The 115,343-nt window shown below is 29.8% G+C and carries 109 protein-coding genes (2 of these 109 cut by a window edge); 42 read left to right on the forward strand and 67 right to left on the reverse strand.

Features of this window, described 5'->3' with window-relative positions; genetic code table 11:
- The 8 genes from KFW21_02250 to KFW21_02285 form a co-directional block, all read left to right on the forward strand.
- Positions 1-70, forward strand: partial view of an FtsQ-type POTRA domain-containing protein gene (locus tag KFW21_02250; GenBank protein ID MDK2818252.1) — the final stretch only. Its footprint begins 665 nt before the window's first position; only the last 70 of its 735 coding nucleotides appear in the window; its start codon lies off the left edge, out of view; it ends in the stop codon at positions 68-70.
- An 18-nt stretch (positions 71-88) separates the two neighbouring features.
- On the forward strand, positions 89-1,333 hold the full coding sequence (gene ftsA / locus KFW21_02255) for a cell division protein FtsA (GenBank protein MDK2818253.1): 1,245 nt from the start codon (positions 89-91) through the stop codon (positions 1,331-1,333).
- A gap of 121 nt (positions 1,334-1,454) precedes the next feature.
- Complete coding sequence (gene ftsZ / locus KFW21_02260) at positions 1,455-3,044, forward strand: cell division protein FtsZ (protein ID MDK2818254.1); 1,590 nt, start codon at positions 1,455-1,457, stop codon at positions 3,042-3,044.
- A gap of 50 nt (positions 3,045-3,094) precedes the next feature.
- Positions 3,095-4,309, forward strand: a complete 1,215-nt coding sequence (locus tag KFW21_02265) for a hypothetical protein (GenBank protein ID MDK2818255.1) — start codon at positions 3,095-3,097, stop codon at positions 4,307-4,309.
- On the forward strand, positions 4,310-4,780 hold the full coding sequence (gene ruvC / locus KFW21_02270) for a crossover junction endodeoxyribonuclease RuvC (protein MDK2818256.1): 471 nt from the start codon (positions 4,310-4,312) through the stop codon (positions 4,778-4,780). It begins immediately after the preceding gene.
- Positions 4,781-4,851: 71 nt separating this feature from the next.
- Entirely contained in the window at positions 4,852-6,312 is a 1,461-nt protein-coding gene (locus KFW21_02275) for a trypsin-like peptidase domain-containing protein (protein MDK2818257.1), read from the forward strand.
- Between the two features lie 115 nt (positions 6,313-6,427).
- The gene (locus KFW21_02280) at positions 6,428-8,107 is read left to right on the forward strand and encodes a Na+/H+ antiporter NhaC family protein (protein ID MDK2818258.1); all 1,680 of its coding nucleotides are present in this window, start codon (positions 6,428-6,430) and stop codon (positions 8,105-8,107) included.
- A gap of 107 nt (positions 8,108-8,214) precedes the next feature.
- Entirely contained in the window at positions 8,215-8,832 is a 618-nt protein-coding gene (locus KFW21_02285; GenBank protein MDK2818259.1) for a hypothetical protein, read from the forward strand.
- A 7-nt stretch (positions 8,833-8,839) separates the two neighbouring features.
- Here the strand turns inward: KFW21_02285 and mnmE are convergent, their stop codons facing one another.
- The 3 genes from mnmE to yidC all read right to left on the reverse strand — a co-directional run bounded on the left by mnmE (position 8,840) and on the right by yidC (position 13,379).
- On the reverse strand, positions 8,840-10,210 hold the full coding sequence (mnmE, locus tag KFW21_02290) for a tRNA uridine-5-carboxymethylaminomethyl(34) synthesis GTPase MnmE (GenBank protein ID MDK2818260.1): 1,371 nt from the start codon (positions 10,208-10,210) through the stop codon (positions 8,840-8,842).
- 23 nt (positions 10,211-10,233) lie between these two features.
- A complete protein-coding gene (locus KFW21_02295; protein ID MDK2818261.1) occupies positions 10,234-11,700 on the reverse strand; it encodes a hypothetical protein in 1,467 nt (488 codons plus the stop codon).
- A gap of 113 nt (positions 11,701-11,813) precedes the next feature.
- Positions 11,814-13,379: a membrane protein insertase YidC gene (gene yidC, locus KFW21_02300; GenBank protein MDK2818262.1), complete on the reverse strand. Its 1,566-nt coding sequence runs from the start codon at positions 13,377-13,379 to the stop codon at positions 11,814-11,816.
- A 194-nt stretch (positions 13,380-13,573) separates the two neighbouring features.
- Here yidC and murA point away from each other — a divergent pair, with 194 nt between their 5' ends.
- From murA to KFW21_02335, 7 genes are all read left to right on the forward strand, one after another.
- Positions 13,574-14,845, forward strand: coding sequence for a UDP-N-acetylglucosamine 1-carboxyvinyltransferase (gene murA, locus KFW21_02305; protein MDK2818263.1), 1,272 nt, complete (start codon positions 13,574-13,576; stop codon positions 14,843-14,845).
- Positions 14,846-14,881: 36 nt separating this feature from the next.
- On the forward strand, positions 14,882-16,072 hold the full coding sequence (locus tag KFW21_02310) for a hypothetical protein (GenBank protein ID MDK2818264.1): 1,191 nt from the start codon (positions 14,882-14,884) through the stop codon (positions 16,070-16,072).
- A gap of 107 nt (positions 16,073-16,179) precedes the next feature.
- Positions 16,180-17,118, forward strand: a complete 939-nt coding sequence (locus KFW21_02315; protein ID MDK2818265.1) for a hypothetical protein — start codon at positions 16,180-16,182, stop codon at positions 17,116-17,118.
- A gap of 236 nt (positions 17,119-17,354) precedes the next feature.
- Positions 17,355-18,533: an arsenic efflux protein gene (locus tag KFW21_02320; GenBank protein MDK2818266.1), complete on the forward strand. Its 1,179-nt coding sequence runs from the start codon at positions 17,355-17,357 to the stop codon at positions 18,531-18,533.
- Positions 18,534-18,540: 7 nt separating this feature from the next.
- On the forward strand, positions 18,541-19,608 hold the full coding sequence (locus tag KFW21_02325; protein ID MDK2818267.1) for a chromate transporter: 1,068 nt from the start codon (positions 18,541-18,543) through the stop codon (positions 19,606-19,608).
- Positions 19,609-19,695: 87 nt separating this feature from the next.
- On the forward strand, positions 19,696-21,048 hold the full coding sequence (gene cysS, locus KFW21_02330) for a cysteine--tRNA ligase (GenBank protein ID MDK2818268.1): 1,353 nt from the start codon (positions 19,696-19,698) through the stop codon (positions 21,046-21,048).
- Positions 21,048-21,872 carry an ABC transporter substrate-binding protein gene (locus KFW21_02335; GenBank protein MDK2818269.1) on the forward strand — a complete coding sequence of 275 codons (825 nt, stop codon included), beginning with the start codon at positions 21,048-21,050 and terminating at the stop codon, positions 21,870-21,872. The genes cysS and KFW21_02335 overlap by 1 nt, the downstream gene beginning before the upstream one ends.
- Here KFW21_02335 and KFW21_02340 read toward each other — a convergent pair.
- A complete protein-coding gene (locus KFW21_02340) occupies positions 21,869-22,507 on the reverse strand; it encodes a bifunctional 4-hydroxy-2-oxoglutarate aldolase/2-dehydro-3-deoxy-phosphogluconate aldolase (protein MDK2818270.1) in 639 nt (212 codons plus the stop codon). The genes KFW21_02335 and KFW21_02340 overlap by 4 nt on opposite strands.
- Before the next feature lie 123 nt (positions 22,508-22,630).
- Here KFW21_02340 and smpB point away from each other — a divergent pair, with 123 nt between their 5' ends.
- Positions 22,631-23,074, forward strand: coding sequence for an SsrA-binding protein SmpB (gene smpB / locus KFW21_02345; protein ID MDK2818271.1), 444 nt, complete (start codon positions 22,631-22,633; stop codon positions 23,072-23,074).
- Between the two features lie 10 nt (positions 23,075-23,084).
- On the opposite strand, the gene KFW21_02350 is transcribed toward smpB, so the two are convergent.
- The 14 genes from KFW21_02350 to ald all read right to left on the reverse strand — a co-directional run bounded on the left by KFW21_02350 (position 23,085) and on the right by ald (position 38,961).
- Positions 23,085-23,852 (reverse strand): metal ABC transporter ATP-binding protein, encoded by a 768-nt coding sequence (locus KFW21_02350; GenBank protein MDK2818272.1) that lies wholly within the window; start codon positions 23,850-23,852, stop codon positions 23,085-23,087.
- An 8-nt stretch (positions 23,853-23,860) separates the two neighbouring features.
- Positions 23,861-24,130, reverse strand: coding sequence for a DUF167 domain-containing protein (locus KFW21_02355; protein MDK2818273.1), 270 nt, complete (start codon positions 24,128-24,130; stop codon positions 23,861-23,863).
- Position 24,131: 1 nt separating this feature from the next.
- Complete coding sequence (locus KFW21_02360) at positions 24,132-24,452, reverse strand: YggT family protein (protein ID MDK2818274.1); 321 nt, start codon at positions 24,450-24,452, stop codon at positions 24,132-24,134.
- A gap of 14 nt (positions 24,453-24,466) precedes the next feature.
- Positions 24,467-25,114 (reverse strand): YggS family pyridoxal phosphate-dependent enzyme, encoded by a 648-nt coding sequence (locus KFW21_02365; protein MDK2818275.1) that lies wholly within the window; start codon positions 25,112-25,114, stop codon positions 24,467-24,469.
- 9 nt (positions 25,115-25,123) lie between these two features.
- Complete coding sequence (locus KFW21_02370; protein ID MDK2818276.1) at positions 25,124-26,485, reverse strand: MATE family efflux transporter; 1,362 nt, start codon at positions 26,483-26,485, stop codon at positions 25,124-25,126.
- A 10-nt stretch (positions 26,486-26,495) separates the two neighbouring features.
- Entirely contained in the window at positions 26,496-27,857 is a 1,362-nt protein-coding gene (locus tag KFW21_02375) for an MATE family efflux transporter (GenBank protein MDK2818277.1), read from the reverse strand.
- A gap of 16 nt (positions 27,858-27,873) precedes the next feature.
- Positions 27,874-29,274: an MATE family efflux transporter gene (locus KFW21_02380; GenBank protein ID MDK2818278.1), complete on the reverse strand. Its 1,401-nt coding sequence runs from the start codon at positions 29,272-29,274 to the stop codon at positions 27,874-27,876.
- 102 nt (positions 29,275-29,376) lie between these two features.
- A complete protein-coding gene (locus tag KFW21_02385; GenBank protein ID MDK2818279.1) occupies positions 29,377-30,150 on the reverse strand; it encodes a hypothetical protein in 774 nt (257 codons plus the stop codon).
- A 26-nt stretch (positions 30,151-30,176) separates the two neighbouring features.
- Positions 30,177-31,844: a S1 RNA-binding domain-containing protein gene (locus KFW21_02390; GenBank protein ID MDK2818280.1), complete on the reverse strand. Its 1,668-nt coding sequence runs from the start codon at positions 31,842-31,844 to the stop codon at positions 30,177-30,179.
- 91 nt (positions 31,845-31,935) lie between these two features.
- Positions 31,936-32,541 carry a hypothetical protein gene (locus KFW21_02395; protein ID MDK2818281.1) on the reverse strand — a complete coding sequence of 202 codons (606 nt, stop codon included), beginning with the start codon at positions 32,539-32,541 and terminating at the stop codon, positions 31,936-31,938.
- Positions 32,538-34,778, reverse strand: coding sequence for a hypothetical protein (locus KFW21_02400; GenBank protein ID MDK2818282.1), 2,241 nt, complete (start codon positions 34,776-34,778; stop codon positions 32,538-32,540). The genes KFW21_02395 and KFW21_02400 overlap by 4 nt, the downstream gene beginning before the upstream one ends.
- Before the next feature lie 236 nt (positions 34,779-35,014).
- The gene (locus KFW21_02405) at positions 35,015-36,217 is read right to left on the reverse strand and encodes a pyridoxal phosphate-dependent aminotransferase (protein ID MDK2818283.1); all 1,203 of its coding nucleotides are present in this window, start codon (positions 36,215-36,217) and stop codon (positions 35,015-35,017) included.
- Positions 36,218-36,332: 115 nt separating this feature from the next.
- The gene (locus tag KFW21_02410; GenBank protein ID MDK2818284.1) at positions 36,333-37,619 is read right to left on the reverse strand and encodes a dicarboxylate/amino acid:cation symporter; all 1,287 of its coding nucleotides are present in this window, start codon (positions 37,617-37,619) and stop codon (positions 36,333-36,335) included.
- Positions 37,620-37,854: 235 nt separating this feature from the next.
- Complete coding sequence (ald, locus tag KFW21_02415; protein MDK2818285.1) at positions 37,855-38,961, reverse strand: alanine dehydrogenase; 1,107 nt, start codon at positions 38,959-38,961, stop codon at positions 37,855-37,857.
- 178 nt (positions 38,962-39,139) lie between these two features.
- Between ald and KFW21_02420 the strand changes: the two genes are divergently transcribed.
- The gene (locus KFW21_02420; GenBank protein MDK2818286.1) at positions 39,140-40,861 is read left to right on the forward strand and encodes a BatD family protein; all 1,722 of its coding nucleotides are present in this window, start codon (positions 39,140-39,142) and stop codon (positions 40,859-40,861) included.
- Positions 40,862-40,939: 78 nt separating this feature from the next.
- Here the strand turns inward: KFW21_02420 and KFW21_02425 are convergent, their stop codons facing one another.
- Positions 40,940-41,677, reverse strand: coding sequence for a polyprenol monophosphomannose synthase (locus tag KFW21_02425; protein MDK2818287.1), 738 nt, complete (start codon positions 41,675-41,677; stop codon positions 40,940-40,942).
- Between the two features lie 192 nt (positions 41,678-41,869).
- Between KFW21_02425 and KFW21_02430 the strand changes: the two genes are divergently transcribed.
- Complete coding sequence (locus KFW21_02430; protein MDK2818288.1) at positions 41,870-43,738, forward strand: hypothetical protein; 1,869 nt, start codon at positions 41,870-41,872, stop codon at positions 43,736-43,738.
- A 25-nt stretch (positions 43,739-43,763) separates the two neighbouring features.
- A complete protein-coding gene (locus tag KFW21_02435; GenBank protein MDK2818289.1) occupies positions 43,764-44,915 on the forward strand; it encodes a 1-deoxy-D-xylulose-5-phosphate reductoisomerase in 1,152 nt (383 codons plus the stop codon).
- Here the strand turns inward: KFW21_02435 and KFW21_02440 are convergent, their stop codons facing one another.
- Positions 44,916-45,782 (reverse strand): bifunctional methylenetetrahydrofolate dehydrogenase/methenyltetrahydrofolate cyclohydrolase, encoded by an 867-nt coding sequence (locus KFW21_02440; protein MDK2818290.1) that lies wholly within the window; start codon positions 45,780-45,782, stop codon positions 44,916-44,918.
- A 110-nt stretch (positions 45,783-45,892) separates the two neighbouring features.
- On the opposite strand from KFW21_02440, the gene KFW21_02445 reads away from it, so the two are divergent.
- A complete protein-coding gene (locus KFW21_02445; GenBank protein ID MDK2818291.1) occupies positions 45,893-47,017 on the forward strand; it encodes a hypothetical protein in 1,125 nt (374 codons plus the stop codon).
- Between the two features lie 6 nt (positions 47,018-47,023).
- Here the strand turns inward: KFW21_02445 and KFW21_02450 are convergent, their stop codons facing one another.
- The 3 genes from KFW21_02450 to KFW21_02460 form a co-directional block, all read right to left on the reverse strand.
- A complete protein-coding gene (locus tag KFW21_02450) occupies positions 47,024-48,025 on the reverse strand; it encodes a hypothetical protein (GenBank protein ID MDK2818292.1) in 1,002 nt (333 codons plus the stop codon).
- Between the two features lie 8 nt (positions 48,026-48,033).
- A complete protein-coding gene (locus KFW21_02455; GenBank protein ID MDK2818293.1) occupies positions 48,034-48,831 on the reverse strand; it encodes a metal ABC transporter permease in 798 nt (265 codons plus the stop codon).
- 77 nt (positions 48,832-48,908) lie between these two features.
- Entirely contained in the window at positions 48,909-49,811 is a 903-nt protein-coding gene (locus tag KFW21_02460; GenBank protein ID MDK2818294.1) for an alpha/beta fold hydrolase, read from the reverse strand.
- A gap of 196 nt (positions 49,812-50,007) precedes the next feature.
- On the opposite strand from KFW21_02460, the gene rsmI reads away from it, so the two are divergent.
- Both rsmI and KFW21_02470 read left to right on the forward strand, forming a co-directional pair.
- Complete coding sequence (gene rsmI / locus KFW21_02465) at positions 50,008-50,769, forward strand: 16S rRNA (cytidine(1402)-2'-O)-methyltransferase (GenBank protein MDK2818295.1); 762 nt, start codon at positions 50,008-50,010, stop codon at positions 50,767-50,769.
- Positions 50,770-50,843: 74 nt separating this feature from the next.
- Complete coding sequence (locus tag KFW21_02470) at positions 50,844-51,137, forward strand: flagellar biosynthesis anti-sigma factor FlgM (protein ID MDK2818296.1); 294 nt, start codon at positions 50,844-50,846, stop codon at positions 51,135-51,137.
- 55 nt (positions 51,138-51,192) lie between these two features.
- On the opposite strand, the gene fliM is transcribed toward KFW21_02470, so the two are convergent.
- Positions 51,193-52,236 carry a flagellar motor switch protein FliM gene (gene fliM, locus KFW21_02475; protein ID MDK2818297.1) on the reverse strand — a complete coding sequence of 348 codons (1,044 nt, stop codon included), beginning with the start codon at positions 52,234-52,236 and terminating at the stop codon, positions 51,193-51,195.
- A gap of 42 nt (positions 52,237-52,278) precedes the next feature.
- On the reverse strand, positions 52,279-52,803 hold the full coding sequence (locus KFW21_02480; GenBank protein ID MDK2818298.1) for a flagellar basal body-associated FliL family protein: 525 nt from the start codon (positions 52,801-52,803) through the stop codon (positions 52,279-52,281).
- A 163-nt stretch (positions 52,804-52,966) separates the two neighbouring features.
- Between KFW21_02480 and KFW21_02485 the strand changes: the two genes are divergently transcribed.
- A complete protein-coding gene (locus KFW21_02485) occupies positions 52,967-53,590 on the forward strand; it encodes an MBL fold metallo-hydrolase (protein ID MDK2818299.1) in 624 nt (207 codons plus the stop codon).
- Between the two features lie 75 nt (positions 53,591-53,665).
- Here the strand turns inward: KFW21_02485 and KFW21_02490 are convergent, their stop codons facing one another.
- The 4 genes from KFW21_02490 to KFW21_02505 all read right to left on the reverse strand — a co-directional run bounded on the left by KFW21_02490 (position 53,666) and on the right by KFW21_02505 (position 57,519).
- Positions 53,666-54,085, reverse strand: a complete 420-nt coding sequence (locus KFW21_02490; GenBank protein ID MDK2818300.1) for a hypothetical protein — start codon at positions 54,083-54,085, stop codon at positions 53,666-53,668.
- Between the two features lie 76 nt (positions 54,086-54,161).
- Positions 54,162-55,514 carry an HNH endonuclease gene (locus KFW21_02495; GenBank protein ID MDK2818301.1) on the reverse strand — a complete coding sequence of 451 codons (1,353 nt, stop codon included), beginning with the start codon at positions 55,512-55,514 and terminating at the stop codon, positions 54,162-54,164.
- Positions 55,515-55,541: 27 nt separating this feature from the next.
- The gene (locus tag KFW21_02500; protein MDK2818302.1) at positions 55,542-57,263 is read right to left on the reverse strand and encodes a M3 family oligoendopeptidase; all 1,722 of its coding nucleotides are present in this window, start codon (positions 57,261-57,263) and stop codon (positions 55,542-55,544) included.
- A 118-nt stretch (positions 57,264-57,381) separates the two neighbouring features.
- Positions 57,382-57,519, reverse strand: a complete 138-nt coding sequence (locus KFW21_02505) for a hypothetical protein (GenBank protein MDK2818303.1) — start codon at positions 57,517-57,519, stop codon at positions 57,382-57,384.
- A gap of 73 nt (positions 57,520-57,592) precedes the next feature.
- Between KFW21_02505 and KFW21_02510 the strand changes: the two genes are divergently transcribed.
- Positions 57,593-58,318, forward strand: coding sequence for a hypothetical protein (locus tag KFW21_02510; protein MDK2818304.1), 726 nt, complete (start codon positions 57,593-57,595; stop codon positions 58,316-58,318).
- 87 nt (positions 58,319-58,405) lie between these two features.
- Positions 58,406-59,188 carry a DUF1919 domain-containing protein gene (locus KFW21_02515; GenBank protein ID MDK2818305.1) on the forward strand — a complete coding sequence of 261 codons (783 nt, stop codon included), beginning with the start codon at positions 58,406-58,408 and terminating at the stop codon, positions 59,186-59,188.
- 140 nt (positions 59,189-59,328) lie between these two features.
- Here KFW21_02515 and KFW21_02520 read toward each other — a convergent pair whose 3' ends face one another.
- From KFW21_02520 to KFW21_02530, 3 genes are all read right to left on the reverse strand, one after another.
- Entirely contained in the window at positions 59,329-61,971 is a 2,643-nt protein-coding gene (locus KFW21_02520) for a valine--tRNA ligase (GenBank protein MDK2818306.1), read from the reverse strand.
- Positions 61,972-62,071: 100 nt separating this feature from the next.
- On the reverse strand, positions 62,072-63,061 hold the full coding sequence (locus tag KFW21_02525) for a DNA cytosine methyltransferase (GenBank protein MDK2818307.1): 990 nt from the start codon (positions 63,059-63,061) through the stop codon (positions 62,072-62,074).
- A gap of 5 nt (positions 63,062-63,066) precedes the next feature.
- Positions 63,067-63,903 (reverse strand): NgoPII family restriction endonuclease, encoded by an 837-nt coding sequence (locus tag KFW21_02530; protein ID MDK2818308.1) that lies wholly within the window; start codon positions 63,901-63,903, stop codon positions 63,067-63,069.
- A 509-nt stretch (positions 63,904-64,412) separates the two neighbouring features.
- Here KFW21_02530 and KFW21_02535 point away from each other — a divergent pair.
- The 5 genes from KFW21_02535 to KFW21_02555 all read left to right on the forward strand — a co-directional run bounded on the left by KFW21_02535 (position 64,413) and on the right by KFW21_02555 (position 68,794).
- Positions 64,413-65,027, forward strand: a complete 615-nt coding sequence (locus KFW21_02535) for a hypothetical protein (GenBank protein MDK2818309.1) — start codon at positions 64,413-64,415, stop codon at positions 65,025-65,027.
- Positions 65,028-65,040: 13 nt separating this feature from the next.
- Positions 65,041-66,309: a PTS sugar transporter subunit IIC gene (locus tag KFW21_02540; protein MDK2818310.1), complete on the forward strand. Its 1,269-nt coding sequence runs from the start codon at positions 65,041-65,043 to the stop codon at positions 66,307-66,309.
- Between the two features lie 232 nt (positions 66,310-66,541).
- Positions 66,542-67,681, forward strand: a complete 1,140-nt coding sequence (hemW, locus tag KFW21_02545) for a radical SAM family heme chaperone HemW (protein ID MDK2818311.1) — start codon at positions 66,542-66,544, stop codon at positions 67,679-67,681.
- A gap of 20 nt (positions 67,682-67,701) precedes the next feature.
- Positions 67,702-68,418, forward strand: a complete 717-nt coding sequence (locus tag KFW21_02550; protein MDK2818312.1) for an SIMPL domain-containing protein — start codon at positions 67,702-67,704, stop codon at positions 68,416-68,418.
- A 58-nt stretch (positions 68,419-68,476) separates the two neighbouring features.
- Positions 68,477-68,794, forward strand: coding sequence for a hypothetical protein (locus KFW21_02555; GenBank protein ID MDK2818313.1), 318 nt, complete (start codon positions 68,477-68,479; stop codon positions 68,792-68,794).
- Between the two features lie 47 nt (positions 68,795-68,841).
- Here the strand turns inward: KFW21_02555 and KFW21_02560 are convergent, their stop codons facing one another.
- Positions 68,842-69,981: a M15 family metallopeptidase gene (locus tag KFW21_02560; protein MDK2818314.1), complete on the reverse strand. Its 1,140-nt coding sequence runs from the start codon at positions 69,979-69,981 to the stop codon at positions 68,842-68,844.
- 30 nt (positions 69,982-70,011) lie between these two features.
- Positions 70,012-70,659 carry a (d)CMP kinase gene (locus tag KFW21_02565; GenBank protein MDK2818315.1) on the reverse strand — a complete coding sequence of 216 codons (648 nt, stop codon included), beginning with the start codon at positions 70,657-70,659 and terminating at the stop codon, positions 70,012-70,014.
- 79 nt (positions 70,660-70,738) lie between these two features.
- Here KFW21_02565 and KFW21_02570 point away from each other — a divergent pair, with 79 nt between their 5' ends.
- Positions 70,739-71,227 carry a hypothetical protein gene (locus tag KFW21_02570; protein MDK2818316.1) on the forward strand — a complete coding sequence of 163 codons (489 nt, stop codon included), beginning with the start codon at positions 70,739-70,741 and terminating at the stop codon, positions 71,225-71,227.
- A gap of 18 nt (positions 71,228-71,245) precedes the next feature.
- Here KFW21_02570 and rsfS read toward each other — a convergent pair whose 3' ends face one another.
- From rsfS to KFW21_02585, 3 genes are read right to left on the reverse strand one after another with little or no spacing between them, the layout of a single operon-like run.
- Positions 71,246-71,728, reverse strand: coding sequence for a ribosome silencing factor (rsfS, locus tag KFW21_02575; protein ID MDK2818317.1), 483 nt, complete (start codon positions 71,726-71,728; stop codon positions 71,246-71,248).
- A complete protein-coding gene (locus KFW21_02580; protein MDK2818318.1) occupies positions 71,729-72,547 on the reverse strand; it encodes a hypothetical protein in 819 nt (272 codons plus the stop codon).
- A 17-nt stretch (positions 72,548-72,564) separates the two neighbouring features.
- A complete protein-coding gene (locus tag KFW21_02585; protein MDK2818319.1) occupies positions 72,565-73,206 on the reverse strand; it encodes an outer membrane lipoprotein carrier protein LolA in 642 nt (213 codons plus the stop codon).
- 245 nt (positions 73,207-73,451) lie between these two features.
- Here KFW21_02585 and recA point away from each other — a divergent pair, with 245 nt between their 5' ends.
- Both recA and argJ read left to right on the forward strand, forming a co-directional pair.
- Positions 73,452-74,441 carry a recombinase RecA gene (gene recA, locus KFW21_02590; protein ID MDK2818320.1) on the forward strand — a complete coding sequence of 330 codons (990 nt, stop codon included), beginning with the start codon at positions 73,452-73,454 and terminating at the stop codon, positions 74,439-74,441.
- Between the two features lie 24 nt (positions 74,442-74,465).
- Positions 74,466-75,695: a bifunctional ornithine acetyltransferase/N-acetylglutamate synthase gene (argJ, locus tag KFW21_02595; GenBank protein ID MDK2818321.1), complete on the forward strand. Its 1,230-nt coding sequence runs from the start codon at positions 74,466-74,468 to the stop codon at positions 75,693-75,695.
- Positions 75,696-75,728: 33 nt separating this feature from the next.
- On the opposite strand, the gene KFW21_02600 is transcribed toward argJ, so the two are convergent.
- From KFW21_02600 to KFW21_02615, 4 genes are all read right to left on the reverse strand, one after another.
- Positions 75,729-76,166: a hypothetical protein gene (locus tag KFW21_02600; GenBank protein MDK2818322.1), complete on the reverse strand. Its 438-nt coding sequence runs from the start codon at positions 76,164-76,166 to the stop codon at positions 75,729-75,731.
- A 36-nt stretch (positions 76,167-76,202) separates the two neighbouring features.
- Positions 76,203-76,856 (reverse strand): hypothetical protein, encoded by a 654-nt coding sequence (locus tag KFW21_02605; protein MDK2818323.1) that lies wholly within the window; start codon positions 76,854-76,856, stop codon positions 76,203-76,205.
- An 89-nt stretch (positions 76,857-76,945) separates the two neighbouring features.
- Positions 76,946-78,223 (reverse strand): serine--tRNA ligase, encoded by a 1,278-nt coding sequence (gene serS / locus KFW21_02610; GenBank protein MDK2818324.1) that lies wholly within the window; start codon positions 78,221-78,223, stop codon positions 76,946-76,948.
- 10 nt (positions 78,224-78,233) lie between these two features.
- Positions 78,234-81,221, reverse strand: a complete 2,988-nt coding sequence (locus tag KFW21_02615; protein MDK2818325.1) for a hypothetical protein — start codon at positions 81,219-81,221, stop codon at positions 78,234-78,236.
- Positions 81,222-81,387: 166 nt separating this feature from the next.
- On the opposite strand from KFW21_02615, the gene KFW21_02620 reads away from it, so the two are divergent.
- Positions 81,388-82,056: an RDD family protein gene (locus KFW21_02620; protein MDK2818326.1), complete on the forward strand. Its 669-nt coding sequence runs from the start codon at positions 81,388-81,390 to the stop codon at positions 82,054-82,056.
- A gap of 56 nt (positions 82,057-82,112) precedes the next feature.
- On the opposite strand, the gene KFW21_02625 is transcribed toward KFW21_02620, so the two are convergent.
- On the reverse strand, positions 82,113-83,234 hold the full coding sequence (locus KFW21_02625) for a M20/M25/M40 family metallo-hydrolase (GenBank protein ID MDK2818327.1): 1,122 nt from the start codon (positions 83,232-83,234) through the stop codon (positions 82,113-82,115).
- Between the two features lie 124 nt (positions 83,235-83,358).
- Between KFW21_02625 and KFW21_02630 the strand changes: the two genes are divergently transcribed.
- Positions 83,359-86,181 (forward strand): DEAD/DEAH box helicase, encoded by a 2,823-nt coding sequence (locus tag KFW21_02630; GenBank protein ID MDK2818328.1) that lies wholly within the window; start codon positions 83,359-83,361, stop codon positions 86,179-86,181.
- 64 nt (positions 86,182-86,245) lie between these two features.
- Here the strand turns inward: KFW21_02630 and cadA are convergent, their stop codons facing one another.
- The 4 genes from cadA to KFW21_02650 form a co-directional block, all read right to left on the reverse strand.
- The gene (cadA, locus tag KFW21_02635; GenBank protein ID MDK2818329.1) at positions 86,246-88,225 is read right to left on the reverse strand and encodes a cadmium-translocating P-type ATPase; all 1,980 of its coding nucleotides are present in this window, start codon (positions 88,223-88,225) and stop codon (positions 86,246-86,248) included.
- A gap of 134 nt (positions 88,226-88,359) precedes the next feature.
- Positions 88,360-89,385 carry a tRNA preQ1(34) S-adenosylmethionine ribosyltransferase-isomerase QueA gene (queA, locus tag KFW21_02640; GenBank protein ID MDK2818330.1) on the reverse strand — a complete coding sequence of 342 codons (1,026 nt, stop codon included), beginning with the start codon at positions 89,383-89,385 and terminating at the stop codon, positions 88,360-88,362.
- 17 nt (positions 89,386-89,402) lie between these two features.
- Complete coding sequence (locus KFW21_02645; GenBank protein MDK2818331.1) at positions 89,403-90,452, reverse strand: alpha/beta hydrolase; 1,050 nt, start codon at positions 90,450-90,452, stop codon at positions 89,403-89,405.
- Positions 90,449-91,039, reverse strand: a complete 591-nt coding sequence (locus KFW21_02650) for a hypothetical protein (protein ID MDK2818332.1) — start codon at positions 91,037-91,039, stop codon at positions 90,449-90,451. Before KFW21_02650 ends, KFW21_02645 begins: the two co-directional genes overlap by 4 nt.
- Positions 91,040-91,170: 131 nt before the next feature.
- Between KFW21_02650 and KFW21_02655 the strand changes: the two genes are divergently transcribed.
- Both KFW21_02655 and KFW21_02660 read left to right on the forward strand, forming a co-directional pair.
- Complete coding sequence (locus KFW21_02655) at positions 91,171-91,761, forward strand: sigma-70 family RNA polymerase sigma factor (GenBank protein MDK2818333.1); 591 nt, start codon at positions 91,171-91,173, stop codon at positions 91,759-91,761.
- Positions 91,758-92,051: a hypothetical protein gene (locus KFW21_02660; GenBank protein MDK2818334.1), complete on the forward strand. Its 294-nt coding sequence runs from the start codon at positions 91,758-91,760 to the stop codon at positions 92,049-92,051. The genes KFW21_02655 and KFW21_02660 overlap by 4 nt, the downstream gene beginning before the upstream one ends.
- A 168-nt stretch (positions 92,052-92,219) precedes the next feature.
- Here the strand turns inward: KFW21_02660 and KFW21_02665 are convergent, their stop codons facing one another.
- The 9 genes from KFW21_02665 to KFW21_02705 all read right to left on the reverse strand — a co-directional run bounded on the left by KFW21_02665 (position 92,220) and on the right by KFW21_02705 (position 101,011).
- The gene (locus KFW21_02665; GenBank protein ID MDK2818335.1) at positions 92,220-92,840 is read right to left on the reverse strand and encodes a V-type ATP synthase subunit D; all 621 of its coding nucleotides are present in this window, start codon (positions 92,838-92,840) and stop codon (positions 92,220-92,222) included.
- A 9-nt stretch (positions 92,841-92,849) separates the two neighbouring features.
- Positions 92,850-94,244: a V-type ATP synthase subunit B gene (locus KFW21_02670; GenBank protein MDK2818336.1), complete on the reverse strand. Its 1,395-nt coding sequence runs from the start codon at positions 94,242-94,244 to the stop codon at positions 92,850-92,852.
- Entirely contained in the window at positions 94,237-96,018 is a 1,782-nt protein-coding gene (locus tag KFW21_02675; protein ID MDK2818337.1) for a V-type ATP synthase subunit A, read from the reverse strand. Before KFW21_02675 ends, KFW21_02670 begins: the two co-directional genes overlap by 8 nt.
- Positions 96,019-96,363 carry a hypothetical protein gene (locus KFW21_02680; protein MDK2818338.1) on the reverse strand — a complete coding sequence of 115 codons (345 nt, stop codon included), beginning with the start codon at positions 96,361-96,363 and terminating at the stop codon, positions 96,019-96,021.
- A complete protein-coding gene (locus KFW21_02685) occupies positions 96,350-97,357 on the reverse strand; it encodes a V-type ATPase subunit (protein ID MDK2818339.1) in 1,008 nt (335 codons plus the stop codon). Before KFW21_02685 ends, KFW21_02680 begins: the two co-directional genes overlap by 14 nt.
- Positions 97,358-97,359: 2 nt before the next feature.
- Positions 97,360-97,935 (reverse strand): V-type ATP synthase subunit E, encoded by a 576-nt coding sequence (locus KFW21_02690; protein ID MDK2818340.1) that lies wholly within the window; start codon positions 97,933-97,935, stop codon positions 97,360-97,362.
- Between the two features lie 51 nt (positions 97,936-97,986).
- Positions 97,987-98,535 (reverse strand): V-type ATP synthase subunit K, encoded by a 549-nt coding sequence (locus KFW21_02695; GenBank protein MDK2818341.1) that lies wholly within the window; start codon positions 98,533-98,535, stop codon positions 97,987-97,989.
- Positions 98,536-98,652: 117 nt separating this feature from the next.
- A complete protein-coding gene (locus KFW21_02700) occupies positions 98,653-100,698 on the reverse strand; it encodes a V-type ATP synthase subunit I (GenBank protein ID MDK2818342.1) in 2,046 nt (681 codons plus the stop codon).
- Positions 100,688-101,011: a hypothetical protein gene (locus tag KFW21_02705; GenBank protein MDK2818343.1), complete on the reverse strand. Its 324-nt coding sequence runs from the start codon at positions 101,009-101,011 to the stop codon at positions 100,688-100,690. The genes KFW21_02700 and KFW21_02705 overlap by 11 nt, the downstream gene beginning before the upstream one ends.
- A gap of 196 nt (positions 101,012-101,207) precedes the next feature.
- On the opposite strand from KFW21_02705, the gene KFW21_02710 reads away from it, so the two are divergent.
- Complete coding sequence (locus KFW21_02710) at positions 101,208-101,756, forward strand: hypothetical protein (protein ID MDK2818344.1); 549 nt, start codon at positions 101,208-101,210, stop codon at positions 101,754-101,756.
- Between the two features lie 120 nt (positions 101,757-101,876).
- Here KFW21_02710 and KFW21_02715 read toward each other — a convergent pair whose 3' ends face one another.
- The 7 genes from KFW21_02715 to flgN all read right to left on the reverse strand — a co-directional run bounded on the left by KFW21_02715 (position 101,877) and on the right by flgN (position 108,206).
- Complete coding sequence (locus tag KFW21_02715) at positions 101,877-102,176, reverse strand: LysM peptidoglycan-binding domain-containing protein (protein ID MDK2818345.1); 300 nt, start codon at positions 102,174-102,176, stop codon at positions 101,877-101,879.
- A gap of 1,077 nt (positions 102,177-103,253) precedes the next feature.
- The gene (locus KFW21_02720) at positions 103,254-103,553 is read right to left on the reverse strand and encodes a DUF4398 domain-containing protein (GenBank protein MDK2818346.1); all 300 of its coding nucleotides are present in this window, start codon (positions 103,551-103,553) and stop codon (positions 103,254-103,256) included.
- A gap of 44 nt (positions 103,554-103,597) precedes the next feature.
- Positions 103,598-103,834: a carbon storage regulator CsrA gene (csrA, locus tag KFW21_02725; GenBank protein MDK2818347.1), complete on the reverse strand. Its 237-nt coding sequence runs from the start codon at positions 103,832-103,834 to the stop codon at positions 103,598-103,600.
- Positions 103,835-103,879: 45 nt separating this feature from the next.
- On the reverse strand, positions 103,880-104,341 hold the full coding sequence (fliW, locus tag KFW21_02730; protein ID MDK2818348.1) for a flagellar assembly protein FliW: 462 nt from the start codon (positions 104,339-104,341) through the stop codon (positions 103,880-103,882).
- A gap of 99 nt (positions 104,342-104,440) precedes the next feature.
- Positions 104,441-105,694 (reverse strand): flagellar hook-associated protein 3, encoded by a 1,254-nt coding sequence (locus KFW21_02735; protein ID MDK2818349.1) that lies wholly within the window; start codon positions 105,692-105,694, stop codon positions 104,441-104,443.
- Between the two features lie 27 nt (positions 105,695-105,721).
- Positions 105,722-107,629 carry a flagellar hook-associated protein FlgK gene (gene flgK, locus KFW21_02740; GenBank protein ID MDK2818350.1) on the reverse strand — a complete coding sequence of 636 codons (1,908 nt, stop codon included), beginning with the start codon at positions 107,627-107,629 and terminating at the stop codon, positions 105,722-105,724.
- 73 nt (positions 107,630-107,702) lie between these two features.
- Entirely contained in the window at positions 107,703-108,206 is a 504-nt protein-coding gene (flgN, locus tag KFW21_02745) for a flagellar export chaperone FlgN (GenBank protein MDK2818351.1), read from the reverse strand.
- 248 nt (positions 108,207-108,454) lie between these two features.
- Here flgN and KFW21_02750 point away from each other — a divergent pair, with 248 nt between their 5' ends.
- Both KFW21_02750 and pth read left to right on the forward strand, forming a co-directional pair.
- On the forward strand, positions 108,455-109,015 hold the full coding sequence (locus KFW21_02750; protein MDK2818352.1) for a 50S ribosomal protein L25: 561 nt from the start codon (positions 108,455-108,457) through the stop codon (positions 109,013-109,015).
- Positions 109,016-109,068: 53 nt separating this feature from the next.
- Positions 109,069-109,665, forward strand: a complete 597-nt coding sequence (gene pth / locus KFW21_02755; GenBank protein ID MDK2818353.1) for an aminoacyl-tRNA hydrolase — start codon at positions 109,069-109,071, stop codon at positions 109,663-109,665.
- 79 nt (positions 109,666-109,744) lie between these two features.
- Here pth and KFW21_02760 read toward each other — a convergent pair whose 3' ends face one another.
- The 3 genes from KFW21_02760 to KFW21_02770 all read right to left on the reverse strand — a co-directional run bounded on the left by KFW21_02760 (position 109,745) and on the right by KFW21_02770 (position 111,187).
- Positions 109,745-110,284, reverse strand: coding sequence for a hypothetical protein (locus tag KFW21_02760; GenBank protein ID MDK2818354.1), 540 nt, complete (start codon positions 110,282-110,284; stop codon positions 109,745-109,747).
- A gap of 9 nt (positions 110,285-110,293) precedes the next feature.
- The gene (locus KFW21_02765; protein MDK2818355.1) at positions 110,294-110,575 is read right to left on the reverse strand and encodes a GIY-YIG nuclease family protein; all 282 of its coding nucleotides are present in this window, start codon (positions 110,573-110,575) and stop codon (positions 110,294-110,296) included.
- Positions 110,576-110,677: 102 nt separating this feature from the next.
- On the reverse strand, positions 110,678-111,187 hold the full coding sequence (locus KFW21_02770; GenBank protein MDK2818356.1) for a hypothetical protein: 510 nt from the start codon (positions 111,185-111,187) through the stop codon (positions 110,678-110,680).
- A 154-nt stretch (positions 111,188-111,341) separates the two neighbouring features.
- Here KFW21_02770 and fliN point away from each other — a divergent pair, with 154 nt between their 5' ends.
- Positions 111,342-112,376, forward strand: coding sequence for a flagellar motor switch protein FliN (gene fliN, locus KFW21_02775; protein ID MDK2818357.1), 1,035 nt, complete (start codon positions 111,342-111,344; stop codon positions 112,374-112,376).
- 141 nt (positions 112,377-112,517) lie between these two features.
- On the forward strand, positions 112,518-113,564 hold the full coding sequence (locus KFW21_02780; protein MDK2818358.1) for a DNA replication/repair protein RecF: 1,047 nt from the start codon (positions 112,518-112,520) through the stop codon (positions 113,562-113,564).
- On the opposite strand, the gene KFW21_02785 is transcribed toward KFW21_02780, so the two are convergent.
- Both KFW21_02785 and KFW21_02790 read right to left on the reverse strand, forming a co-directional pair.
- Positions 113,545-114,801, reverse strand: a complete 1,257-nt coding sequence (locus KFW21_02785; protein ID MDK2818359.1) for a hypothetical protein — start codon at positions 114,799-114,801, stop codon at positions 113,545-113,547. The genes KFW21_02780 and KFW21_02785 overlap by 20 nt on opposite strands.
- Positions 114,802-114,822: 21 nt before the next feature.
- Positions 114,823-115,343: the 3' portion of a hypothetical protein gene (locus KFW21_02790; protein ID MDK2818360.1), read on the reverse strand. Its footprint extends 190 nt past the window's final position; 521 of the gene's 711 nt are visible here — the last part of the coding sequence; its start codon lies off the right edge, out of view — the gene reads right to left on this strand; the stop codon is at positions 114,823-114,825.

Genomic DNA, 115,343 nt, shown 5'->3' on the forward strand with positions numbered 1-115,343 from the left:
TAATATACAAAAAATACCAAAAATTATTGATATATATAGTAACAAAGATACATCAATAGGATTTTTCTAAAAATAAAAAGGATCTAATGTGAATACAAATCATTCTTCTTCTATAATTGCAGGTCTCGATATAGGGTCTAGTAAAACTAGTGTTGTAATTACTAGACTTAATAACAATAACAAGCCAGAAATTTTAGGTGCTGCTAGTATACCTTCTCGTGGTATTAGAAAAGGAGTTATTGTTAATTTGGAACAAGCCGCATTAACAGTAACAGCTGCTATTGAACAAGCAGAATTACAAGCAGGGATAACAATAGAATCTGTAATTTTAGGTGTATCTGGTGGACATATAGAATTAACAAAAAGCAAAGGAATTATTGCTATTCCTTCACAAAAAGAAATTACTAGTGATGATGTTAAAAGAGTAATAGAAACAGCTACTACCATTATAATTCCTCCTGATAGAGAAATTATTCATGTATTACCGCAATCATTTTCTGTAGATGACCAATTAGGTATCAAAGACCCTACGGGAATGATGGGGTCTCGTTTGGAAATTCATGTTCATATTATTACTGTCGCAGCTACTTCTGTAAACAATCTTATCAAAAGTGTCTACAAAGCAGGATTTAATACAGCAGATATCATTCTTAAACCTCTTGCTGCAGCTCGTGCCTTGATAAAAGAAGATGAGAAAGAAGATGGTTGTATCCTAATTGATATTGGATCTAGCACCACTAATTATGTTATTTTTACTGAGGGTGGTATCAAACATACAGGTCAATTATCTATAGGTGGTGGGCATATTACTAATGATATTTCTTATGGAATGAAAACCACCATGCACATAGCAGAACAAATCAAATGCAATTATGGTTCAGCTATAGCAACATCTATTCCTATGCAAGAACAATTAGAAATACCTACTCCAAATAATAGGACAGAAAGAATAGAAAGTCGTCGTCTACTATCCGAAATTATACAACCACGTTTGGAAGAAATATTATTTTTAGTTAATGAACAAATAGAAAAAACAGGATTTAAATCGCATTTATCAGCAGGCGTTATACTTACTGGTGGCGTTTCATGTACTGAATATATAGATGAATTAGCTAGAGAAATTTTTCAATTGCCTGTTAGAATCGGTATGCCTTATCAATTTCGAGGACTAGATGAATTTGTTAAAAATCCTTCTTTTTCTACTGCTACAGGCTTGTCTATCTATGGATTACAAAATACTCCTAAATTAGATTATACTAGTAGCCCTGATGAAGATAAAAATTTTCAAAAAATTGTCTACCGTATACAAGATTGGTTTAATGAGTTCTTTTAAAAAATTTAAAAATATTTAAAAAAAAAATAAAATACCGACAATTAATATAATAGATGCTACAAACTTTTGTTTTAAGACTTATTCTATTTAAATAAATATTATTTTGATACTTGGAGGACTAATGTCTTACTTTGAAGAATTGTGGAGTGCAGGTAAAGATGAAAACGAAGCTTTTTCACAAAATTCACAAACTGAACCAAATATTTTTTCTATTTTTGATTCAGAGCAACTCGAATCTAATAATAATTCCCTTGAAATCCCTTCTGTTCCTATACAGGAAGAAGTTTTTTTTACCCCTCAAAATATCGTGAATACCCCTCCCTCTAACACACCATTACATGCCAATCTTGAGCTAGAAAATATTACTGTAGGCGGTAATCTAAAAGTTCTCGGTGTTGGTGGAGCTGGTTGTAATGCTATTAATAGAATGATAGAAGATAATGTAGCTGGTGTAGAATTTATTGCAATTAATACAGATGTACAAGTACTAAAAAAATCATTAGCACAAAAATGTATTCCTATAGGATCTAAAATCACTAAAGGATTAGGAGCTGGTGCTAAGCCTGAAATTGGTGAAAAGGCAGCTATTGAAAGTTCTGAAGAAATTAGAAATAATCTTAAAAATACAGACATGGTATTCATTACTGCTGGTATGGGTGGTGGTACAGGTACAGGAGCAGCTCCTATAATTGCTCAAATAGCAAAAGAATCTGGATCTCTTGTTGTTGCCGTTGTAACATTACCATTCTCTTTTGAAGGCTCAAAAAGACAGAAAGCTGCTATTGAAGGAATAGATAAATTAAAAAATCATGTAGATACAATGCTTGTTATTTCAAATTCACGAATTTTTGAAATTGTTGAAAAAAATACTTCTGTAAAAGATGCTTTCAAAAAAATTGATGAAGTATTAAAACAAGCTGTTCAGGGCATCTCTGGTATTATTAGTGACACTGCTATTATTAATGTAGACTTTAACGATATAAAAACTATCCTTGCAAATCGTGGTGAAGCAATTATGGGTATTGGTCAAGCAAAAGGAGATGGTCGTGCGTTGAAAGCTGCTCAAGAAGCTCTTGCAAATCCTCTAATCGAAAATAATACTTTCAAACAATCAGGAGCTATGGTTGCTAAAATCATTGGTGGGTCTGATTTTGATATGAAAGAATTTCATGAAGCAGCAGAAGCTATTTCGAAATTTTGTAGACCTGACGCTGAAATCATTATTGGCTTAGATTTTGATGAAAATTTGAGAGATCAAGTGCGTATCATTATTATAGCAACTGATCTAATAAGAGAAAATCCTAATAAAAATTCTATACCTATACAATCTCAACAGACTCAACAAACTCATAATGCGTTTAATACTATAGAAGATTTACAAAATATGCATTCTCTTGAGAACCAACATCAACAAGATTTAAGTGAAAAAAATTATATTGATTTTGATGAAGATTGGGGTATAAAATCAACACCTACTCCAAAAAGTTTTTCACAACAACAAACACCTATTCAGCAAGCTCAACAGAATACTTTTGGAGAAAGAAGAAGTATTGACTTTTCTTTGAGAAAAGAAGATACACAAGTGTATAATGAATTTGATCCTAGTGAAGCTAGGCGTTCTGTAAGTGGTGTTCCCTCTATGGTTTCTGACTTAGACACTCCTGCATTCTTAAGACGAAGAAAAAAAATTCACAGTGACTCAAATTATTAATAATAAATCGTACCGTTTTTAACGGTACGATTTATTAGATAGGATATATTATGAATAATATTAAATTAGTTCTATTACTTTTTTCTATTTCGTTACTTATTAGTTGTCAACGAAAAACATTATCTTATGAAAAAATTTTTGAAATAGATCTTGGATTTGAATCAAACCAAATTGGAAGTAATATTCCTATTTTAGAAAGCTATAGTAATAGACAAGGATTTCCAGATAATTTTCTTGTAGATGTTCCTAAGATTACTATTCAAGATTTCAAAATATATATAGCGGATTCTTATAACAAAGTTGTCAATGTATTTCCTTCTGGAATAGGAAAAGGAAATATTAATAATAATCCTACCATATCAATCCCAAACAAAGGAGAAAATTATTCTTTCGCTAGACCTTATGAAGTTTTTGTAGATAGATATAATGATATTTATGTACTTGCATCCATAATAGATTCAGAATCTTATGAAGTTCAAAATTATAGTAATCAAACAGCAGAAATTAAAAATTATGATCAATTTCAAAAAAATATTAAAAAAATATCTGATACTAATTTTTATATTTACAAATTTTCTTCACGCGGTGTATTTTTGTATCGTTTAGGAATCAATGGTATTAATTCTAAACCAATATTATATCCTACTCAAATAAGTGGAGATAATTTTGGCAATCTCTATCTTTATTTTTTAAATTTTGATACAAAAAAGAATAATCATTATTATATCATGCGTCGATATTCTAGTATAGGTGAATTAAATTTTGAATTTAATAGTAAAACAGTTGATCTACAAACTAATATTAATGATATATATTATAATGGGAATATTATTAATATTAAAAATTATAAGCATGATGAACAACTTGCAATCTTAACTGAATATCAACCTATCACTAATAGTAACAAGGAAATCATCCCCCCTAATATAGAAAATATTTGGTCTTCAGTTAATGTATATTCTATACTAGAAAATGATTTTACAACAGAAGTCTTTAAAAATAAAAAAATTACAGAAGATATTCTTGGTATTGACAAACGAGGACGAATTTTTTTCCAAAGTTATAATGAACAGACAGAATCTTTAAAAATAAGGATATTAGATCCAGAAAAAAATCATGAAAAGATATATTTCACACCAATTCACTCGTCTTATTATATATTGTTTGATTATTTTTTAGACAATAATGGAACTCTTTATAATTATCTCTTAGATAGAAATAATAAAATTATTGTTCTTCAATGGAACACTGAAGATAAATCATAAATGATTATTTGTGGTATAGATCCAGGATATGATAGAGCTGGATATGGATTTGTAAAAATAGTTGAAAATAGATGCGAAGTGTTAGCTTATGGATTGGTATCTACAAAAAAAAATAAATCATTTTGTGAAAGAATATTTGAATTAGGGATGGATTTTGAACAATTATTTGATACTTATAAACCAGATCATATTTTCATAGAAAAACTATTTATGGGGCGTAACACTTCTACAGTTTTACAAGTTGCTGAAGTCAGAGGCGTACTTCGTTATCTTGCTCAAAAAAAAAACACTCCTCTCTCTGAACTGGCTCCAACAAGTATCAAAAAAACAGTTTCTGGATATGGTGCAGCAGACAAACAACAAATGATTAGAGCTATTACTCTCCTTTTGAAATTACCTGAAGCACCGCACCCTGATGATGTGGCAGATGCATTATCTATTGCGTTTTGTGGTTATATAAAATTATCATAATCGAATCTTTTTAAAGAATTTATCACTTATATATTATAAATAATTCAAACTAATAATTATAGGAGAATTTCATGTTTTATAAAAAATTTAAAAATATAATAATAATGACTATTACTATTATATCTATTATTTCTGGAATATCTATAATACAAGCTCAGAAACAATCATTATCTATTTCTATAAGTAATAAAAATATAGAAGATTTACCAGAATTATCAAGTGTACAAAATTTACAGACTGTTCTTAGAGCTATTGCAAAAAATATAACTCCAGGAGTTGTTAGTATTGAAATAGATGGATCAAAAAATGTTCCAGCGTCTATTTCCTCAGATCCTTTTTTTCAATATTTTTTTGGAAATAGAGAAGAATTACGCCGTCAATATAATTCCGTAGGTTCTGGTTTTATTATTACTCCAGATGGATATTTATTTTCTAATTGGCATGTTGTCAAAGATGCGTCAAGTATAAAAATAACATTAGCAGATAATCGATCATTTGATGCCAAATTAATTGGTGCTGATACTGAATTAGATATAGCTCTTCTCAAAATCGAAGGTAAAGATTTACCTGTTGTTCCGTTAGGCAATGCTGACGAAACACAAGTTGGTGATCTAGTTGTAGCTATTGGAAATCCTTTTGGATTATCAAGCACTTTTACTTTTGGTACTGTTAGTGGTTTGGGAAGAGAGGGGGTTTTACCAGGATTACAACGCTTTCTACAATCTGATGTAGCTGTCAATCCAGGAAATTCAGGTGGACCTTTACTAAATATCAGAGGTCAAGCAATTGGTATCAACACAGCAATTCGTTCTCAAAGTGGCGGATATGAAGGAATTAGTTTTGCTATTCCTATTAATATTGCGCGAAGTATTGCAGAACAATTGTTTTCTTCAGGAACAATAGAAAGAGGTTTTTTAGGAATTGTTCCTCAAGAGTTAGATTCAATTACACGGAAATCTCTTAATCTTGAGAATGCCGAAGGTATCTTAGTTTCTTCATTAGAAAGTAGAGGTCCTGCTTACGAATCTGGAATAAAACAAGGTGATATTATTACTAAAGTTGATAAAACTACTATTTCAACACCTTCTCATTTAACAGAAATAATAGCTACTAAAAAACCGAAATCAAGCGTAGAGATAGAAGTTTTACGGAATGGACAAAGAACTAATCTTATAGTCACTCTTGGAATGAGACCTTCAGCCTTGGTAAGAGGTAGAGCAGAAGAAGGTGCTGAAGATCCTGGAAATCCATCCTCTAGTGTTATTTTTAAAGATATTACATTTTCTAGCCCATCCGATAATGATCTTAAAAGAAGTGGTGCAACAGAGGGAGTTGTTGTTTCTAAAGTAAATCCAAATAGTCCTCTTGCATTTATTGTATCTAAAGGTGATATCATTGCAGCAATAAATAATTATCCAACACCAAATATAGATGAATTTAGAGAAGTAACCCAAAATCTTGCTAATTCTCGTCGTTTTGCTTTTGCTATTTATAAAAATGGATATTTAGTATATCGTAGTATAGAATTTTAAGTAATATACAAAAAAAAGGTACTACACATAATATATGTGTAGTACCTTTTTTTGATAAAGTATTGCAATATTTTATCAAAAAAGTTATAATTTACTAATATTAGGAGTCATCACTATGTTATTTAAAAGTATTATTTTCTCTTTTATTTTAACGCCATCTTTTTCTTGGGGATCGTCTCCTGAAGAAAATGCAATAACTTTTGGATTATTAACACTTATTCCTCCTGTTTTATCTATTCTATTAGCATTTATTACCAAAAATGTTTATTCGTCTCTATTATGTGGTATTTGGGCTGGAGCATTGTTATTATCTAAATCTGAAGGATTTTTTACCACTGTATACAATAGTTTTGAAAAAATGATAGTTATTATTATTACAGTTCTAAGCGATAGCTGGAGTGCTACTATTATTGCACAGCTTATTACTATCAGTGGAATGATAGCTATTATTAGTAAAAATGGTGGTTCTTTTGCAATAGCATCAACAATAGCAAAAAAAGCAAAAACAGCTCGTTCAGCACAGATATTTACTTGTTTTACCGCTCTTTTTATTTTCTTTGACGATTATGCTAATTGTTTAATTACTGGTCCTGTTATGAAAACTATTACCGACAAATTAAAAGTATCTCGTGAAAAATTATCTTTTTTAGTTGATTCAACAGCAGCACCTATTGCTGGTATTGCACTAATTTCTACATGGATAGGCTATGAATTAGGAGTGTTGAGAGATGCTTATATCATTGCAGGAGTTACAGATCCTAATACTTATCAAATTTTCATACAGACACTCCCTTATCGTTTTTATAATTTCTTTATACTTGGCTTTTTATTCATTATAGCTTTTCTTAACAAAGATTTTGGACCTATGCTCCATGCTGAACAGCGAGCCAGACAAAAAGGGATCATGGTCAACTCATCACCTTCAGAATCAATAGATGATTTTTTAATACCAGATCCTAAAATAGTATACAAAATGTCTAATGCTTTAATTCCATTAAGTGTTTTAATTTTAGGAACATTTTTTGGGATTTGGTATGATGGTTATAGAGAATTAGTATCAAATAATACAGATTTTTCTACTCTTCATGGATATGACTATATGTTAGCTATTTTAGGATCTACAGATGTAATTGTTGTCATTCTAAAAGCATCTATTTTGGCTAGTATTGTAGCAATTATGGTATCAACTATAAACAAATCTCTAAGCTTATTCGAGGCTATTAAGATTTGGATTATAGGTGCTCAAAATCTTACAAGTACCGTAATTATATTAATATTAGCTTGGTCTATTTCGGCTATTATTAAAGAAATTGGTACTAGTGCTTATATCATTACTATTTTACAAAATAATATTCCTGTAGTTATTATCCCAACGATAACTTTTATCTTGGCAAGTATAATCGCATTTTCTACAGGAACATCCTATGGTACTATGGGAATTTTAATGCCTTTAGCTATTCCTTTAGTTGCCACACTTAGTGGTGATGCAAATAGCACACTAACTACTATTACAGCAGGGACTGTGCTAACAGGAGCTATTGTTGGTGATCATTGTTCTCCAATTTCTGATACGACTATACTATCAGCTGGTGGTGCAGGATGCCCTCTCATTGATCATGTGAATACTCAATTACCTTACACTATTTTTGTAGCATCCATATCTATTGTCTGTGGTTATTTATTTATAGCATTGGGCTTACCTATTATTGTAAGCTATGTTGTAGGTTTTATTTCTATGATAACTATTGTGTTTTTCATTGGAAAACATCCTGATACAGAACCAATCAAAGAATAATTAAAATCAATAAAAACTCCCATCTAGACAATTAGAAGAGAGTTTTATTTATATAGTAATTAATCCTTGTATGTTTTTATCTTATATTATAACAAATCAGAGGAATTATGAAAAAAATAAATTTTTCCAAACCTATTGTTGGAACAGAATGGATTACAGCTACCGAATATATTTTACCAGACGGTACAACAACAACTATCAAACCAGAATCAATGACACAATTATTTAACAACACGCTTGTTTATAAAGACAATCCTAGAATTATCCTCAGAGGCAAACTCGATTCTTTTCAAGCTGAATTAATTCATTGTATTTTTCAATGCCGTACTCTATATTCAGTGTCTTCGGATTTGTTATTACAATTACGCGAATTATTAGACTACTCACGCAATATACTCAAATACGAAGTTTTAAATACAGCACTTCCTGATCAAAATTTGCTTTCATGGACTTATGATGAAATAAGACTACGCTCTCACAATCCTTTAGAATTCTACAAATTAGAACAGATGGTATTGATTGATGATAGTTTTCAAGGGTCAGTTATTTTACTAAATTTACTTCGAGCAAAAATAAGAGAAATTGAATTAATTGCTGTGCAGACATTCAAAGATAATACTCAAGATACGCATACAAGTCTCATTATGGGACTTAATAGAATGAGTTCTTGCTTTCATATTTTGATGTATCAAGAGATGGCTTTTTTATTTTCTAAAGAATCATAAAAAATTATTATTTTCCTATACAAAATTGAGAAAAAATTCTATCTAAAATAGCATCATCTGTAGTTTTACCAACAATCTCTTCCAAAGATAATCTGACTTTACGGATATGTGAAGCAGTAAATTCTTCGGATTCTTGATTGAGAATACATGTTTTTGCTAATTCCAAATGTATTTTACTTTGATTAAGTAGATTTTCTTGTCTGATATTAGCTACCAAAATATCACTCTCAGGATCAACCCCTCCAGCAAAATAAAAACGAGCAATTTCATCAAAAATCAATTCTATTTCTTTGTTATCTTTAGCAGATACTTTAATAATAGGATGTGTATCATCCAATTCAAGTTTTTGAACCAAATCATTTTTATTAAATACTCTTAATATACTTTTATTACTATCTTGTAAGATCTTAATGATAGTCTTATCTTCATCTTGAATAAACATAGATTGATCCATAACATGAATCACTAGATCGGCATTTTTAATTGCTTCTAACGAGCGTTTTGTCCCTTCTTTTTCAATGGCGTCTTCCGTTTCTCGTAATCCAGCCGTATCAAAAAATCTTATCAGTAAGCCTCGTGCAGATATTCTGTGTTCAATCACATCTCTTGTTGTTCCTGCTATATCACTAACAATCACTCTATTTTCATTTACCAAAGTATTAAGCAAAGATGATTTGCCAACATTCGGTCTCCCTACCAAAGCTACTTTTACCCCATCGGTACTCATCTTACCAACTTGCGCACCTAATAACATGTGATTTACTTGAGTAAGTAAAGATTCTATTCGTCTTACAAATTGATTCGACACTTCTTCTATATCAACTTCCTCTTCACCATGATCGATAGCAACTTCTAATAATGCTAACAAATCTAAAGTCTCTTGGTGAAGTAAATCAATTTTGTCAGTTAATTTTCCTTCTAATCGTCCGATTGCCTGAGCATGAGCAAATTTCGTTTGAGATTCTGTAAGATCTCGAATTGCTTCAGCTTGAGTAAGATCAATTTTGCCATTGAGAAAAGCACGCAAACTAAACTCACCAGGATCAGCCACAGAAACACCCAAAGTACCAAGTATTCTCATTACTTCATTCACAATATAAGGGCTACCATGTGTCCAAATTTCAAGAGATTCCTCGCCTGTAAAAGAAGTTCCATGATGGAAAATACCTATCATTACTTCATCGATAATAGCCTTTGTTTTAGGATCAAACAATTTACCATAAGCAATTTCATGTGATTTTTTTGAGTTTAGAGATTTGGATGATTTAAATAATTTTTCTACAGTTGTTATACTATTAGCACCAGAAACTCTTATCATCGAAACCCCAGCTACACCTGGAGCAGTTGATGGAGCTGCAATTATTTTATTATTTATCATATATCTATCCTAAGAAATATTTTTTATTTATTTAAATTATTAATAAGCTCATTGTAACATTCATACAAATGATTAAATATAGTATAGATATCTTGAGAATTACAATTCGATAAACCATGTGCATACTTAGACAATTTATCATATTCTTTTATAATTAATGAATAACCAATCTTATCATTTCTATTTTGAATATTTTTGTGTGCATATGAAGTCAATCCTTTATCATTACCATCCTTCTCAAAAACTAGAGAATCACCCAAAGCTCTCAGTAAAAAAGCTGTTGCAAAATTTCTTTTTTCAGGTTTAATATCTGATAATTCTCGTAAAACACGAAATGAAATATTTTTAGAACATTTTTTTCCATGTATTTCAAGCCACTCATTAATTTTATTACAAAAAATTTGTTCTGACACAGGTTTTTTATAATTAGCGTGCTTAGATGAATTTCTTGAAACCTGTGTTTCTGACTCATCTAATATAGATATATTATGAACTTGTAAATGTGTTTCAAACAATCTATTTTCTACTCCAGATTTTTCACCCTCATTATCCATAATATTATTATCTTGTATACTTTCATTAGATTCAACAATATTATTTTCGGTACCTATTACAGATTCACTTGTATTTATTTTTTTTATAGATTTTTTATTTGATGAGATTTCAGCTATCATTTGATTGATACTATCTTGAGAATGATCCTTAAATAAATTATTAGTAGAAATCAATGTTTCTTCAATTTGAGATAGACCGTCGTATATTTTCTTAATTATTGTTTTATAGTTTCTGTCTGCACTACTTGAATTTAGTTTATTATTACAAAATTGTAACATTAATTGATTTAATAAAGTTGTTTGAAGATCATTTAATTGATCTATATTAACAAAATCAATCTTTAATGTTTTAAAAATACTATAAGATCTAAGATAAAAATTCGTAAATATATCTCCTTGTTCTGTTTCCATACAATTTGTAATATTATATTCAATCTGATTATAACGAAAAGAAGAATCTATTGCTATTTGTTTCAAATGATCATATATTTTTGAAATTAATAAATCTTGATCACTTGATTTACCTGCTTTCATATTTATTCTTGCTTGAGCGATGAGTGTCCAAGGAGTAAAATTTGATTGAGTATGTTTTTCTATAATGTCTAAATTTGCACTGATCTTATCTTTAAAAACAATGCATGAGATGGTGAAATCCTCAATAATAAATGGGTGTTTATCTCTTTGCATATATAATAAAGTTGACAATCGAGTATTTCCATCTAAAACTATATATTTTCCTTCATTACTAGAAGGACAAACTAAAAACGATATATCTTGCATAATATAAGTAGACATTGCTTTCTGTAGTTTTTTAAAACCTGCTGAATATTGAACAAAATATTCGTAAATAAATTCTTGATCTTTATGTTCTAAAACACCGTATCGATAGTTTTCATGATCAAATTCTAATTGATCTAAACTTAACATTTCTCTCATTTATGTTCCTTAATTTACATATTTATTATTATATATTTTAAATTTTCAAGCTAATATTATCAAAATTCCCACCTTAATAACTAAGATGGGAATTGACTATGATTGAAGTTTTTTTAATAACTAATTTTTTTAGAATTACTATCCAAATTAACAAATTCTTGTTCAAAAATAGAGAAAATGTTTTGTACTGTCCAATATAACACCAAACCTGAAGGCATATTCCAAAATAAGAACAAGAATATTAAAGGCATAAAATAACTTTGTGTTTGCATTTGTTTTTGCATTTCATTCTGAGTATTACCCATTCTACTTTGTTGACGAACTACAGTAACTAATTGTAATACAGTCATAATTAAAGGAAGTAAGTTGAAACTAAAAGTTCCTATTGTGAAAAGTGAATCAGGCATTGTAAGATCAGAAATCCACATGAAACCAGCACCTCTTAATTCTACAGAACGAGAAAGGACTCTAAATAAAGCAAAGAACACAGGGATTTGTAATAAGAGTGGCAAACACCCACCCAAAGGATTGGCTTTTTCAGATTTGTATAATTCCATAGTTTTAACTTGTAAAGCTTGTGGATCATGTCCCCATTTTTCTTGAAGTTTATTTAATTTTGGCTGAAGATCTTTCATTTTTTTCATAGAAAGAGCAGATTTGATAGAAAGAGGTAATAACAATAATTTCACTAAAATAGCAATAAGAATCAATGTCAAACCAGCACTTCCTGTTTTGGAAACAAGAGTAGACATCATCCATATCGTTCCATTTTCTATTGGTTTTAATAACCAATTAAATGCTATAGGCCATGCAAATAATTTTTTGTATTGAGCTGCAACTATTTGTTCATGACGAGGACCAACATAATAATCTAAATCATATGTTAGTGATTGATTAGGAGCAATATTAGTTGCTAAAACTTGTACGCCCAAACTTATACGAGATTTTGCACCAAATTGTAACCCATTATAAACAACAACTGTATTGTCAAATTTTGGTTCTACAATTGCTAAGAAAAAATTATCTGATATTGTTGCCCATTTTACATCTATTAAAAATTCAGAAGGTTTAGGACCACCAAACCAACTACCACCATTAATATTTACTTTTTGTAATTTTTTACCATCAAAAAATTGATATTCTGGAATGTTACTATTATTTGTCGTTGCACGAGAAATATCAAATAAGGAAGCAAATGAAAAAGCTATACCTTCAAAATCTAATTTGAGATCAGCACGAGAAATATTTGAAAGAATTAATTGTTCTTTTATAATACCATTATCAAGAAGAACAATAGTTCTTTTAATATTAACATTTTGTTTGCCTACCATGGCATTAGCAGAAAGCTTGATAGTATTAGAATCTTTTTGAGATACTTCGTAACTAGGTCTATTATTATTTGTTATTAATTCTGTATAAGTCCCAATAGTAAAGTCTAAAATGGCAAGTTGATTGCTTCTATCTTGCATCACAATATTATTAGAAATACGATTCCAAGAACCATTAATATAAAAATCGGAAACATGGCCATTAATTGAAGAAAATACAAACTCTATAGAATTATCAGGAGCAGATACTGTATATATTTTTTCATTCCCAGTCTTAGAATAAGTCACATTTTGAGTATAAGTTTGACCACTAATTAATACCATCAACAACAATATATTTCTAATAAACATATAACCTCCAAATTAATTCACAATAAGTAACATCATACTATATAAAATAAATATCGTCAAGAGTTTTTTAACAAAACAAAGCTAATTAAAAAAGAACTCAACAGTGATATTTTTGACGAAAAAACAAAAAAAATGTATAATGTATCAACATAATTAATACCAATATAACACAATACATATTTTAAGGATTATCCATGCTTGCAAAATTTGTCATAGAAGGTGGACAAGCTCTATCCGGTACTGTCACTATCAGTGGAGCAAAAAATGCAGCTCTGCCTATTTTGGCTTCTACTATTCTATCAAAAGAAACTATTACCCTGCATAATGTTCCTGTTTTGGCCGATATTAGTACTATGTTTGCCCTATTAGAATCATTAGGAAAAAAAATAACAAGAAAAGATAATACTGTTATAGTAGAAGAACCAAATCAACTTGGATACGAAGCTCCTTATGATATTGTAAGTCGTATGCGAGCATCTATTGCGGTGATGGGACCTTTAGTGGCACGCCTGGGCAAAGCTCATATTTCTATGCCTGGTGGGTGTAATTTAGGACCTCGTCCTATAGATCTTCATATCAAAGGTATTGAAGCTCTTTCTGCTACTTGTTGTACAGCTCATGGTTATTTAGATGTTAGTACACCTGAACAAGGATTGATAGGATCTGCAATGAATTTATCTTCCAAAAGTGGAAGTTCTGTCCTTGCTACAGAAAATATTCTTATGGCAGCAACATTAAGTACTGGAACTACCATTATTAATGGAGCGGCAAAGGAACCCGAAGTTGTAGATTTGGCAGAATTATTAATAAAAATGGGTGCTAAAATTAGTGGAGCAGGAACTGAATCTATTACAATTGAAGGCGTCTCCAAATTACACGGTGCTGAACATTCAGTAGTTGCAGATAGAATTGAAACAGGCACTTTTATTATTGCTGCAGCGATTACTGGTGGAGAAATCACTATTAACAATTGTGTTCCTGCCCATTTAGGAGAAGCAATTCGTCTTTTTAGAGAAGCTGGCATTATTATCGATATTATTAATGATACAACTATTTTAGTCAAAGCAAACGCTCAAAAAACAGCTGTTGATTTTACTACTTTACCACACCCTTTATTTCCAACAGATTTACAATCACAATTTGTCGCTTATCTCACTCTTGCAGAAGGAAAAAGTATTGTTATAGAAACTATTTATCCTGATCGTTTTATGCATGCAGCAGAATTAAATCGTATGAGTGCTAATATTACCGTAGATCACCATAGTGCAAAAATAATTGGTGTCAAAGCACTCTCCAGTGCTTCTGTAATGAGTTCAGATCTTAGAGGTGGTGCAGCTCTTGTATTAGCCGCTTTAGCAACAAAAGGGACTAGTGAAATATTGCGTATTTATCATATTGATAGAGGATACGATAAATTTGAAGAAAAATTAAAAAAAATAGGTGCAAATATCACTAGAATCAAATAATAATAACAAATAGTATATTGTACAAGTGAGTATTCTATGAATTTTTCTACTAAACTATATTTCCGCTTATTATTATGGTCTCTTATTTTTGGTTTTGTCTCTGGTATTTTTGGAATTAGTTTGGCTTTAATTCAAATTGCCAATTTTTATCTTCAAGAAGGTACTCAACAAGTATCTGATACTTATTCTTATAAAGTATTAAATAGTGAAAAAAAAATATTAACAGATGATATTATTATAGAATTACAAAATATTTCAGGTATTGCTTTTGTAGACCCTTATTTATCTCCCACTAATGAAATCCTTGGAAGTATTAATTATTTCGGTTTTTCAGCATCTTATCCCGTTCAAATACAAGGAATCCCAAAAAGACTTGGGCAAAAAAAAGCTAAAAACAATTACAAAAATTCTTGGGATTCCGCCGATTTATCATCAATTCCTATCCTTCTTCCTCAACAAGCTATCGTATTATATAATAATCTTGCTCCTCAACGATCTTGGCCAACTTTATCAGAAGAGTCATTCTTAGGATTACCTGGAGCCAAAATTTCTATTGACAAAAATGAATTAAAAGCTATTATTTCTGGATTTGATGCTGATGAATTTGGTACTATTATCACTGTATCTTCTCAAAAAATATATGCTATTTTTGAATCATTAAACTTAAATCCTACTTATGATTATATACTTATAGAAACAGTACCAGGTCTTACAAAATCTCAAGCAAGAGATTCAGCAAATAACATAAAAGATCTTGGATTTGAACTCACTTCAGCAAAAGAAGAAAGTTTTCAACAAGGGATTTTTATTCGTATAAAATATACAATTACTATTTTTGGATTTAGTATTATAATTGCTTTTATGTTTTTACTTCATTATAATCTTCGTTTTCTATTTGCACAAATCAGACAAAGAGTTTTGTTGTATAGAATCTGGGCTATTAAAGATACAACTGCTATCAAATCCGTATTTTTCGCTATTATATTCTCAATAATTACAGGAGTGATCTCGTGGCTTATTTGTTTTTTTGCTGTTATTCCTGCTCAAAAATATATTATAGATACCATTACAAGATTTGGTATTAATGCACCATCATTAAGAGATAGTGTTAAAATATCTCTAGAAACAGGGGTTCTTAGCATGTTTTTATTTTTCAGTATTACTTTATTGACTATTATTCATTTCTTTTTGACTACACCTAAAGCTAACCACATCAAAAAATTCTAATCCCCCATTCTCTTCTTTATTTATTTTTTTAAATCATTAAAGTTTTTCTATATCTTCCGAAAACTTTGTAAGTCTTACAAAAAATAGTGTAAATTAAGGAGAATCTCATGAAACACAAATTATTAATTTTAATGAGTTTTATTATATCAATAAATATTTATGGACAAGGATTAATTGAGCACAATTTTATTGATTTCAATACTTTTGAAGAGCAAATTCAAGAAACATATCCAAATCCAGAAAATCAATTATTATCTGTAGAAGGTAAAGCTGTTGCAGATATTGGATCTGAATTATTTATGTTAGATAATTGGCTCGTATCTCTTACTAACTCTTCTGGAGAAAATAAAATTTCTCAAAGAGATTCCTATAGTAAAAAAGTTACTAGTGGAGAACAAGGTACTGTTTTAGGTGTTCGTATTAAATTTCCAGAATGGCCTTATAGTGGAGAAGCTTTAATTAGACCAAAATTTCCTATTCTTCCTTTTACTAAAGATGGTAAATATGCTAATATTAATAATGGTGTCTTAACCAATGTCGGTACTATCAAAGAATTCACACTGTGGGCCAATGGTAGAAATTTTCCTTTTACAATTGGTGTTCGCGTTACAGATCTTAAAGGTAAGATCTCAGAATTTGGTCTTGGTTCTTTATTTTTTGTAGGTTGGAGAAATTTATCTTATAAAAACCCATTCTTTTCTGATAGGATTATTAATAATATCAAACCAAATAATCGCATTTATCCTAGTGATATTCCTCTTATACGTTTTGAACATATTGCAATTTATAGACCAGGGAATTATGCTGGTGGAGATTTTGTAAGTTATTTTGGTAATATGAAAGTTTCCTATACTCCATACCTAACTGATATACCAACAGATATCAACGATGAAGAAACATGGGGAATTATTTCAGATCAACAAGAATTAAGAGCTTCTGGTATTAATTCAGCACTTTATGAAGAAATACTTCAATACGAATATGCTAAAAAACGTGTTCAAACTGAAAACAACAATGAAAATACAGAAAATGAATATCCTGAATAATAATCAATATTTTAATAAATGATATAAATACCGTCACACGGAACAGGGATGTCATCGTTTGTCGGAAAAGAAGAGATAAGCTATAAAATTCTTCTACGCTAACAGAGACTAAAGCACAGTAGTTGTATAACTACTGTGCTTTTTTATGTACGTCGACTTTTTATTAGCTTTTTTTCTTGCTTTTTAAATGAAAATATGTTATTATTTTTGTAGATACAATCAAAATGGAGGGTGTAATGAATTTATTGCAAATACTGTACCTATCAGCATCGAATACATTTATTCAAGTTGGAACTTTCGTTGCTATGACTCTTTTAATATTTGGATACATTAATTACAAAACACAAGGAAGATTAATAAATTCATTTACAAAATATAAACATCTTCAAGTATTTTTTGGAGCTTTACTAGGCTTAAGTCCTGGTTGTGGTGGTGCTATTCTAGTAATGCCTTTATATTTAAAAGGTCAAGTGACTTTTGGAACTGTTTTGGCAACCTTGGTAGCAACTATGGGTGATGCCGCTTTTGTCCTTATTGTTTCTGCTCCCAAAGAATATATATATATAAGTATAATTTCTTTTATTACAGCCTTAGTATTTGGATATAGTTATGATTTTTTCAAAAAAGATTCCTATTTCAAAGTTCCTTTCAGTAGCGAAAAGTTACAAGCAAATAATCCTATGTTCCAACCTGAACAAACTTCTTTTGAAGACGATATACAACCAAACTATGTTCCATGTCCTGGTTGTAATACAGAATATAAAATTAAAATCCCTTCTCTACAAAAATCAATCTACTATTTTCGTCACCATTATGGGTATCTGATTATTTGGATATTATCTATTTTGGCTTTTCCATTAGGTATTCTAAACTTAATACAAATAGATTATGAAATAGCTTTTCCTATTAAAAATCTTGGTATTATTGGAGCTATAGGAACAGGCTTCTGTGTTATTTATAATCTTATCATCAAAAAAATATTTATTGATGATATCTTACCTGAAATTAAAAGCAAACAATCTTCTTTAAAGGAAACTCTTATTCATAATGCCGAAGAAACATCTTTTGTAGTTATGTGGATATTTTTAGCACTTTTTACTTACGATCTTATAGTTGCATTTATTGGTGGCCCTGAAGTTATTGCACAAGCTCTACAGCAAACTGGTTATCTTACTATTGTTATTGCATTATTAGTAGGATTATTACCAGGTTGTGGTCCTCAGATTATTTTAGCAACTCTCTATTCTCAAGGGCTGATCCCTTTCTCTGCAATGCTTACTAATGCTATTTGTAATGATGGAGATGCCTTATTTCCACTTATTGCGATGGACAAACAATCCGCTCTTTATGCAAGCTTGTATGGATTGCTTCCTGCTTTTGTTATAGGAACGATAGCTTATTTTTTAGGATTTTAGATATTTTATGCTTCTACAATTATTTCAAATTTTTTTAAAAATAGGATTCACTGCTTTTGGTGGTCCTATTGTTCATATAGCTATGGTGGAGCAAGAAATAGTTAGCAACCAAAAATTAATTAGTAAAGATCAATTTTTAAATTATATAGGGATGGTTAATCTCATTCCAGGACCTAATTCCACACAATTAATTATGTTATGTGGCTTAAAACTAAAAGGAATATCGGGAATGTTAGTTTCTGGATTTGCTTTTATTTTTCCAGCAGTATTAATCACCCTTATCTTAGCTATCATTTACCATCAATCTTCAAAACTCACTTTTTTAATTCCTATTTTTAGTTATCTCAAATATGGCATATTTCCTATTATTTTATTTTCTCTTATAAAATTCACCAAAACAGCCTCCAAAAATTATTCTCTAGCACTGATTCTTATATTATCTACTCTTACTAATTTGATTTTCAATAATGAAATTCTAATTATTTTTGTTATGGGAATTATTGGTTTTATTACTAGCATCTTAATTAAAAATAATAAAAACAAATTATATTCTATAAATGTAATTTTACTTTCTACTATATTTTACAAATTTTTAATTATTGGTTTCACTTTATTTGGTGGAGGATTTCTACTAATAGCCTATGTTAAGGATCAATTTTTTCAAATGTTAAGTAATGAGCAAATTTTAGATGCTATTGCCTTTGGACAATTTACTCCAGGTCCTATATTGACTAGTGCTACTTTTATGGGCTATCAAATGGGAGGAATCTTAGGAGCTCTTGTTGCAACAGTAGGTATTTTCATTCCTTCGATTATTCTTATTCCTCTTTTAGACAAAATATTTTCATCATATAAAAATCCTAAGATATCACTTTTTATTGATAATATTAATGCTGCTAGTATAGGAGTAATGCTTGCTATTACGATAAAAATAGCATTAGAATTGGGTGCAAATTTGTATGGATTGCCTATCATTCTAATTAATAGTCTTTTATTTTATAAAAAAACACCAACTTTATATCTGATTTTTTTATCGATGATTTATGGGTATGGGATATCTTTTATTAACATATAAAAAACACCTCAATTGAATAAGATCGTATAATTGAAAATTCATTACAAATCTCTTATAATATATAAGATAAAAATAAAAGAGGGTGTAATGAGATTTTATAATTCCTTATCTAAAAAAATAGAAATATTCCCTAAACAAGAATCCGTAAATATTTATTCTTGTGGGCCTACTGTCTATGATTTTGTACATATAGGAAATTTACGCACTTTTTTATTCGAGGATTTATTAATTCGCACCCTTAAAGATAATGCTTATAACATTGTTCATACACGAAACATTACAGATATAGACGACAAAACAATTAAACATGCTCAAGAACAAAATATATCTCTCTCAGAATTCACTAATAAATACACAGAAGAATTTTTAACAGATCTAAAAAATTTGAATTTTGATCAAAGCTCTACCACTTATTTAAAAGCTACAGACTATATTCAGCCTATGATAAACATGATTCAAAAATTAATAGATAATAACTACGCTTATGAAACAGAAGACGGTGTTTATTTCAAAACATCTTCATTTAATCATTATGGAGATTTTGCAGGATTAAACTTAGAAAATATTCAACAAGGTGCTTCTGGACATAATTCTGATTTTACTAAAGAAGATTTTGGTGATTTTGTATTATGGAAAAAATATAAAAAAAGTGATGGATGTGTATATTGGGAAAGTGCATGGGGCAAAGGAAGACCAGGGTGGCATACAGAATGTGCAGCAATGGTACAACATCAATATCCTAAGGGATTGGATATTCATACTGGTGGTGTCGATCTTTTGTTTCCTCATCATACTAATGAAAAGGCTCATTGTGAATGCCTTTCTTCTAAATCTATGTCTAAATTTTGGTTACATGCCACTCATTTATTAGTTGATAATCAAAAAATGAGTAAAAGTCTCGGCAATTTTTATACTGTTCGTGATTTGATTGAAAAAGGATTTGATTATAAAACAATTCGTTTTTATCTTCAAACTGAAGCCCATTACAGATCCTCGTTGAATTTCACTCTTGAAGGATTAAAAGGTGCTGATTCTGCACTCAAAAGAATTAATAATTTTATTTGTGAAATTATTGAAAAACCTAGTACTGCCACCAATAATCAATTAAAAGAAAAATTTGACTCTCATCTACATGATGACTTGAATATCCCAAGAGCAATGGGAGAAATCTTTACTACTATTAATAATTTTTATCATGGAATTACTATAGATACAGAAAGTACTCTTCAAGATCTAAAAAAAATCAATCAAATTTTAGAAGTTTTTAGTTTTCCACAAGAAACAATTTTGAATAATATTACCCAAAAATTATATGATCTTCGTATAATTGCTAGAAAAGAAAAAAATTGGAGTGAATCAGATAGACTTCGTGATGAATTATTACTCCATGGTATAGAAATAAGAGATAACAAAGATAGTGTAAGCATAAGGAAAATATAATGCGATCTATTTTTTTACTATTCGTTTTGGGAATTGGAATTATCCTATCTTTATTTATTAAGATCCCCTCTTCAAAATCCTCATCTATTAAAAAAATAATTTCTCTTTCCCCATCACATACTCAAACATTAGATTATTTAAATCTAGGCAATAAAATTATAGCTATTTCTAGTTTTGATACAGATCTTTATTATCAAGATAGAATAAAGATTGCTGGTGGGATATATTTTGATGAAGAAAAATTATTAGAACTTTCGCCAGATTTAATAATTATTGGTGATATTCAAAAAAACAATACAAGTGTAGCATTTTTAGAATCTAAAGGAATAAAAACTCTCACTCTCAAAACAAGTTCTTTTCAAGATATTTATCAATCTATTTTGGATTTACAAGAATTATTTCCACAAATAATTTCTGATACTATCGTATCTAATTATTTGCAAGAATGGCAATATATTCAAAACACTCTTATTAGTAATACTCGTTCAGCCTTGATTGTACTTTCTATAGATCCTGTTTATTCTATTTCTACAAATAATTATCTTAATGAATTATATGCTTATAGTGGTTGGAATAATGTTGTTAAAACAACAGTGCCTTATCCGATTTTTGATGAAGAACAGTTAAGATCTTTATCACCGGTGGATGATCTTATTATTTCTTCTTTTTTAACTAATGAGCTAGCAAGTATTAGTAATATCCAAAAACAAATTAATGCAAAAAATATTGTGATTATTTCCAATACTTCTATTAATTTGCCTTCTCCTTATCTTTTGAGTATAATAAAAGAGCTTCGTCTCATACAAAGCTCTTTAGTTAATTAATTATGTTGAACTCTACTACGAAAATTCCTTATTGAATTACCTATCATTTGATAATTTTCTTCGAGAAGATCTATTTTAGAAAACAAAGCACCTTTAAGAGCAACAGCTTTTGCACCAAAGCGTAAAAACTCTAATGCAGAAGAAATAGTTAATCCACCTGTAAGAATAAAATTAGCATCTGGCAAATATTCTAAAATAGAAACAATAGATTTATAATGCAATTGTGATGCAGGAAATATTTGTACCAGATCAGATTGTGTTTTATGAGCATCATAAATTTCTGTAGGAGTAAATCCTGAAATAATTGCTGGTACATTATATTTTGAAGCTACAACAGGAAGATCTTTTGCAAGCACAGAACTTACTACAAATTGCGCACCTTTTTTGATAGCTATCTCGGCATCTTCTGATGAATAGAAAAAACCTGCACCTATCTTCATCTCTGGATATTTTTTGGTTAATTCACCAATCACATCAGCTTGTTGAAGTTGCTGAGGATTTTTAAAATTCACTTGTAAAATAGGAACAGATTGTTCTAACATGGTTTCCAACAATGCTTCAGCATTTATTATTGATTCAAAATCAACAATAGGAAGAAATTTTAACGCTAAAATACGCTCTATTGACACATCCATAAAAACCCCATATAATATATATACATATATTATTACTTAAAAAGAATAATATTTCAAGAGATAATAGGTAGAAAAATGAAAAAAAAAATAATTATACCCACTAAAATTGCTCCTAAGATTATTATGATAGCAAATAATAAAAAAGCTAATCATGAATATGAAGTTTTAGAAAAATTTGAATCTGGGATTGAGCTTCGTGGAACAGAAATAAAATCTCTGAGAGAAGGTCGAGTAAATCTAAAAGAAGCCTATATTTTAGTGCGTGGTGGTACTGCCAAAATTATCGGTATGAATATTAGCACTTATGATTTTGGAAATATTTTTAATCATATTCCCAAAAGAGAGCGACAATTACTTTTACACAAAAAAGAAATTGTAAAGTTAGAGCAACGCTCTACACAAGAAGGATTAACGATCATTCCTCTTTCTATCTATATCAAAGGTCGTTTAGCAAAATTATCTATTGCTTTATGTAAAGGGAAAAAACTTTACGATAAAAGAGCTGCATTACAAGCAAAAGATACAAATAGAGAAATACAACGGACTCTCAAAGCTAATCGTTTGTAACAAAATATTATTATATAATTTTATCAATACATGTTTTACAATTTGGATCATTTGGTATAATTTTAATATGAGCTCCAAAAATTTGATGAATTAATTCTTCTGATATTTCTGAAGGGTGTCCTAAATATTTCATTTCATTCATCAAAATCCCTACTTTATCTGATGCGGATACAATAGAGCTAATATCATGAGAAATAATCATAATTCCTACATTTTCTTGTTTTAATTCTGATAATATTTTATATATTTGATTTATTGAAGAGATATCTAAGGCACTTGTAGGTTCATCTAAAAAGAGTAATTTCGGTTTATGAGCAATCGCTAATGCCAAGAGAACTCTCTGCCTTTGACCACCAGATAATGTCACAAAAAGTTCATTTTTTTTATCTAATAATTTCACTCTATTAAGTGCGTTCTCAATAATTTCTATTTCTGTATTTGTCAATCTAAATCCGATTTTTGACGATAGAAAAATTTGTGCAACAACATCATAAACAGTAAGTGGAAGTAATAAATTGACATTGTGATGTTGCGGAAGGTAGGCTATATCACCTTTGAATTGCTGTATTGCTTTTTTTGGAGTTAATCCATTAATTAAGATAGAACCCTTTTGAATAGATTTTATCCCTAAAATAGATTTCAAAAGAGTAGTTTTGCCTGATCCATTAGGTCCAATAATTGCAAGCATTTCTCCTTGACATAAAGATAAAGAGACATTTTTAATTACAATATTTTTGCCATAAGATATATCAAGATTATTAACCTCTAATGTAAACATTACTACCTCTATTTAATAAGATTCATTAATAACTCTTGCCCCTTTTCACAATCAATTTGTAGAAAAATAAATTTCTTTTTCTTGGATTTATCTCCAGAAATTAATTGAATAGATGTTTTAGGGCAAGAAAAACTTTTAGCAAGGATATCTATTATTTTTTTATTAGCCTCTCCATCAACAGGTGGAGAGGTGATTTTTAATTTCAAACCCGAACTTTCTTGTACAAATTTATTACATGAAGATCTTGGAACTATTGTTAATTCTAAAATAAAAGACATTTTATCCTAACATACTGATTACCAAACGAAGTACTAGAGTATGTGTCAGCTTAATCATTGTTTCTACAACCATCAAAAATATATACATATAAAAAGGTGAAAAATCCATAATACCAAAACGAATGGGAGGTAGTACTCTTAGTAATCCATAATAGACAGGATTAATTAAATTATCTACAAAGCGTAAAATAATTATTGACCTATTAACAGGTAACCAAGAGGATAAAATCCAAATGAAAAAAACTACATTATAAATCACAACTATAAATAATGAAAATTCAAATATTAAATTTATTATTCTTATACTTTGTTCTATGAGCATATAACTCTCCTAAATTATTGAAATAAAACAGAACCCAATCTAATTATATCAGTTCCTTCTTGAATTGCCCATTCAAAATCGTTACTCATACCCATAGACAACTTCAAAGATATTAATTCTGGATATTTTAATATCATACAATCTCTTAAAGATACTAAATCTACAAAAGATTTTCTAACAATATGTTCATCCAAACTTAATGCACCTATGGTCATTAAACCCTCAAAACAAATATTAGGATTTTGTAATAATAATTCTACCATACAACATAGTTCTTTTTCAGAACGAATTCCATGTTTACTATCTTCTAAAGATGTATTATATTGTAAAAAAACTTTTTTAGTTAAGCCTTGTGATGTTATTTTGTTAATTACACTAGTTAATTGATCTAATGATTCTATACTTTGTATAACATCAAAAAGTTTTAAAGCTTTATTTTCTTTATTACTCTGTAATGATCCTATCAAATGTTTTTCAACTATTCTATCGCCTAATACTTCAAATTTAACACAAGCCTCTTGTACTCTATTTTCGCCTATCATTGTTATCCCTTTATCTAACAAAGGAATGATATCTGACACAGTTCTATTTTTTGTAACAGCAAGAATTTCAATCTGTTTAGAGGTGATTTTATCAATACGCTCTAAAATAGAATCTAACATAAAAAACCTCTAATAAGAATTTTCTAAATCTATTTGTTTTTTATGTAAGGCTTTTAATTCTTTAATTAACATAATAGTAGATAAAATACCAATGATCAAATAAGAACTAGGAAAAGCCCAATATATACCATTTAATCCCCAAAACATATTAAAGACAATAAAACCAAACATCACGGTAATAGGATATGATAAAGAGAGCCAAAAAGATTCTTTTGCATGTCCCATTGCTTGTAATGCTTCGGCAATACAGATGAATACCCCCCACCCTATATAAGTATAAGATTGAGGTCTTGCTATTTCTCTACAGATTCTTATAATATCAGGATCTGTTGTGAATATAGCAAACACACTTGCTGGTGAATACCACAAGAAAAGACCAGTTAATAGAGAAATCAACATCCCCAAACCAAAAGTCATCAAAATAATTTTCTGTACTCTTTTGTATAATTTGGCTCCATAATTTATCCCTATTAGAGGTTGAGATCCTATGCCTAAAGAGATATTAATCATAGACATTAACATAATCAGCCTATTAAAAATACCAAACGCAGACAGATATTCATCTCCATAAGGTTTTAAAATAACATTCGCTACTGAAAAAACTCCCACAAACAAAATCAATCTCAATCCTGTGGGTGTACCAACTTGTACAACCTCTTTAAGTAGTGGCATACTAATATCTGATTTATTATCTAATAAAAGATTTGTGTCGTATAACTTTTTGATTCTTGTAAGAGCAATAACGAACACAACCCCTTGCCCTACCACTGTTGCTAATGCAGCACCTGCAACACCCCATCCAAAATATATAATAAAAACAGCATCCAAAATAATATTTAAAACAGCACCTATCATATTGAGATAAGTAGCACTTAAAGCTTTCCCTTTAGCACGAAATGCACCCAAAAGCATATTATTAATAGGAAGAATAAATCCTGTCCATAAAATAATACTACCATAATCACGAGCATAAGGTAAGGAATCCGTAGAAGCCCCAATCAATATTAGAAAACTATCTAAATTCATCAAAATTGAGAAACTAATAATATTAGAAACAACGAACAATCCCCAAAAGCTATGAATCAAAGTTTTTTTTGCTCTTTCTGGATTTTGTGATCCTAAAGCTCGAGAAATTATAGAAGCGTTTCCTACTGAAAATAAGACTCCTATAGAAATATACATTAATTGTATTACATTAATAACAGATAAGGCTGCTAAAGCCTTACTACCAATATATTGACCTACAAATACCGAATCCACAGTATTGTAAAAACTATCTACCAATCCTGAAATAACAGCAGGTAATGCTAAAAGAAATAATAATTTTATAATATTTTTATCTTCTTTTATTTTGTTGATTTGCTCTGGCATTTTTTATCCTTTAATAATTTCTAACACAGTTCATTTTCGTTATATTTTTTTCTATTTTTTGATACACATTTTTTGTTATTATTACAGCAAGAATAAAATTCACAATATCAGTAACTGGCATAACAAACCAGATACCTTTTAATCCCAAATATAAAGGTAATATATAATATAATAAAGTGCTAAAGAGAGGACGAAAAAATGCTAAAAATAATGCTTCTCTCATATAACCAACAGATTGAATGAATCCTGATAAAAGCATATACACTCCAAATAAAAAGAAAAATGATCCCGTATAAGCTGAGGCTTCTTTAGATAAATTCATAATATCTTCATTTGTAGTAAACATCTTAAAAAAAGTTATAGGTATATAGATAAATCCCATAGTCCCGAAAACACCAAGAACGAGCATTACACAAGATCCTGTAAATAATATTTTATACAATCTATCAATACGATTTGCACCATAATTAAAAGAAATAATAGGCTGTGCACCAAAATTACACCCCTGTATAGGCATAAAAACAAGAGCTACCAATTTATTAATAATTCCATAAGAAGCCAAGGCTACAATCCCATAAGCTTGTAAAGCTTTGTTCGCTACCAAACTCGCTATCACTATCATACCCAAACGCAAGCCTGAGGGTGCTCCTATACTCATAATTTGTAAAAAAATTACGCTATCAAAAACAATCACATCGCGAAAATATGCCAATAATTTGAATTCTTTAATAATATAATAAATAGCAAACACTAATGCTACACATTGAGCTATTATTGTAGCTATCGCAGCTCCCGCAACACCCCATCCAAAATACACAATAAATATAATATCTAAAATAATATTAAGTATTGCCCCTATAAGAGCTAAAATCATTGTTATTGATGCTAGTCCTTTGGCTCTTAATACTCCTGAAAAAACACCATTCAAAGGAATTAAAAAACCAAATAAAATAATAATTCGTGAATAAGTAATTGTATCATCTAAGATTTGTTCTGTAGCACCCATATATAATAATATTTGATCCAAAAAAGATATCATAACAATAGACAAGGAAAAAGTGCAAATTAATATTATCAATGTTCCTGTAAAAATAATTTGATTGATTTTTTTGTATTTTTTTGCCCCTAAAGATTGGGAAATCAATGTGCCTGTACCCACACTAATCCAAGCTGCAAAGGCAATAAATGCTAATTGTATCGTGTTACTAATCGATAATGCTGCTAAAGCTTCTTTCCCTACAAAACGCCCAACAAATATTGAATCAACAATATTATAAAGCGCTGAGATCAATCCACTTATCATTGTTGGAATTGATAACTTTAACAATAAAGGTAAGATCTCATCTGTATCCAATACTTCTTTTGTTGACAACTTATTCCTTCTTCATTTAATAAATAGCTAATTTTTTTAAATTATCTTCTCTTTTTTTTAACATTTTTAATTCTCTAATAATAATAACAAGCGTAATCATTGTGGAAACAGTATCTGTTACTGGAAAAGTATACCAAACCCCTTGTATTCCAAAAAAATGTGGTAATATATTTATAAAAAATACCATCAAAACTGGTCTTATTACTGATAAAAACAATGCCTCTTTTGGATGCCCCATGGCTAATAAAGCTCCTGTAGAAAATATTTGTATTCCATATAAGAAAAAAGTAGATCCTATAGTGCGAGAGGCTTCCTGTGTGAAAGTAATTATATCTATAGAACTAGTAAATAATAAAAAAAAATTTTCTGGTGCCCATACTAATAATATTGATGGAATAATTCCCATTATTGTTGCTAAGGTAATACTCGTAACAATAATTTTATTCACTTTAGCAAATTTGTTTGCTCCATAACTGTAGCCTATCAACGCTTGAGTACCTAAATTAGATCCAAAAATAGGCTGATATGCTAAATGTAAAATTCTATTAATCACACCAAAAGATGCTACTGCTGCTGCACCATAATTAGACAAAATTTTATTAGCAGATAATCCCATAAGAGCAAAAGTAAATACTCTTAAAAAATTAGCAACTCCTATACTATAAATTTCAAACACCATAGCTTTGGAAATTCTTTTTATATAGTGAAACTCAAAGTGAAGATGATATTTTTCTGAAACTTTTGTTATTAACAACAGTAAAATTATTGTTTGTGATAAAATGGTTGCCCAAGCAGCTCCTGATACTCCCCATTCAAAAGAAATGATAAATAATGTATCCAAAACTATATTTAACACAGCGCCTAATAATGCTAAATACATAATGACTTTGACTTCACCTTTAGCACGCAATGCACTACCCAAAACATTATTAACAGGAATTAAAAAACCAAACCATAAAATAATTTGACTATATTCTCTTGAATATTGTAACACATCTTCGGAAGATCCCATAAATATTAAGATGGCATCTAAATTAACAAGCATTATCAACGACAATAAAGCGACAGAGATAAATGCTAAAAAAACACCATTAACAATAGTTTCATTCACTTTTTTATAATTTTTTGCACCCAAAGCTCGAGATATTATAGATGAAATACCAACAGCATACAAACTAGCAAGTGCAAGCAAAGTAATCTGTATAGTATTATTAATTGCTAAAGCAGCCAATGCTTTTTCACCGATAAATTGTCCTACAAAAACAGAATCTATCATATTATAAAGGGCATCAGAAAAACCTGTAATCATCATAGGAAAAGAAATCGCTAAGATAGATGTTGTAATATTATCGCTATCTAAGAGAGCGTTATTAGTTTGGAGAGAAGAGTTTTTTTTCTGATCATTAACTTTTGACATAAAACCTCACTATTAATATTACACAATATATAAAAAAGCAAGAACACATGAGCCTCTTGCTTTTTTTTGTTAATATTTCTAAATTTACTAATATAAAAAACACTACTCTTGTACAGAAATCTCACTATTAGTTACCTCTGTAGTGTTAGATTTATACTGAGAAAGCAAATAAGCTTTTCCCATTGCAAAAGAAAGCCATACAGATTCAGGGTATTCTATTTCAATTTTTTTATAATATTCTATTGCTTTATCTGTATTATTCAAAACATCATGACTTCTTGCTATAGAAATAATGATATAATCACGTAAATATTTTTTTTTATCTAATTTCAATGCTTTTTCATAATGTTTTAAAGCAGACGAGAAATCTATAGTTTTTTCAGCTTCAATCCCATCTATCATTGAAATAATAGCACCCCAAAAATTTGAATGTTTTTTTCTTACAGTATCTAAATAATCATTTGCTTCAAAGGTAGTAATCAGAGTTTGATCATCTAACAAAATATTAAGATTAGACAATGTTGTAACAGTTTTTATAAGAATAGCAGATTTTGCCGCTGAAACAGTACTTGTATATTCTGATACCAAAACATCCAAATCAACTAATACTTCATTATATAATTTTTTCACTGGTAGAATGTTAGCATGACCTGGTAAATATCTTTGATTCGGTTGTGATTGCAGATCATTAACAACAGTATAAAGTTTTTGCCAAGCATCATCAAACAATATACTAGCTTCTTTTTCTCGATCTATTTTTAATTGATACATATAACCTGCACTAAATGATACAAGAACTATAGCTCCCATAACGATGAGTACTATAATTCTATTGTTTATTAGTATTGTTAATAATTTCTCTAATTTTGAACTCATTACTTTCTCCAATATTATTAATAATATTATTTTTTCTTTAACAGATCAGTAAACATAGCTCCTAATGTTGGAGTTTCCTGAACATGTGAACTCATAATAGTATTTAACGCTTTTTGTTCTTCAGCTTTAGTAAGCTCTCTAATACTTAATTCGATTTTTTGTTGTTGTGTATTAACTCTACGAACAGCAGCTTGAACAAGATCCCCAACTTTACAAACATCTTTAACATCTTTAACCATTTCTGTTGATAATTGAGAGATATGAATAAAAGCAACCAGGTGATTGCCTAGATCTACTTCAACACCCTCTTTTAAAAGAGTGATTATTGTTCCTGAAACAATAGAACCAATTTTATGTGTGTCTGCAAAATCTTGTAAAGGATTATTTGATAATTGCTTTATCCCTAAACGAAGCTTTTCTTTCGACGCTTCAATATTTAAAACAAGAGCAGTAATACTGTCACCTTTTTTAAATTTTTCATTTAAATTAATATCATCTGTAGTCCACTCTATATCTTCTTTTCTAATTAAACCTTGAATCCCATCGTTGAAAGCTACAAAAATACCAAAATCTGTAATAGATGTAATAATACCTTCATGGGTAGTTTTAAGAGCGTATTTTAGATCAGCACTAGACCATGGATTTTCCAGTAAATCTCTTAATGATACAGAAATCCTGTGCCTATCATTATCCATCTCTTTGATTTTGACTTCTACTCTATCTCCAATATTTAACAAATGTTTAGGATCAGAAACTCTATTAAGCCAGCTCATCTCACTAATAGGAAGAAGAATTTCCACGCCATTATCATCTTCTAGTATTGTTAAACCTCTAACAAAACGAATAACTTTTGTAGTGATATTATCACCTACTTTTCTAGCATTAAAGAAAATAATCATTGGATTTTCGATTGCATTTTTACGAGATACTTTGATAGATTTTTTTACTGTATCAATAGTATCAATAATAACATCAAACTGATCTCCAACTTTTAATACATCATTAAGATTTTTAATGTATTTCCAATCAAATTGAGTGACATGTAAAAACATAGTAATACCTTCTGCAGATACTAATGCAAAGGCATCAGACACAGAAATTACTTTTACTAAAAGTTTGTCACCTTCTTTATGATTTACAATGAAAGTATCAAAATTTTCTTTTTGTAATTGATCTCTAATAATTCTTTCTGAAACAACTAATCTATCATTTTCAAATTTAATTACAACAACATCAACCATTTGACCAAGCAATGCACTTTCGTCTTTCGGTACTCTTATTTGAGAAAAAGGTAAAAAAGCTTCTACCCCATCAATTGATGCAATATAACCTATATTTTTTGATTCTTTATTCGATATTATTTTTATAATTTTTGCTGATACAGAAACTTTATCTTCCATAGATTTTTGTAAATTTTCTAATGCCCTAGCATAAAGCGCTCTCTTCTGAGATACTTGAGGAATCCCATCTTTCATACCTGTATAAACAAATTCAATTTCATCACCAACAGTAACGGTATTAACCATTTCACTACTTGGTAAAATCATCTCTGATTTACCACCTGTAGTTATAAAAAAACCTTTGTCTTCTTGTGATATTACTTTTCCTTTTTGTACTTCACCTTGTTGATTATGATTTTTTAAACTATCTTCCCCATCCATCGCTTGTAAAAACATATCATCATATGTACCCATATGTAACTCCACCATTCTATTTAATAATCTAATTATCTAATTATTATCTCTAATTTTCTACAAAATAGCAAGTAAATTCATGAAAAACATCTTATTTTAATTGAATATTTTCAATTCCAAAGCTTAATGTTTGTCGTGTTTTCTCATAGGATACGCCTTTCATTAGGATTGGAACATAATAATTTTGTATTTTTTTCCATTTTATAGTTAAAGTGAAAATTTTTTTTTCTTGTTCAAAATATTGAATATGATCGATTAATCCCAAATTCCCTTCTGAAAAAATATATTTAATAGGTATATCACCCTTATTGTATGTCAATTGAAAAGTGTTTGCCTTAACATGCTTAATCAAAAATCTTTTTTGCAATCTTGTATAACTAGTATTAGATAATAAAGGTAATAACATTGTATTAATATAAATAGTATAAGAAGCTAAAATATTTTTATAAAAAGATTCTGTATCTTGTATTGTTAAATTAACTCCAGTAACATTATCATAATTCACTTTGACTACATAAGTACCTTTTATTTTGTCTTTTAATAAGTATGCTGCACTCTTTTTATCCATATCTGCTACAAAAGATTTTACCGCTATCGAACCAGTATGACTCTCTCTTAATTTATTAAATAATACTCTATCAGCTTCTAAAGCGTATATTGTATTTGTTACAAGTAATAAAAAAAATAATCTTATCATAATAAAAACACCCTTCTAAAAAATTGAGCAATACTAGACTCCTGTCCCCACTCTAATACCCTATCTATAAAATCTTCTTTTTGTTCAGTATTTACTTCTTGAGCAAGTGAAGTTGTTGACGCAGTAGTCGACAAACCTTCTGGTGGCACATTAGTAATTCTCAATCGCATCAAACCATCTGATCCATAAGATGCTAAAACTTCCCTTCGTCGTGCCGTACCTATATGGTATGCTATTCCTGTTTTGTTATATATTTCTGCTTCTATCGTCAAACTTTGATCTTTATTAAATCGCACTGCGATAACTCCATTAGAACCATCAGCAACCCAAAGAATATCTTCATAAGGAAAAACAGAAAATGATTCTCCTACCAAAGCCAATCGAGCTACTTGTTCTCCAATTTGTCTATTATTCTTTTTTCTATATAATGTTAATCCATCTAATTTGTCTGTAACTGCATAATACTTTTTACCTTTTCTTTCATAAGGAACAACCATTGTCACTTCAGAAAAATCTTTTTTTAATGTAGATATAATTTTTCCAGTGATTTTATCAACAATAAAAAAACCTTCTACTCCAGCGGCAATATAAAGTGTTTTGGAATCTGCAACCATATTTCTAATAGAAGGTAAAATAATATTTGTTTGTTTGATAGATACAGATGTAGTGATTTGATATCTTGGAAGTCTTCTTAATAACTCAGCTATAATAGATGGATCTAAATTATTAACAATAGAATAATAATCACCTTGTTGCCACAATTCATATAATTCTTTAATATTAATACCTGAATTTTCAAACAGAGGAATTAATTGAATTGAAGACCCTACTTGTTCAAACAACACAGAAAACAAATGTTGAATTTCTTCTCCACTTAGTGTTAATATTTTGTTTTTTAACTCTTCATTTTCTACAATAAAAAACTTTCTACCCAACGCATCTACTGTTTTTTGGATTTCAAGCCCAGCATCTCCGATAATAGACCTATTTTTAAAAGGATCAAAATTTGTATCATGAACCAAGCTAGTATCAATATTACCTGCCAAATTTATATTTGATAATTGAGATTCTTCAAACAATGTTTCTGTTTTTTGAACTAATTCTGGAACTTGAAGACCTGCTAAATTATCTGTAATATTATTTTTATTTTTTACTATTTGTTGTAATCCAGAAAGTGATAATATATTTTGAACATCGTTATTTGCCAAAGGAATATTATTAGCATTAGAAGGATTATTTAAGAATTTTTCTGTTTTTGCTACCATATCTGGAGTAATATTAGATTGTAATGTTTGTAATGCATTTCCATCTAGAGTATTTCCAGACTTTTCTAAAAATTCGGGCACAACTCCTGACAAAACACTGCTATTTAATAAACTATTAAAAGATTGAGGATTTGAAACTAACTGATTTATAACATCTTTTCCTACTATTCCTGAAGCAATATCAAGAATATTAGAAACGACAGGTTGATTGGTAATCGATAATATTTGTTGTATTTGATTTTTTTGATCTGTAGTTAAGAAAGGGATATCTTCAACCATCGAAGAGAAAAGTTTCGGATTATCTAATGCTAATTGAACCAAATTTTCAATATTAGTGATTTGACCAATATTAGTGATATTGCGTAATCCAGGAGCATCTAATGATAAAAAATTCTGAACAGGCCCTTCAATATCTGATAAAGAAATATAATCTACTAAAGAAGCTATATTTGGAAAATCACTATAGCTATTGGATATAAAAGAAATATCATAAGATACAACTCCTACATTCTCACTTGCCGCTAGAATATTAAATACTCCTTTAGGATTGTAGGTAGTAACAGTATTTTTAATTCTTATTCCCGATTCTACTTTCAAAGAACCTAGTGGTTTGGTCGCTGTAGGAGTCAGATCAGCAACCCCTATTCCCCCTCCAGACAAAGTATCATACGCAAAAATCAAATTGGTAGCAGTGGCTGTTTGAATAATTTCTACGGTACGAATGTACACTTGTTCTAATGCCTCTGAATAAAGATTTGTTAGTGAAAGAGACAATACTGGCGACATAACATCATCCACAATTCTATAAACTAATATTCCACCAGATCCAGCAGCAGAATAAATAAGATCTTCAAACTGTACTAAAGCTCGAACATCTTCAAACGCTGGAGACGGTGATGTAGAAATCGTAACTAGCGGGTATGCTATCGTATTATCATATTGCAACTGTCCACAAGACATAAAAAAGAACATTGTTGAGTAAAAAAAAATCAAGTTATAACAATACTTAATAATCTACCTCATTTATACCTAGATAATAATCATAATATAAATAGTATAAAAAGAAATCACAAAAATATCAATATACAACAAACTAGCAAATGATGTTCTCTATTTCAAATTTGTTTTTATAAATATTTGATTTAAAACAAAAATACCCTTCTTAGTTTAAAAGAAGAGTATTTTTGTGAAATGACAATTATTATTATTTATTTATTTAATTTTTTGTAAGCTTTTAGACCTTCTTTCAAAATATTCATAGCACGGATTAAAACATCTCTTTCCAAAGCATAACAAATACGAATTTCATTACGCCCTTCACCTCTAGTTGAATAGAAACCTTCTGCAGGAGCAACCATTATCGTCTCTCCATTGAGATCAAATTCACTCAATAACCAAGAAGCAAAGTTTTCTGCATTATCAACAGGCAAACCTACTAAACAATAAAAAGCTCCTTCAGGCTTGCGTGCAAATACACCTTCAATTTTGTGTAATTCTTCAAAAAGAGTATCTCTACGAAGACTATATTCTTCTCGAATAGGGATGAAAAAATCAGCAGATAATGTGTACAAAGCTCTTGCTCCTACCATTTCTAGTGTTGGGGCAGCCAAACGAGCTTGGCATTGTCTATAAACTGCACTTATTAATTCTTTGTTTTTACTGACTACACAACCAATTCGAGCCCCACAAGCAGAAAATCTTTTTGAGATAGAATCAATAATCACTACACGCTGAGCAATTTCTGGATATTCACCAAAACTTATTGCCTTGATATCGCCATAAGCAAATTCCCTATATACTTCATCTGAAATAATAGTGATATCATATTTTTCTGCCAAAGTAATAAGTCTCTCTGTCTCTTCTCTTGTATAAACAGTTCCTGTAGGATTACTTGGACTAGAGAACATAATAGCTTTAACTTTTGAGGTAATGCATTTTTCCATCTCTTCTAAAGAAGGAAGGTGAAAACCATCTACTGCTTTGGTAGGAATAGATCGAACTACTATATTAAGCATTGAAAAAAAGCTTTGATAATTCGCATAAAATGGTTCGGGCACAAGAATCTCATCACCTTCATCAAATAAAGCTGTTAAAACAAATTGAAATGCTTCACTGCCCCCATTGACTATCATCACTTCATCAACAGTATAATCAATATGATAATCTGCAAAATATTGTACTATCTCTTGTCTGAGCTCTATCAATCCAGCAGAATGAGCATAAGAAAGTATTTTTTCATTTTTAGTATATTCCACAATCGCATCATAAAAAATAGGTGGTGTATTGATATCTGGTTGACCAATATTCAAATGGATAATCTTTGTTCCTTTTTGTTTTGCTATCTCTGCAAAAGGCAATAATTTGCGAACAGGAGAAGTCTTTAAATTGTTAATACGGTTTGATAATTGCATATAGAATCCTTGTTAATTTTATAATATTTTTATCACTCAATGCGTAAATAAGAAACGCTTATATCAATTTCTATAATTTGAGTTATAAGATCTATGATCGTATCAAATTTATGAGTTAACTCCATTTAGTTTCGTCTAGTTCGTTCTCGGATTTGGTAATAATAGTAGTACATACCATATCACCACCAACATTCAAGCTAGTTCGCCCCATATCCAAAATAGTATCAATACCCAAAATCATTGCATAAGCAGTTGCAATAGCAGATCCTTCTGTGAATTTAAATCCTATTGTTTCAAATACTAACAAAAGCATAATTGCTCCAGCTCCAGGAATCCCCGCCGTACCAATAGCTGCAAGACTAGCAGTAATCACAGTAGTAATTTGTTGCTCTATAGTAAGAGGCGTATTTGTTGCATACCCTACAAACATAGCACAAATACCAAGATAAATCGCTGTACCATTCATATTGATAGTCGCCCCAAGAGGTAAAGTAAAAGAAGATATAGCCCTAGGTACTCCTAAATTTTCCATGCTATTCATAGAAACAGGCAAAGTCCCACTAGAAGAACGAGTAACAAATGCTGTAATAAAAGCTTGAGTAGTTTTTTTGAAAAATACAAAAACATTAAGTTTGCTCATAGCCAACATTCCACCGAATACAAGAAATAGTTGAACAATATAAGTAATATAACAAATAACTATAACGAATAATAAAGGGCCTAATACTTTAGCACCATGAATAGCAAAAACTATAGAAATAAGAGCAAAAACACCTATAGGTGCATATTGCATTACTCCACCAACTATTACATAAATAGCCTCCACAGCTCCTTCAAGAACTTCGAGAAGTGCCTGTGCTCCTTTTACTTTTTTTTCTTTTAAAATAGCTATAGAAATACCAAAAAGAAAAGAAAAGAAAATAATAGGTAAAATATCACCTTTAACTAATGACTCAATAGGATTTGTGGGAATAATATTAAGAAATACTTGCACCATAGATTGAGGTGGCTTTACAGTGATTACTGTTGCAATATCAGATACTAAATTCATTCCTAAACCAGGCTTGAAAATATTAGCAGATAATAATCCCAGAAAAACAGCTGCAGCATTGGTAACAAAATAAAAAATTAGAATTTTGATTCCTACACTTCCTAATTTGGAAGGAGCTAAACTTGCTGCACCTACAATCAATGACAAACTCACAACAGGGATAACTATCATTTTTAATAATCGAATTAACACATCACCCAGAGGGTTTACTATACTGATATATGATTCCGTATCTACCTCTAAAACAATGAGAAGAACACCAACTATAGAACCCAAAACAATAGCAATAGTGATTTTTAATAAGAGATTAATACTCAAATACCAATTTAAGAACGATTTTTTAGCATTCATTTTTTTATCTCCTTTGTAGAATGAGCATAAGAAAGTATTTTTCCTTTTTAGTATATTTTACCATTGCATCATAAAAAATAAGTGGCGTATTACCATACGGTTGACTAATATTTAAATGGATAATCTTTGTTCTTTTTTGTTTTGCTATCTCTGCAAAAAGCAATGATTTACGAACAGGAGATATTTTTAAATTGTTAATACGGTTTAATAATTATATATATAATCCTTTTTAATTTTATAATACTGTTAACGCTTTAGTGTAAGGTATATTTAAAGCTTCTGCAACACCTTTAAAAGTACAATATCCCAGATAGGTATTAAGACCCTCTAGAATAGCACTATTTGTTCGACAAGCTTCTTCCACGCCCATACCAGCAATTTGTAAGCCATAAATCAGCGTAGCATTAGTTAGTGCTAAAGTTGAGGTACGAGCCACAGCTCCAGGCATATTAGCTACACAATAATGAACAACACCATCAACAATATAAACAGGATCGCTATGCGTAGTGGCTTTGGATGTTTCAAAACATCCTCCTTGATCTATCGCCACATCTACTAATATCGCTCCTTTTTTCATCAAGGATAAATCATTTTTACTAATTAATTTTGGTGCTTTTGCTCCAGGAATAAGAACAGCTCCTATGATCACATCTGCAATAGGAAGAATACTTTCTATACTTCCTCTATTACTTTGTAATGTTTTGATACGCATATTAAAAATCTGATCAATATAGGAAAGTCTTTCGTTACTAATATCTAAAATAGTAACATCAGCCCCTATACCCACAGCTATTTGAGCAGCATTAATTCCAACAACGCCACCACCTATAATCACAACATTTGCTTTTGGAGTACCTGGAACACCACCAAGAAGAAGTCCTAATCCACCATAAGTTTTTTCTATATATTTAGCACCTTCTTGAACAGACAAACGACCTGCAATGGCACTCATAGGAGCCAAACAAGGTAGTTGTCGATTTTCAGAAATTGTTTCATAAGCAATAGAACATATTTTTTTGTTCAAGAGCATTTCTGTAAGGGTTTTATCCGCTGCTAGATGCAAGTATGTATAAAGAATAGTATTATTTCGAAAATAATGATACTCTTCTGCTATTGGTTCTTTGACTTTAATAATCATTTCTGATTTTTCAAAAAGAGTTTTTTTGTCTGTAACAATAGCTCCAGCTAATTCATAATCAGCATCTGTAAAGCCAATCCCTTCTCCTGCATTTGACTCTACATAAATAGTATGCCCTTTCATAACATAAGCTTTAATGTTTGGAGGTGTAAGACCTACCCTATATTCATGGGTTTTTATTTCTTTTGGACACCCTATAATCATAATTAATCTCCTAAGATATATTTACTATATTATTGCATATACTATCATTAAGTCAATATGATTTTCATAATGTATATAAAATAAAAATATCTTTTATCCTTTTTCTACGAATAGTTGCAAAAAATACTATTTTATAAGATACTATGATATCTTTTTATAAATCACTTAGGAGAACATTATGCACTATATTATTTCTCTCTTTATTATCTTTTTTCAAATAACTCTTTTTGCTACAGATCCTGTAATTCGTATTAGCGTAAATCCTCCTGCTATAGGAACTAATGAAGTTGCTGAAATCAGAATTGATGTTTATAATGAATCTTTATCAGAAATACCAAGTCCTTCTACTAATTCTCAGAAATTCAATATATCATACAAAGGAATGTCATCTCAGCGTCAATTAATAAATATCAATGGTAATATACAGGTAAAAAATATTTATGCTTATATTTATCAATTCACACCTAACTCAACAGGAAAAATAAATATTCCAACTTTTATTATTACCACTAAAAAAGGCAAACAGATCTATAGTGAATCCAGTTCTATCACTGTAGAAAATACAGATAGATTGCAAGCACCGAATCCAAAGCGTGGTGGAAATCCATTTAGTATGTTTGTAGAAGGGCCTACAGAGGCTTTTTTGCAGTTAGATGTTACAAGAAATAAACTTTATCAAAATACAGGACTAATTGCTGATCTTTATCTCTTTTCTGATGATACTGATTTTTTAAATCAAAGAAAAAGAGCTCAGCAAGCCTATCCTCCAAGATTTGATGGAGGATTAGTACATTCTATTACTATTCCTGAACAAACTGAGATTATCACGAGAACATTTGGTACTAGTGTTTTGTATGGTAAGCTTATTACTAAATACATTATTTTTCCATTAGAAAAAGGAAAACTAAATTTTTATCCCCCAGCATTCTATATCCAAAGTGGAATACGCAATTTTAATATTGTAGGCGATCCCATAGAAATCGAATCTATCCCTATTACTAAGAATCTTACTTATATTGGTGATGAATTAACTCTCTCTGTCAACCTTTCCCAAAACAAAATGAACGCTACCGAGGAACAAATATTAACTTTCAGTATTGAAGGCGATGGAAATGTGGATTTTTTTGTCGATCCATTCAAAAATTTATTATTAACTAATTTGTTTATTTCATCACCAACAAGCACCTTAGAATTAGGTATTGAAGATTCTAATAATTCCAATAATATCTATATGAAAAAAGTGTTTACTTATACTATTATACCAAAGCAAGAAGGCTCATATACTATTCCATCAGTAACACTTAATTATGCTGATAACTCTGGAAATTTTACAAGCTCCAAAACAGAGGCTTTTACTTTACAAGTATCTGCTAATAATTCTCAACAAAATACCACTACAAAAAAAATGACTTTGTTACCAGAAATATCACAAACATTCTTTTATAATTCTGGTATTCAATATATAATAGGATCTCTTATTATAGGTTTGTTGATTATGTTTGTATCAGTTTTACAAGCAATAAAAATCAACAAACTTTCTACAGATATCAATTATGCTCGTGCTAGTGGAGCACAAAAGCGTCTTCAACAAATTATGGCTCATAGTGAAAAAGCAATAAAAGATAATCAATACAAAGAAGCTGCTCGCCTTATTAGACAAAGTGTTTTATATTTTTGTGCTGATAAATTTAGTATTAGTAACTCATCATCTCCTCAAGATATTCTTGATTACCTTGAAAAAAATAATATTGAATTTGCTTTTCAAACAGGGTTTTTACAATTACTTAACATTTTAGATTTCCATGCTTTTGCAACAACTCCTTCAGATAATCAAATAAAAAATTATCTATCCGAAGCTTATACTATTTTGAATGAAATCAACAAAATAAAAATCAAATAATCATCTTTGACAACAATCAAAAAAGACTAATAAATTTAGTAGTCTTTTTTATATTTAATACTATAAAAATTGTATTTTTTATTTTTTTATTGGTAATAAAGCAAATATTTTTCTTACCCTGATTAGAGGACAACCCCAGATAGCTTCATAGATAATACTACCTTGTAATTTGGTCTCACCAATAGTTCTATCCACAAAAACAATAGGTGCTTCTTGAATATTAAAACCCGCATAATAAGCTGACGATTTCATTTCAATTTGAAACATATATCCTTTAGCATGAATATGGTCTAAATCAATCTTTTCAAGCACTTCTTTGGTATAAGCATTATAACCACCAGTAAGATCCGTATAAGGCACTCCTGTGGTAATTTTAGCATAAAAATTAGCACAGATACTCAAAAACAATCTCTTTACATCCCAATCCAAAATTCTCACCCCATCAACATAACGAGAGCCTAGTACGACTTGTGCTCCTGTAATAATTTTATTAATAAAATGTTTCAAGTCTTTAGGATCGTGTGATAGATCAGCGTCCATTTGTATGACAAAATCATAACCTAATTCTAAGGCTTTTTTAAACCCAGCAATGTAAGCTCTTCCTAATCCATCTTTTATTTGTCTATCAAGAAGAAAAATTCTTGTATCAAATTCATTGAGAGATCTTACTAATTCTGCTGTACCATCTGGAGAATTATCATCTACTACCAATACATCAAGATCATAATTATTAATAATCTGGGGAATAATTCGTTCTATATTACCTACTTCATTGTATGTAGGAATGATTACAAGACCTTTCATGTTACTCTCCATCAAATATAAGTGTAATAATATTAGTATTATACTTATATTTCTTATTAATTTCAACTATATAATATTTTGATATAGTTGAAATTAATAAGATTCTGAATTATACTTAAATTATAAAATAATATTTTTATTTTTAATAAAAATTATAATCTTAAGGAAACATCTATGAAGCACTTTTTCTTCCTATTTTTATTTATGGGATTACTCACATCTTCGTTTGGTACAACAACATCTTTCATCACTGATAACAAATTTAACAATCTATGGTTATGGCAATTATCTAACACAACAGTTACACAAGAGAAAGGTATTTCTTTATCCAAAGAAACCACTAAAAATTTTCAAACATCTCAACTATTATGGACAGGAGTATATATTAATAACTCTTTTTATCTCGGTACTGCTGAAGAATCCAAAATACTAAAAATAGATCGTGATTTCAAAGAAACAGAAATTTTTTCCTCCTCTAATCATTCTATCATCAGTTCTATTGTTGCTGAAAATGATGGGATTCTCTTTGCTGCATCACCAGAAAGCACCTTATATCATCTAAATAAAAATTATAGTATTGTTTCTAACACTAGCTTGTCTAATAGTTATGTTTGGGATATTGTACCGAATCCAAAAGGTGGATATTATATTTTGACAGGACTTAGTGCTACCGTATATGAATATAACAATTTCACATTAAGTAATCCTATCATAATAGATGTAGAAGAGCATCTTCTACAAGGATTATATGTTAATGATACCTTATGGGTACTTGGTGAAAAAGCACTCTACAAAAAACAAAATGATCGCTTTATTGCGATAGCTCTTTTTGAGGGAACTGCCTCTGGATTTACTTATACTAATAATAATTTTTATATTATTCATAGTGTAACTCAAGAAGAAAATCCTGCTACAGGTCAACCAGAACAAATTATTAGTAAATTAACTTCTATTTCTTTGTCTGGAGCAATAGAAACATTGTATGAACTAAATGGTTTTTATTTCACTTCTGTAGGCATTTTTAATAATAATATTGTTATAGGTGCTGATCAATTTGGATTGTATATTATGTATGATATTATTACTAAAAAAAGTTATTATTCTGGACTAGGAGAAGGTAAAATTTTAGAACTATTTAATGTTAATAATTCTCTTATGTTATTATCGAGTGATACTTCTGCCTTATGGACGATGAAAAATACTATATCTTCTACGGGGTCTTTCACCTCAGAAGTTTATGATGCTGGTAACATCGCATCATGGGGGAATTTCTTTACTAAAGTTTCAACGCCACCAAATACAAGTATTCAGTTTTTTGTTCAAAGTGGAGTTACTACCAATCCAAAATATTGGGAAGATTGGAAAGAAATCTCAGCAAACCAAAAAATAACAACACCTATGGCACAATATATTCGTTACAAAGCTATTCTCAAATCTGATGGAATCAAAATGCCTTATGTAGAAGAGGTCAAATTTCCTTACACTCAATTAAATCTCAAGCCTTCTATTAATAATATTGATATAGAATTAACCGAGCAAAATATTATCATAAATTGGTCAGCAAGCGATCCTAATGATGATACCCTAGAGTACGATATTTATCTTGCTGAAGATGGTCTACCTAAAATTAAAATAAATCAAAAAAAAATAACTAGTACTAATTTTACTTTTGCTAAAAATTCTTATCCTACTGGATATAAAAAAATCACTCTCATTGTAAGTGATAGACCATCTAATAGTGATAAAACTGCTCTTACTAGTGATTATACTTCAATTCCAATAATGTTTGATAGTGAAGCCCCTATCATTAGTAATATTAATCTCAAAAAATCAACTAAATCTGTAGAAGTTAGTTTTTCTGTAAGTGATACCCATAGTATTATTAAAGAAACTAGTTATATTATTAATGGATCAACAACAATAAAACTAGTACCTATAGATGGGATATTTGATTCAAAAAAAGAATCTTTTCTTTTTAATATTCCATTAGATACAGCTTTATTTTTACAAATTAGTACTCAAGACGATTCTAATAACAATACTACTAAAGGCGTGACACTCCTCCCTAATTAATTATAAATATATAAAGAGATAAAACATGGAAAACATTATTTTACTTGGCGCGACAGGATCTGTAGGGTTTTCTGTACTTGATATTATACGCACTTATCCTGACAAATTTACTTTATATGGATTTACAGCTTGGTCTAATATTGATAAAACAGTGGCTCTTATTAAAGAGTTTTCTCCAAAATATGTTGTTCTTAAACAAAAACATGATAGCCTACCTCTTTTGTTTCCTCATATAGAATTCATGTATGGGGAAGAGGGCTTAAAAAACATCTGTCAAATATCTGAAGCTCCAACAATAGTATCAGCATTACTAGGAATGAATGGATTTATTCCTGCTTTCGAAGCATTAAATCAAGGTAAAAAATTAATTATCGCCAACAAAGAAGCACTCGTTGCTGGTGGTAAATTTTTAACACAAGCTGCTAACAAATATGGGGGATTGATTATTCCTCTTGATAGCGAACATCTTGCTCTCTTTGATCTTATTCGTGGTAAACAAAAAAAAGAGATAAAAGAACTTGTTTTGACAGCTTCTGGAGGACCATTTTTACATCGTAATATTGATGCAAGTATTACGAAAAAAGAAGTTCTCAATCATCCTACTTGGATTATGGGTGCTAGTATTACCGTTGGTAGTGCTCTCATGATTAATAAAGGGCTTGAAGTCATCGAAGCAATGCGTTTATTTGATCTTCCAGAAAATCAAATACGCGTATTAATACATCCTCAATCACTTGTCCATGGTGCTATCAATACCAAAGGTGGGCATTGGCATTTGCTTGCTTCTCCAGCTGACATGCGTTATCCAGCATTACATGCTCTTTTCTATCCCGAAACACCCCATGATACACCTTTCGGTGAATATGATCCTACACTAAAAGCTCTAGAATTCTTTGAGCCTGATTATAATAAATTCCCTTTATTATCTTTGGCTAGACAAGTTGCTCGAGAAGATGGATTGTTACCAACGGTACTTTGTGCTGTTATGGAAGTGGTCATTGAACAGTTTTTAAATGATAATATTGCATTTCATAAGATTCCTGATATTTTTCAAGAAATTATTCAAGAATATCCAAATAATAAAAATCCAGAAATAGAAGAAATTTTAATTGCAGATAAAAAAGCAAAAATTCTTGCTTTGGAACGCATTACTTATAAAGGAAACGACCTAAGATAATTATCTTAGGTCGTTATTATTTTTAGAATGATATTTATTATATAAAAAATAGAGATTATACAACAATGCCGATATCGTCATAGGTCCAACCCCTTTGGGAACTGGAGTAATAGCAAAAGATTTTTTCTTTACATTTTCAAAATCTACATCTCCAACTAAAATAGAATGTTTACCGTGTTGAATTCTATTCATTCCAACATCCATAACCACAGCCCCTTGTTTAACCATATCTTCAGTGATAAGATTTATTTTACCTGCTGCTACAACAATCAAATCTGCTGTCAAACATAATTCTTTAAGATTATTAGTTTTTTTGTGAGCAATAGTAATAGTAGCATTTTTTTGTAATAATAACATTGCTGTTGGCTTTCCTACAATATTACTAGCTCCTACGATAACTGCATTTTTCGATTCTAAATTCCATTGTTCTTTGATCGAATCCAAAAGCATTAATATTCCAGTTGATGTTGCAGGTGCAAAATCAGAAACGCCAGCATATAAATTACCAATATTAAAAGGATGAAAACAATCTACATCTTTTTGAGGTTTTATAGCTGCTAAAATATGATAACTATCAAGATGAGATGGCAAAGGTAATTGTACCAAAATACCATGTATCGAAGAATCTTCATTCAATTCTTCTATCTTTTTCAACAACTCTTGTTTCGTTATATCTTTTGACAAAAATAAAGGAATAGGAATAATACCTACATTATGACACGCTTTAATTTTGGCATTTATATAGATATGAGATGCTTGATCGTCACCAACTAGTATCGTTGCTAGAGAAATTTTGGGATATCGTGTTAAAATTTGTTTGAGTTCTTCATTTTTTTGTTGCGATAATAAGTAGCCATTTAATACAATAGAATCATTCAATAATAAGCTCCTAAAATAAATTTATTTAATATTATAAGTATAATAATGTTATATTATATATTATCCGATAAATAAGAAAAACCATTGAGGGGAAGAATATGAAAACAGATATTTCAAATGATTTTATAGAACCTTTAGATCACAAACCAACAATAAGTCCAGAAATAATAGATGAGCAGATTGAAGAATTTAATATTAAATCTCCTAATACACTAATTATAAAAGGAAAATTTAAATTCAAAAATGCTAATGTTTATGGTATTTTTGCTATTTTATTATTCAAAGGAAATAATATAAAATCTTCTGAAGATGATGAGACATTATCAAACAGTTGTTCTTTTATTAAATCCCATATGATTGCTTCTTATTTTAGTGATCTATTTCTTACAGATATATCTGAATCTTGGATTACACTAGAAGAAAAATTTAATGCCTTAGAAATCAAAAGTGAATATGCTGTTTCTATTACAGATACTTTCAAAAAAGTATTTTATGATGCTTTTGTTGATAATAATGAAAGAATAAATTCTATTATTAAAGATTTTAACACTAATAAAATAAACAATATACATAAAGAGTTAACAAATATCCTAGCCTTACCTTATAAAGATCGATCAGTTCAAGTGGAACTTTCATTTGAAGAATTGAATAGTGAAGATATTGAATCTATTAAAAATTTTCGTATTATAGAAGAAAAACCTGAAGCTAACAATAATATTTTAACAACACCATCTGTTGTAATATCTCATCAAGATTATTATATTCCTGCAAATCCTATACTAGCTCCAACAGGTGAAGGAATCGCTATAAATCAATTATCTCACGGTACTAGAATTCTTATGCGCGTAGATTCCAATACTGATTATGGCAAACAATGGATAGAAAATTTCCATCTTTTAAATCCTGAAAAAAACACTATAGATCCTATTGTTGGAACTGTGGATCAAATTGGTCCTATAATCAAAAATAAAGTTGATATTATTGTAAAATATAAAAAAAATCAGTATACTAAATTTAATATTGAAGCAGGAATTAGACTAAAACTATATAATCCAAAGATTAGTGAATCTACTGTTGATCCACTAAAAATTTATAATGAACAACAAGATTCCAATAATAGTACAAATTATTCTCAACTCTTTGATGAACCAGGTTTGAAGCCATTAATAATCGTTGGTATTCTATTAACTGTTCTTTCCTTAGTTGCTTTATATTTTATTTAAATAATATTAAAATACTAACACTAAGGAATACAACCATAGACTAATAATCACTGTATAAATAGTATAAGTCAATATTTTTGATTCTTTTTTGATTAAACCTATCACACAAATTAATAAACTAACAATAAAAATTAAAAAGATTGTATACAAACTATTAAATGGTATTTGTATCCATAAATTTTGCGTAGAAAATAACGATGCTAAAACTAGTATCAACAAATTAAAAATATTACTTCCAGCGATATTTTCTATAGCCATATTAGTAAATCCACGCCTTACTATTTGAAAAGTTGTTGCTAATTCAGGAATAGAAGTAGCTATAGCCAAGATTAAAGATCCTATAAAATGTTCTCCCAATGCTTGTCCATAAATAGGCACATCCACAAGAGCTATCTGTTGACAAATAGAGACTAAAATCCAAGAAAGTCCTATAATTATTGATGAGAAAAATGCAAACGAAATTATTATTTTAGTAGGTGATTCTTCTTTATCTTTAAGAGGTGATTCTTTCTTGTCTTCTGGTTCGTTTAGATTGTAAGCCTGTTTCATAATAAAACTATAAATAATCATAAATACAAAAATCACCACATATTGATTTGGAATTATATTAGAAACAGGATATAAAACTATTACAAATCCTATAATTCCTAACAAAATCAAACTACTCACAAAACTAAAAATTGAAGATTTCTCTATTTTTAATTTTTTATCTTTAAAAATTAAAAATATCGTGCTTAACAATGCTATATTCAGCATATTCGAACCCAATACTCCGCCTACAGCTAGATTTATCAAACCTTTTTTTATAGATATAAAAGTACTAACCATTTCAGGAATAGAAGTAATCATGGCTATCAATACAAATCCTATAAATGCTCCAGAAATATTTGTAACTACAGCCAATTGATTAGCATAAAATATTAAACGATCACCTATATAAAAAATAATTACTGTAATTAGTCCTATAATAATTAATAATGATAAAAAATTATTCCAAATAAATTCCATATATTCCTCTATATTTTAATTTTTAATTGTTGATTGAGTTTTCCTATAAAATACAAAATCACAGCTAAAGATACTATTAATGCTCCCGGTGCAATATCCAAAGAAAACGATAAAATAATACCACCTACCATTACAAATATAGAAAATATAAAAGAAATTATCAATGTTATTATTGTATTTTTTTGCCACAATAATGCAAAAGCAGAAGGTAATACTGTCATCGCCGCCACCAATAATACCCCTACTAACTTTATTCCCAAAATAATACTTATAGAAAGTATTATATAAATTATTGTGTCCCAAAAATCTACATCAACTCCTGAAACTTCTGCTGTATCTCTGTCAAAAATTATGAATAATATTTTACTTATATTTGGTAAAACAATCAACAAAATTATTGTCGTGATGATTGTAGTAAAGACAAATTCTTTTGCAGTTACTCCTATCAGATCACCAAATAAAAAACTGAATAAATTAAAAGAATTACCACCTATTGATAATAAAATCATCCCAAAAGCCATAGCTCCAGAAAATAACATACTTATACCCATATCAGATGATTTTTGATGAGAGCGTCCTGCCAACACCGTAACAAAAGCACAAAAAAATATTGTTGTAAATAATTGATCTGTATGCAAATAATTCGCCAATCCAACCCCACCAAAAGCCGCATGTTCTGTACCTATCGCCAAAAAAGTGAGTTTTCTAGTTACAATAATAAACGATATTAATGCAAATAACAAAGATAATACTACAGAAATCCCTATAGAATATTGAAAAAAAGAATATTGAAATAATGATTCCACTATATCTCCTACTTATATAAATATATTATTAAGTATAGTACAATCTAATAATAAATTCAAAATTATTTCAGAATCATTTATAAATTTTCTAAAAATGATACTATTGATACATTAAGATCATTTTTAGTTTTAGAATAGTTCAATAGTTGATGACGAAATCCATAAGGCTCTTCTTCAAAAGAAATATCATATGTTTTTTCTATAATTTTCTTAGATGAAACACTGTTTTTAATAAGTTCTAAATTTTTAAAGTTAACCAAAATATCACCTTTACAATATGCCAAAAATAAAGGCATTTTAATTTTATAAAGATTTTGTCTCAATATTTTCAAACCTTTCTTAAAGGTATGTATAGTATAAGGATACTGTATACCTTCCGCATCACATAATTTTTCTACTTCAGCTCTTTCTTGCTGATAAGGTATAGATTCTAATACACCATTTGGGAATACAAAAGACAACAATCCTGATAAATAAATAGCAATATTTTGCCATAATTTAAGATGATTCCCATATAAATTCACAGGACTAGAAACAACAATCAACCCATCAAAAGATCTTTCTGTAGCAATATTCATTGCCAAACTACCACCTTGAGAATGTCCTCCTAGTACTACTTTTTGATAATTATTTGGTAAGCTGTTGATCTTTTCTCGTATTATGATAAGACTTTCTTTCCATGCCCAAGATCCTATAGATTGAAGATCTTCACGAGAAATAGCAGAAGCTGGTAATGTAGGAATATAAACATCCCACCCTTTTAACAAAAGTATTTCTGCAAGATCTTCAAAGGTACTAGGTGTTGAAAACATCCCATGTAAAAAAATAATTAATTTAGTATTACCATCTTTTTTAAACCAAAGATCTTTAGTGTGTGAATATTTTTCAGTAAAAACATTAAGTCTCAATTTTCTATGAAACACGATTGTGTGATTTAGTAATAAAAATAAAATCACCACTATTCCTAATATATATATCATTATTAACTCCTTTGTATTAATTTAATACAACTTTTATATTATTTTTCATTATTGATGAAAATTTGATTTATCTATTATTATATTGTATGATAATTTTTATTTCATAAATATTTTTTATTTTTTCTCCATATTTTGTGAAGAAATAGCACCTTGATTTCCGAATATAAATAAGAGTATGTGAAATATAGGAGTATCTATGAGTGGGCAGCTTTATATAATTGGAACACCAATTGGGAACTTAGAAGATATAACACTTAGAGCTATTAGAATACTCAAAGAAGTACCTATTATTGCTTGTGAAAATATTCCTCGCACTAAGATTTTATTAAATCATTTAGGAATACAAAATAAAAAATTAATTGAATGTTCTCCAGCTAATGAAAAAAATTCTGCCTTAGGTATCATGAAAATGTTATTACAAGATCAAGATGTTGCTCTTGTAAGTGATGCTGGTACCCCTTGTGTTTCTGATCCTGGTGTCGTTGTTGTTAAAACAATTTCAGAAAATGGTCTAAAAGTTACTCCTATTCCAGGAGTTTCTGCTCTTACTACTATTTTATCAGTAGCAGGAATAGGTGGTGAAAATGTTGTTTTCACAGGCTTTATCTCTAAAAAAGAAGGTCAATTTATAAAAACAATACAACAATTTGCACATAAAAATAATGTTATTGTAATATTTGTATCCTGTCACCGGGTAAAAAAGTTTTTACAAATCCTAAAGGGATTACAACTTTCTGCCGATACTATATTGGGAAAGGAATTGACTAAAACTTATGAGAAGATCTATAGAGGATCTCTTGAAGAAATAGATAATGCTCTTTCCGAAGAAGAATGCAAAGGTGAATTTGTTGCTGTATTAAGAATCTATGAGGATTTTGTTACACCAGAAAAAAATGCAGTTGCTTCAAAAAAAGAAAAGCGTAAAATAAAACAACAACTTGCTAACGAAAATAACTAAAGAAAGATAGTTAGTAGCAATGGATTATTGTTATGAAAACGAAACAGGGATGAATGTAAATTCAGGAGGTTCATATGGAGATTCGTGGTATTGGAGGAATTGATCCTTTAGATAAAAATCAATCAATCAAAACAAATAAAACTCCTTCTACAATAAAACCTATATTAAATCCAGATTCTCTTAAAGTATCTGATCATGCAAGATTTTTAGAAGATGAAGCTTTTATCAGAGAAGTATTAGCTAAAATTCCAGATATAGATCAAGAAAAAATTGATCGTATTAAAAATAAGCTTCACAATGGAGATTATAATAATAAAGAAAGTCTCGATATACTTACTGAAAAACTTTCTAAAGCCTTAGGTTTATAAAATTAAACATCTATATTATTAATATAGATGTTTTTTTTGAATATAATACTAATAATTATTTCTCTCTATCTAATAACAACTCATGTAAATCTTCTTCTTTAAAAGTTCCCAATACCTCGTGTAACTGTACAGCTCTTCTCGAACCAAAAGCACCAGCTTTTGCTTTGAATTTTACATTTCTTCCAATAAATATATGTACATCAGCTTTAACATTAGTATCAAATCTTATTACATCACCCACTTTAAGTTGACTAACTTCAGAAAAAGACAATGTAGTTTCTGCTAATTGTGCAATAATTGTTAATTTAATATCATTGATTTGCTGTTTAATAAAATGAATATGCTCTGTAGTAATATTTGTATTAACTGCAGAATACCAATATTGAGCTGACAACTTACTAATAATAGGTTCTATCGTAATATAAGGAATACAAAAATTTATCATTCCCTCAACATCACCAATTTTAGTATCAAATGTTGTAAGAATAACCATACTATTTGGAGGAACAATACCTACAAATTGTGGATTCGTTTCTATATTACCCAAACGAGGTCGTAAGTCTGTCATATTTGACCAAGATTCTCTAAGATTTCCTAAAAGACGCACTAAAATCCCTTCAATAACAGACATCTCAATATCCGTTAATTCTCTATTGTTCTTTAAGGTTTCCCCTTTACCACCAAATAACCTATCAATAATAGAAAAAGTAATGGCTGGATCTATTTCAACAATGGCACTCCCTTTAAGAGGATCCATATTCACAATACCCAATGTCGTTGGAGAAGGAATTGATCTTGTAAATTCTTCGTAAGTAAGCTGATCAACAGACACAACATGCACTTGTACTAAGGAGCGAAGCTGAGCTGCTAAAGATGTGGTTGTCAAACGAGCGAATGTTTCATGAATCATCTGTAATGTGCGTACCTGATCTTTAGAAAACTTATCTGGTCTTCTAAAATCATACACTTTTAAACGCTTTTTATTTCTGTTCATCTTCACAGAAGCAATTGCATTCTCTTCATCTGATGTTGTCGAATTTGGACTGGAAACAGCTGTTAATAACGCATCAATTTCATCTTGTGACAATATTTCTGTCATCTTATTTCCTTGAGGTGTTTAACACCTAATTATTATTTTATTTTAAGATATCGTAAACTCTGTATAATACACAGCATCAATTTCACCATTAATAAATAAACTATTAATAGTGCGTCTAATTTCTTCTTTAAGCTGTTCTTTTTCTAAAAACTCATCTATTTGATTTTTTTCTTTAGAATTCAATAAATTTAAAATAACATCTCTAATTTGAATATGTCTTGCAACTAATTCAGCATGTAATAATTTTTTCTCTTGATTATATCCCAAAGATAATGCAACTCTTACAAAATAGTTAGCATCTAAATCTGCGGTATTTATTTTGAATTCACCAATATCATAATAAGATAGTGGGACAGGTTTTGGTTGTAGTTGTACTGCTATTGCATTTTCATTTCTTTCTTTTGATGTTCCACCTTTAAAAACAACAAACATTATAATAACAGAAATTACAACAGAAATTAATACAGGAATCAAATATCCTAAAATTGTAGTAAGAATTTTTGCTACAGGACTAGATTTTTTAAGTCCTTCTTCCAACCCTTCTTCTAATAAATCTTCATCAGCCATATATTCCTCCAACACTATTTTAAATAAATAGTATATATTTACACTATTTATTTTAAAACATTTTAAATAAAAAAGCAATTTTTTCATACAATTTATATCTATATTATTGTATTATCACTAAAAAAAGTTTATAATATACTATCAAAACATGAGGATATTTATCATGATCAAACAATACGAAAATGGAGCTTTTAGCCAAAATACTTGGGTTTATTTTAATACGGATACTGAAGAAGCAATTATTGTTGATCCTGGAGATGACTTAGATGGATTATACAATATTATTGGCACCTATAATATTACTCATATTTTTATTACCCATGGGCATATAGATCATATTCAAGGATTAACTGAAATAAAGAATATTTACCCTTCTGCAATTATTGTAGCACATGAATTAGCTAACGAAACATTACCAAATCCTCATAAAAATCTTTCTCACAAATGGGGGTTAGATGTTATTGCACCGAAGCCAGATTGGACTTATAATACAGAAAGTGCAACTATCACAGCGGCAGGACAAGAGTGGACATTGATTCATACGCCAGGTCATGCGGTTGATCACACCGTGTTTTTTGGTCAAGATATGACGATGTTCGGTGGAGATATAATTTTTGAACAAGGTAGTGTTGGTCGTGTAGACCTAGATGGATGTGATCCTATAGCAATGCGTGTTTCTATTGCCAAAACCCTATCAGCACCTCTTGAAGCAACTGTTTATCCAGGCCATGGTAGTCCTTTTACTATTCAAGAAGCAAGACCTTTCTTTCAGGAATTAAATTTCTAAAGATATATTTTATATAAACAAAAAACACTCTATATTCTAGAGTGTTTTTTTTTATTTATATTTATCAATAAAAAATTATTTTTGATTTGTGTTAAACAATGTTGGTTTGATCAAACAATAATAAAACATTATATTGACACCCACACTCTTCATTAATATTCGCAAAACATCTTGTCCCATCCATATTTTTTTGAAAAATAATACATAAGAAATTATCGTAAAAGTAAGAATCGCCACACTATCTATAATAAGCCATGTTCCAGCACTAGTTTCACTCTGAGAAGATTTCTCATGCTCTATGGGATCATTTGTAGAAAGATCATCTGCATAAATATCATCATCTGAAATTTCTTCTATATATCTGGTATGTGGTTTTTGAGTGCTTTTATAAATAATTATTGCAAAAACTAGTGTAAAGAGTACTCCTGATGATATGATTGTGTACAAATCTTGAGTTTTAATATAAGCGACAAAATTTTCTATAATACTTTCCATAACACTTCCTTGATACATCATAACTCATATTGATTGCAAATACAAGTAATATAAAGGTATTAGCTTTTAATTGCTTTTAATTGCTTTTAATTGCTTTTAATTTTGCTAATAGTTCTTCCATAGGTCTATCGCCTTTGACTCTATTACAATAACTACACAGTAGTTGAAAATTATCCTTACTATCCGCTCCACCTTTGGATTTGGGAATGATATGATCTACTTCCATATGCACAAGATTGAAATGTTGTTTACAGCCTGCACAATCGCCATGTTGTTTGCCGTAGAGCGTTTCTTTGATCTCTTTTTTGGCTTTACCTATAAGTTTTATTGCTTCTATATCTGTTCTTTCGGGAATATCATCTCTAAAAATAAGAGCGTTCTTGTGTTTAAATAGATCATCAGGGTTTGCGATTTCTTTGTGCAATCTTATATTTACGAGTTCGTAAGCTTTTTTTGAGATATCTATCCCCACCCACTCCCTACCAAGCTTTTCTGCTGCAACACAGGTAGTAGCACATCCACAGAAAGGATCTAATACTATCCCACCCTTAGGGCATGATGCCTCTATAATTCGCTCTAATAATGCTAATGGTTTTTGGGTAGGATAACCAACTCTTTCATGGCTCATTTGATTGATAGGCTTTATATCATTCCAAATAGACCCAATAGCAATACCTTTAGATTCATCAAGAAATCTTATTAATTGTTTTTTTCCATTTTTTGTAAAATATATACGACCTGTATCTTCAAAACGTTGAATAGATTCTAAACTATAATCACCCAAAGGAGTATCCCTACTATATATCCTACCATTAGGATCAGTATATTTGAATTTATTATGCTTCGCATTTAGATCATGTTTTTTGTATACTTGGTTAAAATAATAATTTTGAGAAGATGAAAAAAAGAAAACACTCTCGGTATTTCTTCCAAATTGTTGCGATGTTGATTTAGCTCCTTTAACAGGACTTCTTTCCCATATAATTTCATTACGAAAATTTTTATGCCCAAAAATAACATCCATCAGTAGCTTAAGATAATGTCCCATCGTATTATCACAATGAAGATAGATACTACCTGTGTCCTTGAGAATACGCTTCATCTCTAAGAGACGCATTGCCATATAGACGAGATAGTATTTGTTACTCTTATCTCCAATATATCCACTAAGCTCTATAAAATGATACAATTCTGGATTTTTCTCTTTTAATAATAATAACCAAGCATCTTTGATGTCTTCCATTCCCCAATAATCTTTGAACTCAGCTCCTTCAGCATTACTACCTATAGGCGCAGAAAAAGATTTGTTTTTGTTAAATGGGGGATCTAAATAAATCAAATCAATAGAATTATCATTAAATCCTTGTAAAATATCTAGATTATCTCCACAAAAGATTGTTCTGTTTTTGATTGTTGTTTGATTCGACACTGATACCTCTACCTATGTTAATATTCCTTAACTTAATTCTTTCAACTCTTCTCTAATAAATTGCACTAATTCTCTAATATATTCTTTAGTGAACTTCAACTCTATTCCTGCTATTTTATAAATATCAGCCAGAGGTACTTGATGTCCTATATTAAGAAATTTTTTATAATTTTCTACTGCTATTTTTGGATTTTGTTTGTATTCACGATAAACTGCTAAAGCTCCTAATTGAGCAATACCATATTCTATATAATAAAAAGGTACTTCAAATATATGTAATTGAAACAACCATTGAATCGCTTTTTCTTGTTCTAATCCAGACCAGTTTAATCCAGCCTTGTTAGAAAATCGATCCATAACATCTATAAATGCCTGTTCTCTTAATTCTGTAGTACCGCTATCTGTGTATATTTTTTGTTGGAAGCTATCGATAGTCATACACCAAGGGAAGAATTTTAATGCTCCTTCGATCTGATCATATTTTGCTTTACGAAAATCTTCTTTATCTGTATAACATTCTTTCCATCTATCCATAGAAATCATTTCCATACTCATAGAAGCTAACTCAGCTGCTTCCATAGGAAGACCTAATAGGCTAGAATACTTATGATCTGCTTGAGCAAATTCATGCATAGCATGTCCAATCTCATGAATAAGTGTCGTTAAATCACTATGCAAGCCAACGGCATTCATAAAGATAAAAGATGCTCCATATTTGTACAAAGGATAAGAATAACCACCGGGAGCTTTATTTTTACGATTGAATAGATCTAATAATTTACTAGCATCCATAGAAGAAAAGTTCTCACCAAAAATAGGATCTATTTGTTGCATCATCGTGATATGTTTGGGAATTAGATCTTCTGTTTTTTTAACAGGTTTTAACAACTTACCATCCAAAGAAACACTCATATCCCAAGGTTTGAGATTATCTATTTGTAAGGTATCTTTTCTTTTTTGATTGAGTTCAGCGATTAAAGGCATTATCTCCGATTCTACAGCATCATGAAAATTATGAATATCTTGTACTGTATAAGAGAATCGCCCTTTTGCTTGATGCATATAATCTCTATAATTATCAAAACCAGCATTTTTTGCAATTTCTTGTCTTAGTTCATAAAGCTTATTAAACAATACATTAAGCTCATCTTTGTGAGTTAACATTTTTTCAGAACGCACACGCCAAGCTTTTTCTCTAACATTTCTATCTTTATCTTTAAGAAATATAGCCATTTCAGGGAGTGTTTTTTCTTCGCCATTAAATTCTACTGTCATACTACCTGTAATAGATCTGTATTCTATGCCCAATTCATTTTCTTTAATTTCCAATGCTACATTTTCTTCTCTAAAAAGATCGCTATCATTCTTGAGGATTCTTTCTAATAGAGATCCTGTTTTGCCATGTTCTACAACCCAATCTTTCAAAGCTGGTGAATTCAAAACAATATTTTTAAAGGCAAAATCTTTGGGAGCATAATAAGCAGAAATATTTTGTTGAAATGCCGTATAATCTTCCACTATTTTTTTATCAATAGTATCGCAAGTCATCTTAATATAAATCTCACCACCTGTATCGCGAATTTTATGATTAAGCTCATCTACTTTATTCAGAAATTCATCAAGCTCTAGTGTTGTTTTTGGAGTTTCTTTTTCTAATTGTTCTACCCATGTCTTTAGCAAAGTTAAATCATGAGGATTAATCTCCCCTTGGAAATAATAATTTGTACGAATTGGTAATATGTTGGACATTGTAAACTCCCTTGTTTAATAGTATATCAATTATAATTCTCATCTTGTTTTTTGTCAATTGACAAACTATTCCTTTCTATATATCTATCAAAAAAGCCAGCTTTTCACTGGCTTTTTATTATTTATCTGCAATGTTTTTTTGATAATATTCTAAGATACTTGGAAAGTATTTATCATAAAATTTTTGAGTAATATATTTTCTATCTTTATTCCAAAAATTCTCGCCTTCTGATTTGTAGGGATTATATATATTCATATATTTGGTGATAATATTTTCATTGACAATATAACAATAATATTATATAATTCCTACACGAAGGAGTTTATTTATGAGTCAATTTGACGCTACAAAATTAGAAGATCTAGTAGCATACTATAAACAATTAGAACAATTAAAATCTAACGGCGTACCATGCCATCGTTTTTATTCTTGGAATTTATGTTACGAAGCATTTGGAGAATTTTACAAAAAAAATACTACACCAACTACTAAAAAAGAAAAAGATTTATTAGCACTACATTTGGGTAGCTATTTGGTAACATTAGGCATGTATAGAGGGGCTACCTTCAACCTTCATTACAATTATTCTATCCACAGATCTGTAATCACTTTATTATTTAGTCCAGAAGCACAAGAATTACGCAAAAACAATCATGATCTTGAATATCTCAAAACACATACCAAAGATATCAAAAAATTATACGATGAAGTATACAATAAATATGCAGAACTTTTTCACCACACTTGGAAAGATATCATGGATTTAACCGTTGATGCCAAAGATAGAAAAGCATCTTCTATTTTAATTACCGAAGTTCTTTTGGGGACTATAGGATGCCTTCCCGCTTATGACACTTACCTCAAAAAGGGATTAGAAATATCAGAAATTGCTCATAATATTTCAAGTACTACTATTGAAAAATGTACCACGGATTTATTAGCATTTTTTGAAAAAAATATCACCGATGAAGTTTATCAAGCTACCTACAAAGCAGATTATCCTATTATGAAATTATTAGACATTGCTTTTTGGAAACTTGGATCTGAGAAATAATCATTCTTATCTTCTTCATTGTTTCTATCTAAAATCCACAAAAAATTTATAAATAGCATACTATAGTATTCGAATCAAAGAGAACATATGAAGAAATACTCAAAACTTCTTAAATATATATATTATATTTTTTTACTTTTATTACCTGTTTTTACAATGATCTTAGCTATCATAATAAATCCAAGTTTTGATAGTAAAAACAATCTATTATTAATCACCTCTTTACTATTATTATGGGCTTTATTATCATTTTCTATTATAAAATATTTATATCTAAAATTTATTATCAAAATCACTCAATATATTATAACACATTATCTATCAAAAGTAACTTTTATCAGTCAGGATTGTTCTGGAAGTGGACTATATAAATGTCTGAATTTAAAATATTTATCACCTTTCATTGGTATACTATTTGAAGGCACTGTGTATAATAACTTTTTAAAAGATCTACGATTTCATCTCTCCCAACCTATAATTTTTATTCCTAGAGCAAAAACTTTAACATTAAAAAAAGAAAATGAACATATATTAGCCGATTATCCTGTTTTTCAACTAGGAAACCCCGATATGGAAATACATTGGATTCACTCAGATAACGAAGAAGATATTAAAAATAAATGGAATAGTCGTAAAGAAAGAATTAATTATGAGAGAATCATCACTATTAATGCTCCAGAAAAATATAAAAATAAATTTTTTAGAAATATCCAGATAAGTGATGAAGAAATCAAAATTATCAAAGACAATAAAGAATTTACTTTTTCTACTAGAAAGTTCTCTCCCGATAATGAAAAAAGATGGGAATATCACTTTGAGCAAATAAAAATCATCTCAAAATCTCTTAAGATCTTACTACTATTAATATAATCTATAAAATAAAAAAGCACCCCATATACTAGGGTGTTTTTTATTATAATATTATCAATAATTAAAAAAATCTATTTTTTAATTTTTATTTTAATATTATTATTAAATAAACACCGTGATTGCCTACCAAAAAGGTATTCCTACTCCTTATTCCACATAGCTAAAGCACTATGAACTTTTAGTAATTCATTTTGAATTTCTTCTAATTTGGCTTTTTCTTTGGAGATAACTTCGGCAGGAGCTTTTACCACGAATTGCTCGTTGTTTAGCTTTCCATTGATAGACTTTTCAGCTTTTTGGAGACGCTCTTGTTCTTTTGTTAGCCTTTCTATCTCTTTGGCTTTGTCTATGCTCCCTTCCAAATTGATAAATACTTGGAAGTCGTACTCTGAGGCAGTTGCCTCTCCATTTTGCACATCTCTACCAGCGTCCACTACTTCTAAGCTAGAAAGCTTCGCTAATTTTTGAGTAACAGTAATATTCCTCACGAAAAATTCTTTAAGATCACCAGAAACAGCAATTACTCCTGAAGGACTAGTACTTGGTGGAACATTACTTTCTGCTCGAATTTCGCGTATCATATACAAAGCTTGATCTAAGCGCTTCATTTGATCATCTGATTGCTCGAATATTTCTTTTTGATTTACTACAGGATAGTCTGCGAATAGCAATTCCTTAGCATCAAAAACTTCTCTGTATAATTTTTCTGTAACAAAAGGCATGATAGGATGTAATAATTTCAATAGCCGTCTGAACAAACTCAAAATCACATAGAGTTTTTGAGTACGAATATTAACATCTTCATGATTTAGAGCTATTTTGGAGTTTTCAACATATTTATCACAAAACTCTCCCCAAATAAAATCATAAACTTCTTTGGCAACATCATTAATTCTAAATTTATCAAAATGATCTCTAATTTTTTCTACCGTGCTATGGTATCTTGTCAAAATACTCTTATCAAAATCATCTAGTTTATAAGAAATAATATCATCATTCAAGCTTTTAAGATCAAAATTATTTTGTTCCGCATACATCATAACAAATCGAGCTGCATTCCATAATTTGTTTGCAAAACGCTTTCCCAAATCAATTTTGTCAGAAGAATAAAGAATATCATTCCCTAAAGGTGCTAAACGAATAATAGAAAATCTCAAAGCATCAGCACCATATTCTTCCATAATATCAATAGGATCTGGGGAATTACCTAATGTTTTGCTCATTTTTCTACCTAGATCATCACGAATAATCCCTGTAAAGTAAACATTTTTGAAAGGGATTTCTTTTCTAAAATATTTTGTTGCCATAATCATTCTAGCAACCCAGAAAAAGATAATATCTGGACCTGTGACAAGCGTATCCGTTGGGTGGTAGTAGTTTTTATCTTCTTCATTTTTATGTACTGCATAAGACCACAACCAAGAACTTGCCCAAGTATCTAGAACATCTTCAGCTTGAGTAACAGGAGAGTGACATTTTGGACAAGTATCTATAGTAGAAAGACTAGCTTCTTGATGTTCACAAGATTCACAAGTGTAAATAGGAATTCTATGTCCCCACCATAATTGACGAGAAATACACCAATCTTTGATATTATCCAACCAGTAATCATAAGTTTTGACCCAGTGATTAGGATAAAATTTGATTTCACCAGTAGTCACTGCTTTTTTGGCTTCTATCGCTAGTTCTTTCATAGCAATAAACCACTGATCAGATAACATGGATTCAATAGGTACTTGCCCTCTTTGTGAATATCCTACTTTATGAGTATGTTCTTTAATAGAAACTAATAAACCTAATTTTTTGATTTCTTCAACAACAAGTTTTCGTGCTTCAAATCTATCTAATCCTCGGAACATTTCGGGAACAAAACTATTCATTCCCCCATTCTCTGTCATTACTACAGGCATCTCTAACTGGTGTCTTAACGCTACTTCATAGTCATTAGGATCGTGAGCTGGGGTGACTTTCACCGCACCTGTACCAAATTCAGGATCTACATAATCATCAGCAATAATAGGAATTTCTCTATTCATAAAAGGTAAAATAACTACTTTTCCTATCAACTCTGTGTAGCGTTTATCAGTAGGATTTACCATAACAGCAGTATCCCCAAACATTGTTTCAGGTCTTGTCGTAGCAATCGTTATAAATTGATCACTATCTTTGATAGGATAAGCAAAATGCCATAAATACCCTTGCTCTTCTATATGCTCAACCTCATCATCAGAAATAGCAGACCTTGATTTGGGACACCAATTAACCATTCTATTGCCTTTATAAATCAAACCAGCATTAAATAAATCAATAAAAGATTGAAGTACTTCTTGAGAGTATTCCTCATCCATAGTAAATCGCTCTCTATCCCAATCACAAGATACACCTAATCGTTTGAGTTGCTCATTGATAATTCCACCATATTGTACTTTCCATTGCATGGCATACTCAAGAAATTTCTCTCGTCCTATATCTTGTTTGTTGATATTTTTAGTTTCTAACCATTGAATCACTTTGGATTCTGTTGCGATAGAAGCATGATCTAATCCTGGAATCCAACACGCTTCAAAGCCATCCATTCTTTTATAACGGATCAATACATCTTGAATTGTATTATTTAGAATATGCCCCATATGCAAGATTCCTGTTACATTAGGAGGGGGCATCACGATAGTGTAAGGAGTTTTGTTGGGGTTGGGTATAGAGTGAAATCGTTTGTGTTGTAAGTCATCTAGCCCTAAAGCTTTTTCGAAATCATTAGGGTTATAATCTGGTAATGTAGGCACTTTAATAAGCTCCTTGTAATAATTAATATATTATAAGATCTCCCCTGTATATTGTCAAGATGTACACAATGATTCATTGATTATAAAATAGTTTTTCATTTTATATGTTTAAATCTCGTTTTATCTGCATTGCTATATGGTATCCTAAATTTACAGGAACTGCATTCCCTATCATTTTGTAACCTGTTGCTACATCTATATATTTAAATATAAAGTCATCTGGAAACGATTGAATCCTTGCACATTCTCTTACAGATAATCGTCTGTATAAATCTTCATATCCCTGTTTAAAGATTTGTTTATCTTTTTCTATCTTAATCATTTTAGGAGCCTGAGGGTGTATAGGAGCATGTCTTCCCCCTGCTTGTATGGTAAAAGATGGCTCATCCCAACCACGCACTCTATTCCTAGACATAAAGATTGTTGAAAAAAAACCTGTCATATACTCATGATTGAAAATTTTTAAGTTTTTATTAGCTTTATTCTTATCAAGAGCTGGAACTGCTTTATCGTTTAGATCCCAAATAACATCTTTTAATATATTGTTTTTTTTGTTAACAACAGGATCTATTTTAAAAACTTTTGTTGTAATATCTTTTCTATAACCAACAAAAACAACTCTTTTTCTATCCTGAGCAACATCATAATCGTGTGCATTTAATAGTTGAAATGAGATGTTATATCCTATTTTTTCAAAAGAGTCTACTATAAAATCAACAAAATTTTTGTGTTTTGAATGTAACATTCCTGATACATTTTCAGCTACAAAAAACATAGGCTTTTTATCACGAACAATTCTTATATAATCTAAAAACAATTGTCCTCTTTGATCTTCCTGTCCTAATCGTTTTCCAGCCTCGCTAAAACTTTGACAAGGTGGTCCACCAATAATACCATGTATATTATCGGGAATTTCATTAGACAAAATATTTCTAATATCTCTTGTTTCTAAAGGTGTGTTCGGAAAATTAAAACGAAAAGTATCCCAAATAGTTTTATCAAATTCATTTGCCCAAGCAATTTGAAAACCTGCTTTTTTAAATCCTAAATCTAGACCACCACACCCAGAAAATAATGAAACAATATTCATCATTATTATAATTTCCCAATAAAAATATGTTTTGCCTTTAACAATTGAGCTGGATTGTTGGGATTTTTAATTTCAATATTTTTTATACTAATAATAGAAGAATTTTCTATCTCTTGCCTATTTTTTTCTGGGAAAGACATATATTTATTTTCTAAAATAATACTATTTAAAATATTGTTATTTAAGCCTTCAAGATAAGAAAAAACTTTATTTGGATGTTCTATTCCCCACATACCTCTAATACGAAAATATGTGATTTCTAAAGGATCTACTTTATTAATCCTCCCAAGTTCTTGTGTCTCAGAAAATTCAACACCCTGTATGTCGTTTATACCGTTAGCAATAAAATCTTTAATTTTTTGATATGTAGCATAATCGGCTGCATAACAATCTCCATACAAAAACCACAAAGAGTGAATCTCATTTGTTTTGTTAATATTTCCAATCGTATAAATTAGATCTTTTTCTATCCATTTATCTTCACATTCTCTACACGCTTTATTGATAAGAGGGTCATTATTATATAATTTATTTTTAGGGAAAGAACTATTCAAAGCTATAGAACTAGAAGTGCTTTCTAATTTTTTAACCTCAATAGCATCACTATCTTTTAAAATAAAATCAGGGGAATTGTTAGTGTTTCCTAAATAAGAAAAAAAATGTGTATATATTCTATCTTTATCTTCTTTTGATAGATGAATAGAATCACAAAACAAATCTTTAATATAGTATTCCAGAATATCACCTGTTACTTGTATTTTATTTTTACTTCTATAATGATCTACAATGGATATATCTTTATTTTTAGCAAAATTAAGTATAGCTTTTAAGATATTTGCCATATTGACTCCAATTTATATTTTATAAATTATATCATATTTAGGATAATATATCAATCGAAACTAATCTAACTACAAACTAGAAAAATTCTTTTAAAACTAAAAAAGATTGATAATCTTACAATTATATCGTATACTTAATGATGGTTAATTCATTTGAGGTAGTAGCTCTTTAAGAGTCACTCGATAGGACAAACGCTAGTATTATGCTAGCGTTTCTTTTTACCTTATATAAAGTTTTAATCGAAGAACTGGTATCTTGTCCTGTAACAAAAGTAAATAATTCAAGATTATTACTTGTTAGCCATATAAAACCATGGGCAGAATCCAATAAAAATATCTTGACAATATAATAATAATATGCTATTATTATATTGTCATACTATATCTGCGTATAAGATATAGTAAGGTAAAGCAATTGAAGAATTTCATGTTCTTTAATAACGATGATTCCTATTTTTTATAGGGATCTTTTTTTTAAATACAATTAAACAATTATTAAAGGAGAACATATGAACACACCATTTATTAATGATCCATGGGCTAAAATAACTACTAGAAATGGATTTCAAGGAGATGAAATAATTTCATCTTTACAAAAATCAATACGCAGAAGTTTAACAGAAGAGGCTTGTCAATTCGCATATGAAATGTACATAACTTCTCCTCAAATGGAAGAGAAATTATGGAGAAGATTGATTGCTATTTCCGTAGAAGATATTGGAATGGGCGATATTAATGCTAGTCAAATTATTAATAATCTTAGCCAAATGAGAAAAAATTTCGCTTATAGTGATGGGGATAGATCAATATTTTTTATTCATGCTATCAGATATCTTTGTGAATGTGAAAAAGACAGATCTACTGATCTTTTAAAAAATATTATCATCAAAAGCTTTGCAATGGGCAAAATTCCTACGATTCCAGATTATGCACTTGATAAACACACAGTTCGAGGAGCAACAATGGGAAGAGACTCTTTTCACTTTCTAAATGAAGCTAGTATGGTCGTACCGCAAAAGAAAGTTTCTAATAACTACAAAGAGCGATATAATAAAATTTTAGAAGAGTATAACCCAAATAAGGTTGTTCCTTCCGCCTTTAAGTTTAATACATGGCAAGAATAGATAGGAGTATGTTATGAAAAGTTTTATGGATAGATTACTAATTTTTGGAGAAATAATAGGTAATCAACGACATTTGCGTTCTATTTCTACCGGTATGATGATGACTTTACCATTTATGGTTGTTGGCGCATTTTTCTTAATTATTGCAAATCCCCCAATCCAATTAGATTTAATAGATATCAATACTTCTAATATTTTATTACAAATATTGATAAATTGGAAAAAATTTACTATAACCCATTATGATGTGTTGGTTACACCTTTTCATTTAACAATGGGAATGATAGGATTACTCAATGCTTTTACTATAGCATATACCCTTGCACAAGAGTATAAACTTAATACTACAATTTCAGGGCTTATTTCTACTATTACATTTTTAATGGTCGTTGCACCTATAGAAAATGGAAATATTTCTATAGAATATTTAGGTACTAATGGATTATTTACAGCGATTATTGTTTCACTTTTATCTGTTGAAATCACTAAATTTATAAAAAATAAAAAAATAGAATTTACTCTTGACAAGTCTATTCCACCTGCAATAGCTGTATTTATTAATTCTCTATTACCATTATTATTGAATATATTAATAATATATGGAATAAGTTTAGTTGTATTTTCTATCACGGGCGTCATTTTCCCCGTATTTATTATGGAGTCTTTATCTCCTGTGTTATTTATAGGAAATAATTTATTTGGCTATATAGCAATTTTAGTATTTGGAAATATTTTATGGATTTTTGGTATTAATGGAACTTCCATTATTTTTCCTATTCTATTTTCCTTAGGAATTAATAATACAGGAATTAATACAGAATTATTTAATAGTGGACAAGAACCAACTATGGTAATGAATCTACAAATGTTTAGATATTATGCATTAGGAGGAGCTGGTAATACTTTGGGACTCACCTTACTTATGTTAAACAGTAAAGTTGCTCAAATGAGAACAGTCGGCAAAATTGCAATTATCCCTGGAATCTGTGGTATTAATGAACCTATTATTTTTGGATTGCCTATTGTTCTGAATCCAATACTAGGGATTCCCTTTATTTTAATGCCTATTATAACTTCATTAATAGGATTCTATGCACAAGAATTAGGATTTGTTTCTTTAGGATATATGGTTGATCCATCTTTTACACCATTTTTTATTCAGATGTTTTTATCTGCTTTAGATTGGAGAAATGTTCTATTATCCTTCTTCATAGTTTTTGTTAGTGTTCTTGTTTATTTACCATTCTTCAAACTCTATGAAAAACAAATCTCTCCTAAATAAATAGCTATTTAACAAAATAGTAAATCAATTAGTTATAAAAAATAAAAAAGATTGATAATCTTACTATTATATCGTATAATTAATTATGGTTAATTCATTTGAGGTAGTGGCTCTTTAAGAGTCACTCGATAGGACAAACGCTAGTATTATGCTAGCGTTTCTTTTTATCTTTTATATTGATTCTATTTTTACTTTCTTTTATAATAGACAAAACCACTTCCAAGGATCTTATATGAATCTGTCTCGAGTTTATCTTCACTACCCTTTTTGTACCAAATTATGTCACTATTGTAATTTTGCAGCTGGTGTATCGACTACAGATAATTTTACTAATCAATATTACACAGCACTTCTCAAAGAGATTGCACATTACAAAACAAAATTTGATTTCTCCCAAATCACCTCTCGTTCTCTTTATTTTGGAGGAGGGACACCCTCGTTGATACCTTTGGATCAGCTTGAGAATATTTTTTCTCATTTCACATTAACACCTGAAACAGAAGTTACTTTAGAAATCAATCCTGAAACGGTTACTTACGAAAAAGCAAAAATTTGGCATCAATTAGGGATTAACAGAGTATCTCTTGGTTGGCAAACAATGAATGCGGATACTTTGAAGTTTTTAGGGCGTACTAGTACTCCGCAAGATAACATCAAAGCTTTCGAAATACTTAGAAATGTTGGTTTTGATAATATTTCTGTTGATAGAATCTTATCTATTCATAATGATACCGACAAAGAGTTTTTTGATGCTATTGAACTCTACAAACCTGATCATATATCAACTTATCAATTATCAATAGAAGATAAAACCGTACTATCTCTATGGACAAAACAAAAGAAATATCTCCCCCTACTCGACGAAGAGGCTATCCAAATTGAATCAATTACAGACGATCTTTTGGAAAGTTTGGGGTTTAGCAGATATGAAACATCTAATTATGCTCAATTAGGTAAAGAAGGTCAACATAATATGGGATATTGGAATTATGATTATTGGCTAGGATTAGGATCGGGTGCAGCGGGGTTTTTACCTGATAATGGTCATGGATTTCATTATAGAAATCATTTCAAATTTAGAGATTATTGTAATGATCCTATAGCCTATGAAGAATCCGAACATATTAATCTTTATACAGCAATTAAAGATGCACTCATGTTAGGAATTAGAAAGAAATCAGGAATAGATAAGACAAAATTAAGCCAAAGATTAGGAGTAGCTTGGGAAAATATATTCACTGATACGCCTAGTCCTGAATATTTTATCAACACAGAATCATTTCTTATTTTAAAAAAAGAAATGATTCCTCTCAGCAATCCTGCAATTTTATCATTATGGAATATTATTCATCCTGATATTTTAAATAAATAATACTATCAAAGGAGTTTATTATGATTAAAAAATTATTAGATATAAAAATACTACTTAGCATTAGTATTATTTTTGCAAGTAGTATTTCTGCCTTAATTTTAGGTAATGCAATTATCAAATTTAAAACACTAGATAGAAGTGTTACTGTTAAAGGTTTATCAGAAAGAGAATATCCAGCAGATATTGTTATTTGGCCTATTGGATTTAGTGAAACAGCTAACAATTTAACAATTCTATATAATACCTTAGATAATAATAAAAATATTATCACTAATTTTCTTATTAAAAAAGGATTGTCTATTGATGAAATTTCTATTTCATCACCACAAATTACAGATAGACAAACTCTTACTTACAATGATAGTACTAGTGCATTTCGTTATATTGCAAAACAATATATTACTATTCGATCAACTAATATTAGTTTTATCCAACAATTAATGTCAGACTTACCAGAATTAGGCAAAAAAGAAATAGTATTTTTAGATAAAAATTATGATAATCCTATCCAATACACTTTTTCTAAACTTAATTCTATAAAACCAGAAATGATTGAAGAATCTACAAAAGAAGCAAGAACTGTTGCTATGAAATTTGCAACGGACTCACAAAGTAAATTAGGAAAAATTAAAAATGCTTCTCAAGGACAATTTACTATAAGAGATAGAGATTTTAACAATCCTCATATCAAGCTAATTCGTGTAGTATCTACAATAGAATATTATTTATCTGACTAAAATTGTTGAATATAATAATAAATTAATTTATAATATATATAAAAAATAAGGATGAATAATGATTTCTTTTAAAAATAGTAATTTAGAAATTATTCGGGATTTTTCAGAACAACAATTTCTTTCACATAAACAATTAATAGAAGATATAGAATCTGAAAATAATTTTGGTGATACTGGTATCCAAACATTATTGGATAATTATCTCACTTTATTAAATAAGATTCAAACAGAACATAAAAAAAATATTGAAGAATTTTCACTTTCAAAAAACGAAGTTTTTCTCTACGATATGGTAACAGAAGTAGCTCGTCTTTGTTACAAGCATTCTTATGAAACATCCTTAGATAATAATGATTGGGAAGATGAGTATAATTAATTATTAACTTAAAAAAAACCTTACAAAATGTAAGGTTTTTTTATATTTTATATATTTGTATTTTCTTCTTCTATTTGATCACTCAATTTTTCTATAAGTACAGGTATTCTTTGTTGTGATAATAATATTACATCATAGCCATTTAATAATAATATTTCTGGTTTATATTCAAAGTGCATAGTATCATAAAAATTCCATTTTCCACCCCATATAAAACCATACTTTTCAAAAATTTGAACAACAGAATTAGGAGGATTCCAACGAACGCTAATAGGCTCTCTAACCCAATCAATTTTCAGATTCTGTCTCCAAAGCCAATATATTGCTTTAATAGAATTTTCTTCTAAGACATCAATAGCCACACCATAAGAATGTAAACTTCTTGATTTTGATCCAGCAATTGTTCTCCAAAAAAAGGAATATACTATCGTGCCTTCTTTAAGAAATTTTTTCACTTCTTTTTTATATAAATCATCATTTGTCAAAGCATAAATTTCTATTTCTACTTGTTTCAAAGCTTCATAAGCAAATTGATGAATTAGTATTTGTTTTCCTAAAAAGTATCCTTTCATAATTTGCGTATTTGTATCTGATAAACGACTCATACCGTATAGAGCTTGATTGAAACCATAGTAAGTAGGTTTTCTTATCCGCCTATAATGTTTTGAGCTCTGTTTTTTGATAAGGGCAATTTCAGCTTTCGTTCTAGTCTTAGGATTAGGTATTTCTTTAGGATAAAAATAAACAGTATTTGAACTAAAATATTTCCAATTCTTTCTTTCTTCCTCAGGAAGAAAACGTCCATTCACATTATAAAAATTAGTTCCTCTAACATTAATCGCAAGATCTGGATAATAGGGATTCTCTAAATCAGACACTTTTTGTACGATATTAGGATAAACAGAAAGTAAGGATCTAAACACATTAGAAACGGAAAAATTCCCATCTTCTATAAATGATTCTTCTTTTTTTTCTTCCGTATCAAACACATTTGTATTGATATTAGTATTTGTGTCAGTGTTTATATTAACAGCTACAATATTTGTATTAGTGACATCTATTATTTGTATAGAATTATTTTCTATTAATTCAAGACTACTTTTTGAATCAATAATATTTTTTTCTTGAGCCTGTACAAATGAAATTTGATTGGTTAGTAATATTAAGTATATTATATATTTAATCACTATGTTAACTCCTTTATAAAAAACATTTTATCACACAATGCGTTGAAATATTTCTAACATTTTTGTTAATACTTTGTCTAATGATAACTCACTAGTATCAATAATATAAGCACCTTCTGGAATACAGAGAGGGCTGTATGTTCTAGTAAAATCTTCGAAATCTCTTTGTATAATTTCTTGCTCAAGTTCTTTAAGATCTTTATGAATATTTTTTTCTAATAATTGATTGTGCCGTCTATGAGCTCTAATAGCAGTGTCAGCATTCAAATAAAACTTTAAGGGAGAATTTGGAAAAACATTAGATCCCATATCTCTTCCCTCTACTACCATATTTTTATCTTTAGCAATTTTTCTTTGTAAATTACACATTTGCGATCTCACAAAAATATGCGGACTAACATCTATAGATGTTAAGATATCAATTTCAGATGTTCTAATTTCTTTAGTGACATTTTTATCATTCAACCATACTTCATTATTTCGAAAAACTAATTTCATATTGAGAATATCTTGTTGAAATTGAACATCATTCAAAGATAAACCTGTTTCTTTTTTCAAATATGCGACACAACGATACATTGCCCCTGTATCTAACACATCATAATTTATTAATTTTGCAAATTCTTGAGATATCGTGCTTTTCCCAGCTCCTGCAGGGCCATCTATGGTTATAATCATTTTGACCTTCTTATTTGACGATGATTTAATAAAATAACTATATTTAGTCTGTTAGTGTATAAAACACAAGGGGTATATCATGAAAAAAATATTGCTTTTACTACTATTACAACCATTTTCTTTAGTATTAGGAATCGATGATATCAGTGTAAAATTATTAGAAGGAGAATGGTGTAGAACTTATAGTGTTTATAGACCTTGGACAGATGATAATCAAGGTACTTTTTCATATTATGAAGAAGTATTGATGTTTGATACTAATAATATTGTGTTTATTTATGATAGTAGTTCTGAAGAATCTCAAGGTAAAAGTGTCTATACTATTCTTAAAAGAAATAATAAAGATTTTATAGTTTTTCACAAACCTGATCAAAATCCCAAAAATAATACCATTCAAATAGAACAAGGATTTTTTGTCACAATAACATACGATAATAATGAAGTTGAGATTCTGACTTTAACAACAATCAAAGAAGAAAAAAAGAAAAAACCATCTAGTATTAGTTATAAAAAAATAGAACAAAAGACAAAAAATATTCAATTTATTACACCTCAAAATAAATCGTAAATAGATTGTAAGATATGTTTAATTTTCATCTTCTGTTTCTAATATTTTAATAAATTCTTGAGCTTCATCTTCGGTAAGTTGATCAAGAATTCCTTCTAAATCTTGCTCAGAAAGCTCTTCCTCATCAAGATCTTCAGCAGGTCTTGATGGCAAAGAACGAGCATGAACGATAGCATTCATCAAACCATCTAGATCATAAAAGTTTCTTTTTTCTTCTGTTAAAATATGTACTACTAAATCACTACAATCTAATACTAACCAGCCTTCAGAATAGTCTTCTGTACGGTTTTGCACGGTATATCCAGCTTGTTTCGCCATCAAAGATAAACTCCTACGAGCAGCATCTAATTGAAGATTGTGTGTTGCTGTGCCAATTAATATAGCATCAGTTAAAGAACTTAAGCCTTTCATATCATATATTTGAATATCTTCCATTGTCAATCTTAGACACTCTTCTTTCATTTGATTTATTAATTGTTGTAATTCTGGGATAATTGCCATTTACTCTTCCTTAAATCTATTTTTAATATTATCTATTGTTTGAATTCTAACTGTCGTGTCCATTTCTGGTAGTACTATTGAAAGCACTTGAGCAAATTCTTTATTAGATAATGATGTTAAAAAAGTTCTTTTTTTGAAATCATTCCATAATTCTAAATCTTGTTTGGCTTGTTTTCTTACTGAAACACTTTTTGAAGTTTCCAATTTTTTGATACTATTAAAAATATCTACCGTACCTGTAAGATCTCCTTGTAAAAAAAGATCCATACTACGATATTTTGCTAAAAATACTAAAATATCATATACCACTACATAATAATTAGCAGGAAATGATATTGATCTATAGTATGTTAGTATCTCTTCATCTGTAAAGCTATTAAATCCAAAATCTTTGCGAGCATTATTAAAAACTGATTTTTTGGCTACAAAAATAGTATCAGGTAGATTTTTTTGAATAAATTGAATTTGTTCTTCTTCAGATAAGGATCTCATAAACTCTTCATAAGAAAATTTTGCAAGATCTTTTAATAATACATTGTAAAAGAAATGAACTGTTTGTGCTCCATCAAAACTCATAATAGCTTCGTTGATACGAACTTCACGAATTTTTTGTTTGAAATACAGATCATCGGCTTCTTTTTGATCCAAAATCAACCCTAATTCATTAATTTTATTTTGAGCAAACATTTGTTCTTCCGTATTATTTAATAATTGATGCCAGTACTTTATTCTTGTTTGTAGTCTATAAACTTCTCCCTCTATAGCACAAGAGGAAGTCGCTATTAATAAAGTAATAATTAATAAATTATATTTTTTCATTGTTTATCCCCATTATTTTATTCAAAAATATTATCATAAATTTGGGATTCTTCTGTAGTATTAACAATAAATTCTTCTGCTCCATATTCTTTATTAAATTCTGAATAAGAAAGAGTTAATTCTGTAACATTACCCACTCTAGATGTCGCCTTTACACGCCTTATAAGACCTTCTTTATCTACTATCATGTCAATACTACGAAAACTAGTCGTATTGATTTTGGGTTCAAAAATGATTTGATAAGCAGGAATAGATCCATATTTAATCTCTAAACCAGATCTTGGTGCTGTTGCAATATATTGTCTTTTTAATTTTTGAATATTCCAACCTGTTAGAGGATTAGTGCTTTCACCCATTTTTTGACGAGCAATAAGATCACCTTCTTGAATCCAAATAAATTTACCATCTGATACAATTTTTTTATCTATAGGATCTGATTCTGTACCAAATTGCATTAACAATTTGTTAGGCACTACATAAATTATATAGCCGGAATAAGAATTTTTATCTTTTTTATAAACAAATTTTCCTTTGAAACTTTTAATTTTTGATGATGCTTTTTCTATAATATCAACAACAGAAGTGGCATTAAATACTACTATAGATTGAGGAAACAAACTCATTGGTAATGCAATCATAATCAGTAATAAATATTTCATTAATCCTCCAAAATATTAAAATATGATGTGTAGAACATATTATAACTAATAAATCAATTTCATGCAAGAATAAATGTCACTAATTAAATGCTGCTATAATATTTATTGTTATTTACAAACAATTATGTTATAATATGATTCATATTTTACATTTAGGAGTTTCATAAGTGAGTGAAGAAAAAAATACCCCACCAGTTGAAAAAAAAACTAGCGCATCAGCTAAGTTAGAGGCTGCTAAATCAGAAATTTCAGATGACAAAAAAAAAGCACTAGAAGCAACTATAAATCAACTTGAAAAACAATATGGCAAAGGCTCTATTATGCGTCTTGGATCTAGAGAGATCGAAGCTATTCCTGTTATTCCTACGGGGGCACTCACTTTAGATTTGGCTCTTGGTGTTGGTGGTATACCTTACGGTCGTATTACTGAAATTTATGGACCAGAAGCATCTGGTAAAACAACTCTTACTCTTAGTTTGATTGCAGAAGCACAAAAACAAGGTTCTACTTGTGCGTTCATTGATGCAGAACATGCTTTGGATTCTGAATATGCTAAAAATATCGGTGTTGATATTGATAACTTACTCATTTCACAACCTGATAATGGAGAGCAAGCTTTAGAAATAACAGAAGCTCTTGTTCGTAGTGGTGCTGTAGAACTTATCGTTATTGACTCTGTCGCTGCACTCGTTCCTAAAAATGAAATTGAAGGTAATATGGGAGATTCTGTTATGGGAATGCAGGCTCGTTTAATGAGTCAAGCCCTACGAAAACTCACTCATATTGTTAGTAAAGCTAAATGCTCTATTATTTTTATTAACCAAATTCGTATGAAAATTGGCGTAATTTACGGAAGTCCTGAAACAACAACAGGTGGGATGGCATTAAAATTTTATTCTTCTATCCGTATTGAAATTCGCAGAAAAGAACAATTAAAGCGTGGAGATGAAGTTGTTGGTAATCTAGTGATTGCCAAAGTTATCAAAAATAAAATGGCGCCACCTCATAAAAATGCAACTTTTGAAATTCGTTTTGGAAAAGGTATTTCTAAAGTTGCCTGTATTGTTGATGCTGCTACAGAATTAGGTATTATTGAACGAAAAGGATCTTGGTATTTCCAAGGGGAAGATCGTATCGGACAAGGGCGAGACAATGTTATTCAATTACTTGAAGACGACTCAGTAAAATTAAAAGAAATCGATATTCTTGTTAGAGAACAATTAGCAAATCGTTAATAAATTATTATAAAAGGATTAGTAATGGTTCAAATAAAACAGATCGAAGACGGTGTCACAGCTCCTAAAGGATTTCGAGCTACAGGGGTTTCTTGTGGTTTAAAAACAGGTGGATCTAAAGATATGTCTTTACTTTTAAGCGATAAACTTTGTAATGTTGCTATGGCTTTCACTAAAAATCGTATTCAAGGTGCTCATATTTTTATTGATAAAAAGCGTATCAACAAGGCATGTCATGCTATTTTAATTAATAGTGGAAATGCTAATTGCTTAACAGGTCAAGAAGGTATTGATAATGCTCAACAAATGATAAACTTAACAGAAGAACTACTAAACATTGAAAAAGGATCTTGTTTGTTGGCATCTACAGGTACTATTGGTGTACCTTTAAATATGACTCGTGTTAAATATGGTATTGAGCGTTTAATTAATGTTATTCCAAATGAAACAAATGTTAGACATTTTGGTTCTGGTATTTCAACTAGTGACACACGACAAAAAAATCTAGCTTATCAATTTAAAATAGATCAAGATGATATTGTTATTGGAGTATCAGCAAAAGGTGAAAGTATGATAAAACCTTGGTTAGAGACTATGCATGGAACATTACTTGCTTTTATTACTACAGATGCAAATATTTCCCAAGCCTTACTTCAAAAAGCTTTATCACTTTCTATTGCAAAATCATTTAATCGAATTTCTATTGATAATGATATAAGTCCTAATGATTCAGTATTTTTATTAGCAAATGGACAAGCACAAAATACATTAATATCAGAGGAATCTGATCCTAGATTTACTATTTTTGTAGATGTATTAAATAAAATATTAATAGATATTGCCAAACTATTGCTCAAACAAGGATTAGGGACAACTAAATTAATTCATTTACAAGTCAAAAATGCCGCTACTATGGAACAAGCTGAATCATTAATTAGATCTATTGCAGAATCTTATCAAGTAAAAACTGGATTTTTTGGACAAAAATCAGCATGGCAAAAAATTATTAATGTTATAGCTTCTAGTAATATAGATTTTGAAATAGAAAAAATGACTCTTCTATTAAATAATTTTATACTTTTTGAAAAGGGACAGCCTTACAGTTCTCATATTGCAATTGTTTCACAGATCATGAGTGCTATTGAATGTGCTATCACTATTGATTTGGGGATAGGATCACATAATACAGAATTATGGACTTGTGATTTGACACATGATTATATCAAATTTAATGCACTAACATCAGAAAGTTAATACTAATATAAAATTACCATATATTAATTTGTATTAAAAAGATGACGACTCTGTTATGATATTTTTATATCGTTGATAGAGTTGTTTTTTTGTTTTAAAATTTGGATCACCAGCCATTTCTAAAGATCCTACATATGGAATCCTTAAATAAGCTCCTAAAACTTGCTTACTTTCTGAAGAAAATAGAGTCAAATAAGGAACATTATCTCTAAGAGACAGCGTATAGCGTAATTTATAAGATGTATTTTGTAAATATTCATTTTCTTTGGTCATAATAGTCAAAGTAATATTTTGTCCATCTTGAAAAGTCAAGCGTTGCTCAGCACCTACCATTTTATTATCTGTAAAAAAATCTTCAGTAATATGAAAATAAGTCCACAAACCTTTTAATGCAGCATGATTAACTTGTTGTTCAGAGTAAGAAATATTTGTAATTATAAACATTAAAAATATCAATAGCATCTTATTCATAAAAGTCCTCTTTGTAGTTATTAAATTAATTGTTAGTTAGTCAAGAGTAACACTATCTGTCAACCCTTCTGGTATATTATAATTTGGAAAGCGTCTCCAATACATACTTTTTGCTGGTTCAAAATTAGGACTAGTAGACATTTGCATATAAGATTGATCAGATATAATCCGAATAAAAAAACCTTGTTTATCTCGTACTTTTTGAGACATAGGATCTTGATCTTTATAATGAAAAACAAAAAACATCGTGTTAAAAAAATCAAAATAAGTAACTTGTAATTTTCTCTGTGATCTAGAATGAACCGTACTTGTTGTCTTAACATCTTGTAACCACAAGCCAATACCTTTGTTATCAAAAGATAATATTTCTTCACTAATTGCAGGAATATTAAACAAACTCGTAGTTTGCGTATACACACGCCACCAAACACCTTGAATATGTGGAGGAACAAATAATGCTGTATCTCCAGTATAAGGATTCTTATCATCTACAAATTGTTTTTCAATATCTTCTAAAGTATTAGATGGGGTAAGAATTGAAGATATAATTTCTAAAGAAGGTAATGTTGTAAGAGCTGGCGGCGTAGGGACACTTATAGAATTTGTCAATGTTGAAAACACAGTTTCATTTGTTAATCCAAAGGAATAGCTATAAATGAGTAAAGATACAGCTAATATCATTGTTTTCATAAAAACCTCTATAAAATTTCTGTAAGTAATAAGTTATAATAACTTTATTGTAATAATAACTTATTAAATTTGTCAATTATATGATACCATTATAATTTTTCGATACGATCCATTTTAAAATAATCTTGTAATTTTTTTGGAATAATAATAGAACCATCTGCTTGTTGATGATTTTCTAGTATTGCAACTAAAGTTCTTCCAACAGCTAATGCTGAGCCATTTAGTGTGTGTACAAATTCTGTTTTTTTAGCATTTTCTGGTTTATAACGAATATTAGCACGGCGTGCTTGGAAATCCAAACAATTGGATATAGAGGCAATTTCTCTATAAGCCCTAAAAGATGGTAACCAAACTTCTATATCATAAGTTTTTGCTGCCGAAAAACCCATATCTCCTTGAGATAATACCACAACACGATATGGTAGTTCTAATTTTTGAAGAATTGCTTCTGAAGTTTCAAGCATTCTTTGATGTTCTTTTTCAGATTCTTCAGCTTTACAAATAGTTACTAATTCGACTTTATTAAATTGATGCACACGAATTAAACCTTTGGTATCTTTACCATAATTCCCCGCTTCTTTACGAAAAGATGGAGAATATGCGGTAAAACGACTTGGTAATGTAGAAATATCCATTATTTCTTCTCTATAAATATTCGTCAAAGCCACTTCAGCTGTTGGATTTAAATATAAATTAGAATCTTCTAATTTGAATAAATCTTCACCAAATTTTGGTAATTGACCTGTACCATATAAAGAATGATCCGCAACAACAAAAGGTACCCAGATCTGTTCTGCACCAAAAGAAATATTATGATCTAACATAAAATTAATTAATGCTGTTTCTAAACGAGCCCCTAAATTACGAAGTACAGGAAAACCTCTCCCTGTAATTTTAGTAGCTCGCTCTGGTTCCCACATATTAAGATTAGTCAATAAATCAACATGTGACAATGGCTCAAAAGAAAATTCTTTAGGAGTGCCATGTTTTTTGATTTCTATATTATCACTTTCCTCTTTGCCAACAGGTACATCTTCCATAGGAATATTAGGTATTTTTTCTAATATTTTTTTTAAGTGATCTTCATTTATTGTTTGGCATTCTTCTAAGGCAGACATATCTTTTTTAATCAATTCAGCTTCTTTTAATAATTGCTCTGCACCTTCATGATCACCCGCTCCTTTTTTTGTACCAATTTCCTTAGAAAGATCATTTCTTCTGTTTCTAAGTTCATCAGCTTTCAATTGAGCTTTTTTGCGTTCTTCATCAATAATAAGAGCTTCATCAATTTGATTTATTTCTGTACGAAATTTTAATAAGTTTTTAACTTGATCTGTATTTTTGGCTAATTTATTAATATCTAGCATTTTTATGCTCCTAAGATCTATATCGTTCTATTATCAATTCAACATAAGCTGAGGATACTTTTAAATTTTTAGCGATATCCCCTATGCTCCAATCTTTTTCGTATAAACGAAGAACATTTTTCACATTTACATCATCTAATCCACTCTCTTCTGTCGAAGAAAAAGGTGATAAACCTTGCTTTACTCCCATACGATCAACATTAGTCATAGAAATTGCTATCCATTCACGCATTTTTTCTAAACGCTTCATTTCTTCTTCAATATGAATCATCATGTGATCCAAATCTTGTAATTTTGAAACAGCTGTTTTAACTTTAGTTTGATCACCAGCTAATAGATTCATCTCTTTTTGAAGACTACCTAATTTAATTTGTATTTCCTGTGTAAATTCATTGATTTCATGCATACGAGAATGCATATCTTCAGAAGATGTCATAATATTCGAAACACTGTCTTCAGAAGATTCAATAGCACTTATCATATTATCAACAAATTGTTTTTTATTTTCTAATTGATTTAATGAATCTTGTAATTCATTAAACACCTCAAGATTTTTTAATAATAATTCTTCTAAAGATTGTGCATGTTTCCTTTCTTCAGTAAGAGAGGCAAATAATTGAGTCACTCCATTAGCTTCTTGAATAGCAGATAATAAAAATTCTTGTATTCTATCAGCTTCAGAAGAACTTTCTGCTAATTTATGAGCTTTGTTTTCTAAATCTTTCTTAAAGCTTTGTATTTGATCAATAGTATTATGACCTAAATCATATGATTCTTTTAAAGTTGTTGTCATCTGCCCTAATTCTTTTTTCATATTATTAATTTCATTGTACTGTTGATCAAGTTTACGCAATAATTCTTCTACATTCGATAAACGATCTGATTTTTTCACAAAATTTTGAAATAATTTCTCAACATCTTTGATCTTAACATTCAAACGATCTAAATCTTTTTGTGCTATTTGTGTGATCTCTTTTTCTTGATTCCATAAATCCTGTTTTAAATCTTTAATCTCTTGTTTTGCTTGATCTGTTTGTATAAGAAAATCTTCTTTACCACTTCTTAACAAATCACTAACATATTTTTTCAGATCATCAATTCTGTATTCCGCTTCTTGTGCAATTCTTTCAGCTTCTCTTTTTAGTCCAGCCAAAGAAGTATCTTCAATATTTGAAATAAAACGATGTATACTATCTATATCATTTTTCATGCGTTGAAATTCATCTCGACTTTCTGTTACGACTTCATCAAATCGTTCTTTCCATAATTCTTGTTCAATTCCGAAGTTTTTAACACCATCATCTAAAAAGTCTTTTACCGAAACAGTTAATTCATTTTGTAATTCATTCATATATGCGGTAACTTGTTGCAAGATAATTTCTGTACTATTTTCTCTATCTTTCTCTAGTTCTCTACTCATAAGTATAATTTTTTCTTTTTCATTATTAAACATTTCATTGATTTCAAGAAATTTAGAATCTAAATTTTTTACATATAAAAACTTAGATTGCACTACTTCTTCTAATTCTTCTGCTTTTGTAGACAATTTTTCAATATTTTCTTTATATCTTTTTTTGAATTCTTCTTCCAAAGATTTGGTAATCTCATTAATACTATGTTCCATACGCTCATGATTAGATTCTTTAAAATTATCTTCAATTCTCAACATATTTGTATTAGCTTTTTCTTGGAATTTTTCTTCTATTACTTTGATATTATCTTCAATTTTCAAGGTAACTATTTGAAGGGTATCTTCTGCATATTTTTTTGTATCTATAATAGTATTGTTTAATTCACTCAAATTTTCATTATAATTTTTTTCAGCCAATCCTAAATTTTCACTTACACGACTACCTAAAACTCGGATTTTTTCTTCTATAGCTTGTTCTTGTTCAACAAAAGCAGAATACAATCTTTCTAATTCTTCTCGTACCGATATAGTTTGTGAAGTTAAAGCTTCTTCTAACTGTGTTTTGACTTCCATACCACGATGTTCAATATCTGTATAAATATCAGTAATTTTCATATCTAACTCACGTGCTTTTTCTTGAGCATTAAATTCTAAATTAGTTTGAATTTCTATAGATATTGTAGATAAATTGGTGTTAAAATGTTCTATTTCATTACGAAGATTACTTTCTGCATTTTCAAAAAAATCTTTTTGAAAACTAAGAGTATTCTGGATACCATCTGATTGTTGTTGTGTATCTTCTTTAACTCTTTCCCACATATCATAAATATCTGTTATATTAGATTCCGTAATATTTTTTACCATTTCCAAATCTTTCTCACTATCTTGTTTTAATTGTTCTATACTATTTTGTGCATAATCTTTAAATTCACGAATTCTATCAGCCATCGAGCCCGACGCTGCACCTAATTTTTGAATTTGATCTTTCATTTCAATATCTTTGTCTGATAATTGTTGGCGTGCTTTGATTAAATAATCAGATAAATCATTTTGCATAGTATGAAAAAATCCATCTAACTCCTGTCGGCTTTGTGTTTTTATATCATCTGTCATATTTTGATAATCTTTAGTAAAACCAATCATCTTATCTTTGAGTATTTTCAATTCTGCTGTACCGTCTTCAGCTTGTTGCTTTATATTGAGAATCGCTTCCACTCTATCTTCAATATCTTTGAATTCAGCACGAATTGTTTTGTACTCAAATAGATCTTCTCCAACCAAAACTAACTCTTGTTTTAGTGCATTGTATAACTCTTGACCTTGTATAATCTCTTGATCAAAACTATCTAATTTTTCTTGCAAAACAGAAGTTAAACGATGCATTCTTTCAATAATAATTTCAGACACAATCATTTTATCAGCAAATTCTTTTTCTTTTTTTCTTAACATTGTTTCTATGTGTTTTTCAGATTGTTTCAAATAATCTTTTAAATTTTGCATATTAACATTTCTAATATCTGTATATCTATAATAAACAAGTAAGCCAACGCAAGTAAAAACACCAATAATACTAAAAATTTCCACCATTATCTACAAAACCTACTTATATATATACTTTATTTAATATTATATTATAAAAGATAAGTGAAAATATATCAAATACCATTCTTATTCTTATTGATTTTATATTATAAATTAAGTATAATTAAAATAGATAACTAAAATTAAATATTTATATAAAAAGGAAAGTCTCTTGTTTAAAACAGAAAAACAAAAAATATATGCCTTAAAACTTGCTCCTTGGTGGAAACGATTACTAGCCTATCTAATTGATAGCTTACTTCTTCTCGTAGTTTTAGTGATTTTTATTTCAGGAATTTATGGTGAAGAGTTGTCCCTACTCTTGGATAGTATTACTAATTATGGTGGATTAAAATTAGGTACAGAAGAACAAATTTTTTCTCCAGATGTACTTAATCGTTTATCCACACTAAGCCCACGAGAACAAAATATTGCTTATTGGATGTATATCATTCAAAATAAATATTCCAATTCTATCTTTTTATTAAATCAAATTATATCTATTATTTATTTTGGTATTTTTTGGTGGAGTACTGGTCAAACAATAGGAGCTAAAATCCTAAAAATAAAAGTAACTACGCTCCTAAATGAAGCTCCTTCTATTTTTTCTATTTTTTCTCGTGTTGTTGCTTTAAAATTAATTGAATTTGCTTGGGGAATACCTGCATTAGTTGTCACCAATCATACTCTCAAACAACGATTCCATGATACCCTGTCTCAAACAGTCGTCGTAGAAGAATATTCTAAAGATATAGAAGCTGAAATTCTTGATGATTTAACAGATGATAACAAATCTACCACACTCTCTGATAAAGATTCTTCAAATGAAGATGATTTATAAATATTATATTTAAATCTAATAAGCCCACTTCATAGAAGTGGGCTTATTTTTATTATTTATGCTATTTCAACCAAATTAACAATCAATCTAGTAGTATCAATAAGATCTTTGATTCTAATATATTCATTTACACTATGGATATCTTCCATACCTACACTAATAACCGTAGATAAAATACCTGTTGTAGAATATACATTCGCATTAGTTCCACCGCATGATTCTTCATATTTGGGAGTAATACCAATATTAGATAATCCTTGTGCAATAAATTGTATAAATTCTGCAGATTGATCAAAATTATAACCAACACAACTTTTTTGTATATCACAAATAATATCAACAGCTTTGTCTTTGTGATTTGCCACAGCTTGAAGTACTTGTTGGTGAATTGGTACACATTTAGCATCTACAATAGAACGAAATTCTCCTGTAATAACTACCCGTTCAGGTACAACATTACGGCCTGAACCACCTTCAATAAGCCCTATATTACATACGGTATCTTCAGAAATACGACCTGATGGAAGATCTTTGATAAGATCAGCTGCTATTTGTATAGCGTTAATTCCCATTTCTGGTGCAATAGCTGCATGTGCTGCTTTACCTAAAATCGTAATTGTATAAGTATAATGAAAAGGAGCTTTAAGATTGATTGATCCAACAGGACCACCAGAATCCAAAATCACTCCGTAATCTATACCTTGAAAAATTTCTTGAGGGATATATTTTGCGCCAACTAAGCCTACCTCTTCTGCAGAAGAAATAATAAATAATAATTCTCCATGAGAAATATTATTTATTAAAATAGTTTCAATAGCAACAAGCATACTAGCAATACCACATTTATCATCAGCACCTAGCACACTATTCTGAGAGGAGCGTATAATATCTCCATCAATTACAGGTTTAATATCTTGACAAGGATTAACTGTATCAGCATGCGCATCAAAAAATATTCCTTTTTTAGAAGAGTTTGTTGCTGGCATACGAATAATCATATTTTCAGAACTTAGTCCATTACTATGTGTATAAGGAATACGCTTGATATCTACTTTTTTATTTTGTAAATAAGTTTCTATAAAATTCATTAGTGGTTTTTCATAAAAACTAGGGGTAGATATACAAGCCATATCCATAAATAGTTTCACTATTTGTTCTTGATCAATTATATAATTCATAAAAACTCCTATATTAATATATTATAATATTTATCAGTATAAAGTCAAGATTATGAGCTTTCTTATCAGCTTGCAATATTGAATAAGTTGTTGTATAATATTATAATATCATAAGGAGAAATGTATGCTGTCTTTATTTACGCTAAACATTCAGGCTCAAAGTAACAATAAAAGAATTTCTTTTCTTCGTCTTTCCTTAGATAGTCATGATAATTTGTCAGAATTATTATCTTCTCAAAAACCATTGAGTTATATATATTCTGCATATCCAAATAGCACTAATATCGAAATAGCATTTCTTAGTTATTGGAGCACTCTAAAAAAAGATGCAAAAAAAAATAATTCTATCCTTTTCACGGCACCCTTTCCTCAAGAACTTGTTTATTTTATAGGTCAAATTTCTTGTTCCATAACAATTAATGACACACCTAGCCAATCATTATTATTTACTTCCAAAGCGTTTTCTCCAAAAATATCTCTTGATATTGCTAATTCAATTATTTCTTTATCACACAAAGAAGAAAGCTTTTTAATTCCTAGTATTATTCCTTATATCATTTATAAAAATCATATCAGCCCTTTGCATATGTTATTTCGTGCGATAACAACTGACACTTTGTTTACTAATGGATCCTGTACTATCAATATTTCTGAAAGTAATTTTTTAATAGAAGAGTTGCAATATCAAAAATCTTCTCTAAACAAATATATTACAATTCCTAAAATCATTGATTCAGAACATATTACTCCGATTTTTGAATTTTACTATAACAAAAATCAAAATAAATATGAATTATCTTTGTTTTTGGAAGTTCTCGTAGAGAGTCATAAAAAACGCTTTCCTTTGAATTTAGAAAGTGCAAAAAAATTCTTAAATTCTCATGTTGATTTTGCTATTAATGGAGATCATAATTCAACCTTATTAATAAAAAAAGAACATCCTATTTGTAAAAATATAGAAAAAATTGTAGAAACTTGTTTTCAAAATTTCTACAGTGTACTTGGAGAAATTGAAGACAACAAAATTATTACTAATGATAAAGCTAATTTTTTTGAAGGTTTTTTACCAAAAATATCTCAAAACACTGAAATATATCAAGTTGGCAAAAAGAATAAATTGCAATTTATTCTTGCTCAAGAAAAGCCTAATATTAATATTTCTAACATCACAAAAAATCCTCTATTCGCCAATATAGATTGGCTTGCTGTAACTTTTGAATATAATCATAATAATATAAAATTATCTCTTGCTGATCTCGAAAAAATAATTATTGATGGATTTATTGAAATTGATAATAAGCTCATTTCTCTTCCTGAAGATGATACAGACCCTATTAAAAAATTACTAGAATTGCGTAAAAACAAAACTGATACTGATCTAAATATTCAAGCATCCTTTTTACCTTGGATTTTGTTTCTTTACCCTGAAGCTACTATTCCTATAGAATGGCAAGAATTAAAAGATTTTATCACTCTTGGGACTCTTCCTCATATTGTTTTACCCAATCACTCTGTTCTCAGAGATTATCAGCGATTAGGAGTAGAACGACTTTCTTTGTTACACAAATTTGGTTTTGGGATGATTTTGGCAGATGAAATGGGGCTAGGTAAAACACTACAAATTTTGGCTTTACTTGATATTAACAAAGGTGAAAGTAAGACCATTATCATCACTCCTACAGCTCTTCTCTTGAATTGGCTAGCAGAAATTCAAAAATTTTACCCTAATTGCTTCAAAGTATTACTTGTTAATGGTAGTAAACAAAACAGAGATGAAAAATTAAAAGATATTGATAATTATGATATTATTATTACCTCTTATCACATGCTAGGATTTGATATGGAGTATTATCAAAATATAGAATTTGATTTTTGTATCATTGACGAAGCTCAACATATTAAAAATAGTAAATCCAAGCGTTCTAAAAGTGTCAAACAAATAAATGCTCGTACAAAAATAGCAGTTAGTGGAACACCTTTAGAAAATAATATAGCTGAATTATGGTCTATTTTTGATTTTATTATGCCTGGATTCTTAGGAACAAGTAAAGAATTTCAACATAATTTTGAAGATCCTCTTCTTAGATTTGATCCTCAACAAAGAAAAAGTACTTTAAACAAACTCTATCAAATATGTGCTCCTTTTATTATTAGAAGAACAAAAGACAAAGTTTATAAAGAATTACCACCAAAGATAGAACAAACTATCATCACAGAATTAACAACCAAACAAAAATCATTATATCTTAATACACTTTCTAAAGTTCGTGATCAATTTCAAACGGTTATACAAAATAATAATCTTAGTAGCAGTCATATTGATTTTTTATCAGCACTTACCAAATTGCGTCAAATATCATTGCATCCAGCACTTATATACCCTGAATTAGAAAACGAAGATCCTGAATTATATTCTTCAAAAATGACAGCTTTGTTAGAATTACTAGATGATGCATTAGAATCTAATCATCGCATATTAATTTTTAGTCAATTTGTATCGATGTTAAAACTTATTAAAAAAGAATTACTAAAGCGTCAAATAGAACATCTTTATATCGATGGTAAAACAACAAATCGTATTCAACTTACCGATGATTTTAATAATGGTACTACCCCTGTATTTTTAATTTCATTAAGAGCTGGAGGCGTTGGTTTGAACTTAACTGGTGCTGATACGGTAATCTTATTCGATCCTTGGTGGAATCCAGCTGTAGAAAATCAAGCTATTGATAGAGCTCATAGAATCGGACAACATAAAGTAGTAAATATTTATCGTTTAATGACAAAAGGTACTATAGAAGAAAAAATATTTAATTTACAACGCAAAAAAGACTTTCTCTTTGATAATATCATGCAAGAAAATAGTGATTTTGGAGCATTTTCTTCAGAAGAATTATTATCTCTTCTTAATACTGATGATAGTCTTTTTGAAGAAGAGAATGAATGAAATTAACAATGAAATCAAAAAAAAAACACCTCTATATAGAGGTGTTTTTTAATTACTATTATTATCAATCAAATTTTTTATATAACAAACGAGAGGAATTCAATATGGCTAATAATGAAACACCCACATCAGCAAAAATAGCTTCCCACATAGCTGCTAAGCCATAAATCCCTAAAATCAATACTAATATTTTGACACTCATAGACAAGACAATATTTTGTATGACAATAGATCTAGTAGCTTTGGCAATGCGTACTGCAAGTGGTATTTTAGAAGGTTCATCATTTTGAATAATGATATCTGCAGTTTCTATAGCCAAATCACTTCCCAAACCACCCATTGCGATACCGACATCACTCATTGCTAGTACAGGTGCATCATTAATACCATCACCTACAAAAGCAATAATATCTTTTGCTTTTTTTTTCAATTTAAGTTTTTCAAAGAAATGAACTTTACCATCAGGAAGTAATTCACCATAGGCTTCATCAATAGATAATTCTTTAGCGACTTCTGCGACAATATCTTTATTATCTCCAGAAAGCATAATTGTATTAATATTTAATTGGTGTAATTGTTGTATAGCAAGCCACGCATCTTCTTTAATTTCGTCAGCTACAACAACAGCTCCTAAGAATTTGGTATCCAAAGCAACAAAAACGACTGTGCTAGCATAAGTTAATAATTCTGGAGTAACAGTAATATTATGATCTAGCATTATTTTATTATTACCTGCTATAAGAATTTGCCCATTAAACTCAGCTTTGACGCCTTTACCTGCTATATCAACCACTTCATGCAAAACAATAGTCTCTAAATTTTTCGGAGTAATATATTCAACAATTGCTTTCGCAATAGGATGCGTACTATGTTTCTCTATAGCTCCTAGATATTGAAGTAATTGATTCTCATTTTCAGAAATAATTTTTTGTACTGTAAAGACACCTTTAGTAATTGTTCCTGTTTTGTCTGTAACTAATGTTTTTAGATGAGTCATAGCTTCAATATAATTACCACCTTTAAATAAAATACCATTTTTAGAACCTAATCCTATCCCACCAAAATACCCTAGTGGGACACTAATAACCAAAGCACATGGACAAGAAACTACTAAGAAAACTAATGCTTTATAAAACCAATCCAAAAATACATAGTCATTACCCAAAACAAAAATAGGAATAATAACTACTGATACAGCCAATCCAAAAACAATAGGTGTATAGACACGAGCAAATTTTCTAATAAATTGTTCTGTAGGCGATTTTTTCTCTACCCCTTCTTCTACCATCTTCAAAATACGAGCAAGAGTGGAGTTTGAATAAATTTTAGTTACTTGAATACGAACTGTTTTTTCTACAGATATCATGCCTGCCAACACTTCTTCAGAACTTTTAAGATTTCTTGGAACAGACTCTCCTGTTAATGCTGCTGTATTAAAAGAAGCTGTTTCTGTGATAAGTACACCATCAAGAGGTATTTTTTCGCCAGTACGGACTTCTATAATATCATTGATAGCAACATCTTTAGGATCTACATCATGAATACCATCATCTTTGACAAGATATGCTAAATCTGGTCTCACATCTAATAAAGCTTTGATATTTTTTTTGGATTTCGATACGGCAAAACCTTGTACAACTTCACCAATAGAATAAAAAACCATAACCCCTAAACCTTCAGCATATTCCCCAATAACAAAAGCTCCTAATGTTGCAAAAGACATTAAAGACAGTTCGTTAAAAAAATCTTTATCCTTTATCATTAATGTAACAGCTTCTTTGACTACAGGTAAAGCTATAATAATAAAAGGAATTCCATACCAAATAATTTGTATAATTTGTGTTTGAAAGAATCCCACTTTCATATACTCCATTATAATACCTGTAAAAAGTAATGTAAATGATACTAAAGCTGGAGTAATTTCTTTAATTATTTCTTGAAAAGTTAAGTCAATATCATGTGAGTGTTCATGGTTATGCTCATGTCCGTGATTATCATCTGAGTTATGCAGATCATGACAAGATTCTTTTTTACAATTAGACATATATTTCACCTTAGTATTTTTTATATATTCAAAAAATATAACAGCTAGCCTATGTGATTATTTATATCAAGCAACCTCAAAGGTCAACAGCCTATGAACGATAGATAAAACAAGACATTTGGCTCTCTTCGATATTATTTTAATAGTAACATGCCATCACCATAACTAAAAAATCGATAATTATACAATAAAGCCTCTTTGTAAATTTGTTTTGTGTTTTCAATACCTATAAAAGCTTGAACTAATAATAATAATGTTGATTGCGGCAAATGAAAATTAGTAATCAATCCATCTATCATTTTGAATTCATACTCCGGCTTAATAAAAATATCTGTCCAAGCATCAAAGCCATTCTCATTAGCAGATTCTAAAGCACGGCATACTGTAGTTCCTGCAGCAATAATACGCCGTCCTTGTTTTTTGGCTTGTATCAAATATGCCATAAGATCAGGAGTAACAGTAACAAATTCTTTATGGATTTGATACTCATCTGGATCGCAAGTCATTGGTTTGAAAGTGCCAGGACCAACATGTAATGTGATTTCTTTGAGTGTTATTCCTTCTGTAATAAGTTGCCTTATAATATCAGTAGAAAATCTCAAAGATGCCGTCGGAGCAGCTACAGAACCGTAATATTTGGCAAATAAAGTTTGATATCTTTCTTCATCAGAAGAGGAGTATAACACCTCTCCTCGTTTTTTTCTTTCTTCTATTATATAAGGGGGTAAAGGAATTTGACCAATATTTTCTGCATCAATAGGAGAAAAAGATTCATCAAATTCTATTCTTCTCAAACCATCTTCTAAGATTTCTATTACTTTAGCTCTTACTCCATTTGATAAACTAAAATATTCACCCAATTTGAAGCGTTTTGCTTTTTTAATCATGGCTGTCCAAATAGTACTACTTTCTTGATTAATAAGTAATAATTCAGATTTTATCTCTTTTTGTAAAGCAGAAATAGTCAAACGAGCTTTGAAAACTTTACTATTATTAAATACAATAATATCATCATTTCTTAAGTAGCTGTTTATATTAATAAATTGTTCATGAATCAGTTGATTTTTTTGAAAAATCATCATTTTATCACCGTCTCTTGTTGGAGAAGGAATAGTAGCAATCAATCTTTCTGGTAAATTAAAGTCTAAAAAATATTTCAAAAATACTCCTTGATATATTAATTATTATGTATGAAATCAATTATTTTGTCAAACAAATCATATTTTACAGATTGTAAGAAAGGAGCATGTGATGCATCTTTATAAGAAAGATGTACAGATTTATGATTAGGAATTCCTCCATTCATGCGATTGTAGCCATCTATCGATGTGCTAGGCGGAACTAAATAATCTAATTCTGAAGTTACTAATAATACAGGTTTTGTAATCTTAGAAATACCAAAGATTGAATCTGTACTTAAATTTCTATTATTTTCACCATTTTTTTCTAATTTTATTAAAACTTTTTCCATTTGCATTAATACAGAAATATTTTCTAATACACTATCTGAAATAAAATTGAAAACCTCTCCCCTAATATAATCACACATTCGATTAAGTCCCAGAACTTTATCCCAGTCAGAAGTATATTTGCTATGTTGGAGATAATTTTTACTTGATAAATATTTATTTTGTATATAAAAACTTTTTGCCATATTCCAATATTTTTCTTCTTTTGGACTGAGTTTTTGATCCAAATATTTTGTAATATTATTTAACATTAGCTCTGACGCTATTTCATTTATCTGTTTCACATTAAAAGCAGGCTCAATAAATATAGAGGCTTCTACTTTATCATTATGTTTTGTTACATAAGATCCACCGACCATACCACCATAACTATGTCCCATAACATAAATTTTTGTATTGGGTATCATTGATTTGATTGAATTATAAACGACATCCATATCGTGTACAAACTGATTGATAGTCATTTCATCATCGCTAGTAAAGCCTCTAGTACCACCAGCTCCTCTCTGATCCCAAAAAAATATTTTGTATTTTTTTGCTAATTTTTGAAAAAAGGGAATATAATAATAAAATACAGAAGATAGGCCTGGTCCACCATGTACAAATAAAATCACTTTTTCTGTATTCGAACCTAGTGTATACACAGGTAAATAAGCATTATTTACCTTTACATAATAGGTTTCACGCTTATTTAAATCTGGAGAAATAGAGCAAAAGCTCAATAATAAAAACAGTGTTAACATCATAAAGATTTTCATTTTTTACCTCTTTTCACAATATCAAAACGGTATGACAAATTAATACCACCTAACAATAAATTATTAATATCTAAATTAAAAGGAAATTGCATTCTATAAGTAAAGACAAAAGTTAATTGCATAGGAACATTATATTTTTTAGAAAAATCATAACCAATTCTAGATCCTAAAGAAAAGATACCATAAGGAATACTCGGGCTAGTATGAAAACCATTTTCTTCACAGTAAATTTCTTGTGTGAAAAATTCTCCAACAACTCCCATCCCTGTTTCAAGAGTAAAAATCAATCCATTTTTGGCAATCAATCTGTATTGTAATTCAAAAATTGACCCAAACATAACAAAATTGGGACTATAAACCATATTACCTCGTATATAAGTGAAAAAAGAAGTTTTGAATGCTAAAGAACTGATTCCTTTCTCATAAAAAGGTACAACAAAATCTACATCAAATGCTGGATATAAAAAATTTGCTACATAAAATGTTATACCTATTTCAAGATTTTCAACTATCGTAGTATCAGAATTTTCTTGTGCGTAATTATTTTCTACACAAAGAAGCCAAATCAATAACCATATATATCGCATTATACCCTCATATGAATTAAAGTGATTCTAAGTATAATTAAATATATACACAATAAATAAATTTAACAAAATATATTTATTATTGATTGATAAATATCCTACCTATGATTATATTCATAACAGAGGACAATATGATCACAATGGAAAAAAAAGAGCTAAATGAAAGAGAAATTCAAGATATTATAAATAATGTTTGCCAAGGTAATGTTAATGATTTCGAACAAATATACGATGTGTATTACAAAATGGTAACATCTATTATTAGGCGTATTGTTAAACCAAATACCACAGAATTAGATAGTATTGTCAACGAAGCATTTTTAATAATATTTAAAGGATTAAAAGGATTTAAAGGAAATTCTAAATTTTCTACCTATATATATAGAATAGTATTAAACTATGCTTTCAAAGTATCTAAAAAGAAGAATCGTGAAAGAAAATATTTTGTAGTATGGGGCGATAATAATGATTCAAATAGTATCGAAAATATAGCGTCACCTACGAAAATAGAAGATGTAATTGTCGATAAAAATTTTTTAGAAAACACTATTGGGTCTCTCACTAAAGAACTTCAAGAAGCTATTGACCTATATTATTATGAACGATATTCTATTAGAGAAATAGCAAATATCGTAGGAACTACAGAAACAGCTATTAAAAATCGATTGTATCAAGCAAGAAATAAAATAAAAAATGAATTGAAAAAGAGAGAAGTGCTATGAAACGAAAAAAACCAGAAACCTCTATAAATAAAACTACTAGAGAAGATTTTATACTTGATAAGGAATTATTTGAATATTACCATAAAAATTATAATCAATCATCAAAATTATCTTCTCTACCAAAAATAAAATTAATGAAAAATATTTATGAATATCAACAACATAAAAAATTCATGCATATATTAGTAACCTCTCTATCTGTCGCTGTGATTATTTTTCTTGTGAATTATACATCAGGTGTCTTTATTATAGAATCTGAAATTGAAAAAAATATTCCTTTCGTTGATTGATTATCTTTTTAAGATTTATTAACATAAAAAAAACAAGCTCTATATAGAGCTTGTTTTTTATAATTCATGATTGGATATCTGTTTACAATAATTTTATTCTTAATAATTATTAAATTACTATTTAAATAAAAAACAAGCCTCTATAATTTCTTAAAGAGGCTTGAATTGTTAATTTTCTTTTCGAACAATATCTTTAACTTTCATCAAACGTGCAAGATTTGATCTATCCATTTCATCGAGTTTCATTACGATAAAACGGATAGTTTCTTGTGTGCGTGGAATCAAACGATATTCAAGAGCATTTACTCTTCTTCTTGTTTTTTCAATCTCAATAGCTAATAGTTCAACAAGTTTTTCCATTTCAGCTAATTCAATTAATTGTTGTACAACATTAGAAAAAATATCTAAAGCAGAATCCACTTCTGCTGAAGTACCAACTAATCCATATTCATGTAAAGAACCCTTTTGTTCAAAATCAAACTCAGGAGAACAAACACCAAGAGTATTTATTATATTTGCTTTTAATAAAATTTCTGCACTAGAAGCTTCAAAAACCATATTAGCAGTTGCTCTATCCATCACTCCTCGAGCAATCATAAAATAAGAATAAGCTTTTTTTAATTCAATTTCTGTATGTTCACGAAGTGCTTTTACAGTATGAACTTTTTCAAGGAATAATTTGGTTAAAGCATCTTGCTTATCTTTTAATAATTTATGACCTCTAGTAGCGGTACGCAACTTAGCTTTTTGGGTTTGAAGCTCCATTCTATTAGGACTGGCTTGAACCATGGGAGCCTCCTATTTACTAGCTTTGTCAAGGTATTCTTGCAAATACTTTTCTTTGTATTCTTGACGAACACGCTTGAGCTCATGAAGTGGTAATTCAGCCATTAATTCATATCCGATATTCATCGTATCTTCTATGATTTTACGATTTTCAGTTTCCCCTTGAGCCACAAACTTCCGCTCATAACCTTCAACAAAAGCAGCAAATTTTTGATCATCTGGAGTCAATGCCCCTTCACCTAATATTGCTTCAAGTTCTTTTGCTTCTTTACCACGAGCATAAGCGGCAAAAAGTTGATTTGAAAAGTCAGCATGATCTTCTCTAGTTTTATTTTTACCGATTCCTTTATCTCTAAGACGAGAAAGTGATGGTAGTACATCAACAGGTGGATAAATACCTTTAGCATGCAATGCACGAGAAAGAATAATTTGACCTTCTGTAATATACCCTGTTAAATCAGGAATCGGATGAGTTTTATCATCTTCAGGCATAGAAAGAATTGGTAACATTGTTACAGATCCAGATCTTCCATTAACTTTCCCAGCTCTTTCATAAAGTGTTGCTAAGTCAGTATATAGATATCCAGGATAACCACGACGACCTGGAACTTCTTTACGAGCAGCAGATATTTCACGAAGAGCTTCTGCATAATTTGTCATATCTGTTAAGATAACAAGAATATGCATATCATGTTCAAATGCTAAATATTCAGCAGCAGTCAAGGCCATACGAGGTGTTGAAATTCGTTCAATCGAAGGATCATCTGCAAGATTGATAAACATAACTGTTCTCTCGATAGCACCTGTTTTACGAAGATCTTCCATAAAAAAATCTGCTTCTTCATAAGTTACACCCATCGCAGCAAATACAACGGCAAAATTATCACCATCTTTGAGTGTTTTAGCTTGACGAGCAATTTGAGCAGCAAGTTGTGAATGTGGTAAACCTGAACCTGAAAAAATAGGTAATTTTTGACCACGAACAAGAGGACTCATTCCATCAATAGCAGAAATTCCTGTTTGAATAAATTCATCGGGATAATCTCTACTAAATGGATTGATAGAAGCTCCATTAATATCTAAATGTTTATCAGGAATTAATTCTGGAGCTCCGTCTTTTGGTTTTCCAGAACCATCAAAAATACGACCTAACATATCTGCAGAAACAGGAATAGATAGTGTTTTTCCTAAAAAAGTGACTTTTGTGTTAGCAACATCAATACCTGAAGTACCTTCAAAAACTTGCACAAGAGCACGATCTGTTTGAGTCTCTAAAACTTTTCCATTTCTTCTAGTTCCATCAGCAAGTTCAATTTCTACTAATTCTTCATATTTAACGTTTGCAACTTTTTCAACGATAACGAGAGGTCCTTCAACCCCACGAATAGTACGGTATTCTTTAAGCATTCTTACCTCCCACGTTTAAGGTTGAAAATTCATCTTTAATTTGTTTTTCAAATGATTTAAAGAATTCTGCAGATTCAGCTGTTGGTGTGTATTTCATATCTGCAAATTTTAAATTACAAGCTAATGATTCAATTTTTGAAAATTCAACACCAGCATTAATTACTTCCATGCCTTGTTTATACATAGTAAGAATAACATTAAGCATAGCTTTTTGTTTTTCTATTGGGGTATAAGTATCTACTTCATGGAAAGAATTTTGATGCAAGAAATCTTCACGGATTTGTTTAGAAGTATGAAGAACTAAGCGTTGTTCACGCGTTAATGAATCAATACCAACAAGCCTCACAATTTCTCTAAGATCAGCTTCTTCTTTAAGAAGACGCATTCCTAAAGCTCTCATCTCACCCCATTCTTCACCAACATTAAGACGCCAGAATTCTGCTAATTGGGGCACATATTGAGAATAACTTTGTAACCAGTCAATAGCTGGAAAATGTCTTTGATAAGCAAGAGAAGAACTTAAAGCCCAAAATACTTTAACAACACGAAGCGTATTTTGTGTTACAGGTTCAGAAAAATCTCCTCCAGGAGGGGAAACCGCACCAATCACAGAAACAGACGCTTCTCTTTCTTGTGATCCAAGAAGATGTACCATTCCAGCTCTTTCATAGAAAGTTGCTAGCTTAGAACCTAGGTAAGCAGGATAGCCTTCTTCACCAGGCATTTCTTCAAGGCGTCCACTCATTTCACGAAGTGCTTCAGCCCAACGAGATGTTGAATCTGCCATAATAGCTACATGATAACCTTGATCTCTAAAATATTCAGCAAGAGTAATTCCTGTATAGATAGACGCTTCTCGAGCAGCAACAGGCATATTAGAAGTATTTGCAATAAGAACTGTTCTATCCATCAATGGTTTACCAGATTTTGGATCGATCAATTCAGGAAATTCTTTTAGTACATCTGTCATTTCATTACCACGTTCACCACAACCAACATAGACCACAACTTCAGCTTCAGACCATTTTGCTAATTGATGCTGTGTTACTGTTTTTCCCGCTCCAAAAGGACCTGGAATAGCAGCCGTTCCACCTTTAACTAAAGGAAAGAAAGTATCAATAACACGCTGTCCCGTCAACATTTGAGTACGAGGTGCTAATTTTTTCTTAACTGGGCGAGGAATACGAACTGGCCAATAATGAGCTAATTTAACTTCTATATCTTTACCAGAAATAGAGTCTGTTACGATAGCAACAACTTCAGTAACATTAAATGATCCAGATTGAATAGATTTAACAATACCTTTTACTCCATAAGGAATAAGAGTTCTTGATTGGATTAGTGCTGTTTCTTGAACAGTACCAATAATATCTCCAGCTTCAACAGTATCTCCAGATTTTACAGTTGCTATAAAATCCCATTTTTTTATATAATCTAATGCTGGTACATCAATACCACGTGCAATAAAAATAGATCCTGAAGCTTTTTCAATAGCTTCTAAAGGACGCTGAATTCCATCAAAGAAGTTTCCAATAAGCCCTGGTCCTAATTCTACTGACAATGGTTTTTCTGTAGATATCACTGGTTCTCCAGGTCCTACACCAGAAGTTTCTTCATAAACTTGAACATAAGCATTATCACCATCAAGACGAATAATCTCTCCGATAAGTTGCATATCTCCAACTTTGACCATATCAAACATTTTCGTTCCAGTCATTCCACTTGCGATAACGAGAGGCCCTGTAACTTTAATTATTTGTCCTTGTTTTTTCATTTAATTTCCTCCCTTTTGGGCAAAAATATCTATGCCTATAGCTCTTGTTACTTGAGCGCCTAGTCTTTGAAGAGCAATACTCTTATCTCCAGTTGTTGTTCCTGGGATAGGCGTAATTGCTACTCCTCTATATTGATCATTTAAAGAAGAAACAAAATCTAAAACTGGTTCAGCTAAAGTTTCTTCAACAAAGATAATCCCAAAAGTACCTTGTTCTACAATCTTTTGAAGTATTTCCGCTAACTCAGCAGCAGTTTCTACTTCAAAAGATTCTGCACCAATAGAGCGAAAGGGAAGTACTGTATCAGGGTTACCAATGACGGCAATTTTTTTATACTCTGACATTTCTTACCCTCTCTTTAATCTCTTCTGTGCTCATATTGTTTATTTTTCCAATAATGATTAATTTTAAGTTTTTAATTTCTATTTGCATAGATCGTAAAGATTCTTCAATAATAGCTGGTCCTGAACATAAATAAGAAAAATGAGATGTAAGATCCAAAAGATATTCATCTATTTGTTTTTCCAAAATTGTACAAGATTTGCTAGTTATCCAATCATTAATACCTACACTTAAAACTTCACCATAAGCAGAATCCTTGATAAGATCTGCCATTTCTTCACTAGAAATATTAGCATAATCAATAAAAAATTCTGCAGATATGTATCCACCAACAATTATGATTTCTGCAATTTGATCTTTTTCAAGATTCATTTTTTTAGCACGAAAAATATTTTTGATATTTTCACAATCTATTTCTTTTTTATAAAAATCTACAAGTCCTTTATAAAAGTCTGTTTCAAAATAACAAGCATTTTGTAGTATTTGCAAACGATAAGTATAGTAAGCTCTGTCTAACAAGAAATCTACTCTTCTTACAGTATCTTTTGCTCCATCTGCTAATTCTATAACAGCTTTAGAGATTGGAGTTGGTAATTCATTCCAGAGTTCGTGTTCTACTATAGTGTACATTCTTTCAGGAGCAATAGTCCCTTCTTCTGATAATTGTTCCCAAGAAATTTTTTTCTGAGATAATTTAGCTTTATAACATATTTTTAAATTATTTAAATCAACTTTTAAAGAATGTACTTGCATAATAATAGGACAAGGAATAATTTCTTTTATATTCTGAAATTTTTGTTGATAATATTCTTCAAAAATAACAGTAAATTCTTTTAGAACACGACCTTGAAATAAAGAACCATAAACTGTATCTTCTAAAGATTTTAATAAAGAATCAGCATTTGCACTATCTGCAAAAGAAATGAAATCATTATTAGTTAGGGCATGAACTTTTTCTGATCGAAGGAGTCCACTTAAGTATCCCCAGCTCTCCATAGTTACCCCCTAAAAAGTATATCTGCTATAGGTTTCTCAGCACTTTCACACAAAAGTGAAAATAAAGTATCAATAGTAATATTGATAGAAGTATCTTCTTCTTTTAACATAACTCCACCTACGAAATCACCTTTTTCTTTAGAAAAAACTAAAGATCCACCAGATACTTGATTGATAGAATCAAGCCATTTTTGATCTAAAACATTTTCATTTTGACCCAAAATCACTTCTTCTTTTTTAGAAGTAATAGATTTTAAAATCAATGATTTCATAACTTCTGCATAGCTAGAGGAAGATATAAATTCCGCTTTCGCTTTTGTGAAAGTTTGTTCAATTCTTACTCTTTTTCTTGCTAAAATTTCATTAGCAAGTTTACGGCGTGCATCAATTACCAAACCTCTTTCCAGATTTACAGCCTTACTTAGTGAGCTTTTTTCATGTTCTTGAGTATAATTTTTTGCAAGATGTTTAGCTTGTGTTAAAATTATAGAACTTTGTTGCTTAGCTGCTTCAAGAAGTTCTGACTTTTTTTGTTCAGCATCGAAAAGAATCTTTTTCTTGATATCTTCCAAACTCATGGTAAGCCCCTTACTTTTTTTGTTTTATTCAATTAATAATCAAATTAAGTCTTATTGACCTAAGTTCATTAAAAGAATAGAAGCAAGAAGTCCAAAAACAGCAAATGTTTCTACCATGGCTGGAAGAATAATTGCTTGTCCCATTTGCTTAGGACGACGAGCTATTAACTGCATACCAGCTGCAGATACTTTACCTTGCCAAATTCCTGAAATAAGTCCACAAAAACCTACAGGTAAAGAAGCAAAAAATAATTGTAAACCACGTGTTAAATCAATATCAGCAACACCTAAAACCATAAATGCATATAATAATCCATAAATACCTTGAGTCATTGGAAGAGCTTGAAGAACAAGAACACTACCAAATTTTTTAGAATCTTCTGTTAAAACAGCGTTGCCAACTTCTCCTGCAATACCAACACCGATACTAGATCCATATCCACCAGCAAATGTTGCAAAAGCTGCACCAAATACTGCAAATACTAATCCCCAATTAACTGAACCCCATACTCCTGGTGTTCTTATAGCAACTAATGCTGCCGTTGCATCTTGAGCAAATGATACTGTAAATAATGCAAAAATACTAGAAAGAATTAACATTCTTTTCATCGTGAAACCTCCATTCCACCAAACAATACTATAATATATGTATTATTCGTCCAAACACATTTGTTTGAGTTTTTATTTTTTTTATAATTTTCATTATATTAATTTTATTTACTTGATTGTGTAATGTGTTCCTTTACAAATTAATGGAGAAAAATCTTTTCCACCACCCTCAATAAATTGACCAAAAAATTCTACAAATTGCAAACGCAAAGCGTGTACAAATGCTCCAAATCCACCCAATACAAGATTAAATAAATGCAAGAAGATTAACATAATGACTCCAAAAATCCCTAAAAAGGGAGTTATAGAACTCAATCCTTCTATCACTCCATAACCAAGTTGGTTAAACACATTAGCAATAATACCTGATGATAATCCTAAAGCTAATAATCGTGCATAAGATAATAGATTACTAAGATATCCAGAAATACTATATAATTCCCAAGCTCCGGCCAGAGGCCCAATAATACCACCAACTACACTTTTTTGAAATCCCATACGAATATTATTTAGAATAATTAATCCTGCTCCAATTTTCATTGCGAGGAAGAAAAGATTCACTGTTTCTGCACTAACTAAAGTTAATCCAGCCATTCCACCAATCCAAGAGAAAACAGCCCATCCAAAGAATCCTCCAAGAAGAATTATCCAGGGCATCTCTTGAAAGAAAGCTTCTACACCCTTATTTTTTAGAGAAACAAAAAATTTGATCCAATATCCATACCATAATTGGATTGCTCCCAAAAATAAAGAAACAAATAATACAAATAAAGGTTTGTCAAAGAAACTGCTACCATCATTAAAAGTAAATCGTAGATCTGTTAATAATGGTATTGGAATATACTTAGAAAATAAATCTCCTGCATAAGATCCAAAAATAATCCCAGCAATCATTGCTGACAAACCACTCCATGCTAATAAAGCAAAGAAATTAGACATACTTTGATTTGCTCGATTTTTGAACATCATGAATACAGAATACCCTGCTAATAAAACACCATAAAGAGCATCCCCTAAACAAATACCATAAAAGATGAAATAAAATATAGACAAATGTGGTGTTGGATCGACGGTATGTCCGTACATAGGCGTTCCATACATACTAGTAAGTGCAGCGAAAGGTCTTGTAAGAGCGTTGTTTTTGAGAAGCACAGGAACTTCAGAATACTCTTCTTCCGAAGGATCTTCTATAGTAACATCAATATATTTTTCATGAATAGATAATATCGCCTCTACTTTTGGCATATAGTCTTCTGGAACCCAAGCTCTAAAAAAATTCACCTTTTCTGTCGCCAAAGCAAAAGAACTTGCTTTTAATTGTTGTATATCCATTTCTAATGAATCATGTAATAAAGTAAGATGATTTAATTTTGTTGAAAAATATTCCCATTCTTTAATAGCTATATCATGTTTTTGTTGAGCCGATAAAATTTCTGATTTTAATGCACTTATAATATCTTCTAACAAACCAGTACGACGCGTAATTTGAAGCGTATTGAAAGGAAATCCTTTTAATATATTATTAACTTCTTCCCACACACTAGGGTTAGACACCACATAACAATAAACTTCTTTATCCTGTACCCAACAAGAAACAACATCTGCCAAATCTAAAGAGTCTGTAATAGTAGTATAAAAAGCATCAAAACTAGATTCAGGAATTTGACCAACGACACCTTTCAAAACAGAACTAGTTCCATGAATAGGACTCATTTCATCTACACCACTACTCCATGCTTGCACTTGTTGTAATTCCAAATTTAAAGTTGCAACAATAGTATCATTTTCTCTAGTTCGTCTATCCAATACCTTTAATTGTTCAGCTAATTGTAAAATATCATATTTTGCAATCGTTTTTTGAATCACATCAGAAGATGTTACTTCAAATTCTGGAGCATTTATACTAAACAATTCTTTAATTCTATTGATAGCACTAGCCAATTCTTTTCTTTGATCTTCTAAAGCAGAAATATCAGAAGAAATAGTACCCAAACCTTCTGTCCACGCTTCAACTCTTATATTTTCTTCATTGGAAGTTTCTACTTTGAGAGAATCTATATGTACAGCTCCTAAAGCCTGTAATTCTTTTAACAATTGATCTCTGACACTATCAACAATCGCTAGAGTCAATTTTTTCATTTTACTAATTGCCATAAGCTACCTTCATTTGTTCTTTTAAAAAAGCAATAGCACTGGCCTCAGAACTATCTGCAGAATGATCTATTTTAGAAATTTCTCTAGATAATTCTGATAAAATAACTTTAGCTTGAGCCTCACCTTTTAATTTATATTCAGATAAAATTTTTACTTCATATTCACGAGCTGATTTTTTAGCATTATCTTCTATTAAAGAAATCTCTTGTCCTGCATCTCTAATTGTTGAATTAACTAATTCTTCAGTTGCTGAAATAAGGTCTATTGCAACTTGTTCTGCTTGACGAATTACTTGAATTTTTTGTATATTCATTAAATCTCTCCGATTTCTTAAATTTTATCTACACATAAATTATACTATATAATATCTGTTTTTGCAAACTAAAGAATAAAAATTATATCATATATCTTGATTTTATAATTATAATCTTGTATTCTTATATTATATATTATATATTATTAACACCCTTATTTATTTTTTTTGGGGTAAATCTTATGAAGGAAAAGTCATGAAACATATATTTATACTAATTTTTATGTTTCTTTCTATCACCAAAACTCATTCTTTTACAGGAGTATATTTGGGATGGGAGAATTTTATTAGTCCAGCATTACCTTTGGAAACCAAAGCTGATTCACTTACTTTTGGTATTGTTGGAAACACGCCAACACGAGTATATTTTTATTATAATATACTTGGTCACTTTATTCTCACTAGAGGAGCGGTACAAGGTAATCTCGGGTGGGGATTAGATCTAGCAGGAGGTGTCGGGTATCGATTTCTCAATGCAGCTCACAAAAAATCTGGTTGGGATTTAGGTTTAGATATTTTTGGATATTTCACACCTTTCTTTCTAAATAGTGAAACTACTTACACAGAAATTGCTCTTTATTACGGATTGGGATTGGGATTAAGCACTGTATACAAAATCAATCCTTATATTGGTGTTGGATTTAGAGCTAGTATAAAGTACAATCTTGGTTCTGATTATTTAGCTTCTGGACAACCAAGTACACAAGGTCTTATATTTACACTTGGAACGCTCATCACATTTTAATTAATACAACTATTCTTTATGACAAAGTAGTAAGGAATAGTTGTATTTTTTATCATTTTTAAGAAGTAGCAATAAAAAACACCCCATTAATGGGGTGTTTTTTATTTTATCTATTGTTAATTAATTAGGGTTAGTTAACGCTGGTGGAATTCTAAATTTTTGACCAGGATAAATAAGATCTGGATCTTTAATATCTAACTTGTTAGCTCTCCAAATATTAGGCCATAACCATGGTGTTTTATAAGCTCTTTTTGAGATATCCCATAAAGTATCACGAGGTACAACTGTGTGTGTAAATAAAGTTTGACTAGCTAAATAAAGATCAGCCAATCTTAGACCTTCTCTTGCTTGATCAATGGCATTCAGATAATTACCTTCGTCATAATACTCTTGAGAGAAAGTATGAAAATTTTCTATCATTTGTATGGTAATCATATCATCAGCTGTATTTACAGTTTCTGTTTGTAATTGTGCTTTAAATTGTGTAGGCATATAAGAAAGCATTTCTTCGTCTATCTCATCTTCATATAAGAACATTTCTACATCTGTATCTTCAGTGTCTGTACTATTTGTAATTGCATTTTCTTGTGATTTTATATTCTTCGCTGGAACTAAAAGTTGTGCTTTTCTAGAAGAATCTGTGTATACATCTTCTGTATAGTTATTATCTTTAATAAATTTAATAGTAGCCCCTAAACGACGAATAAGATCATATGCTTGAAGTTGAAGATTTTCATCATCATTTATTCTAAGAGAAATAGATCCATCCCCAGGGTATTTAGCAATTAAATTCTCTAATATATCTATCGCTTTCTGAGAAGATCGTAGACTATTATTGTATTCTTTGTTTTGATACTGAAGAGCTGCTTGTGCTATAATATCTGCAGCTTGTTCTAATTGAATTTTTGTTTGACTGAGATCAGTAGATTTATAAGCTCTATCTAATAATTCTCTAGCTCTATTAAGATTTGCTAATGCTAATGCTTCAGCTCCACCAACTAATGGTTCTAAAAGATCAAGTCCACTTTGTGCAGCGTTAATAGCTTTATCGTAATCAGGTTGTGAATAAAAACCTTCTGCATCAATAAGAAATTGTGTTGCTTGAGCATAAATATTAGGATTTTCTTGATCAACTCCTATTTGCTGAGCCGTTTCTAACATTCTTTTTAGTTGTGCTATTAATGCTGTAGCTTTATTTTGTCGAGCAATTTTAATAGCATTATTAGCTGCATCAACAACTAATAATGCTTTATTGTTAGCTTCAACCAAATCGTTAGTATCCATAGCTTCTTGCATTTGTTGAAAGAGTTCATCAGCTACAGCATATTCTTGAGGAGCATAAATATCTGCCTCAGCAGCTCTTGCTCTTTCCATTGCTTGAGCTGCCAAATCTGTTGCTTTAACATCCTTTTTTCCACATGATACTAGTGAAATCAAAACCAACATAGATAGAATTTTCAAACTTTTCATCACAGGTCTCCTCATTATATTTTATAATTATTTTTCAGTACTTTTTAATAATCGAGCGTTACGAATTGCAAGATTAGCAGCGTCTATGACTAATAGAGCTGTATTATTTGCATCTTTATATAATTTTTGTTCTAATTCTTTGTTCATTGTATTAAACAAATCTTCTGCTATCTTATATTCTCTAGGTGCATATAAAGGAGCATTTGCTGCCTTAGCTCTTTCCATTGCTTCTGCTGCTAACACCGTGTTTCTGAGATCTGGACCACCACCACAATTAGAAAATAATGTGATCAGTAATACAGAATTTAATAATAATATTTTTCTCATTTATTCTACCCTCTTTAATTAAATATAGTAAGAAATTAATATATTTAACATTTTTTATTGAATTTTTTCATTAATCCTTTCAATTCATTTAATGACGATTTATTCTGCGCTTGCTGATTTTCCTTTGTGATTTCTTGAAATATTTCTTGCCTAAAAATACGCACTTCTTTTGGAGCTATAATTCCAATTTTTACTTGATCAGGTTTAATATGAACTATTTTAATTTCTATTTCATTATTAATGATAATAGATTCGTTTTCCTTCCGTGATAAAACAAGCACAGCTTTCCTCCTTGAAATCACAAAGTCCCTATACAACAATATATACTATATAGTTTCTAGCTCTACTATAGTAGCTATATCTTTTTGAAATAGTCTACATTTGGTATTATAATGAGGTGTGTTAGAAATACTTTGTACTGCAAAATTATTTTTATTATTTATTACAATAGGACCAAGAATATTCATTGTAATATCTTCTATTTTTTCAGGAATCGTTACAATAGCGTAATCAATAATATCATTATGATCTTCTATTGCTAACAATCCTGCGTCTATATCATCTATATCCAAAATATAATCTGATACAAACAACCGAGGTTGTGTCAACATAAAGGATATGTTTTCATCATCTTTACTTTGCAATAAAGAAAACTGCTCCGGTTCATTTAATACAATTAAATAATATTCTATTAAATGTTCAAATCCAAAAATAGGTTTTTTGAAAACAATTTTATTTTCATCTGAAACTTGAATATCACCGTATTCTTTTGTTTTAACTATTGGCATAGTTAAATCCCCCAGTTATTTTTTTAGTATAATATACTTTTTATTTTATTACAATAAATATGACTTTATATTATTTATTGTATCATACACTAATACAAATTAACGTAAAAAATCCATTAATGTTGTAGGCATTAATTTTGCCCCTATATTAAGTGCTGTTTGATGTGCAAACTCTGCCATTTTTAATTCTGTAACACTTTTTGTAAAATCTATATTTACAGCATTTGTAGAGGAATTTTTCAAATACATTGCTTCTGTTTCATTTCTAGCATATGTTTGCTCTAATCTTTCTGTTACAGCTCCTGTATAAGTACGATAACGAATAATATTATTCAAACTTTGATCTAAGAAACCCAAGTCTTCTCCACCTAATTTTAGTATATCATCTTGTAATAAATTATCTTTAATAGTTAGTAGCGTATCGAAGATACTTTTTTTCTGGACTACTGCTTCTGTAGAATAATTTTTAGGACCTTCTGTACCATTATTAATAATACCCAAATCTTGTAAAACTGTACTTCCAGCTACATCTTGCAACCAAGGTTGGCGTGCTGATACACTAGTAAGTCTAAAATGCGATTCTCCATCAGCATTTGTTTCTATTGATGCATTAACAGATAGATTTTGTTGATTGATTTTTTGTGCAATGACTTCTATATTATCACCTGTCATGACAGGGATCTCAACACCCTCTATCATAATAGCAGAATCTTGTGCTACTATATAACCAGTTGAATCATTACTACTTTCAAGTACTGTAGCAGTCGTTTCAAATATAGAAGTACCTGGTAATACAGAAACTATTCTATCATTCTTACCGATATCCATTACTTGTTCTTGTGCATTACCAAAATATTCTACACCAGAAACAAGATTCATATTGGTATCTTCTGTAAAACTTTCTGTCAAACGATAAGGTTGTGTACGAGCTGAAGTACCACTAAAAATAGCATTACCTTGGTACTCACTATTAGCATCAGATACTAATTGTCTCACAATTTGATCTATTTCTACCGCAATAGCTACTCTTTCATCTTTTGTATAAACACCATTGGCTGCTTGTACAACTAGTTCTCTAGCTCTATGCAATCCACTACTCATAGATTCTAAATGCCCATCTACCATATTCATTTTATCTTTGTAAGAACCTATAATTTGATTGAATTTTTTCAAATCTTGAGTTTTACTTTCCCATTTCATATAATTAATAACATTAGCTGGGTCATCACTTGGTAAATTGACCTTCATCCCTGTCGTTAATTGTGTTTGTATTTTTTGAAAATTTTCATTTTTAGTTTGTATATTTTTTAAGAAATCATTTTGCATAAATCCCGGAGTAACTCGACCTAACATATAGCACCTCGCTAATTAAATTTAGAATTATACACCCATTCTATTAATAAGAACATCCAACAATCTATCTGTTGTCGACACTAGTCGTGCCGCAGCATTATAAGCATGTTGTAAAGTAATCATTTTTGTCATTTCTTCATCAACACTCACTCCAGAAATCTTACTTCTAAGACCTTTTAATGAAGTTGCTACAGCATCTGTTTTGTCAAAAGAACGAATCGCTTGTTCTGACAAAGTTCCAGCTTTGGAAATTGTTTGTTGAAGATAATCATCAAAAGTAGAGGCTCGTCCTGTCATCATAGTACCAAAGCGTAAATTTGCCATATCTAGTGCATTTCTATTATCATTAAAACCTGTTGGTATATTAGGGTTACCTTCCCCTGTACTATCATAACCTTGTGATACCGCTATTCCTTCAGGTCTGTTAACTACCGCATTATCAAGATTAATCCAACTAGCGACATTATCCTCTGGCGTAAGAGAAATCAAATTTCTTGGCGTATTCAATGCTTCTAAGGCTGTTACATCACGCCAATTATAAGCTCCTTCTTGTCCAGATTCTGCCAATATTCCTGCAATACCTGTGAGAAATTCACCAGAATCTTCTAAGTGACGAAGCATAAATTGAGGTACATCTTTGTTTTCTGTTGCTTGAGCTTTGAAAGTTAGTCGACCCATATTATCTAAAAATGCTGTTACTTCCGCTCCAGATCTATTAATCTTATCAATCACTTTCTCTACTGTTTCACTAGCATTGTAATCAACAGTGATATCTGGACCATTAGTTCTTTTAGCTCCGAAATTTATCGAGCCATTAGAACCAATAATAGTGTCTTTATTGATTTTTTCAAAACCTGTAATTCTATACAAAGCTGTACTATCCAAAATACCATTTTCATTAAAATCAATCATACCTTCAGCATTTTTGGCTAATGATAACTCTTTGAAAAAAAGATTGTCTGTTTCACCGTTAAGTCCAAATCCTTCTTTGTGCACAGAGTTCACAGAATCAATAATACTCACAGAAAATTCATCCAAGCGTGTTAACATTTCTGATAGATCTCTATCACGCACTTCCATCAATCCTAATATCTCTCCTTTACCTAAAGAAACTTCTTGACCAGTTTGTTGCCATCTTGGCATAAGCATACCTTTTTTGGTGGGATCTTCATATGCTTCAATAAGAGTAGCATGATCTCCCTGCACTAATTTTTCCGCACCAATATATACAATAAATTCTTTTACATTATTTCTTTCCAAGCGAATGTCAGCAGTTTTTGATAATTCATCTATAAGTAAATCTCTTTTGTCATATAAATCATTAGGATTGTCACCTAATAATTCTTGTTTTTGAATTTGTTTGTTAAGAGTTGCAAGAGTATCTGCAATATTATTGACTCTATTAATTTTTTGTTCTACAAGAGCATTTGTTTGTATTTGCATATCTCTTAGCGTATAATGTTGTGCTCGGAAACTTTCGTTAAGCGTTTTTGTACGCTCTAACAAATGAATACGAGCCGCATCATCAGTTGGATTCTCTGACACTGTTTGCCATGATTCCCAAAAGGATTCTAGATCCGTTCTGATATTAGCATTACCTGGTTCATTGAAAATACTTTCCATTTGACTAAGCATTGCTTTTTTTTGTTCCCAAAATCCAAGCCCACCTTTTTCAGAAATAATTCTATCATCTAGATAAATATCTCTGATTCTTGTAACCTCTTCTACCATTACCCCTGTCCCTAATTGTCCAGGAATATTTGGCTTGTTTACACCAGGTGGAAATAGAGCTGGCATTGTTGTCTGCGTAACTCGTTGTCTTGTATAACCTTTTGTGTTAAGATTGCTCAAATTATGACTGACTGTTTGAAGACCTTTTTGGGTGGTTTGCATTGCACCTTTACCCATCTCCAATCCTAAAAATGAAGAAATCATCTTTGTACCCTCTTTTGTTATTGATATATGACCCTCTTACCTATCATATATCAAATATATATTTTCATTCAATTTATACTAATTGATCCAACATATGTAAATTATGTTTTTTAATATCTGTGCTCAAACCATGACTATTATATTGATCCACAGAAGTTCCCTGCGATAACTCTAGAATTTGAGAAATAATTTCTACACTACTATTCAACATATATTCATTTCTGTCTGTAATGATATCAATACGAGTACAAATATTTCTAATGTCCATACTAATAGCTAAAATAGCATCTTTATATTCTTTTGATAAAAATAAAGCTACTTTTGAAATAGGTTGTTGAGGATCAAAACCTATTTTCAAAGAAAGTGTTTCTACTAAATCCATTCTTTTTATTTCAAAATTTTCTATATTATATAGAATAATTGACTCATCTTCATTAATTGCTATTAATTGATCTGTTTCCATATTTTTAATAATATCATATTTTTGATCTTCTGTATCCAGAATTTTTTGCACAGCAGTTTTGATTTCAACCAAAACATCTAAAAGTTGTTCTGAAATTTCACATTTATTTACCATAGTAACCTCCTTGTAAACTATTATGTAGAATAACCCTGATTTGAAAATCGGAATTTTATAAAAAAACTTTATGAAATATCCATTATATATTTTCAATATTACAATAAAATCATAATAAACTTATTATTTTATCCTTGAAAATAAGCAAAATATATGATATAATATGTATAATAATAAACAGACAGTCTTAGTATTTATTTACCAAGCTGGTTGTAGGTTTTTTAACCGATACCCAGAGGAGGGCCAATATGGCTACATCAAAATGGTCTACTACAGAGTTAGTAGGACAACCCCGTACTTTAGGCACAAAAAGTGCTAACAGCAAATTGCGTGCAGAATTTCGTTTGCCTGCAATCGTATACGGACCAAGCGTAAAAGAAAATATACTTGTATCTATTGATTATGTTTCTTTCGAAAAATTATTTGAAGTCAACGAAAGACATATTGCTTTTACTCTTAAAGTAGACCAAGTTAGCTACAATGTATTTGTAAGAGATTACAAAATTGATCCAATTTCTCGTCGTTTTATGCATATTGATTTCTGTATTATTACTCCAAAAGTAGCATATACAACTCTTATTCCTATTGAATTTATTGGAAATCCAGTAGGTGTGCGTGAAGGTGGAAATCTTTTAACTTTCGTAAGAAAAGTGTTACTAAGAGGTACTCCTGAAAATATGCCTACTAAAATTGTTTATAATATTGCTTCTTTACAACGCAAACAAAATGTTATTATCAGAGATCTTGACATCCCTGAAACATGCAAAATATTAACAAACAAAGGCACCGTGCTTACAGAAGTAAAATAATTAATATATATTTTTTTATTTCAATTTATTAAAATAAAAAATAGGAGGTGTTTGTGAAACTTATTGTTGGTCTCGGAAATCCTGGTGATTCATACTCTAAAACAAGGCATAACTTAGGGTTTTTAGTTTTAGATCATTTAGCCAAAAGACATAATATTTCTATTGATATCAAAAAAAAGAAATCACTTATTGGAAAAATGCGTTTAAATAATGAAAAAATTATTATTTTGAAACCACAAACATTTATTAATCTTAGTGGTGAAGCTGTATTATACATGGCTAGTTTTTTAAGAATCCAACCACAAAATATTATTGTTGTTTGTGATGATGCTAATTTATCATTTGGAAATGTGTCTGTGAAAAAATATGGGACATCTGGTGGTCATAACGGTGTTAAATCACTAATCAAATTTCTAAAAGCTGATGATTTCCCTCGTGTTCGCATAGGGATAGGACGACCCACAAATACACAAATACCTTTAGAATCATATGTGTTAGGATCTTTTTCTAAAGATGAAATAAGAAAATTAACACCCACTATAGATAAAGCTTGTGATATGATAGAAAAAATTCTTTGTGGTGAGATTGATAACTGTATAGAATCTCTCACAGAATATTCTCAAAAAGAATTATCTACTCCTGTTTTATAAAAATATTTATAGTAACATCATAAAAAAAGCCTCTGTTTTATAACAGAGGCTTTTTTTATGATGTTACTATAAATATAGTTTATTTTTTCTTATATTGTATTCTCGTTACATCACCAAAGCGTACTTTTACACCAGCAGATCCAAAGAATTGTTCTGCATGAATAGCCAAACCTATATTAAAAATAACAGCAGGGGTCATTACTATATTAAATCCTGTTGCAAAACCAACATGAACATTATAAAGACCAACGGTACCATGAGAAGGTTGTAATTGTAAACCCATCCCTAAAGAAGTATAAAAATCAAATCTTGGTGCTAAAGTATAGTGAACTGTTAACATTGGTGCTAAAGTTCCTGTTAAACCACCACCAAAAAAGTTGACACTACTATCAAGAGTAAGCCCCAAAGCTATTCCTATTTTTCCAGGATGCCAAGATCCCATAATCAATTCTACGGATGGGTGAATAGTCATTTGTGGAGCACCAATAGGATACACACTACGCGTTCCAGCACCAACACCAATACCAAGTAACAAATTACCTGTACTATAATTTTGTGCAGCATTTGTAGAAACTGTATTTCCAATCAAAATCATTAAAACAAGACCAATTCTTTTCATAAAAAACTCCTATATATCTATATTATGTAATGTTTGTTTTTTTTTAGTAGGGTAAGATTTTATTTTTATCTCTCTTTTAATAGCTAAAGAATGATTTTCGTATTCTTCTATGTGAACAATACACACAGGTTTGTAAATCTTAGTATATTTAGCACCTTTACCTGTAGCATGTTCTTTGAATCTTCTATTTACATCTTTTGTAATACCTGTATACAGACTATTATTATGACAAAGAATAATATAGACAAACCATGGACCATCAGAAAAATTACTAGAATTTGTTTTTTTCATTTATAACATCTTTGATATATTGTGTAATATTATATCAAGAATTTATTTAAAAATCAAATCTTAGCATTATTCATATTTGTAAAGTTGAGATATTTTTTTTATTTATGATATAATTTCAAAACGGAATTTCATTCCTATGGCACCAAATATTTGTGGCCCTTGAAGTTCAAATCCTAGATTAACTAAAAACCAATCTTTGACTTCTATATTAAATCCTGTGGACAAACCTGCTCCATACAACACTAAATTTCTATGCATAGAAATACCAAAACCCACCCCTATATACCAATCTACCACATCATAAAAACTAATATGATAGGTAGGCATCAAAGACAATCCACCTTGTGTTAAATTATCATTTAAAAAAACACTTCCATTACCTAAAAAACCTATAGACATATCAATCACTCCACTGATCTTCCAAGTATCTAAAATCACCTCTGTACTAAGATTAATTGCAGCTCCTGTTGATCCATAAAGATAATCACTACCACCACCACCTAATCCTACTCCTATCATAATATGACCTGGAACAAAGAAATTATCTGCATAGGTATGCTTATAAAAAAATATCAACATCCCAAGAAAAAATATTTTTTTTATATGTTTCATTATATTGTCCTTATATTATATATTAGTATTTGTATCAAATATACTCAAAAAATAAGAAAAAAGATGATTTTTTATATCTTTTTCCTAAACTTTTTTTAAAATATTCCGAAAATTATTTAGGTAATGAGTAGTTTTACAATTAAGGGAGGAACTTATGAGCGATTCTGTATTATCTCAAGACGAATTAGATGCGTTATTACAAGGAACATCTTTAGAAAGCAATAATAGTGATAGTATTAGTAATTCTGAAGAAATTACTTTAAAAAAATTATTTAATGATATAGGTACAGCTAGAGCTGTTGTTCTTAGTAAATTAACTAATTCTGTAGTCACACTAGATCAAGTTAATTTTTTAACAGGTACAAATGTAAAATTAGTAGAAGATTTAACATCAGCTATAGTTGGAAATTCCAGTAGTATTACTGGTAATATTACTGGACCTTGGATACTATTTGCTCCAGAAAGTAGTACTTTAAAAATCACTAATAAAATGTTAAACACTAAATCAACTGAACTGTCAGATGAAATAGTAGAAACTTTTGGAGAAACCATCTCTAATATGTTGAGTGCTGATATTAAAATTTTATCAGACCAATTAAAAACAGCTCTTTCTCCATCTTTAGCTGAAACTCAAAAACATAATAATGGTGCTGATTTTATTCAAACTACTGGTACTTTATATCGTATAGGTATAAATCTAAATATTGATGGAGCTAGCTATCCTTTTTATATTGTTTCTTCTATCAAATTTATAAAAAATATTGCTAAGATTTTAAATCCACAAGTTAATAGTAGCCCTAATGTTCAAGCAGCTTCTACTGGTACGATGAATTCTAATAATTCTACTGTTAATATGATCCCCGCTCAATTTCAACAATTTAACACACCAGGAAATATTGAACCTTTAGATAATTTAGCATTACTATTAGATGTTCCTATGCGTGTTACTGTAGAATTAGGACGCACGCGTATGACTATTAAAGATATTCTCAATTTAGGAGAAGGGTCTATTGTTGAATTAGAAAAACTTGCAGGAGAACCTGTTGATGTACTTGTTAATGACAAACTTATTGCTCTTGGTGAAGTTGTTGTTATTGATGAAAATTTTTCTGTTCGTGTTACTAAAGTTATTACACCTATGGAGCGTATCTTTGATAGAGAGAATCTTCATGGTAAAGGTGGTGTGTAAATTATCACTTACTACTATTTATATTCAAATATATTCAAAAAAAACACCTTTATTTCAAAGGTGTTTTTTTCTAAATGTAATATAATATTGTAGAATATTAATTTTTCTTGTATAATTAAAATCAATACAGATAGAGGATTTATGTTTTTAGAACAAATTAAATTAATTAATTTTCGATCTTTTGAAGAACTTACAATTGATACATTTACCCAAATAAACTGTCTTGTTGGTGAAAATGGTGCAGGGAAAACTAATTTTTTAGAAGGCCTTTATCTCCTATCTTCCAATCGTGGATTTCGTACAGGAGATAGAAAGGAACTCACTAATAGAAACGCTGATGGATTTTTTATTCAAGGAGTTTTTGATGGTGAAATTATCGAAAGAACCGTCTCAGAAAAGAACAAAAAACTCACTATCAGTAAACAAAGTATTCCTTCCAATCAATTAAGAACCCACAATCCTGTGATTGCTTTTTCTCCAAATGATATTTTTCTTGCTACAGGAGCATCAGAAACAAGAAGACGATTTTTTGACGCAGCTATTGCACTTCGTGATGCTGAATATTCTGATTATTTAGCAAAATATGAAAGAGCATTACGACAACGCAATGCTTCTTTAAAAAAAGATCCTAAGAATGCCGATATTTGGAATGAAGCTCTTATTACTAATGGGGCAAAAATTATTAAAAAACGCTTAGATTTTGTAAAATTATTAATTCCAAAAGTTGAAACATTATATCAACAATTTACCAAAGGAACAGCAACTTTAAAATATTTTAACAATTTCAAATTGTCTCAAAATATTGAAGAAGCTCTTCAAAACGCTTTAAAACAAAGTAAATCCGAAGATCTTCGTCGCAAACACACCTCAAAAGGTCCTCATAGAGATGATATTACTTTACTAATCAACAATCTTCCCGCTGCTAAATCAGGTTCTCAAGGTCAAAATCGCACCTTATCTTTTGCTTTAAAAATTGGTGCTGTAGAGATTATTGAAGAGACTTTGGGTAGAAAACCAATTCTTCTCATAGATGATGCTTTACTTGAGGTTGATCCAAAAAGACGACAATATATTTTTGATAAATTCTACCATTCTGGATTGCAATTATTTTTTACAGGAACAACCAAAGAATTTTTTAGTTTCATAAATGTATCAGAACCCATTAATTTTATTGATTTTGATCATTAAGTAGATCTATAATCAACGGAACACTATAAAAAGAACCTGAAAACACTTTTTTATTGTTTTCTTCTAAAATAATATCTTTTATATTTTCTACATATTCTGATTGAATATCATTTTTTAACAGATCGTACAACCCTTTTCCATTAGATATTTTTACTACATTACTTTCAAAATCAAAAAAAACTACTTTAAGAAATAAATGTTTGTAATTTTTTAACACTTCTGCAATATCAGCTAGCTCCTTTCCTTGTAAAATAGTAATATAAAATACTATATTTTTCCAGTTCATTCTACTTAGAGATATCATCAAATTATCAAAAGATACACCATTATGAGAAGTATCAATAATCACATCATCTCGTACCAAATCCATACGATAAGGTATTTTTTGTTGAGAAACATAATGCACAATATCCTCAGAAAATTCTGGAAAACAATAATAAATACCTGCTATTGCTAATACAAAATTCACTATATGAGCTTCACCAATACGATTTAAGATAATATTTTTAATAATAATATCTCTATTGTGTATAGTAATTTTTACATCAAATTGACTAGTCCCTTGATCTTTATAAATAATATTTGTAATAGTAACAATATTATCAATAAAATAAACTTTTCCTTGGGATTTCAAAATTTTTTTTACAACAGGAGTTTGATTTACACTCAAAGCGATGATATCCTTTTTGATAATTCCGGCTTTATCGTAAGCTATTTCTTCTATTGTATTCCCTAAAAAATCTTTATGTTCTATAGAAATATGCCCTAACAAAGAAACTTCAGGACGACAAAAATTAGTAGGATCAAAGCGTCCTCCAACCCCTACCTCCAATACAGCGTATTCACATCCTTGATCTAAAAAATAAACAAGAGCTAAAAACAAACAAATCTCAAAAAAATGCAGATCATTATTTTTAAATAGTTCATTGAATTTATTCATAAGATTTAATAATGCGTCTTCTGAAATCATTCCTTGATCAGTAATAAAACGTTCTCTAATATCAAAAATATGTGGTGAAATAAAAAGCCCTGTTTTGAATCCAGCTCTTTTCAATAATTCAAAAGAACTACACGCTAAAGAACCTTTGCCTTTTGATCCTGTTATATGAATATATTTTAACAAATCAGGATTATACCCTTGTTCTTTTAATAAATTATAAATGCGTGTAGGATAAGTATCTTTAGGAAAACGCTTTGTTGATGCATAAGACATTAAAATATTAGTAAGATTATTCATAACATACTCTCTCTATTGTTGTTATCTTAACATTAATAGTCTTTCATAAGTCATAGTAGGATCTGATTTTTTAACACGAGAAGCCCAAATAGCAAAATCAGCTCTAGGAATACTACTATCCTTTCCCACAAAATTAGTCCAACGAAAACTATTAATAAAATCTATAAATAATTGTTCCCAAAGCAAATAATTCTTTGACAATTTATTCATATCCTCTGTATGGGATAGAATACCCATATCTTTCATAAAGTTAAGAATATGTCTATCCAAAATCACCAAATTATCGCTAACACCTATATTTCTAAGAAAATGCGTTGCTTCTTTGTAATTCATTCCTTTTACATTTTTTACTATATAGTTACGCTTATCACTTGCATTTTGCTCTTTCATCATTAATACCACATGTTTCATCCCTTCTTGCTGCCATAACAACAATCGTGCTGATTTTTGATTATGAAATCGAATATAGGGTGGTTTTCTCAAATAAAATGTTAATTCTTCTAAGTTAGCATGATAAAAAAAATCATCTTTAAATAATTCTT

It is taken from the genome of Spirochaetota bacterium, from assembly GCA_030154445.1.
GTDB lineage: Bacteria > Spirochaetota > Brevinematia > Brevinematales > Brevinemataceae > Brevinema_A.

Bases quoted from the DNA above. Each gene is read 5' to 3' on its own strand.
- hemW (MDK2818311.1), top strand. From the start codon at position 66,542: ATGAATCTGTCTCGAGTTTATCTTCACTACCCTTTTTGTACCAAATTA.
- KFW21_02280 (MDK2818258.1), top strand. From the start codon at position 6,428: ATGTTATTTAAAAGTATTATTTTCTCTTTTATTTTAACGCCATCTTTT.
- KFW21_02350 (MDK2818272.1), bottom strand. From the start codon at position 23,852: ATGTTTACATTAGAGGTTAATAATCTTGATATATCTTATGGCAAAAAT.
- KFW21_02425 (MDK2818287.1), bottom strand. From the start codon at position 41,677: ATGGAGAGTAACATGAAAGGTCTTGTAATCATTCCTACATACAATGAA.
- ruvC (MDK2818256.1), top strand. From the start codon at position 4,310: ATGATTATTTGTGGTATAGATCCAGGATATGATAGAGCTGGATATGGA.
- KFW21_02720 (MDK2818346.1), bottom strand. From the start codon at position 103,553: ATGAGAAAAATATTATTATTAAATTCTGTATTACTGATCACATTATTT.
- KFW21_02480 (MDK2818298.1), bottom strand. From the start codon at position 52,803: ATGGCTGATGAAGATTTATTAGAAGAAGGGTTGGAAGAAGGACTTAAA.
- smpB (MDK2818271.1), top strand. From the start codon at position 22,631: ATGATAGCAAATAATAAAAAAGCTAATCATGAATATGAAGTTTTAGAA.
- KFW21_02265 (MDK2818255.1), top strand. From the start codon at position 3,095: ATGAATAATATTAAATTAGTTCTATTACTTTTTTCTATTTCGTTACTT.
- KFW21_02685 (MDK2818339.1), bottom strand. From the start codon at position 97,357: ATGGAGAGCTGGGGATACTTAAGTGGACTCCTTCGATCAGAAAAAGTT.
- KFW21_02700 (MDK2818342.1), bottom strand. From the start codon at position 100,698: ATGGCAATTAGTAAAATGAAAAAATTGACTCTAGCGATTGTTGATAGT.
- KFW21_02445 (MDK2818291.1), top strand. From the start codon at position 45,893: ATGAAAACAGATATTTCAAATGATTTTATAGAACCTTTAGATCACAAA.
- KFW21_02530 (MDK2818308.1), bottom strand. From the start codon at position 63,903: ATGGCAAATATCTTAAAAGCTATACTTAATTTTGCTAAAAATAAAGAT.
- KFW21_02360 (MDK2818274.1), bottom strand. From the start codon at position 24,452: ATGCTCATAGAACAAAGTATAAGAATAATAAATTTAATATTTGAATTT.
- KFW21_02670 (MDK2818336.1), bottom strand. From the start codon at position 94,244: ATGCTTAAAGAATACCGTACTATTCGTGGGGTTGAAGGACCTCTCGTT.
- flgK (MDK2818350.1), bottom strand. From the start codon at position 107,629: ATGATTTCTTCATTTTTAGGATTGGAGATGGGTAAAGGTGCAATGCAA.
- KFW21_02405 (MDK2818283.1), bottom strand. From the start codon at position 36,217: ATGCAATTATCAAACCGTATTAACAATTTAAAGACTTCTCCTGTTCGC.
- KFW21_02665 (MDK2818335.1), bottom strand. From the start codon at position 92,840: ATGGTTCAAGCCAGTCCTAATAGAATGGAGCTTCAAACCCAAAAAGCT.
- KFW21_02585 (MDK2818319.1), bottom strand. From the start codon at position 73,206: ATGAAATATTTATTACTGATTATGATTGCATTACCAATGAGTTTGTTT.
- KFW21_02525 (MDK2818307.1), bottom strand. From the start codon at position 63,061: ATGAATATTGTTTCATTATTTTCTGGGTGTGGTGGTCTAGATTTAGGA.
- KFW21_02315 (MDK2818265.1), top strand. From the start codon at position 16,180: ATGAAACACAAATTATTAATTTTAATGAGTTTTATTATATCAATAAAT.
- KFW21_02500 (MDK2818302.1), bottom strand. From the start codon at position 57,263: ATGTCCAACATATTACCAATTCGTACAAATTATTATTTCCAAGGGGAG.
- KFW21_02690 (MDK2818340.1), bottom strand. From the start codon at position 97,935: ATGAGTTTGGAAGATATCAAGAAAAAGATTCTTTTCGATGCTGAACAA.
- fliM (MDK2818297.1), bottom strand. From the start codon at position 52,236: ATGACAGAAATATTGTCACAAGATGAAATTGATGCGTTATTAACAGCT.
- KFW21_02750 (MDK2818352.1), top strand. From the start codon at position 108,455: ATGGCTACATCAAAATGGTCTACTACAGAGTTAGTAGGACAACCCCGT.
- KFW21_02490 (MDK2818300.1), bottom strand. From the start codon at position 54,085: ATGGAAAGTATTATAGAAAATTTTGTCGCTTATATTAAAACTCAAGAT.
- KFW21_02655 (MDK2818333.1), top strand. From the start codon at position 91,171: ATGATCACAATGGAAAAAAAAGAGCTAAATGAAAGAGAAATTCAAGAT.
- KFW21_02340 (MDK2818270.1), bottom strand. From the start codon at position 22,507: ATGGATGTGTCAATAGAGCGTATTTTAGCGTTAAAATTTCTTCCTATT.
- serS (MDK2818324.1), bottom strand. From the start codon at position 78,223: ATGCTAGATATTAATAAATTAGCCAAAAATACAGATCAAGTTAAAAAC.
- KFW21_02420 (MDK2818286.1), top strand. From the start codon at position 39,140: ATGCACTATATTATTTCTCTCTTTATTATCTTTTTTCAAATAACTCTT.
- KFW21_02275 (MDK2818257.1), top strand. From the start codon at position 4,852: ATGTTTTATAAAAAATTTAAAAATATAATAATAATGACTATTACTATT.
- KFW21_02650 (MDK2818332.1), bottom strand. From the start codon at position 91,039: ATGCGATATATATGGTTATTGATTTGGCTTCTTTGTGTAGAAAATAAT.
- KFW21_02680 (MDK2818338.1), bottom strand. From the start codon at position 96,363: ATGTCAGAGTATAAAAAAATTGCCGTCATTGGTAACCCTGATACAGTA.
- KFW21_02760 (MDK2818354.1), bottom strand. From the start codon at position 110,284: ATGAAAAGAATTGGTCTTGTTTTAATGATTTTGATTGGAAATACAGTT.
- KFW21_02615 (MDK2818325.1), bottom strand. From the start codon at position 81,221: ATGGTGGAAATTTTTAGTATTATTGGTGTTTTTACTTGCGTTGGCTTA.
- KFW21_02335 (MDK2818269.1), top strand. From the start codon at position 21,048: ATGCGATCTATTTTTTTACTATTCGTTTTGGGAATTGGAATTATCCTA.
- KFW21_02555 (MDK2818313.1), top strand. From the start codon at position 68,477: ATGATTTCTTTTAAAAATAGTAATTTAGAAATTATTCGGGATTTTTCA.
- KFW21_02505 (MDK2818303.1), bottom strand. From the start codon at position 57,519: ATGAATATATATAATCCCTACAAATCAGAAGGCGAGAATTTTTGGAAT.
- cadA (MDK2818329.1), bottom strand. From the start codon at position 88,225: ATGTCTAATTGTAAAAAAGAATCTTGTCATGATCTGCATAACTCAGAT.
- KFW21_02485 (MDK2818299.1), top strand. From the start codon at position 52,967: ATGATCAAACAATACGAAAATGGAGCTTTTAGCCAAAATACTTGGGTT.
- KFW21_02570 (MDK2818316.1), top strand. From the start codon at position 70,739: ATGAAAAAAATATTGCTTTTACTACTATTACAACCATTTTCTTTAGTA.
- KFW21_02705 (MDK2818343.1), bottom strand. From the start codon at position 101,011: ATGAATATACAAAAAATTCAAGTAATTCGTCAAGCAGAACAAGTTGCA.
- KFW21_02470 (MDK2818296.1), top strand. From the start codon at position 50,844: ATGGAGATTCGTGGTATTGGAGGAATTGATCCTTTAGATAAAAATCAA.
- KFW21_02600 (MDK2818322.1), bottom strand. From the start codon at position 76,166: ATGAATAAGATGCTATTGATATTTTTAATGTTTATAATTACAAATATT.
- yidC (MDK2818262.1), bottom strand. From the start codon at position 13,379: ATGTTTATTAGAAATATATTGTTGTTGATGGTATTAATTAGTGGTCAA.
- ald (MDK2818285.1), bottom strand. From the start codon at position 38,961: ATGATTATAGGGTGTCCAAAAGAAATAAAAACCCATGAATATAGGGTA.
- KFW21_02410 (MDK2818284.1), bottom strand. From the start codon at position 37,619: ATGAATGCTAAAAAATCGTTCTTAAATTGGTATTTGAGTATTAATCTC.
- KFW21_02550 (MDK2818312.1), top strand. From the start codon at position 67,702: ATGATTAAAAAATTATTAGATATAAAAATACTACTTAGCATTAGTATT.
- KFW21_02605 (MDK2818323.1), bottom strand. From the start codon at position 76,856: ATGAAAACAATGATATTAGCTGTATCTTTACTCATTTATAGCTATTCC.
- KFW21_02295 (MDK2818261.1), bottom strand. From the start codon at position 11,700: ATGAGAGAAATGTTAAGTTTAGATCAATTAGAATTTGATCATGAAAAC.
- KFW21_02320 (MDK2818266.1), top strand. From the start codon at position 17,355: ATGAATTTATTGCAAATACTGTACCTATCAGCATCGAATACATTTATT.
- KFW21_02310 (MDK2818264.1), top strand. From the start codon at position 14,882: ATGAATTTTTCTACTAAACTATATTTCCGCTTATTATTATGGTCTCTT.
- fliW (MDK2818348.1), bottom strand. From the start codon at position 104,341: ATGCCAATAGTTAAAACAAAAGAATACGGTGATATTCAAGTTTCAGAT.
- KFW21_02380 (MDK2818278.1), bottom strand. From the start codon at position 29,274: ATGTCAAAAGTTAATGATCAGAAAAAAAACTCTTCTCTCCAAACTAAT.
- fliN (MDK2818357.1), top strand. From the start codon at position 111,342: ATGAGCGATTCTGTATTATCTCAAGACGAATTAGATGCGTTATTACAA.
- KFW21_02645 (MDK2818331.1), bottom strand. From the start codon at position 90,452: ATGAAAATCTTTATGATGTTAACACTGTTTTTATTATTGAGCTTTTGC.
- KFW21_02770 (MDK2818356.1), bottom strand. From the start codon at position 111,187: ATGAAACATATAAAAAAAATATTTTTTCTTGGGATGTTGATATTTTTT.
- KFW21_02660 (MDK2818334.1), top strand. From the start codon at position 91,758: ATGAAACGAAAAAAACCAGAAACCTCTATAAATAAAACTACTAGAGAA.
- KFW21_02735 (MDK2818349.1), bottom strand. From the start codon at position 105,694: ATGTTAGGTCGAGTTACTCCGGGATTTATGCAAAATGATTTCTTAAAA.
- KFW21_02580 (MDK2818318.1), bottom strand. From the start codon at position 72,547: ATGAAAAAATATAATTTATTAATTATTACTTTATTAATAGCGACTTCC.
- KFW21_02285 (MDK2818259.1), top strand. From the start codon at position 8,215: ATGAAAAAAATAAATTTTTCCAAACCTATTGTTGGAACAGAATGGATT.
- KFW21_02565 (MDK2818315.1), bottom strand. From the start codon at position 70,659: ATGATTATAACCATAGATGGCCCTGCAGGAGCTGGGAAAAGCACGATA.
- KFW21_02535 (MDK2818309.1), top strand. From the start codon at position 64,413: ATGAACACACCATTTATTAATGATCCATGGGCTAAAATAACTACTAGA.
- KFW21_02400 (MDK2818282.1), bottom strand. From the start codon at position 34,778: ATGTTCTTTTTTATGTCTTGTGGACAGTTGCAATATGATAATACGATA.
- KFW21_02630 (MDK2818328.1), top strand. From the start codon at position 83,359: ATGCTGTCTTTATTTACGCTAAACATTCAGGCTCAAAGTAACAATAAA.
- cysS (MDK2818268.1), top strand. From the start codon at position 19,696: ATGAGATTTTATAATTCCTTATCTAAAAAAATAGAAATATTCCCTAAA.
- KFW21_02430 (MDK2818288.1), top strand. From the start codon at position 41,870: ATGGGATTACTCACATCTTCGTTTGGTACAACAACATCTTTCATCACT.
- KFW21_02695 (MDK2818341.1), bottom strand. From the start codon at position 98,535: ATGTTAATTCTTTCTAGTATTTTTGCATTATTTACAGTATCATTTGCT.
- flgN (MDK2818351.1), bottom strand. From the start codon at position 108,206: ATGGTAAATAAATGTGAAATTTCAGAACAACTTTTAGATGTTTTGGTT.
- KFW21_02785 (MDK2818359.1), bottom strand. From the start codon at position 114,801: ATGAATAATCTTACTAATATTTTAATGTCTTATGCATCAACAAAGCGT.
- KFW21_02540 (MDK2818310.1), top strand. From the start codon at position 65,041: ATGAAAAGTTTTATGGATAGATTACTAATTTTTGGAGAAATAATAGGT.
- KFW21_02390 (MDK2818280.1), bottom strand. From the start codon at position 31,844: ATGGGTACATATGATGATATGTTTTTACAAGCGATGGATGGGGAAGAT.
- murA (MDK2818263.1), top strand. From the start codon at position 13,574: ATGCTTGCAAAATTTGTCATAGAAGGTGGACAAGCTCTATCCGGTACT.
- KFW21_02385 (MDK2818279.1), bottom strand. From the start codon at position 30,150: ATGAGTTCAAAATTAGAGAAATTATTAACAATACTAATAAACAATAGA.
- KFW21_02765 (MDK2818355.1), bottom strand. From the start codon at position 110,575: ATGAAAAAAACAAATTCTAGTAATTTTTCTGATGGTCCATGGTTTGTC.
- KFW21_02515 (MDK2818305.1), top strand. From the start codon at position 58,406: ATGAAGAAATACTCAAAACTTCTTAAATATATATATTATATTTTTTTA.
- KFW21_02675 (MDK2818337.1), bottom strand. From the start codon at position 96,018: ATGAAAAAACAAGGACAAATAATTAAAGTTACAGGGCCTCTCGTTATC.
- KFW21_02395 (MDK2818281.1), bottom strand. From the start codon at position 32,541: ATGATAAGATTATTTTTTTTATTACTTGTAACAAATACAATATACGCT.
- rsmI (MDK2818295.1), top strand. From the start codon at position 50,008: ATGAGTGGGCAGCTTTATATAATTGGAACACCAATTGGGAACTTAGAA.
- KFW21_02625 (MDK2818327.1), bottom strand. From the start codon at position 83,234: ATGAATTATATAATTGATCAAGAACAAATAGTGAAACTATTTATGGAT.
- KFW21_02355 (MDK2818273.1), bottom strand. From the start codon at position 24,130: ATGTCTTTTATTTTAGAATTAACAATAGTTCCAAGATCTTCATGTAAT.
- mnmE (MDK2818260.1), bottom strand. From the start codon at position 10,210: ATGATAAATAATAAAATAATTGCAGCTCCATCAACTGCTCCAGGTGTA.
- KFW21_02460 (MDK2818294.1), bottom strand. From the start codon at position 49,811: ATGATATATATATTAGGAATAGTGGTGATTTTATTTTTATTACTAAAT.
- KFW21_02435 (MDK2818289.1), top strand. From the start codon at position 43,764: ATGGAAAACATTATTTTACTTGGCGCGACAGGATCTGTAGGGTTTTCT.
- KFW21_02510 (MDK2818304.1), top strand. From the start codon at position 57,593: ATGAGTCAATTTGACGCTACAAAATTAGAAGATCTAGTAGCATACTAT.
- KFW21_02715 (MDK2818345.1), bottom strand. From the start codon at position 102,176: ATGATAGAAAATTTTCATACTTTCTCTCAAGAGTATTATGACGAAGGT.
- KFW21_02710 (MDK2818344.1), top strand. From the start codon at position 101,208: ATGAAACATATATTTATACTAATTTTTATGTTTCTTTCTATCACCAAA.
- KFW21_02365 (MDK2818275.1), bottom strand. From the start codon at position 25,114: ATGTTAGATTCTATTTTAGAGCGTATTGATAAAATCACCTCTAAACAG.
- KFW21_02370 (MDK2818276.1), bottom strand. From the start codon at position 26,485: ATGCCAGAGCAAATCAACAAAATAAAAGAAGATAAAAATATTATAAAA.
- ftsZ (MDK2818254.1), top strand. From the start codon at position 1,455: ATGTCTTACTTTGAAGAATTGTGGAGTGCAGGTAAAGATGAAAACGAA.
- KFW21_02450 (MDK2818292.1), bottom strand. From the start codon at position 48,025: ATGGAATTTATTTGGAATAATTTTTTATCATTATTAATTATTATAGGA.
- argJ (MDK2818321.1), top strand. From the start codon at position 74,466: ATGGTTCAAATAAAACAGATCGAAGACGGTGTCACAGCTCCTAAAGGA.
- KFW21_02325 (MDK2818267.1), top strand. From the start codon at position 18,541: ATGCTTCTACAATTATTTCAAATTTTTTTAAAAATAGGATTCACTGCT.
- KFW21_02780 (MDK2818358.1), top strand. From the start codon at position 112,518: ATGTTTTTAGAACAAATTAAATTAATTAATTTTCGATCTTTTGAAGAA.
- rsfS (MDK2818317.1), bottom strand. From the start codon at position 71,728: ATGGCAATTATCCCAGAATTACAACAATTAATAAATCAAATGAAAGAA.